Source organism: Streptomyces longispororuber (assembly GCF_014656095.1).
Taxonomy (GTDB): Bacteria; Actinomycetota; Actinomycetes; order Streptomycetales; family Streptomycetaceae; genus Streptomyces; species Streptomyces longispororuber.
This window is the reverse complement of the sequence record NZ_BNBT01000010.1, coordinates 1-107,088: the sequence shown is the minus strand read 5'-3', so window position 1 is coordinate 107,088 and position 107,088 is coordinate 1. Positions and strand designations below refer to the sequence as shown.

The following is a 107,088-nucleotide window of genomic DNA, read 5'->3' as shown; positions in this document are numbered from 1 at the left end:
CTCACTAGCGGCGAACATCGCGGCGGCGCCCGATCTGACCTGGCAACCAGTGCTGGTGGCGGGTGGCCTCCCGTAGCACTGCTACTCGCTGTCGAGCTCCTGACGCACCGCCCGGGTCAGCGGACCGAGGTCCGCGTACTCGGCGACGAGGCGACCGAGGACGGCCCAGGTGGATCTGATGCGAGCGATCCGTTGTTCGATCAAGCGCTGCGCTTGGACGCCCGTAACTGGGAACTGCGACGGCGTCCGATCTCGGCCGAGGCCTTGCAGAAGGAACTGTTCATCGGCGAGAGCCGCTCAAGGAACGTTCATTCGTTGACGATTCCCTCTCGTTCGAGAGCTTCCTTGCGGGAGCCAAGAAGGCTGCCCATCGGGCCATGGACGACCACGGTCGTGGCGAGTACGACGAGTTCGTGCTACACGCCGGGGTGGCGATCGAGCGTCTGGCCAAGGCCGTCCTGATCTCGAAGAACCCGATCTACATCGCGGAGATGAAGGGAAGTGCAGAGATGCTCTTCCATCTTGGCGGTCATCGGACGGCAAGCAAGATCCGGACCATCGGCGCAGCCGAGGCCATTGCGCGGCTCAGCATGCTCGACATCCTCCCTGTCGACCGTCAGCTCGACCTGCTGATCGAACTGCGCAACGGAGTCGCCCACACAACCAGCGACGAGCAGGCGAAGTCCCTGCTCCCCACGCTCGCCGGAACAGTCGAGACCCTGCACGCAGAACTGGGCGGTCCCCTGAAAGCGTTTTGGGGACGCTGAACCACCCCAGCCCGCTTGGCCGTTGACCGAGTGCGTAGCCAGGTATACCGAGACGTGCAGGTGCGTCTGAGTCAGGCCCGTCACGCTTTCGAGGATCGCTTCGCAGGTCTTCCCTCAGGCGAAGGACCTCGTCCTCAAGGCGCCTATACCTTCGGAAGGGGACAGTACCGGGCCTATGACCCTTGCTGAAGGCGAGGCGATTGTCCTGCACGTGGCAGGAACCGCGTGCCCTGCCTGCTCAGGCAAGGCTTCGGTCTTCTACGACATGAAGGCTTCATCACCTGACGCAGTCCTTCTGCTCCCTAGCTCCTTCAGGTGCTTCCTATGCAGCCTGGAGCTCAACACGCAAGAAGAGATCTTCGCATCCGGGGCCCGCGTGAGCGCCCTTATGGTCCCGAACCAGGCGGGCAACATCACGCTCGGTGAGTCGTACGACGGTTGACCGAGCTTCCCCGAAGCGCCGGTTCTCTGCCGGACCTTTCGTACGTCACCATGCTTCGTTAGACCTTTCCGCCGGTGCTGAACAGGAGCTCGGCGCGAGCGGTCGGCTATCTACTCGGGCGCCCATGCCTCTGTCGAGCGACACGGCTGGCGTGGTCGGATTTGAGGAACCACTTCCGGGCCGAAGCCAGCCACCAGGTGCCGCAGAAGGCGAGGACGACGCCGACCGCGATGGGGGCGTAGTTGAAGGTCTTGGCGGTGATCGGTGAGCTCTGCGGAAGCATGAACAGCACCGTGATCACCAGGACCCAGGCGACGGCGACGGTGCCGACGATGGTGGACCAGGAGCCGAGGTGCCAGGGGCCGCGTTCGAACCGGTTGCCCTGCCGCAGCCGGAGGTAGGTCGGGATCACGTAGGCGATGTACAGGCCGATGGTGGCGATGGAGGTCACGGCGGCGTACGCGGTGTTGTTCCAGAGGTAGGGCAGGCCGAGGGCGAAGGCGCCGCCGGTGGCGAGCCAGACGGCGTGGGTGGGGGTGCGGGTGCCCGGGTGGAGCTTGTGCCACGTCGTGGAGAAGGGCAGCGCGCCGTCCCGGGAGAAGGCGTAGATCATGCGGGAGTTCGCGGTCACCGAGGCCATGCCGCAGAACAACTGGGCGACGATGATGACGAGCAGTAGCCACTTGCCGGTCGCCACGCCGAGGGCGTCCATCAGGATCTGCGCCGGGGGTACGCCGGTGCTTGATTCGAGGGCGCCGGTGTAGGAGCGGATGGCGTAGGTGAATCCGAAGAGAAGAACGAACCCGGCCACCAGGGAGACGAGGATCGAGCGGACGATGCCCTTGGGCCCCGCGACCGCGGCGTCGATGGTCTCCTCGGTCATGTGGGCGGAGGCGTCGTAGCCGGTGAAGGTGTACTGCGCCATCAGCAGCCCGATCAGCACCACATAGGCGGTCGAGCTGAAGCCGGTGTTGTTGGTGACTTCGCCCAGAACGAAGTGGACGGATTGGTGGTGGTCGGGGACGAAGATGAGAGCACTGCTGATGGCGAGAACGCCGGTGATGTGCCACCAGATGGAGATCTCGTTGAGGAAGGCAACGATGCGTACGCCGAAGGTGTTCAGGATGCCGTGCAGGATGAGGATGGCTCCGAACAGGGTGATCGTGTGCCCCGAGGTGGCGGCGTAGCCGAATTGCAGATCAAGCAAGGCGTTGAGGAAGGTGGCGGCGCCGAAGTCGATGCCCGCGGTGACCGCGATCTGCCCCAGGGTGTTGAACCAGCCGGTGAACCACGCCCACGCCGCTGCGGACCGTTCGGGCGCCATGCGGTGCGCCCAGAAGTAGAGGCCGGCGCTGGTCGGGTAGGAGGAGCAGACCTCGGCCATGGAGAGGCCGACGAACAAGGTCATCAGGCCGACGAACAGCCAGCCCCACATGATGACGGCGGGGCCGCCGGTATTCATGCCGTAGCCGTAGAGGGTCATGCAGCCGGACAGGATGGAGATGATCGTGAAGCTGACGCCGAAGTTGGCGCGGCCGGACATGGAGCGCGACAGGGTCTGTCGGTAGCCGAGCTGCCGGAGGCGCTCTTCGTCCGAGACGCGGGATACATCTAAGGGCACCGGGTTTCCGTCCTTCCGTGTATGACGGGTGTGGCGGTATGGGCGCGCCTTTCAAGGGCGTCGTCGCCGGGGCGGGCTGTAGGCCCAGGCACGGTGGCGCAGGAACAGTTCGCGGGCACGGCCGCAGTAGGCCCACGGGATGCGCGTGGCGTACGGGCCGATCGCGTCGAAGATCTCCGCGGCCTCGTGGTGGCGGTTGGCGAACGACAGCGCGTGCGCAAGGTAGTTGGCGTCGTCGGCGAAGCACGCGTGCGGCCGCGGTGCCCGATAGCGCCACCAGCGCTCCAGCGCCAGGTCGATGTGCGGGCAGTCGACCCATGGATGAATCATCAGCCCGTACGAGTCCTCCTCCTGCTCCTGCCGGCAGCGGTGGACCTCGGCGATCACCACCAGGGGCAGCACCGCGATGGGCAAGCCCTTGGGGGCGATGGCGACTTGCTCCTCGGCCCACCACATCGCCTCGCCCGGGGCGCCGTGGTAGCGGGGGAAGAGGTAGGTGACGACCTCGTGGTGGGCCTCTCGGTTCCAGGGGTCGGTTGTTTCATCTCCTCCCACACGTGGCTGAGCGTGCTGTGGTCGGGCGCGTGGGTGCGCAGCAACGCGAGCATGACCACGAGTGGGGCCACGTCCTGGGGCCACAGGTCGAGCGCGGCACGGCACGTCGCCCAGGCCTCTTCCATCTGCGTCTGGCCGCTGTCACGGCCCGCGATCATCGCGCGTAAGGCCTGTACGTGCGCGAGCAGCGCCAAGGCGTGCGGAGAGTGCGGCTCGGCCTCCGCCCAGGTGTCGGCGAAACGGAGGCGGGCGCCGGCCTCGGCGAGTACCTGAAGGCGGAAGATCCTTCGGTCCCAGTCCGGCCCGGTGGCGATGAGCATCTCTCGTGGCCCTTCCCACCGGCCCATGGCGGCGTCCTCGAGCACGCGTCGTAGGGCCTTGTCGTCTCTGGCCGGGTGTGAGTCAAACATCGTGGACATGGGATCGCTTCTCGCGAGTGAGTGAGCGGGGCCCCTGCCCCGGAATGCACAGCTTCACCGCAGGGGAGTCGGGTGCGACGTTTGCTGTGGTCCCGGAGCAGGGTGCTTTGGGGGGGTGGGACCGCCCCGCTGGGTGCCACGGGGCGGGGTTGTGCAAAGGCCGGGCGGAAACCCTCCTGGTGGTGCCTCGCCCATGCCCGAACCTGTCCTTCTCCGCCTGGGTGGGCATCACGAGTACAGCTACTCTCCCGATGCCCCAAGACGTGCACCTTGCCTGATGCACATGCGAGCCTCGGCTCATCCATCACTACTCCCTCCCCTCCCCGTAGTCGCAAGAGGTGCTTGCGGACCAACTTCGAAGTCAGCACGGGGGCAAGAGGGCGCGAGTGATCGTGGGCGAGGACGCCTTCACCGGTCAGAGGCCTTGCGGCGCTGCTGAGCCCTCACCAGAAGCTCTGAGTGTGTCCGCGCCCATTCAGCGGCAGGAACCATGACTGTCAGGAGTTCTCGGGCCGGCGGCGTCAACCAGTACGTTGTGGTGAAGGGAAAATGTGCCGCTCGTTCGCGCTCGATGAGTTCCCTTTCGGTGAGACGCTGCAGAGTTCGGCACAACGTGCCTTCCTGGATGTGACGGTGGGATCGCCCGGGCCAGTTGCTGGTAGGTGTCCGCGCGCACCGCGTTCAGCAAGTCTGTGTACTGCAAGGGGCCGTCCTGCAGAGCCACAAAGACATCCCAGTACCATTCCCCGTTCACCATGCGCAGAAAATCATGGATCAGTTGCAGATATTCCTCGTCGCGAGGGGTGACTCTTGGTCGCAGGGAACGGCGAAAGAGTGACAGACGGGCGGTCAGGCGGCGGGGTGATTCTGTGGCTTCTGTATTCCCGTCTGCTGAGTGATCTTTGTTCTCATGCACGGGACCCCCTTATTGGTGCCGCACGTATGCTTCGGTTCCACTGACGATCACGCAATGGCTCATCGGCCGGACGCGAGACTCGGGTGGCCGATGGGCGTTACGCGCTTCAACCTTGATGCTCTCGGCGACGCAGCATCGCTCCTCCTCTTGGTCCATACCTGTCCACCTCTTGCCGGGGAAGGGGGCAACATCCCCACCCGCTGTCCTGCATGGCGCTTCACTTTCCTGAGGGTGCGGTCGGGCGCTCAGCCTGCCGACGGTTGTCTCAGTGCCTAACAAGGTGCTACACCGCCCCCGCGATCTCACTTCAAAGCCAGTGCCGCCACGTCGATGACTTCAAGCCAGCCACGGTGGTACGACTTGCGGCAGAAGGTGCGCCCGTCGAGCCGCCTAGGGTTTCCCTCGCTGGCGTAGCAGGATGCATGAGCGGCCGCGGCTCATGCTCATGGGGGTAGGTGCTTGCCAAACGACGAGCTCCGCTATCTACGCGGGATCGGGATGACGATCGAGCTCATCCGGAACAAGAGTGGACATACGCCGTTCTTGTCGCGCTGTTGGACGGCGCGATGAGTCCGTCGGAGCTGCTGCAGCACATCAACAGAGGAAATGTGCGCAATGCGGACCTGTTGAATGAGTGGGTCCTGCATGAGAAGACCCTCGTCGAAACACTGCGGCGGATGGAAGGCGAAGGGCTAATCAGGCGCTGCCCCGCCCCGCCCCGGTGCAAGAGTGCTGCTCGAGAGCTGACTTCCCTGTCGAGGGAATTGATGGACGCACTGCACGAGCCGGCCAGCTGGGCGACGCGCCACGCACGTCTGCTGCTGTCGAACCTGCAAGTTCGCCGAGGGGTGAAACTCGACGAGCGGCCGTCCCGACCCCCTTCAGCCAGTGCGGCTGGAAAGCGCACTCCGAGCCAGGAGCGCTGGCGCAATCTCGGCGTCGCGCTCACGATGCTCCGTCTGCGCTGGAGCTTCCCGGTGATAGCCGGCCTGCGCAACGGCCCACTGCGCCCTACGGATCTTGCCCTGGTCGTCAATGAGGCCATCGACCGCCGCGTCTCCGGTCAGCGAACCCTGTCGGACAAGGTGCTCTGGGACACCCTGCACCGGCTGTCCGCTGATGGCGTGATCATTCATGAAGCGCGGGGGCGCGAGTTCGCCGGAACCACCCGGTGTTCATTGACGGACTCGGGCCGTGAGCTGCTGACAGCTCTTGTTCCCATGGGGCGGTGGGCGGTGCAGCATGAAGACGAGATCATAGAGGCCCTGCGTTCGCGCCATCAAGGACCTGGTTCTGAGTGGACTGATCACTCATAAACTGATGGGTCATCAGGTAGCGTGGGTTAGCGAACTCAAACGCCGCAGGGGGGGGAGTTGTCGGATGTCCACTGAGCGCGGGTGCAGCGGTGATACGGCCGATTTTCCCTTCCCGCCGCGGGAGTTCGGCGGCCCGCCGGAAGCGTACGCCGACAGGCGCGGTGGCTGCCCGCTCGGGCCGGTCATGCTGCCGAGCGGCGATGAGGTCCTCCTGGCCACGACGTACGAAGACGTCAGAGAAGTGCACGCGGACGCCCGCTTCACGCGCAACCTTCGGTACCCCGGCGCTCCCCGCATGCTCGCCGGCCGCGACATCCCGGACGATCCGCACGCTCTCGTCAACATGGACCCTCCCGAACACACTCGGCTGCGGCGTATCGTGCAGTCCGCGTTCACGCCGCGACGAGCCGAGGAGTGGCGGCCGCAGATCCAGACGCTGGCCGACGACTTGCTCGATGCTCTCGCCTCCACCTCGCCGCCCGTCGACCTGATGGACGCCTTCGCCTTCCCTCTTCCGATCAACATCATCTGCCGGTTGCTGGGCGTCCCGGCGCAGGACAGCCCCCGCTTCCGGATGTGGTCGGACGTCTTCCTGTCCACGAGCACGGCCACTGCGGAAGAGCGCCTGAAGGCCGGAGCGGAGTTCGCTGCGTACACCGACAGGCTCATCGCCGAGCGGCGTGAGAAGCCCGGCTCCGACCTGCTCGATGAACTGATCAACGCTCACGACGCCGAGGACCGGCTCAGCGAGGGCGAGCTGGCTCGTATGGTCCGCGGGCTGATCATCGCTGGTCACGAAACCACCGGGCACGTCATCGGCCGAGGTGTCCTGACCCTGCTGCGGCACCGCGACCAACTGGCCGCGGTACGCCGGGAACCCGATGTACTACTCCGCGGAGCTGTCGAAGAGATCCTCCGCACCGAGGTGCCGGGGCATGGGGGCCTGCTGCGCGTGGCCACCGAGGACCTGACCTTGCCGTCCGGGGGTGCAGTATCCAAGGGGCAGGCGGTGCTGGCGCCCGTGGTGGCTGCCAATTACGATCCGCAGCAGTTCCCGAACCCGGACGAGTTCGACATCCGTCGGAACGCTGAGAACCGGCATCTCGCTTTCGGGCACGGCCCTCATTACTGCCTGGGTGCCAATCTCGCACGCGTAGAGATCCAAGTCGCCATCCACTCACTCATCGAGCGCTTCCCTGGACTCGCACTGGCTGTCCCACCCGACAGCCTGCGGTGGACCACTGGCAGCCGCATCTGCAGCCTCGTCGCTCTCCCCGTCACTTGGTAGGAGCGAGAAACGGCTGAGCATCTGTTCGCGTCCGCCAACGGACAGACTGATCAGGCTCTACGCGGCGTTTGTTGTGCTCTAGGACGATTTCCTTGATCTGAAACTTCGTCCTGACTTCGAAGTCGGTCCGCCTGGGTGTCTTGCGGTGAGGGGGCTGGGCCGGAGTAAAGGTGGATGCGCCGGCGTGCGCATGTGCGCCCGGCATGAGTCTGCATCGTTCGTGGGGTGGTGTGGCCATGGGGTCCCCAGTGAGTTGTCGTCGAGGCGAGTGGCGCAGCGTGTGCGCCGGACTCGGCACCGCGGCCGTGCTCCTCTCCGCAGGGTGCAACGGCTCGTCGGCCACCAAGGAGCCCGCTGGCGCCGACTCGCGTGATTCCCGCGCTTCGAGCGTGAAGGAGCCGCATGCCACGATGACGGCGTTCGCCACAGAAGGTGCGAGGAGGAAGGCGACCACGGCCTACCTGGGCATGTGGCGCGACATGGCGGAGGCAGCGAGGAGTTCCGACTGGCGGGCGCCGCGGCTCGCCCGGTACGCGACGGGCGAAGCGCTCAAGGCGATCACGCGCGGAATGTACGCCGACCACCGGAACGGCTTGGTCACAAAGGGAGAGCCGGAGAACTCGCCCAAGATCACCAAGGTCACCCCGGCTGCCGATCCCACCGCGGCGATGATCTCGGATTGTGGTGACTCCTCCCGCTGGCTGAAGTACCGGAAGAGCAACGGTGAGGTGGCCGACGACAAACCCGGCGGACGCCAGGCGATCACGGCCGAAGTGAAGAAGCAGGCCGACGGCAGGTGGAAGGTCACGCGGTTCGCCGTCTGGGAGGTCGGGTCGTGTTGAGACGTACCTGCACCGTGCTGGTCGTGGCGGGAGCCTTGTCCCTGGCTGGCGCTCTTCCTGCGCTGGCCGATCCGGGCTGGGGGAACGTGGACTGTTCGCAGCACCCGCATCCGGGGTGCGAACTCGACGCAGGCAAAGGCCGAGAAGGCGGAAGGAAGGCTCCCCGGCTGGAGGGACGCGGTGCGGCGCCCCGCCCTCGCGGAGGCGAAGGCGGAGGTGGCGGCAACGGTTCACGGGAGCGTGATCCGAACCTGGCGCGGTGTGCGTACGAGCGCAGCGACTACGAGCCGCCGGGCCCGGTGGTGAACGCGGCATACCAGGAGCCGGCAGTCAGCGGTGCCCAACTCGTGGCAGCGGCCGCGCCGGAGCGAGTAGCCGAGCCCGGCTCGGCGGCGCAGGTGGCGGACCCGAGGCCGGGGGAGGAGGGCGCCTGGTACGTCTACAAGTGCTCGTCGAGCGGGTTCCGGGACGCCTTCTACCGGCCCCCGGTGTGGATCCCCGACGGGTTCCAGGACGACGCCGGTGGCTCTCCTACGCCGTCTCCCGAGCAGGTGGCCCAGCGGGCGCGCGGGCAGCTCCGGCTTCCCCCTCCCGCGATCAGGACCAACCCGCCGGTCGAGCAGCTGGTCGGTCTGCCGACGTGGCTGTGGCTGGCCCGCGGGGCCTGGCGGCAGGTCTCGGCGTCGGCCTCGGTGCCCGGGGCGTCGGTGACGGCGGTGGCACGGCCGAGCAAGGTCGTCTGGCGGCTGGGCGACAGCAGCTCGCTGACGTGCGAGGGACCGGGCACTCCGTACGACACCAGAACCCGCGGCAAGAGGGGTGCGGTGGGGGCTCGTAGCGCCTCGCCGGACTGTGGGCACACCTATCGCTCCTCGTCGGCCGGCCAGCCCGGGAATGCGTACGCGGTCTCCGCGACGGTCCACTGGACGGTGAGCTGGTCCGGCGAAGGGCAGAGCGGGGCATTCCCCGGCTTGACCACCACGGCCGACGCTCGCTTCCGCGTCGCGGAGAGCCAGGCACTGAACACCGAGGACTGACGGCTTCGCGCTGGTGCGGTCGCAGGACGTAACGGCAGGAGGGCCACGGATGAGTACTCGACTACGCGCGCTCGGGGACCCCGGTTCCGCGAGCCGGGGCTCCCTGAGGAGGGGTGCGCCCGACGCTGGGCGGGCTCCGTCGCGGTTGGCGAGTGCCTCGCGGCGACGGCGCTTGCCCTACCTCTTGCTCGGAGTGCTCCTGGTCCTGGGCTGCGCGACCGGAGGTGTGCTGCTCACGTTGAAGTTGGGAGACCGCGTGACCGTACTCGTGCTGAAGCGGCCCGTATCCGTCGGGCAGGAACTGCGCGTCTCTGATCTACGGGAGGCGAGCATCGCCCGGAACAGCGGGATCGACGTGGTGCCGGCGTAGGCCCGCGGCGCGGTCGAGGGACGACCGCTCGCCTACAGCCTTCCCGCCGGAGCCGTACTGACGAAGAGCATCCTGGGCAGCCCGAAGGTGCCTCGAGAGGGGCAGGCCGTCGCCGCGGTCGGGATGAAGCTGGGACAGTTCCCCAGCGGGCTCCAGCCCGGTCATCGCGTCATGGTCGTGGCCGCTGCTCCCGATGACGCAGTCGACGAGTCCGCTGCCGTCGGCACCGAGGCCTGGAAAGCCGTAGTGGCCGAGGTGCGAGCGCACAGGGACGACCAGGTGACGGTGGTGACCCTCCAGTTGGCCGAGGCCGACGCCCGTCGTCTGGCTGCCGCGCCGGAGGGGACGCTGCGCCTGGTCGTGGTGCGGGGAGGGCGGTAGCCATGACCTTGGTGGCATTGTGCAGCCTGAAGGGGTCGCCCGGGGTGACGACCACCGCCCTCGGCCTCGCGGCGGGCTGGCCGGCCGGCGACGCACCGGTGGTCGTCGAGTGCGATCCGGCGGGCGGCGATCTGCTGGCCCGCTTCCGTCTCGACCTCTCACCCGGGCTCGTCAGCCTGGCTGCCGCCGCGCGTCGGGCGACCGACCCCGACCTGCTGTGGCAGCACACCCAGCGGCTTCCCGGCGGACTGCGGGTCGTCGTCGGACCGCCGGGCGCGGAACAGGCCCGCGCCGCATTGGAGCAGCTCACTCATGACGACGGAACGACTGTCCGGAGTTGGACGGACATGGCGGGAGCAGTCGTGCTTGCGGACTGCGGCCGGGTCGAAGCTAACCCCCTGGTAATGCCGGTCCTCCGTACCGCTGACCTCGTGCTCCTGCTCGCACAGGCTCGGAGCGACGCCCTGGCCCACGTAGCGATGAAGAGAGAAGCGCTCGGCCAGTGGTCACGTGCGCTGGCTTTCGTGCTCGTGGGCGAGGGCTACCGAGATGATGAGGTGAGCGGTGAGCTGGGCATCGAGGTAGCGGCTCGGCTTCCGGCAGACCCGCGGGGCGCGGCCCTGCTGCGGGGCGTCACCGGCAGACGCGCTGCCCCGACCCGCACAGAGCTGGGCAAGACACTCGCGTCCCTGGCGACGCGGATGGCGGACCGCGTGGTGGAAGGCTCCGAGCGGACCGGCGTAGAAGTCACGGACACGGAACTCACCGCTCCAGCTCTCCACTTCACGTTGCCCGGTGCCCAAGGATGGCCCGAGTGCCCAGCCTCCTCCGGCAACGGAGGGGTGCGATGAACGAATTCGAGCGGGAGACGCCACCGCCTTCGGGCAGCGCACCGGGCCCCAGCTCGGGTCCGGCAGGGCCGAGCAACGGAAAGGTCCGGGTCACTCTGGGCACCGACGTGACCGACCCTGCGGGGCTCCCTGGTGCGAGCCTTTACGAAGACGCGACGACCGAGCGGCTACGCCAGCGGCTGCGGCACCAACTGTCCAAGCGACTCTCCGAGCGCGTCCGGGCCCACGGATCCTCCGGCCAGTCGCAGTGGCCGGAGACCGAGCGGCGTGCCCTGGCCGAAGCGGTCCTCGCCGACGCCGCGGAGGAGTACGCACGCGAGCAGTTGACCAAGGGCGGTCCCGTCGTCTCACGCGACGTCGAGCAGCAGGTGGTCCAGGCGGTGCTGAACGAGGTCTTCGGCCTCGCGGGCCTCGAACCGCTGCTCCGCAACCAGGACATCGAGAACATCAACATCAACGGTGACCGGGTCTTCGTGCGCTATGCGGACGGCCGCCGCGCACAGCTACCGCCGGTGGTGGCCTCGGACGCGGAGCTGACGCAGCTCATCCGCGACCTCGCCGCCCGCTCGGGGGTGGAGGAGCGCCGCTTCGACCGGGGGAGCCCGGGCGTGAGTTTCCAGTTGCCCGGTGGTGAGCGCGTCTTCGCCGTCATGGCCGTGACTGCCCGACCGTCCGTATCCATCCGGCGACACCGCTACCGGACCGTTTCGCTCGGCAAGCTGCGCCGCCTCGGCGCCATCGACCGGGACCTGGAGGCGTTCCTCGGCGCTCTGGTCAGGGCGCGCAAGAACCTCCTGGTCACCGGCGGCACCGCTATCGGCAAGACCACCCTGCTGCGCGCGTTGGCCGCGGAAATTCCGCCCTGGGAGCGGCTGGTCACCGTAGAAGACGTCCTCGAACTCGGGCTGGACGCCGACGCCGTAGCCCACCCCGATGTGGTCGCGATGCAGGCCCGCGAGGCCAACATCGAGGGCGAGGGTGCCATCACACAAGCCGAGTTGGTGCGCTGGGCCCTGCGGATGTCCCCCGACCGCGTCATCGTCGGCGAGGTCCGCGGGCCCGAGGTGATCCCGATGTGCAACGCCATGAGTCAGGGGAACGACGGCTCCATGGCCACCCTGCACGCCTCCACCAGCCGAGGAGCGTTCACCCGGCTCGCCGCGTACGCCGTCCAAGGCCCCGAGCGCCTGTCCGTGGAGGCCACCAACCTCCTCGTCGCCTCCGCCCTGGACTTCGTCGTTCACCTGGACCGGCCGCGCGGCGAACCGGCCAGCCGCGTGGTCTCCTCCATCCGCGAGGTGATCGACGCCGACGGCCAGCAGATCGTCTCCAACGAGGTCTTCCGTCCCGGATCAGACCTCCGCGCCGAACCCGGCGTGCCCCTCCGCACGGAGACACTGGACGCCCTGGTGGCCGCGGGCCTGGATCCCGAAGCGCTGCAGCGCCTGGGCCAGTGGTGGTCACCATGAGTGCGTACGTGCCGCTGGCAGCACTCCTGGGGCTGGGCATCAGCAGCGGACTGCTCCTCGTCGTGCGCGGGTGGCGTGAGCCGCCGAAGCCGGCCTCCTCACCATCTGTCCTGCGCACGGCACGGCGCCAGTACGGCCGGCGGGAACGCGGCGGGCGCTGGCTCACCGCATCGCTGGCCGCAGGGCTCCTGGTCGGAGCCGTCACCGGTTGGGTGGCGGGCGGGCTGCTCGCCGCCATGACGACCTGGACGATGCCTCGCCTGCTCGATGTCGGGTCGGCCGAGTGGAGACCCTTACTGTCACCGCGAGCGGGACCGCTCACCCTGTCCACGGCGTCGAAGGCCCCGAACGGTAAGCAGGAGCAGCCATGGCCGCACGCCACGTCGTCCCGAGCGGACAGCACCGGCACGTGCACCTCGCGGTCCGGCTGATACGCGGAGTCCTGGCGGGAGTGCTCCTGGTGCTCCTGTCCATGGGCATCCCTTGGGGATTGTGGCGCTACGTCGGCTGGCCCCTGCCGAATCACGCCCCCACTGGGGAGGAGATCTCGAACGTACTTACCTCCCCGATGAGCGCGTCACTCCTGCTCAACGCGCTGGCGTGTCTGTTATGGACCACGTGGGCGCTATTCGCCGTCGACGTCCTGCGCACAGCAGGCGAAGCCGCGCGGGGAACCATGTGGGCACCTCGCGGGCCCGGCGCGGGGCCCGTGCACGGGCTGGCTGCTGCCCTGATCGGTGCCGTCGTCCTGGCGCTCCTGCCGTACCGCGGCTCTCAGCCCGCCGCGGCGTACCGGGACTCAGCGACGGTCGACCTCTCGGCCATGGACGCGCGCACGGCGGCTCCCGACCAACAGGCGGACGTGCGCGCCAAGCCCTTGGTGCCCCGCGGAGGGAAGACCGTCGAAGTCCGTCCCCCGCACCATGGTGTGCACGACAGCCTCTGGCGCATCGCGCAGCGCCACCTGGGTGACGGTGACCGCTGGCTTGAGATCTATGCCCTCAACCATGGCCGCCCGCAGCCGGACGGCCGCACCCTCGCCCATCCCTGCCTCATCCGGCCCGGATGGGTCCTCCGCCTTCCCGATACCGGGACCGGCCCGGACGCGAGCCGGCCACCCGACGACGCACCTGAGCCCCCACCACCCACGCCACCCCCGAGCCCCGACCCTCCTCCGCACCGGCCACCGCCGCATGAGCAGGACGGCGAGGAGCCCGGCATCGGTCTTGACCTACCCAGCGGCGCCTTCGTCGGAGTCGGCCTGGCCGCCGCAGTGGCTGCCGCCGCAGCCGTCGTCCTCCGACGTCGCAGGATCCGCTACCGCCCAGGCTGCGGCGAGCGAGGCGACGTCCACCTGGCGCCAGTCGTACGCGCCCTTCGCGCGGCAAGCGAGGATCTGAGGCCGCAAGAAGAGGCGGACAGCCCCAGCAGCACCACCACCGTGCTGCCCGCCGGTGAAGAAGCGGAGGCCGGACGCGCGGAGGCTTCGAGACAGCACCCTGCCGCCTCGCACGACCGACGAGTCATCGGAGTGAAGGAAGGCCAGGCCGTCGCCTGGGACCTCGCGCGCAGCCGCGGGCTGGGCCTCACCGGACCAGGATTGCTCGACGCCGCCAGGGCACTGCTGATCCACTACTTGGCCGAGATGCATACGGCTGCCCCCGGAGCGGACGTCTTGATCACGCACTCGGACGCCCAGCGCCTGCTGGGGACGTACGCAGTGAGGAACACGCAGCTCCCGCGCCTGCACGTCACCGCGGATACGACGGAGGCGCTCGCGGTGCTCGAGGCCGAAGTCCTGTCGCGTACGCGCATGGGCGAAGAAGACGCCGAGCACAGTAACCTCGATCAGCAGCCGACCGAGCTGGTCTTCCTCGGTACTCCCTCGCCAGAGGAGGAGCACCGCCTGCAAGCGGTGCTGGACAACGGCTCCTCGGTCGGCGTGTGCGGGATCCTCCTGGGCCAGTGGCGCCCGGGAAGGACCCTCCGTGTTGAGGCCGACGGCACCGTCGTTCCCGTCAGCCCCTCGCGCACGGAAGCGTTCGCCGGCACACGCTTGTTCACGCTCCCCGCCGCCGACGCGCGTACCCTTCTCGATCTGCTCGCCGAAGCAGCCACGGCTTCCGCCCAGGCGAAGGAGGACACCCCGGCCCATGCCGCCGAACGGCTGCCCGCGTCCTCTTCCGGGGGCCCCGAAGCCGGCATCAGGGCGCCTTCGGTATCGACCGCGGCCCCGACGCCGCCCGCAACGCAACCGCTCCGAGCCCAAGGCGGGCGACCGGGGCGCTCAAGCTCCCATGAGCATCGGGCCCTCCGGCTGGTGGTGTTCGGACACGTACGCGTCACTTACCAACCGCCCGGCGCGGATAACCCTGTGGAAGTGACCCACGCGTTGGCACCGAAGCAACGGGAAGTCCTCGCCTACCTCGCTCTGCACAGGACGGAGCCCGGCGGGACACGCTGACAGCGACGATCTGGCCTGATGCCCCCAGGCAGCGCCCGTACAACAGCCTGCACGCCACACTCAGCCACCTACGCCGAGCACTGCGTTTGGCCACCCATGAAGAGCTCGCCGACATCGCCTCCTACGCAGACAAGCACTACGTGCTCGACCGCGAGCGGGTCACGGTCGACCTCTGGGACTTCGAGCATGCTGTGCGCGCCGCGCGGCAGCCCGGCCTCAAGGAACGCATCCGTGAGGATCAGCTACGGCGGGCGACCGGGCTCTACGTCGGTGACTTCGCCGCTGAGATCACGGCTGCGTGGCTGGAAGCACCACGTGAAGCGCTGCGCCGGGACTACCTCGATGCCATGAGCACCCTCGTACGGCTGCGGAGCGGTACGGACCCCCGCGAGGCGCTCGACCTCCTGGAACAGGCCCGGGAGCTGGACCGCTACAACGAGGCCATCTACCGCGACATCGCACGGATGCAGGCACGGCTGGGACTGCCCGACGCCGTCTCGCGCACGTTCGACCTTCTCCGGCGATCACTGGCAGAACTGGGAGAGTCTCCGAGCGAGAAGACTGTTGATCTGTATGAAGCATTGCAGTTCCACCGGTTTGAGGATGAGCGCGAGGAGCCGGGGAAATGACCGTCGAACTCTGCACTGCCATTGCAGCGCATCCATCACGCGAGGGGCCTGGTAAGCCGATGTTCGGCATGCTGGTCCCGCCGACAACCGAGGATCTTTCCACCCAGGCCACCGCGAGCACCCCTGGCACCGTCTTCTAAAGGGTGTGCCTGATTCACGTGTCCTTGGCGGCCTGCGTCAACGCGACGGCCACACGTTGAGCCTTTCGTTTGCGTGTCTTTCGCCTGGCCAATCCGTTATCGATGCACTGGGTGTTCATGTGACGAACCGTCGATCGCATCGTCTGCGCGCGGGGCGTTGTGCGCACCGCGTGCCCGCCCCTCCTTACGGGTCCGGGCTCTCGCGCCATTCTCGTCCGACGACGAAGGAGGTAGTGCTTGATCATTCCACGTTGCCCGCGTGCGGCCGACCTATGTGTGCCCGTCGCCCGGTGCTGCCCGCTGCTGCGACTGGCACCGTCGCGCCCGAGCGGCACGCGGAAGGCCACATGCTGTGCAACGTAGCCTTGGCGCCCGGCGCGGACGTCGACGGCTGCTCCGACATCAGGCGAGCGAGGGGCGCGTGGCCACCAAGATGACGCTCAGCACCGCGATCGTCGACTGCATCTCGACCGAGACGGTCACCGGTCTGCTGCCCTGACCCCTGTGCGGGACTCCGCACTCGGAGCGGCTGCCACTATGCCCTGGCGCTTCCAGCCCGTCCGCCTTTCCAACAAACTGAAGGAGAAACCCGTGCGCACGCTCACGCGCCCCGCGGCTTTGCTGGCCGTGACCAGCGCCCTCGCCCTGGGCACGACCGGTTCCGCCGCCGCCGACACCAACAAGAGCCAGCAGACCTCCAGCATCAGCGGCGCAACCGCCCCGCTGCTCGCTCACGCCGTGGCACCCCGTCCAGACAGCGGACAGTCCAGCCAACAGAGCATGGACAAAGCCCATACCACGAACTGGACCGTCATCGACTACGCCGGGAGGGTGAGCGAGTCGAACCGCGCGAATGACATCGCGATGGTCAGGACGCCGCAGTCGGAAGAAGACCTCGAAAGCGACCGGCAGCGCGCGCAGGAGATTGCGGCGAGCTGAGCCATGCGGGAGAACCGCCAGACAGCTCAGGTCCGAGGCGACCGAGAGCTGCGGTGGTACGGACGGTGAGGAACCGTGACGCTCATGGCCCCTCACCGTCTGCGCTTGCTGTTGCGCCTGGCTACCTGGAATGCGCGGCTTGGCGCTTGCTCACCGCAAGGGTGGTTGGTCCACTGGCTCGGCCACAGTGCGTGGACGCACGACGCGGCGGCCGGCCCTCGGAGGCGATGTTGCTGGCCTGCTTCCGGCATGCCTCCATGCGTCTTTTTGAGAGGTGCACCCGGCTCGGCGTCCGAGCTGGGGAAGGAGCGGTACAGCCGCAGCCGTGTTGCGTATCCCGCTCGCCCGGTGGCCCACCGGGCGAGCGGGATACGCGACGTGCGTTCGGCATGTTGAGCGGCCTTCGTGCCCGCACCGTTGTCCAAGAACTGGGGAACTCAGCACCGTCACCCTTGCGGGGGACGGCGTTGACGCAGCTCAGATAGCAGACTCTGTTCCACCCGGCCTGCGGAATCCGCAGAGGAGAGTGAGGCACAATGTGACGCTCGCACCGCGATGGCGGCGAAGAAGAACCGTTGACGCGGATGCTGTGCACGGTGCGGGGCCTCGTCGCACGGGTGTCACATGCGGGGTCTGATGGGTCGGGCCTGCCGCAGGACTGCCATGGTCTTGCGCCCGCCGGTGCCGGCTGCTCGATCGGTCGCGCGGGCCTCGGCTGAGGCGGCGAGTTCGACGTGCGGGACGGATTCGACGTGCAGGACGAAGAGGAGAAGCGCCCATGAGAAGTGTTGTCGTCACCGGAGCCACCAGCGGTATCGGCCGCACCACCGCTCTCGATCTGGCTGCCCACGAGTTTCGGGTGATCGCCACCGCCCGCAGTGCGGAGAAGGCCGATGAGCTTGTCACCGCCGCTCAGGCACGAGGCGTCGAGCTGAGCACCGTCCTGCTCGACGTGACCGATCCGGGTTCCTGCCGCGACGCCGTCACCGAGATCAACGAGCTGACCGGCGGGGGGCCATGGGCACTCGTCAACAACGCCGGCATCGCGGTTCCCGGCGCCTTCGAGGACGTCTCCGAGAGTGATGCTCGCGCCGTCCTCGAAACCAATCTGCTCGGCGTGGCGCGCATGACCCGTCTGGTTCTGCCGGGGATGCGCCGCCGCGGTACGGGCCGCATCGTGCAGATGAGCTCCGCCGGTGGCCTGGTCTCCGTGCCGCTCAACGGGTGGTACTGCGCCAGCAAGCACGCGCTGGAAGCGCTGACCGATGCCCTACGGCGCGAGTTGGCGGCCACCGGAGTCCGCGTCTCACTCGTCGAACCAGGCTTCATCGACACGCCCATGCTGTCCAAGGCCTTGAGCACGCTCCCCGCCGGGTCGCGGTTCGAAGACGCGCATGCCACTGTCCGCCGCGCCATCGTCATGCGCAGCCCTCCCGGCCCCGACGTGGTCGCCCGCGCTGTTCGTCGAGCTTTGCGCGCCCGGGCGCCTCGACGCCGGTACCGAGTCGGTGTCGAGGCGGTGGCGGCACGGGCCGCCTTCTTGCTTCCGTCCGCCGCCTTGGACGTGGTCACACGTCTGGTCGTGGGCGCCGGCAAGAGATGATGAGGAGCTGGGCGGCTCCGGTGGCTGGTGACTGACGCCGGGCGCGCGTATCCATGCCCTGGTGGCCCCGTGCTCCAGCATGCCACCGCCGCCCTGCTTTCCGGCTGTGCCTACGACGTGGGTGCACCGGAGCGGAAACGGTTGCTCACCCGCCACCTCGTACGGGGTGCGCCTGACGGGTCACTAGCTGTGCTTAATCCCCCGGTCTGTGACGCTCGGTAATGGTTGGCAGAGTCGTGCAGGTGTGTGTCGGGACGGGGTTCGGGTTCGGGCGGGACTGGGAGGGTTCGTGTACGAAGTGGTGGTCTCCGGTCGTTCATGGTGACCTTGGGGTGGTCGGCGGACTCTGGCGGTAGGTGCGAGCCGGACTTCCTTCGGCCGGTGGAGCATCGGCTCTCCGGCCCGCCCGGGGAGGGCGTCGTGTCCGAGGTGATCGGCAGTGTGGCGGGCGAGCGGTTCGAGGCTCTGGTGGACCGGTCGGTGGAGCTGGTCCGGGTGATGACGGGGTGCCAGTTTGCGTGCGCAGGTCGATCACCAGGCGGGCGGGGGTGGCGCGGGTGAGGGCGTCGAGGTGAGCGGTGATGTCGGGCGCGGTCGCCATGTCGATCTCGCCGCGCAGGACGATGACGACGTCACTCCCGTGGGCGTGCGCGGAGGCGACACAGGACGCCGCCGTCGGAGGCTGGAAGAGCATGACCCTCATCTGGCTGGGCTAGGTGGAGCCCGAAAGGACCGGAGTGTGCCAACGGGGTTTGGGCCAGCGCCTCACCTTAAGCAGCACAGTCAGGCATGCGGCGAAAGTTCGCGAGAAACCCCCGATGCCCGCCTTTCACCTGCTACAGCGGCCGGAACAGGCGCTTCCCGCCCGCATAGGCCGGGGTGCCAAGGACGCCGCAGCGGCATCCATGTGACGACAGGTCCCGCAGCATCACTGCACGCCGCCACGAGCCCCTGGCTGTTCCGCGGACCGCAGCACCGACCCGCACGTCCCACCCACCACCTCAAGGCCACACCAGCCCCAGCCCCATGCCCACCTCTGCCTTCACTCACCGAGCGTCACGGATCAGCGGTTATGGCACAGCTACGGGGGCGCGTGTGGTGCGGGGTCACAGCCGGATCAGGACCAGCCCTGCGCTGAGCCCGCTGGCCAGTCCGATCAGGGCGACCCTGTCACCGGGCTCGAGGCGGTTGCTTTCGAGGGCGGTGACCAGTTGGAGGGGCAAGGAGGCCGATGCGGTGTTGCCGTGGTCGGCGACGGTGGGCAGACAGCGGTCGGCGGGCAGGCGGAGTTTGTCGATCATCTCGTGGTACTGCGCGACGGTCGTCTGATGGAAGGCGATGAACGCGCTGCGCCGGGCGTCTTCCGCGTCCGCGCCCCAGTACTCGAGGGCGGTGGGCAGGTAGTCGAGGACGATGTCGCGCAGCAGGTCCCCGTTGAGCCGGAGGTAGGTGGGCTCCAGGTCGGTCAGGCGGTGGTGCATGGTGCCGCCTGCCGCGAGCGTGCAGGCGTTCCAGGCGGTGGAGTCCGCGCCGAAAGTGGCTTTGAGGATGCCCGGCCCGTCGTCGGTGGCCGGGGTCGCGGTGAGCAGCAGGGCGGCACCGGCGTCCGAGACCGTGTATCCGGGCATGGCCCGCAGGAAGGCCTCCTGGCTGGGCAGGTCCCAGCGGGCGGCGAGCGTGCACGCCTCGCCGCAGGTGATCAGCACCGTGCCGTACCGGCCCGCCTCGATGAAGGCGGAGGCGATCTCGATGCCGTTGAGCACGCTGTTGCAGGCGTTCTTCACATCGAGCGCCGGGCAGGTGGCGCCGAGTTTCGCGGCGACGAGGTGTGCGGTGGCCGGCTCGATGAGGTCCTGGCTGCAGGCGGTGAAGAGCAGCAGGTCGACGTCGCCGATGGCACATCCGGCGGCATCCAGGGCCTTGGCGGCGGCGGCGACGGCGAGGTCCGAGGCCTGTTCACGCTCCCCCTTCTCGTGCACGCCGCGCACTCCGGTCAGGTCTTCCAGCAGGCCGGCCGGAGGGACGAAGGCACTGCCCGAGCGGGCGATGCGGGCACGGGCCTCTTCCATGGTCCGGTAGCGGGAGGGGAGGTGGACCGCGGTGGTGGCCAACCGGGCGCGCACGACAGGAGACATGCCGGCATCGTAGGCCAACAAACCGACGCAGCAGCTTATTTCATATCAATGATTCGAAAGGTGTACTTCTCGCACAGATAACCGACTAAGCAGTAACTTCCGCGTCTGGTAATCATTGCCGCAAGAAAGACGGAAAAGGATGTGGGATATGGATGTGACCGGACGGGCTGTCGCCGTCGTCGGAGTGGGCTGTCGCCTGCCGGGTGGACTGATGAACCTGACCGACCTGTGGGAGGCCCTGTCACAAGGCCGAGACCTGGTGGGCCGGATGCCCGAGGACCGCTTCGACCGGGCGCTTCGCGTGGACCCGGGACCTCAGCGGCCGTTTCGCAGTTACACGGCGGCCGGCGGGTTCCTGACCGATGTCGCGGAGTTCGACGCGGGGTACTTCGGCATCGCCCCGGTCGAGGCCGCGTCCATGGACCCCCAGCAGCGGTTGGCGCTGGAGCTGGTCGTCGAGGCGCTCGACGACGCCGGCATCCCCGCCGAATCCCTGGCCGGCACCCCGAGCCCGGTCTTCATCGGCGTCTCCGACATGTCCTACGCCCGGCTCCAGTCACGGCTGCGGGAGGGGCAGACGCCCTACGGCATGAGCGGTGGCGCCCTGTCGATCGTCGCCAACCGCCTGTCCTACTTTTTGGACCTGCGCGGCCCCAGCATGGTGATCGACACCGCCTGTTCCTCCTCCCTGGTGGCGCTGGACCGCGCCTGCCGCGCCCTGCTGGAAGGGCCGGGCCGCGTCGCCGTCGCCGGCGGGGTCAACATCCTGTCCGGACCGGAGGGGTTCGTCGGTTTCTCCGCCGCGTCGATGCTGTCGCGGCGCGGCCGGTGCGCGGCGTTCTCCGCCGAGGCCGACGGTTTCGTGCGCGCCGAGGGAGGAGGCGTGGTCGTCCTGAAGCGGCTGGCCGACGCGGTGGCCGACGGGGACCGCGTGCACGCGGTGATCGCCGGTACCGGGGTCAACAGCGACGGGCGCACCATGGGTTTGGCGCTGCCCAGCTCCGCGGCGCAGGAGGCGCTGCTGCGCGAGGTGTACGAGGGCACGTACGTGCGCCCTGACGACCTGGTCTACTTCGAGGCACACGGCACCGGGACGACGGTGGGGGACCCGGCGGAGGCGCAGGCGGTCGGAAGGGCTCTGGGCCGGCGCCGAGCGGCCGGGCGGCTGCCGATCGGTTCGGTGAAGTCGAACCTGGGGCACCTGGAGCCCGCCTCGGGGATGGCCGGGTTGTTCAAGGCGCTGCTCGTGCTGCGGCACGGCACGGCACCGGCGACCCTGCACGCCCAGCCCCTCAACCCCGGGATCGACTTCGCGGAGCTGGGGCTGGCCCCGACCGTGGAGCCCGTCGCGGTGGGCCTGCATCCGCGGGCCGCGGTCGGCGTGAACTCCTTCGGCTTCGGCGGCGTCAACGCCCACGTCGTACTCACTGCGCCCCCGGCCTCCCCTCCCGCCGTACCGGCGTCCCCCGGCCTGCTTCCGGTGACGGTCTCCGCCCGCTCGGCCACGGCGCTCAAAGAGCTGGCGGCACGGGTCTCCACGCGGCTGCGGCAAGCCGCCCCCGAGGAGTTCTACGACCTGGCCCACACCAGCACCCGGCGCCGCAGCACGCACGCGCACCGGGCCACCGTCCTCGCGGGCAGCGGGCGGCAGGCCGCCGAGGAGCTGGAGTCCCTCTTCGACGGCCGGCCCGCCGCGGGAGCCGTCAGGCCGCCGACGGACCGTGGCGCCGTGGCCTTCGCCTTCTGCGGCAACGCCTCCCAGTGGCCCGGTATGGCCGCCGACCTGCTGGCCCACGACCCCGTCTTCCGGGCCGCGGTCGAGGAGGCGGACGCCGCGCTCACCGCACACCTGGGCTGGTCGGTGGCGCGCGAGCTGGCCCGCCCGGCACCGGACCGGTGGCACCGTACCGAGGTTGCCCAGCCCCTGCTGTTCGCCGTCCAGCTCGGCCTGTCCGCCCACCTCGCCGCGCGCGGGGTGCGTCCCGCGGCGGTCTTCGGGCACAGCGTCGGCGAGATCGCTGCCGCCCATGTCGCCGGGGCACTCACGCTGGACCAGGCCGCGCAGGTGATCGCCGCGCGTGGCCGTGCCCAGGCTGCCACCGCCGGAAGCGGCCGGATGGCGGCCGTCGGCCTGCCGGAGGACCAGGCCCGCGAAGCGCTCGCCCCCTATGGGGACGCGCTGGAGATCGCCGGGATCAACAGCGACCGGGACGTCACCGTGGCGGGCGACCCGGAGGCACTGACCGCTCTGGGCACCGCGCTGGCGGCCCGCGACGTCTTCTTCCGCGAACTGGACCTCGATTACGCCTTCCACAGCCGCGCCATGGAGTGCGCCGCCGGGCCCCTTCGCGACGCCCTGGCGGACCTGCGCCCTTCCGTGGCCCGCGTCCCGTTCGTCTCCACGGTCACGGGCACATCCCTTCCCGGGGAGGAGCTGACGGCCCGGTACTGGTGGCGCAACGTGCGCGAGCCGGTCCGCTTCGCCGAGGCCGCCGCGCACGCGCTCGACGACCGGGTGGGCGTCGTCGTGGAGATCGGCCCGCACCCGGTGCTGCGCCCTTACCTGCGCCGCACCGGCGCCGTCCACGTACCGACACTCCACCGGGACGCCCCCGGCCCACAGGCCGTGGCCGTCTCCGTCGCCGCGTTGATCGCGGCCGGCGCCGAAGTGGACTGGCGTGCCCACTTCCCCTCTCCCGCCCGCGTGGCCGATCTGCCCTCCTACCCCTGGCAGCGCCGGCGGCACTGGCACGGCGGGCCCACCGACTGGGAGCGCAGCAGCGGCACAGGCCACTTCGAGCACCCGCTGCTCGGCGAACGGCTGCCCGGCCCGCTCCCATTGTGGGAGGCCACCGTCGAACCCCAGTTGGTGCCCTGGCTCGGCGACCACCTGGTCGACGACGCGGTGGTGGTGCCCGCCGCCGCCTACGCCGAGATGGTGCTGGCCGCGGGGCGGCGCGCGGTGCGGGCACCGGTCGAGGTCAGGCACCTGCGCATCACTCGCCCGCTGTCCCTGTCCTGGCCGGACCCCGGGGACCGGCGCCTGCAGACGGCCGTGCAACCCGACAGCGGCACGGTGACCGTCGGCGCCGGCGAAGGCCGTGGCGCCGAGAGCCGGCCCGTGGCGACCGCCCAGGTGCACACCCTGATCGGCCGCTCCCCGACGGCCGTCGACACCGAGGCGGCGCGGGCGCGCAGCTCGCACCACCTCGACGCCACGAGGTACTACGACGCGTGCCGGCGCCTCGGCCTCGCCTACGGCCCCGCCTTCCGGCTGCTTCACGACCTGTGGACCGGTGACGGCGAGGTGCTCGCCTCCTACGGCTACGACGGGCCCGACCAGACCTGGGAGATCTTTCCGCCCGTCCTGGACGCGGCCTTCCAGGCGGGCGCCCCGCTGCTGCTCGCAGAGCGCGCGGACAACCACGCATACCTGCCCACCGGCCTGCGCGCCCTGCGCGTATGGCGGCCCCCCGGCCCCTCCGGCTTCGTCCACGTACGCGCACGGACCGCCGTCGAGCCCGAGGCGTGCTGGGACATCACGATCACCGATCAGGACGGTACGGTCGCCGTCGAGATCGACCGCCTGTGCCTTCGGCGGATGCCCAGCGGCCGTACACCCCTGAGCGTCCAGCGCACCGTCCTGCGAGCCGCTCCCCGGCCGGAGACCACGGGCGCCGCTCCGCACCTGCCCTCGTCGGCCGCTCTGCTGGCATCCGCCGCCGACCGGATCGCGGAACTCGACAGGACCTGGCGGGACTCCGGCCTGCATCAGGTCACGCACGCCGCGCGGGACTTCATCGCACGCTGCTGGCCCGCGGTCCTCGCGGACTTCCTGCCGGAGCCCACGGCGCCCTTCACCGTCAAGGACCTGCTCGACGCGGGACTGCTGCCCCAGCACCGCCGCCTGCTCAAGGCCGTGCTTCCCGATCTGCAGCGGCACGGCGTGACCCGTCTGCGCCCCGACGGACGCTGGCAGTTGACGGGTGAGCCCCGCCGGGACGGGGAGCCGCTGCGCGCGCTCCTCGCGGAGAATCCCGCCGGCGGCCCCGAAGTGGGACTGGCCGCCCGGCACGTGCAACACCTGCCCGGCCTGCTGCGCGGCACCGTCGACCCGATCCAGTTGCTGACCTCCGACACGGTCCGCTACCAGCAATTCTTCGACCTCGGTCCGCGTAACCGTTTCACCAACCTCCTCACCCGTGCCGTGATGGAGGAGATCGTCCGGTGCTGGCCCGAGGACCGGCCGCTGAGGGTCCTGGAGATCGGCGCGGGCACCGGAGGCCTCACCGCCGCCGTCCTGTCGGCGCTGCCCGCCGAGCGCACCCGCTACACCTTCACCGACGTCTCGGCGACCTTGCTCAGCCCCGCCGAACACCGTTTCGCCGCCTACGACTTCGTCGACTACCGCACGTTCGACCTCAACGCCGAACCCGACGACCAGCAACTGCCTGAGGGTGGATTCGACGTCGTCCTGGCAGCCAACGCCCTGCACACCGCCGCCGACCTGGTCACCGCCCTGCGCCGCGTCAGCCGGTTGCTGGCTCCCGGCGGCCGGCTGCTGGCGGTGGAGTCCCACGACACCGTGCAACTCTGCGGTTTCTTCGGGGCCCTCGACAGCTTCTGGCGCCGCAGCGACCAGACCCTGCGCCCCGACAGCCTGCTGTTGAGCCACGAGCAGTGGCCGCCCCTGCTGGAGAAGTGCGGCTTCACCGATGTGGTGCGCACCGGCACCGGGACCGGGCCCGACCCCACCCAGTTCTCGCTCTACGTGGCCACCGCGCAGGACCGTGTCGTCGCGCCGCCCGTGCCGGCCGATCCCCCGGCCGGCACGACCTGGGCCATCGGCGTCGAGAGCCCGGCCGAGGAACCGCTGGCCCGGGCCCTGGCCGCGCTGCTGGGCAACGCCACCGTCACCTCCCTCGACGACGTGTCCGCCCCGGTCGCCGAGGGCGCCCAGGAAGCCGTCGCCGTCCTGCTGCTCGCTGAACCGGAGGACGAGCCCGCAAGCGTCGTCACCCGCACCACCCGCAGGATCGCGGCCTTCAAGGCCCTGGCGTCGGCCCGCGACCGGCTGCCGGACTCCGTGCGGACCAGGACCTGGCTGGTCACCCGCCCCAGCGGGGTACTGCCCGCGCCCGAGCGTCCCGCCCACCCCGGCGACGCACCCATCTGGGGCGCTGCCCGTACCCTGGCCAACGAGCGGCCCGAACTGGTGGTCCACCGGGTCAGTCTCGACCGCGGCGACGACCCCGCCGACGACGCCCGTCGCCTCGCCCGGGAACTGCTCGCCCCCTCAGCCGAGGACGAGGTCGTCCTCACCCGCGGCGGCGGCCGTTTCGTCCCGCGCGAGACCGAGCGCCCCGCGCACCACGCGCCCGCCACCGCACCGGCAGGCCGCTACACCCTGGCGGTGCGCGACCCCGGACTGTCCTACCGACTGGTCTGGCAGGAGTGCCCCGCCGCCGACCCGGGCAGCGGCCGCATCACCGTCGCGGTCAAGGCCGCGGGCCTCAACTACCGCGACACCCTCCAGGTCAACGGCCTGCTGCCGTCCGAGGCCGTCGAGGGCACCGCCACCGCCCAGGACCTGGGCATGGAGTGCGCCGGCGTGGTCACCGCGGTCGGGCCGGACGTCACCGCCTGGACGCCCGGCGACCGCGTGTTCGGCCTGGCGCCCTCGGCGCTGGCCTCGCACGTCGTCGTGGACGCACAAGCCGTCGGCCGCATCCCCGACGGCATGAGCTTCGCAGAGGCGGCCACCCTGCCCGTCGTCTTCGCCACCGTCCATCACAGCCTGGCCCGCCTGGCCCGCCTGGCGCCGGGAGAGACCGTCCTCGTACACGGAGGCGCCGGCGGCATCGGCCTCGCCGTGCTGCAGTACGCCCGTCTCATCGGGGCGAAGGTCATCGCCACGGCGGGCAGCGACACCAAACGCGACCTGCTCACCGCCCTGGGAGCCGACCACGTCCTGGATTCACGCACCCTGGAATTCGCCGCCCGGGTACGGGAGCTGACCGGTGGGCGCGGTGTCGACGTGGTCGTCAACTCGCTCAACGGCCAAGCGATCGCCCGCAGCCTGGAACTCCTGCGTCCCGGCGGTCGCTTCATCGAGCTGGGCAAACGCGACATGCTCGAGGACAAGCCCCTGCCGGCACGTCCGTTCCTGCACAACCTCACCTACTTCGGCGTCGACCTCAACGGCCTGCTGTCCGAACCGGCGGCGGCCGCCGAACTCTTCGCCGACGTCACGGACGGCATCCGCACCGGTGCCTACCGGCCACTGCCGCACGTCGTCTATCCGGCCGCCCGCGTGCACGAGGCGTTCCGCCTGCTGCAGCACTCCCGCCACACCGGCAAGGTCATCGTCTCCTTCGCCCCGGTCGACGAGCCCGTCCCCGTCCAGCCCGCGCCGGTCGCCCCCAGGGCGCTTGACCCCGCCGGCACCTATCTCGTCACCGGCGGCCTGGGCGGGTTCGGCGCCGCCACCGCCGACTGGCTGGTCGGTCACGGCGCCCGTCACCTCGCTCTGGTCAGCCGCCAGGGCGCGCACGCGCCCGAAGCGGACACCGTGCTCGAACGCCTCACCCGCCGGGGCGTCACCGCCACCCCTTACGCCGCCGACGTCACCGACGAGACCGCCATGCGTCACGTGCTGTCCGCGGTGGCCGCCACCGGTCACCCGCTGCGCGGCGTGGTCCACTGCGCCATGCAGCTCGACGACGCCCCCCTGACCGACCTCACCGACGAACGCTTCGCCGCCGTCCTGGCGCCCAAGGCGGCCGGCGCCGCCGTCCTGCACCGCTTGACCGCCGGCCACGACCTCGACGTGTTCCTGCTCTGGTCGTCGATGGCCGCCTGCCTGGGGAACATGCACCAAGCGCCGTACGTCGCGGGCAACAACTACCTCGAAGCCCTCGCCCGAGCCCGTCGGCGCACCGGACTGCCCGGCACCACCCTCTCCTGGGGCGCGGTCTCCCGAACGGGATACGTCGACCGCAACAACCTGCACACGGCCCTGCACTCCCTCGGCATCGAACCCGTGGACGCCGAAGCACTCCTCGCCGCGGCGGACGACGTCCTGGCCGACGGCGCCGACGTGGCCGGCGTCAGCAAGATGGGCTGGGCCCGCGCCCGGCGCGTACTGCCCGCCCTCGCTGCGCCCCGCTTCCTGCAGGTCATCCCGGCCCACGCGGCCGCGACGGACGACTCCCGCGAGGAGCTCCTGCGCTCCCTGGCCTCGATGACACCCGAGGACGCGGTACAGGCCATCACCACGGCCCTGGCCGGCCTGCTCGCCACCGTCATGCACACCGACCCCGCCGAACTGCCCGCCGACCGGCCACTCAGCGAGTTCGGCCTCGACTCCCTCATGGGCGCCGAACTCCTGGTACGCACTCGCGAGTACTTCGACATCCGCCTCTCCCCGTCCGAACTCCAGGCGGAGGAGGGCAGTCTGACCCGCATCGCCCGCCTCATCCACCAACGCCTGCACACCCAGCACGCCGGGCCCGGCACAGGCGTACCGGCAGCGCCCGCTGCCGCATCGGCGTAGTACACACGCACGCCGCTCCGTTCCGTGGGCGCCGTGGCCACGGAGGCCGGGAGAACCGGCCGACCGAAGGCGCACGGCGCCCGCGGGCTGTCCGGTGCTCCCCGCGCCCTCGCCCCCGCCTCGCCGGGTGTCCGCCCGCAGCGCGCCTAGATCAGGGCGAACGGCGCCGCACGAGGTCAACACGGCGACAGCGTGATGATCCTTCAGGCGTCGTGACCTTGTACCGGTAGGACCGTTGGACAGTACGTCAGGCGTTCATACGACGAGACGACACAGCGGAAGTCGGCGCCGTACGCATGGACGTCTGCCCTTCACCTCCCGGCCCGGCCCGCACCCGGGGACCGTTCAGCAAACGAAACGAGGAACCCCTCATGGGGCGATACATCATGCCCGTGCGCACCGAACACGCCCGGAGGCCGGCGGGCCTGACCGCCGCTCTGACCGCCGCTCTGACCGGCGCCGCGCTGATGGCAGGTTCAGGTGTCGCAGCCGCCGACACCAACACCGCCACCGAGAAGTCCACCATGCTCTGCAACGTGGTGCTCCTGTCACCCGGCGCGGACGTCGGCGACTGCTCGAACGTGCAGGTCACCGGCCAGAACATGGTGAAGAACGGCACGGTCAACACCGCGCTCGTCGACTACGCCAAGGTCGAGACGGTCACCGGTCTGCTGCCCTGACCGCCCCCTTCGCGGCCGCGGGCCGCACTCCTCCCGGTCGGCCGCCGCGCAAGGGCGTCGCACATCCCCTGTCTCCCGCTCGCCCCACCCGAGAGAGCTCCCCCATGCGTACACACACGCGTATCACCGCCACCACGCTCCTGACCGCGGCCCTGGCCCTGGCCGCCGCCGGCACCGCCGCCGCGGACACCAACAAGAACCAGCAGACCTCCAGCATCAGCGGCCCCACCCTGCCGCTGCTGTCCCCGAACGGCGGCCATCACCACGGCCACCCGGACAACGGCCAGAACAGCCAACAGCTCACCGACAAGGCCCACACCACCAACTGGGCCGTCCTCGACTACGTCGGCGCCGCCGGCAGCCATCAGGAGATGGGGCAGAAGGGCGGGCCGAACGACCGCGAGGTGGAAATCAACGAAGACAACTTCGGCCGCTGAACCCGCTCCCACCGACCGTCCGGCACACATCGACACACGAAAGCAGGCACACCTGATGAACAAGACGATCACGCGCTCCGTCACGCTCGCCCTGGTCACCGGCGCCCTCGCGCTGGCCGCCGCCGGCACCGCTACCGCGGACACCAACAAGAACCAGCAGACCTCCAGCATCAGTGGCCCCACCGCCCCGATCCTGTCCCCCGGTACCGGCCCCGGTGACAACGTGCAGAACAGCGGCCAAGCCATGATCAAGCGCCACACCACCAACTGGTCAGTTGTCGACTACATCGAACTGCCCTCCCTGCCCAACGTCGCCGCCGGCGCTCTCTGACCCGCAACGGGGCCGGTGCCGGGCGCTCTTCCTCGCCCGGCACCGGCCCCGCGCGACCCTGATGGCTCTGCACCGAGGTCAGCTCAGCGCGGAGCCAGCACGCGTGCCGGGCCCGTACCGCACGGCGGCGGCCGGGCAAGCGCGCCGCGATCCGCACCGGCAGCGGTTCGATGGCGGCCGTGCGGCCGACGGTTGTGGCGGTATCTGCTGCGACGGTGGCCACGGCGTGACGGCGACGAGTTCGACGTTTAGTTGTCAGGCGGCTTCATCTTCTTGGTCGGGTTGATCGAGCCATTCGTAAGGTTGGGTCGCCCAGGGGTGCTGGGTGTGGCTAGCAGGCGGCTGCCGTCTCGTGGCCTATATCGCTTCGCCGCCCGGCACCCCACTACGACCCGGCCGCCGACGAAGAAGTGTGAACAAGTCGCTGTGTAGAGCGATGCCAGCGCGGCCGTCCGTGGCGTCAGTAGAACGAACACGTACGTCAGGAGCATGATGAGCGATCACTGCTGGCGCCGTGCATGCCCAGGTCGGGCGCCGCGCGGGCTGGCGAGTCAAGCGGCGCGTCATCAGTGTGATGGACGCCCAGGTCGTGAACGACTCGCTGACCTGGAGCAGCCTCTCGTGGTCGCGGCAGTGCCGCCGGGCCCGCATGACCCGTGCCCGGGTGCGCTCGACGACCCAGCGGCGGGGCAGCACGACGACCCGGCGGGCATCTGACGGACGCCTCACGGTCTTGATGGTCACACTGAATCATGGGCGCGCTGCCCGGACGTCCTGGCCGTGGGGCACCCTGTCGGCCTTTGCGGTGCGGCCCGGGTGCTGCCTCCGCTGGCTGGCAGGAGGCGCGGGGTGCATGCCTCGGCTTGGACACCGGCACGCCGGTCACGGCAAACAGTCCTGGCCGCCAGCCCGCTTGAAGGTTCCACGCGAGGAGGCCCCAGGTCGCGAACCTGGGGCCTCGGGGTGGTGTGGCTTGGTCAGCGGTTGAGGACTTCCTCGATCTTGGTGGCGACGTGCTTGGCCTGGAGGTCGCGGCCCTTTTCGTTGGGGTGGGCGTACCAGGGGATCTTCGTGCCGAAGAGGTCGAGCTGGGAGGTTTCCAGCAGGCCGCCGATGCCGCGGTTGGCGCCGTCACAGGCGGTGTTGGTCCCGGTGCGGTCGTAGAGGTTCACGTAGTCGGCGCCGTTGTCCTCGGCGGTCTTCTTCATGGCGTCGTTCAGCCGCTTTTGGATCTGGTCCAGGAGCGGGAGGGCGTCCTGGGGGATGTCGGCGAGGGGCAGTTCCGTCTGGCCGGGGGCCAGGGTCTGGCACTTGGTGGTGTCCTTGGGTACGAGCCTGGGGTAGCCGACCAGGACGCGCTCGGCGTCCGGGGCGAAGTAGCTCATGCGCATGAGCGCCTGGTCCAGGTCCGCTTCGGTCTGCTCGATCTTGTAGTCGAGCCATGCCTTTCCGTCTTCCGATTCGAAGAAGTCCCGGCACTCGCCGGCCGGCTTGTCGGGGTCCACCGGCTCGCCGGGCAGCAGAGAGGGCTCGCGGAGCTTGTCGGAGCACTGCTTGAGGATGCTGGAGAAGCCCAGCGTGTTGCCACCCAGGCCGCCCACCACCAGCCGGGTGTCGTCCTTGAGCGCGTCCTGCTGCGCCGGCACCTTCCCGGCGCCGAAAAGCAGCTCCTGCTCCTTCCAAAAGTGTTCGACGAGCGCGCCCGAGCAGGAGACGTCCGCCTGGACCTCGAGGCTGATGTTCTTCTCGGCCAGGTGCTCGGTGGCAACGACGGGGTAGTTCTTCCCTGCCTGGAAGCACCAGCCCCTCTCGCTGTCGGTGTTCTTCACGGGGCCGATGCCGAAGTTGGCGGTGTAGGAGTCGCCGAAGAAGACGGTCGGCACCGGATCGGCGGGCGCCGCGGCGGCACCCCCCGCCGGAACGGCGAACGCCAGGAAACTGCCCAGCGCAACGGCCGCGGCGGTCAGCCGCCGCGCCCTTGAAACGGTCGTCGTCTTCCACATGGCCGAAGGCATGCCTGTGCCCTTTCGTCCAGCCCCGCAAGGCGAGGAGCCGAGGAGAACTACGCTGTGCATTCATCCATATGCGCAGCGCAATAACCCGAGGGTGGGAGACCGAAACCGTGGTGTTCTCGGACAATCACGTTGCTCGTGTCTATCTCGCCCGGTCAGCGACCGTACAGGCCGGAAGGGCCGCGATGAGCGCGACCCGAAAGAGGCGGAGCCCTCACACCCGCCGGCGTGGGCTCAGCCGGGAGGCCAAGCGCCGAAGAAGCCGAGGACGCCTTGAGGCATCGGCACGGTCGTACGGACGGGCGACTACCGAAGATGAGCCCCTTGGCAGGTGCGCCCGCTGCCGCATACTCGACTGAAACCTGCCAGGAGATCGCTGCCGACTGCGTGGGGGGAACCTTCCGTAGGCCACCTCCTACCCGTTCCAAGCGCGGCACGGGCACCTCGACAGCGAGCGCGGCGGGGCCTGTAGGGCCCTCAGGAGGAAAGCCGGGCGGGCGCCTCCGCGCGGTCAGCGGCGCCCCGGCGCCGTCGCGCGGCGTCGGCGACATCGCCCGCCCCCACCCTTTTCTTCTCTTCGGTGCGGTGGGTGTCAGGTGTTTCGGCGGTTGCCCTGGTCGTCGCAGGGCAGGTCGGCGGCGGTGTGGTGGGTGAGGAAGTCGCGGGTGGCCTGGCGGCCGGCCTCGGTGAGGGCGGTGGGCTCGACGCTGATGACGCCGTCGAAGGGGCGGTCGACGTCGCGGATGATGCACAAGGTGGCGGTCAGCAGTGCGGTGATGACGGTGAGGGTGATGAGCTGGCCGCGGTTGTTGCGGCAGGGGATGCAGGTGCCCAGGGCCATCACGGTGATGACCAGGGTCGCCAGCAGGAACCAGAAGATCGTGCCGGGGATGCTCGCGGTGGCCTGGGTCAGGCGTTCCTCGCGCTCCTCGGAACGCTTGTTGTCGGCGGCGACCAGCATGCCGAAGACCGGCTCGCCGGACACCTCGCGAAAGACGCGGCGCGAGTCGGTGGACCAGACGCTGGCGGCCGGCGAGCCGTTGCCGTCGGCCATCGCGTGCCATTCCTGGGTGCGGACCGCGCGGGCGTAGCAGACGGCGTCGGCCTGGACCTCGGCCCGCTGCTCGGCGGGCGCGTACTCGGCGGCTTAGCTGGTCGAGGGCCCTGGCCTCGCCGCGGGAGGCGACCTCGGCCTTGCCGTAGGAGCCGTTGGCGGTGACCAGGACGAAGGCGAGCAGTAGCACGGTGAGCGTCAGCAGCGGCCCGACCAGGTCCTTGACGGCCATGCCGGAGTCGTCGTCCTCGCTCAACAGGCAGGGCCGCAGGAACCGGTTGGCGGCCAGACCCGCCAGCAGAGCCAGGACGGCGACGACGATGATCAGGACCACGGACGGCCACGTCCGGACCAGACGGACGGGCCCCGGCACAAGGGGCGCTCCGTCGCCATGTCCCGCGCCGGGCACCGACCGGCACCGGCAAAACGTTCCTCCGCCTTCGAAGGAGCGACCTGTCCTGGGCCGACAGGCCCTGCCCGGCCGACCATCCGGCTCACCGCCCACACGGGTGATCGACTCCTGCGTTGGACCTGGTGAGCACACGTCTGTCAGTACGAGGACATCGTCCCGCTGCCGTGACCTCTGAGATACCGTCACGCATCCGCGCCGTCGTCCTGCTCGCCCCCACTGCCACAGCGAGCAGGCCTTCACCGGCACCGCCACCCACACCAGCGTCTGTCATCGGTGTTCGCAACCGTGCTTCTGCGAGCTTCCCTTCCGTGCTTGCTCGCGTGTCAGACCAGCGACGTACCCTGTGGGACATGAACGTGGAGCAGGCACACGAGCTGGCTCGCTCCCTGCTCGCCGACTCCTTGCCCCGGCGCTGGGCGCACTGCCAGGGAGTGACCGCCGCGGCGAGCCGTTTGGTACCGGTCCTCGGTCGGGACGGCGAGGCGTTGCTGCAGGCGGCCGTGCTCCACGACATCGGCTACTCGCCCGCGATCAACGCGACAGGGTTCCACCCCCTCGACGGCGCCCGCTTCCTGCGCGAGCAGGGGCAGGCTGACGACCTCGTGGTGCGGCTCGTGGCGAACCACTCCTTCGCCTTGCTGGAGGCGGAGGAGCGCGGCCTGCGGGGCGAGTTGGAGTCCGCGTTCCTGCTGCCCGAGCAGACCGAGCTGGTCGACGCGCTCGTGTACTGCGACATGACGACGACGCCCGACGGGGCCCGGACGACGTGCGGCGAGCGGATCTCCGAGATCGTCAGCCGGTACGGGGCGGACAGCGTCGTCGGCCGGTTCATCCGCCGGGCGGAACCGGAGATCCGAGCGGCTGTGGGGCGTGTCGAAGAACGAATGGACCGTCGCCGCTGAGGTGACTCAGTCGACGCGAGGGTACTCGCCCCTGAGGAAGTCGCCGATCTGGATGCGCATGGAGACGTGGATGTCCAGGGAGTCCAGGTCCTCGGGCAGCACCCAGCGGACCCCGTCCGCCTCCTCGTTGACCGTGGGCTCTCCGCCGACGGGCCTGCCGATGTAGGTCACCTCGTACGCCTGCCGGATCTCACCGTCGCTGTACGCGACGACGTGACCGGGTGGGGAGTAGACCCCCAGCAGACCGGTGACCTCGGCGATGATGCCGGTTTCCTCCTCGCACTCCCTGACCGCGCACTGAGCCGGCGACTCCCCGATGTCCTGTACGCCGCCGGGCAGAGCCCACTGGCCCGTGTCACGACGCCGCTGGAGCAGAAGGGCTCCGTCGTCCCGTACGACGAGGAGGTTCGACGCCGGGATCAAGGTGTTCGGCTTCGGGGCCTTGGGGTCGTTCCAGTACTCGGTACGCGCCACCTTCATGCTCCTGACGTCGGGGTCCAGGGGTTCGCAGTCTCCCAGACGGCCTCAAAGCTGCTGGCGTAGTTGTTGAACCAGCCCTCGCTGCCGCAGCGCCGGAGATGGAGCACGGGGTTGGCGCTCGCGGGTTGGCCCCATACGTGGGGGTTGACCAGGAGGTTGTCGTCGTAGCGGAAGAGGCTGCTGTACAGCGTCGTGTCGTGCAGGCGCACCTCGCAGCCGGGGTGGGCGACCAGGGGTCGGTAGTAGGTCATCGAGGCTCGGATCTTGGCGCCGAGCGTGTCCCCGATGCCCTCCTCCTGGCCTCGTCGGGCGACTGCAGCGCCATCCGGATCTCCGAAGCACAGCCGTACGCACGTCCCTGCGTCGGCCCGTTCCGTGAGCATCGCGGCGATGCGCGGGTTGGTCTGGGCGTAGAACGTCCCGCTGAACACGAGCACGTCGATGTGCTCCGACGCGCCGGTGAGGAGGGACAACCACACCTCCCGTGGGACCGAAGCGCGATCGGCGTAGGTCTGGATCAGCTCTGAGCTCATGGCGTCCACCGCACCTCGGTGCCGAAGACTCGGCCATAAGTACGTTTCTTCGACGCCGAGCACCTGCGTCACCATCCACCGGTGCCGTTGGTGCGGAATGCGTTCCTGCGTGACCCAGCGCTGGACGCTCTTCGCTATCACACCGCACTCGGTGGCCAAGTCCTCGTAGGAAAAGCCGCGTTGCCTCATCGTCGTGCGTAGTCGTGTGTTCACGTATCCATGATGGGGGACATCCAGGGGACGTTTCAGAGGTTCCGGAAGAGCTGGAGATGACCGCCTGGAGCGCTTGCCTCCGCCAGGGACCGGCGATCTACGCTGGTGCGATGCGCCGCCTGGTCCTGTGGGACGTCGACCACACGCTCGTGGAGAACGCGGGTATTTCGAAGGAGACGTACGCCGCAGCGTACGAGACGTTGACGGGTGAGCCTCCACTGACGCCGGCCAGGACGGAAGGCCGCACGGATCGGCTCATCATGCGGGGGATGTTCGACGACCACCGCCGGGCGATGCCGCCATGGCCAGAGGTGGAGTCCGCCCTGAGCCAGGCGGGCGCTGCTCGGTTTCAGGCGCTCCAGGAGCGTGGCTGCGCGCTGCCGGGAGCCGTGGAGGCCCTGAAAGCCGTTGGCCGGATGGACGGCGTCGTCCAGTCCGTCCTCACGGGGAACATCCGGGGGAACGCCCAGGTGAAGCTGGCCGCTTTCGGCCTGGTCGGATGGCTGGACCTGGACGTGGGTGCGTACGGCGCCGACGGCGGCGACCGCGCCGAGCTCGTGCCGGTTGCCCGGGCTCGCGCTGCGCGCGCCTACGCGGACGTCGACGAGCGGGCCCCCACGCTCCTGATCGGTGACACGCCGCGGGACGTGGCCGCTGCTTTCGACAGCGGCGTGGGCGTCGTCGCAGTCGCCTCCGGTGTGCACGACGCCGCCTCCCTCGCTGCCGCCGGAGCCCCACTCGTTCTTCCCGACCTTCGCGATACGGACGCGGTCGTCAGTTCCATCCAACGGTCCCTGTTCTAGGGACATTTCAAGGAGCATTTCCGTGCCCGGGAATGACCGCGAAATTCCCCTCAGGGTGGTTACCGCGTCCCCTGCACACGGCCGATGATCTACCCGTCCAGCGAGCGACGGATCGGTGATCGCCATGAGGCGAAGGAAAACCCGGCACGGTCTCTGTCCACTCAGATGTCCGACCAGCAGCCTTTGGGCGCTGCGCTGTCGGCTTCGAACCGCGGATTTCGAGAAGGCGACCTCGGCCCTCGTACGAGGTCGTCGCGAGCTGACCGACGGCATACCCTGCGGCCCGATCAAGGGCCGTGCCGGGATGTGCTCCCGTAGGTCACTGGCGTGTTCTTCCAGGACTCCCGCGGCCCCGAGCGCGTCGGTCGGTGGACGAGCCCTCCCTCACCGGCCCCGGCCGTCAGCGAGGGGGTTGTGGTCGTGACTCGAGTAACGCCGACCCGCGCGGCCCCGGTGGTCCGCGAATGCTCGAGCGACCTCGGGATGTTCTACCGCGAGGTGGCGCTGGCCAGGACGTACACGCGACAGCGGTTGACGGCATGGCAGTGGGGTGGGGACCTCGACGACGCGGTGCTGATCGTGTCGGAACTCGTGACCAACGCCATCCACCACGCCCGGGTGATCGGACAGTCACTGTGCCTGGACCTGGCGGTCCTGGAGGACGGCAGCCTCTTGATCGAGGTCTCCGACCCCCTGCCCGCGTTTCCCGGGTTCGAGGAACTGGTCGTGCCGGGACCTGGGGAGGAGCGGGGCCGGGGCCTGCGACTGGTGCGGGCCCTGGGCGGCGATGTGTCGTGGTTCCGCCGGTGCGGTGGCGGCAAGACCGTACGCGCCCACGTCCGCGGCCTCCCGAAGGAGGGATGGCGGTGAGCGGCGGGCTGCTGGGTGCGGCGGGCTACCGGAGCCTGCCCAGTTGGTGCACCCCGGCATACGCCCGGGCGCGGGCGGCGGAGCTCGTTGCCGCGCACCAGGCCGCACGGACGGAGGTTGTTCGCAACCCGCACAGGAACGCCGAGTGGGCGCAGGCCGTCGTCCGTGCCCCGCGGCTCCTGGGCGCCGTTCAGGACTTGATCGGCCGGGACGTGGCGGTGGAGAACACCCTTCTCGTCCTGAAGTGGCCGTACCAGAACTGCGAAGTGCCCTGGCACCAGGACGGCATCAACGACCGTGTCCTCCTCGATCCCAAGGGCTCGGTGGCCGCGTGGTTGGCGCTGACTGACGCTGGGCGGGCGAACGGATGCCTGCACGTGATTCCCGGCTCACAGCGCGGCGGCTACTTGCCCTACGGTCCCGAGCCCGGCACGCGTGTACAACGAGGCCGCCCCATCGGTGCTCGCGTCGCCAAGGACACGTGGGGTGTGCCGATGGCGGTGGCGGCCGGCAGCGGGCTGCTGATGGACGTGCGGCTGCTGCACCGCTCACTCGCCAACGTGAGTGAGAAGGCGCGCCTCGGTCTGAACATCCGGTACGTCGCGCCCGGTGCGGTCACGATGCGCGACGGCTCAAGCCCCAGCCTGGACCCGGTCAGCGGGACGGGCTGGCAGTCCATGAAGGGAAGGAGAACAGGATCGTGAACACGCTCATGGAGTTCATCGACAAGGACGCGCCGACACGTGTCCGCGTACTCAGCGGCGAGGACACCGACCCCGCGCGGCGTGGGGACAAGAAACCGGTCATCCGCAGCGAGTGCACGTACTACTGCCCCGACGAGGCCACCGTGCGCCGGTGCATCACGGCGCTGGAGGAGTCGGACCGGCGACTGCGCGCGCGTCCCGAGGAACTCATGCTCTGGGACTGGCAGGCGACGTACTTCGAAGCCGAGAAGGGGAGCACCGCCGGCGGTGGCATCGTGTACCTCGGAGTGGCCTGGTACGACGAGGAGTTCTTCAAGGACCGCAAGGACGCCTGGTTCGGCGTCATGCACCGGCGGATCTACGACGAGCTGGGCATCCCGCTGAAGGACGTCACCGTCACCCACTGGCAGTTGATCGCCTAGCGGTCCGAGGCACCAGGGCCCGCCTCTCGGCCCTCGGCCGACGAGGGCGTGGTCACTCCCGCGTCAGCTCGTGATCGTCGCCGGCGGTGATCGGGGCCCCGGCTCGGGACCAGTGCAAGGCGGCGGCCGCTCCCACGGCGGCCGCCGCCGCGGTCACCGCGCCCGCGGTGACGAATCCCGCCCGCGGGTGCCCGGCGGCGACGGCGGGCACGACGAGCATCGACAGCGTCCCGGCCGTGCGGATGACGGTGAGGTCGACGGCCATCAGCCGCAGCCGGGCCGCCGAGGGGAAGAGCGACAGGTGCGTCGACAAGGAGATCTGAAGGAAGGGCGCGATGGCGCCCGACAACACCGACATCACCACCACGTACGGCAGCGAGACCGCGGCGCCGGTGGCGGCGAGCAGCACCCCCGACACTGCCCAGACCGCGCAGTACAGCACGGGCGCCGGACCGGGGAGTCGTACGTGTCCCGCGACTCCGTTCGCAGCCACCGCACCCGCTCCGGCAGCCGCCAGGGTGGCTCCATAGGCGCCCGGGCCAGCATCCAGGAGGGTCGTGAGCAGGGCCGGCATGGCCAGCGCCACGGCTCCGGCGCCGATCCCGATGCCGTGCACCGTCAGCGCGACCGCCGTCGCCGGATGGGCGCGCAGCAGCTCCCGCGCCCGCGGGCGGCGAACCGGCTTCTCCGTCGGCGCCCGTAGTGGGGCGGTGAGCGTCGTGGTGCGAGCCAGGGCCGCCAACACCAGAGCGGAGATCCCGAACGTGGCGGCGTCGATCCAGAACAGGTGCCGCATCGGCATGACGGCGAGCAGCAGGCCTGCCGCACCGGGCCCGGCGATGCGCGCGATGCGCCCCGACAGGTCCATCAGGCCGCTGACGGCCTGGACGTCGCGTTCCTCGACCAGCTCGGGCACGAGCGCCCCGAGGTTCGGGTCGAAGACGGCGCCACCCGCACCGAGCAGCAGCGCGCAGACCAGCAGTCCCGGAACGCCGAAGCCACTCCAGGCCAGCGGCAGCGCGGCCACGAGGGCCAGCCGGGCGACGTCGACCACGGCCAAAGCTCGCAGGGAGGCGCACTGGACGGTCAGGCGCTGGCCGACCGTACCCAGGACGATGTACGGGAGTGACTCGGCCACCGCCACCAGGCCCATCGCCGCCGCGCCCGACTCCTGCCAGGCGACCCACATCACGGCCATGGCGTACAGGCGGTCACCGAAGACGGACAGGGCCTGCGCCGACCACAGGGTGAGCACGCGCCGGCAACGCAGCAGCCGTAGATATCCCAAGATCCAACCCGCTTCACCACAGCACGAAGTCCCGGCGCAGGCACCCCGCCGGGACGGTGACGACCCTAGGGCATCGAGGAAGGCGAGCGTGCCGAGATGAGCGAGACACCCTGTCCAGCGGAGGCCCGTGCGGCTGCGAAGGCCTTATGCGGCGGCGGGTTGGTGGAGCTCCTGCCGGTCAGCGACCGCCGCGGGTCGGCGGTCTGGAAGGCCACCGCACCGCGCCGGGCGGTGGCCATCAAGGCGGGGACGGGGGAAGGCGCTGCGATCACCGCGCGCGAGACGGACGTCATGGCGGCCATCTGGGGCCCTGCGCGTCGTCTGGCCCACGGCCGCGGCCCGGACTCGGCGTGGTTCATCACCCCGTGGTACGAAGGCCCCTCGACCTGGACGGCCCTGCGGGCCGTGCGCGACGGCACCGCCGACCCCCTGACGGCTCGGACACCCATGGCGGAGCTGTGTGACGCGGTGGCCCGTCTCCACGCGACCGGCTGGGTCCACGCCGACCTCCAGCCCGACCACGCCCTCCACACCGAGCACGGCGTACAACTGCTGGACTGCTCCTGGTCGTGGAAGCCGGGCTCCTTCGAGCCCGCCACCAGTGTGACCAGCAAGACGCCCCCGGCCGCAGCTCTCCTTCGCCAGCGGCGGCGCGGACGACGGGCGACGACACGGCAGATCATCGCGCTCACGCCTCGACGATCCCTTTGAGGATCTCCACGACGAGGGGCGCGAGCGCGGCCAGCCCGTAACCCCACCCCGCGCTCTTGAACGCGGTCTTGGCCCGCTGCACTTCGCCCGGGTCGCCGCCGGCCATCAGGTAGAGAACGCCCCCGATGGTCAGGAAGACGGTGGCCAGCCCGGCGAGGACGCCCATGATCCAGTTACGGATGTTGTCGAGCACCTCGTTCACGGACTTCGCCAGGGCCAGGACGGCAGCATGGTCCGCCGCGTACACCGAGCAAGCCCCGAGCCCGGACACGGCGGCTGTCAGCGCGATGACCAGCGCCCACCGGAGGGCCCGGCGGCCACCCCTTCCCGCGCCCCGGCAGGACCGGGGAGGGTGGCCACGCCACTTCCGTGCTGTGCGGTGAGGATTCTCGTGCATCTCAGGCATCTCCGATGGCGCGAAGGAAGCGCGGAGCCTATGAGGGAGTCCCCGCACCCGAAGAGACCGGCTCGGTCGACGCCTTTGGACAACCAGCCGTGAGCAGTACGGAGAGTGACGAGCGAAGTCCTCGACGATCGTGCCGAGAGAGCCGGTCCTGAACTACGCGTGGCCGACCTGCGTGCGACGGCATCTCGTGCCTCGGCGGTCCGGTCTTCGTCCCGTATAAGCGCGACCAGACGCTGTTCCGCCCGGCGCCGGGCCTTGTAGACGGAGGCGAGCGTCAGGTGATGCTTACCGGCCCAGTCGCTGACGGACTGCCCTTCCAGCCGCGTACGACCGATCAGGTCCGCCTCGGTCCGGGTCAGGACTCCCGCGCGGACCGCACGCGCCAGCACAAGGTCCGGATGTCCCCCAGGTGGTTCGGGGGGATCGGTGGCGAACCCGTGGGGTTCCACCGGGACGGGCGCATCGAGTGCCTCCGTCAGCGCGGCCAAACCTCGACGGTAGGCAGCCCACTTGAGCCGAACGACGATGCGAGGCCGAGCAAGGTCGACCGCGCTCGAGCGCTCAGAAACCCGGCCAGCACCTCGGCGTGCACATCGTTCGGATCTCCCGCGTATCGCGCCGTCAGCCGCTTGGCAACGCCGGCCAAGGCGGGCAGGGCCATCCCGACGCAAGCCAACGTCCACGCAGAGCCAACGGTGCGCGAGCGCTCCACCAGCAAGGCCCAGACGGTGTCCTTGACCTGCTGCGAGCAGTGGCCGTGCAGCAGGCGGTCGAGCAGCTCGTCCAACGGAACACGTCGGTCGGGCAGGCCCTCGATCCCTCGGCAGTCGAAAGACAGCGGCTCGGGCCCGGTCACCAGCAGCTCGAAACCGCTTCGCGCGATGTCCAAGGGCAACGGTGACCCACCGGCGGCCGCATCGGTATGGCAGTCACGTCTTCTGACGACTGGCAAGGCCACGCCTCCTTCGGGGCTCGGGCTTATCACGGCACCCCCCAGAAAGCCCGATCACCGCCAAGCACCGGACAACTGCCGCTTAAAGATCTACGTCAACGGGCTGCCGTGGCACTGCACGGGTAGTCATCGTGGTGGGTCGCGTAGGGCCTGACGCTCGCGCCTGCGCTGCAAGCGGCTCTTAGGAGTTCCGCAACAGCGCCTGACCAGTACTTCAGCAGAGATGAGTGCCACAGCACCGGCCGCCGATGTGGTGACACGGTGTGGTCACGCGGCACACGCTCATAGTTCCGTGTCGAAAATCCGTGTGGCTTTCGGCCTCTTGAAGCGACAGAGCACCTCGCACCAGAGGGCAAGAGGAGCCGAAGATGCCACATCCCCACTACGGTGCGAAGACAGTCAGGACGATGCCCCCTGGCTGGTCTCCGTCGTCCTCGACGCCATCGCGTTCTACTGCCAGCCCCAGGAACGCGTGCTCGTGACGTTGGCTGAAGCGGACGGTGCCTGCCCCGCGGCGCGGGTCGTCGCGGCGGTGGCGGAGTCCTTTTCGGGACCGGCGCGGACGATCACCGTACGCGTGCTGCGCCCTGTATGCCGCCCCGTGCAACCCATGACGGATACAAGCGCGTCGGCGGAGTCCCACTCCGGACCGGAGGGCGCGCAGTACGTCTCGAGGACAGTCCATTACCGGACCCCCCCAGGGCCAGACGGCGTTCCACGCCGCCCTCGTTCCCTTCTGCACCATGATCGTCTGTATTGACGCTCGCTCTGTCGACTGGGCCGAGGACGTTCTGTGGTCCGCGCTTCTCGGCCCCGCGGGACTACTCGCCTTCATCACCCACGGTGACAGCCCTGACAAGTGCTCGGCGTTGATCCGCGGACGTCTGACATCGATCTTTCACCGCGCGGGCCTGATCCAGCTCGACAAGCTCACCATGCCCGAGATGCCGACGCAGGCGTACGCCGCGGTGTCGCTGGTCATCCGTCCGCTCCCTGCGGTGAAGGGCATGGAGCAGGAGCCGCGCTGATGCCCAGAAGACTCTCCCGTCCCGAGCGCTGGCCAACAGCTCAGGAGGCGGCCGACCGCCTCCGCGCCGCACGCCAGACGCTCTACGACTGGGCCGCCACCTGGGAAGTGCAGCGACGGGGCCCAGAACCCTTGCGCATTGGCACCCGAGCTCTCCGCTATCGGGAATCGGACGTCGACCGGTGCGTCAAATCCCGACGACGTGAGGGCTGAATTCACGAGCTCAGCTATGAGGAGATACCGCCATGGCGAAGGAAGAACCGTACGACCGCTGGCACAAGGCCCGGCCGGAGCCGGGCGAGCCGAATTGCCCTGAACATCCGGGGCTTGTGCCCACCCCGATGCACGGCACCGAGATGCGGTGGCAGGCGTGTTGGCGGGACAAGGACGGCCGACAGCGGGCGAAGAATTTCGCAAAGAACAGGAAACAGGCCGCTCTTGCGTACCAGCGCAGTCAGCGTGCCGCAGTGGCCGAGGGCCGTGACCCTCTACCTCACCGTTCCAGTCGGAAGGGCGCCGGTAAGGCTGAGGACGCACCTCCCACCATCGAGGAGTATGTGGAGACGTTTCTGTCCCGACACGAGGGCCGCGAGACCACCTTGGAGATCTATGGGTACCGTCTGCGCCATTACGTGGTCCCGGCTCTGGGGTCTTGTCTGCTGAATGAAGTGAAGCGGGGCGATTACCGGGACTTCTTCAGCATGTTGAAGGCAAAGGGCATGGCGGATGGCACTCGGGCGGGAGTGAAGAAGACGCTGTCAGCGATGTTGTCGACGGCAGTGGAAGACGGCTACCTGGACGGCAACCCGATCGCCGGCATCCGACTGCCGGTAAGCGGCAGGCGAAAGGTACGCCTTACCTGGAGGCACGTAGTCGCCCTGTCGGACGAGCTCCACCCGTGGTACGAGTTGCTGGTGTGGTACGGGGCTCCCCAAGTGTTGCGCGCCGGGGAAGCCGTAGGCGTCCGCCGTACGGACATGGAGTCCGTCCCGGGGAAGCAGCGCGTGGAAGCGTAGCGTCAGAAGGGGAAGGCCGTCCCGTTGAAGACGCAAGCCAGCTATGCGTGGCTCGACGTCGGTTCGTTCCTGCAAGCCAAGTATGTCGAGCACATCGCCCGTTGGAGGACGCCGCTGCCCATCGCGGCGCTCAGGAATCGAGAGCTTCGTGGCCTTGCGCCCATTACGCGTGAGTACGACGAACTGGTCATGGTGACGCGCAAGTGGAAGCCTATCCAGGCGGCTGTTCTGAACAAGGCTTTCAGGCTGGCGAAGAAGAGGGTGCAAGCGCGGGGTATCGACATCCCGGACGAAACCACATTCCACGATCTGCGTCACTTCGCCGACGCGGTCTGGGTGGCCTCCGGCTTGGAGCCGAGCAAAGTGCAGGCCCGCATGCGGCACGCCCGCCTTGCCGAGACGCTGAACACGTACGGATACCTGGTGTGGGAGGTGGACTGGGAGAACGCTCCCGCCTCATTCGAGGAGCTGTACGGCATCCCGGCTCCACCTGGTCTGCGGAGGCGGCGCTTGTGCCCCGGGCGGAGCGCGAACGCCGGCGGGCAGCCTCGCCAGGCTTCGGCTGCCCCGGTGGGGAGTAGGTGCTGCGTCCTACGGTGCCTCGCCACTCAAGAGCCCGTGGTCCGGAGGTACAGGATCCGAAAGTACGCCGACGTCTGCAGGCAGAAGCGGACTGGGCGAACGTTACGCAAGTCGTACGGGGAGTGACAGAGAAGGGAGCGACGATGGTCGGCGCATCAGGACTCCGCGTCACCGTGCTCGACGCGTGTGTGACGGATGTGCACCAAATGTGCACCACGAGGAGAACTACCATGCACACGCGCAGGTCAGAGACGGTTCTAGTCGTCGCCTCAACTGTTCGGGTCGTACAGTGGCCTTCGTCTGAGGCCGGTCACCATCCGACGTCGCAGCAGCGGTGGCGAAGGTCCTTCATGTGGCCTGGCGCTTTGGCTGTGATGCCACAGCACTTGATCACAGGTCGGCCCTCGTGCAAGCCCATCTTCACGATTACCCGCATGCAGACCCGTCCAGCGCCTGGTAGGGGCCCGGCCGTGAAGAACACTGACGCGACCGAACAACGGGAGCGTCCGTGTGTCATAGTCGGCCAGCACCTCACCGACCTCGGCCGTCAGCAGCAGACGTTCGACATGGGAAGCGCCCCACCTGGTCAGCCGGGATGCGGCCGACCACATACAGGTAGCGCAACAGCGAGCCGACCGCGGTCAGCAGAGCTTTCGCCGACCAACGCTGTCAGACTCGCATTACGAAGAACTGCACCTCACTGGCCCCGGTTGCATGCGGCGACAAGCGCGGCCATGTACGGTTTGCTGATACGGGTGTCGTTCAGTCGGGTCTGATTGTGCACGGTGAGCTGACGTCGCGCCAGGTCCGTGAGGAGTCCGCTGATTTCCCTCGGATTCTGAGATATCCCCTGGATAGTTCTGAGATATCCCCTGGATAGCTGTGATCGCGTGCAGAGCCAACTGCTCTGGCGAGATGCTCTCATGCACGAGCCCAGTAAGGATGCTTTGTGTGAAATCTCGAATGATATCCGCCATCTTCATGCGAGGATAAATGTAACGGACGGTGCCCTCCAGGTTAGCGATAGACTTACCTATCATGGAGACGTTGGGTGATGTCTGGATACCTCGCCGAGTGGAGAAAGTCAGGACGCTGGTGAGAGCCACGCCGAAGTTCAGCTTTTCCAAGGAGGCGTCCGTCACGTGAGGCACGAACCGAGATATGTCTGAGATGAATCCTCCGACGTCACTCCAGGGCAACGGGGTGCCGAGCTGCATCCACGACCGCGCAAGAGCTGGTCCGTCGTTGTAGGCTATCGAAACCATGGCTCCCAGCACTGCTGTGCTCGTGCTGCGGTCCAGTCGGCCGACCATGCCCCAATCTATGATATGGGCCTTGCCGTTGGGGCTGATCAGAAAGTTCCCCGGATGCGGATCGGCATGAAACGCACGGTCCGTGAAGTAGCTTTTAAACACATAGGCCATCAGCTCTTTGGCTACTTTTTTTCGCTGCTTGGTGCTTAACTCATCGCCTTTCAGGCGGTTGGCGGACTGGCCATCGGCCAATGTTTGAATCAAGACACGCGGAGTGGCCAGGATTGGCTTCGGTATCTTGATGGTCTTGTAGTCGCGAGCCGCCTTCCTGGCGTCCTTCATGTTGTCGGCTTCTCGCGTGAAGTCCAACTCGTCGGCCATGGCACGGAATACGACGTCGAACATGGCCGAAATATCGATAACTTCGTTGAAGCGAGGCGCCCCGCGCCCGATCACTTTGGCGACGCGGCGTAGGACCTGCATATCTCCGAGAACGGCCTCGATGGACCCCGGCCGTTGGATCTTAACTACGCATGGAGTCCCGTCCCTGCGAGTGGTACGGTACACCTGCGCCAGGGAGGCAGCCCCCAGCGGCTCGTCTGTCTCGAAAGAGTTGAAGGACGCATGCCAGTCAGCGCCGAGCTCCTCCTCCAGCACTTCCGCAAATGAAGCGAAGGGATGGACTGTGGCCTGGTCCGTCAGCAGCGCAAGCTCCTCACGGACATAGTCGGGTACGAAGTCCGGCCGGGTCGTGAGGATTTGACCGATCTTGATATAGAGCGGCCCCAGTTGCTCCAGCGCCTGGCGAATCGCTACAGCCCGTTGCCGGTCGGCACTTACCTCCGCATGCTCCCCCCTGCGCTGTGTCCACCGACTCTTGACCGCCCGGGACGTCTCCTGGGCACCGAGGCGGCCAAGAATATGCAGGGCACGCCGCCCGCGCCGTTGTGTCACCTAGGCCCCCTTCTGGCCGGGCCGGCAGCGCAGCTCGCGCAGGCGTATGCGCCTCGCGCTCCGGTCACGCCTCATTACCGCAGGACTGTGCCATTTCCCGGTCGTGCTGGATGTACTGGTCGAGCGTGACTGCCAGCGCTTCGATGGCCTGGTTGCTCCGCTTGGCCTGCTCCCACGCGCCCCCCTTCTTCCCCTCTTCCTCCTCTTTCGGCCTGTGACCGATCGGCGGACCACGTGGGTCATGTCACGGCTCGCGTCGTCAGTTCGATCGAGCAAGTCGTCGATCAGGTTTTTCCTTTGCCTTTTCCTGGCCATGTCCGCTATCTCTCGTCGATAGATGGTGATGGCCGTTCCCATAGGAACGCCACTGGGACATCGTTTCCAGAACACTCCACAGCGGCGCAAAAGGTAAGAGGCTCAGGAGATCTGTGCGTGCACGCGTTGAACGATCATGGATACGTTTGGCCGTGTCTGTAGCAACACCGCACGCGGCTGGTATCAGAGCCGGAATTTTCCAGAAACGCCTCGGCGGCACATACCCGAGCCGGCATCCGAATCCCGAAAAGCGGGAGATGGGGCGAACGGGGACCCGTTCAGAAGTCTCCGGAGTCGCGCGCGAGCACCATGACTTGATGAGCGAGGTTTCGGTGAGTGGGTGCGCTCTCTCCTGCCGCTCTATGATGCCGTCTAGCCGCAGCCGGTGGGTGTCCCGCGTGGCGCCCAGTAGCCCGGAGGAGGCCCGCCGCGACGGGCGAGCGCGGTGGGCCGGGCACGGTCGACTGGGCTCGGACCGCTCTTGGGCCCCTGCGGGCGGCCCGCACGTACGAGGAGTCGATCACCGCCCGCTCCCAGTCCAGATGGTTCTTCGACCTCAGGGGCAGGTATTCCCTCTGGATGCCAGTGTGCAGGACGAAGAGAATGCCGCACAGGGCCTGCCGGTCCGGCACCCGAGTCTGCCCTGGACCGACTTCGGCCCCGGTTTCGACAGCAACGCCTCCACCAACGACCACAGTTCATGTCAGATGGATGGGTGAGTCTTGCGGTACAGGTGCTCGGCTCGCCACCAGCCGAGGGCTGCGAAGGCAAGTACGGTACGGAGCGCCCTCTTCGCTCTGCTGTCGATGCGGTCCTGGTAGGGGAAGAAGTTCTGTTTCTGCACTTGGGAGAATTGGACGGTCAGCTCGTGGTTGGCCAGGTCGCGCAGAAGGCCGCGTAGTTCTCCGGGCGCTGACTGTGCGGCGATGAGGAGTTCCATGGCGGTGCGTGCGGCCTGGTCCTCGGACAATGCCTGGCGGGCGTATTCGAAGAGGATGGTCCGCATTTGGTCCTGGAAGACTTCGGTCACGGAGAGTTCGGGTGCGAGGTAGCGGACGGATCCGTCCGTGTTGGCGAATGATTTGCCCAGTATGGAGACCATGGGGCTGGTCTGGATGCCGCGTCGGGTGGAGTGACTGAGGACTTGTGTCAGGGTGGTGCCGAAGTTGAGTTCTTCCAGGGAGGCCGTGGCGATTTTCGGTACCAGGGCGGTCATGTCCTGGGTGAAGGCTGAGACGTCGGCCCAGGGGGTGAGTTTCCCCATTTCGATCCAGGCTTTCGACAGGGCGGTGCCGTCGTTGCGGGAGAGGCTGAGCAGGATCAGCATCAGTGACATGCTCAGTCGGCGGTCGATGTGTCCGACCATGCCCCAGTCGATGAGCGAGGCGGGTTCGCCGGGTGCGACGAAGATGTTGCCGGGGTGCGGGTCGGCGTGGAAGGTCATGTCGACGAAATAGCCCCGGTACATGTAGGCGAGGATGTCGCGGCCGATGGCGGAGCGTTCGTCGGGTTTGAAGGCGGTCGGGTCCGCGTCGCGGATGTTCGTGCCGGCGGCCATGCTCTGGACGAGCACGGTGGGTGTGGCGTCCAGGACGTCGGGTACGTCGACCAGCTCGAAGGAGCGCGCGGCCGTGCGGGCGCGGTCCATGTTGCGCGCTTCGAGGACGAAGTCGAGTTCGGGGCGCATGGCGTCCAGGACGACGCCGAGCATGGCCTGGGTGTCGATGGTGGCGTTGAAGCGGGGGGCGTGGGCGGCGAAGCGGCGGGCAGCGCGTTGCAGCATCTTCATGTCTTCTTCGACCACATAACGGATGCGGGGGCGCTGCACCTTCACCGCGACGGGCTGCCCGTTGTCCAGGCGGGCGGCGTAGACCTGGGCCAGAGAGGCGGCGCCGAGAGGGGAGCGGGTGTCGAAGCTGCGGAACATGCGGCGCCAGCCGCGGCCGAGTGCCGCCTCCAGGACGGGTTCCATGTGGGTGAAGGGCATGACGGAGGCACGGTCGTGGAGGTGTTCCAGTTCCCTGGCGATGGCGCTGGGAACGATGTCCTCCCGGGTGGAGAGGATCTGGCCGATCTTGATGTAGAAGGGGCCGAGCTGTTCGAACGCTTCGCGTACCGCGACGGCACGCCGGTGCATCTTGGCCTCGCTGCTGTCGTCGGTGCGGCGGTGTCGCCACGCGAGGGGAGTCTCGCTCACTTCGCGCATGAGGAGGGCTTTGGCGACGTGTGCCAGCAGGCGGGCGCGGGCCGCGCTCACGGATTAGCCCTGCGTGGCCGGGGCTGCCTTCTTCCGCGTGCTTCGCCGCGAGCCGCCGGGCGGCTGTGGGAGCGGGGGACGGCGGCTTCGGACAGCCGGCACGGGGCGGGTGCCGGTCGGGCGGCGGCCAGCCACGCCAGGGTGTCGGGCAGCGTGGAGGTGAGGATGTCCAGCAGGACGTCGATGGTGCACTCGGCTCCGGTGGTTTCGTGCCGGGCGATGAAGTGCCGTCCTGCCCGGATGTCCTCGCGCAAGACGGCGAGGTCCACCGTCCGTCCGGTCGCTGGTTCGTACAGGTCGCCGGCGTCGGTGCGGTGCACGATGCGCTCGCCGGGCTGTGGGGCGGTGGGAATGATCAGCTCCTTCGCCGGTGCGATGGCCGGTACGGCAGCGGCAGACGCCGGGCGGCAGCGCGTGTCGCGCTGCGGGAGGGTCCGATGTCGCCCTGCGCAGCGGGTCGTGCCGCGGTCATTGATCCTGGGTGCTGTGGCGGACGGCGCCGCGGTGTGGTGAGGTGCGAGCTGCCGCGACGCCGGGCCACCGGACATGCATTCTTGTGCGGGTACACGCGGCTGTGCCGGTGGCCCGGAGCCGTGTCACGGGTCAGGGTGCACTCTTGGTACTGCTCGTCGCGCTCGTCGGCCGGGAGCTCTTGCTGCGTGTGGTGTCCTCCCGTACGACCTCCCGCTCTTCGTCGAAGCGTGCGTCGTCGTCGTAGTGCCGCCGCTCGGTGCGGTACTCGTACTCCTCACGGTGTCCTTCGCCGCGCGTTCCGGAGCGTTCGCGGTACTCCACGGCCCGGGTCAAACCGCGGCGGATGTCGCGTTCGGTGTCCTGCATGCGGTCCAGGGCGCCGTCGATGAAGTCCTTGGAGCTGTCGACGATGTCGCCGAGGAAACGAGACAGGCCGGTACGGCTGTGCGAGCTTCTGCTGGACATACGTCCTCCCATGGGTGAAGGGGCGATAACGGTGTGCGCTGTGCGGTTCAGGTGAGCGCGGCCCCGGATGCCGTGCGGCAGTGGTCCGTGAGGCGGGCAAGGCCCTCGTCGGTGCTCACCGCCGGCCGGTAGCCCAGGTCGCGTCTGGCCGCGGAGATGTCGAAGTAGTGCTCGCTGGCCAGCTCGGCGGCCAGGAAACGTGTCAGGGGCGGGGCGTCGGTACGCCGCAGCGCGCGCCACAGGAGCTCGGCCGCCGCCCCCAGGACGACGGCGGGCCGGCGCGGGAGATGGCGCACCGGTACCGGGGCGCCGGCGGCCGTCAGCAGGTTGCGGGCCATCTGTTCCAGCGCGATGGGCTGTCCCTGGGTGATGAAGTAGGCCGCACCACCGGTCGGAGCGGTAGGAGAGAGGTTCTCCAGCGCTGCCAGGTGGGCCGCGGCCGCGTTGTCGATGTAGACAGTGTCGATGAGGTTGGTGCCGTCGCCGACCAGCACCAGCCGACCGGAGCGGGCCGCCGTGAGCAGGAGGGGCAGGAAGTGTGGGTCCTCCGGCCCCCAGATGAGGTGCACGCGCAGGGCGGTGGTGGCAAGGGCCGGGGAGTTGGCGGCCAGCACGGCGCGCTCGGCGATCGCCTTGGACCAGGGGTAGGGCGCCAGGTATCGGCGGGGGTAGGGGATGGATTCGTCGGCGCCGCGCACATGGGCATTGCCGAAGACCACACTGGCACTCGAGGTGTGCACGAAGCGTTCCACGCCCTGCTCCTGGCAGACGGCCAGCAGGTTCTGCGTGCCCTGGGCGTTGATGTCGTAGAACTCCCTGCGCGTGCCCCAGATGCCGGCTCGGGCGGCGGTGTGGATGACGGCCCGGCAGCCGTGCACCGCGGCACGCAGCCGGTCGGTGTCGCGCAGGTCGCCGAGCACCTGGTGGACAGCGGGATCGAGCCGGTTGCTCGGATGGCGAGCCAGGGAGCGTACGTCGTGTCCGGCGGCCAGGAGGTGCCGGCACACGGCGCGGCCGAGGAAGCCGCTGCCTCCGCTGACCAGGACTTTCATGCCTTCTCCTTGGCTGTGGTGACGGCCGCCGGAGCGGCGGCGACCGGCGGGGACAGCTTGCGGGCTGCCCAGCGGGCCAGCTTTCCGCGTTCGATCTTGGCGTTGTGCCGGATGTCGACGGGGAAACGGGGGTGGATGAGCAGGTGGTCGACCAGCTCGCCACCGGGCACGTCGCGCAGTCGTCGGCGTACCAGACGATCGAGGTCGGCCACGTCGGAGAGGGCACTGGGCCGTTCGAGCTCGACGCACAGCACTGCCTGCTGCTGCCCCGGGAGGCCGATGCCGACCAGCGCGGTGCGCGAGACGTGGGGCAGCCTGTTGCAGGGTGCTTCGATCTGCTCGGTGTGGAGCATGCCGCCGGTGGTGTGGACGGTGTGGGCCTTGCGGCCGCAGTAGTGCAGATGGCCCGCGTCGTCCAACCAGCCCAGATCACCCGTGCGGTGCAAGACGCGGTGGCCGTCCCGGATCTTCGCCTCCGCGTTGGCACGGGGCCGTCCGAAGTAGGCACGGCTGACGTGGGAGCCGCTGACGGTGATCTCGCCGATGGCGCCCGGCGCGAGTGCCGGGGCGCTGCTCAGGTCGGCGCTGGCGGGAAGGCCGGCGTCGATGACGCGGATGGTGAGGCCGGGCACGGGCACGCCGATCGGTGTGCCCGGTGCCGGGGGTTGTTCGGTGTGGGCGGTGCGCAGGGCATCGCGGTCGGCGATGCTGATGGGGAGGCACTCGGTGGCGCCGTAGACACTGCGGACCTGGCAGGCCGCGGGCAGGCACTGGTCGAGCAGATCCAGCAGCGCGGGGGAAAGCGGTGCTCCGAACGTCGCGACGTCGGTGACGCTGTCCAGCCGTATGCCGTGCGTGACGCAGTGGCGCGCCACGTTCCGCACCAGCGCGGGCGAGCCGAACAGGCTGCGGGCGCCGAAGTGCTGGAGCGCGTGGACGATCGGCCGGGGATCGGTGTCGGCGGGGCGGCGGGGGTCGAAGGAGGGCAGCACGGTGTGCGCGCCGAGCGCCGGCAGGTACAGGGTGAAGGGCAGGAACGCCGAGACGGCCGGGGCGCCCGCGTGGATGCCCAGCGCGCTGCCCGCGTGACGGGCCTGCTGAGCAAGCTGCTGGTAGGTGTACTGAACGCCCTTGGGGGTGCCCGTGGATCCCGAGGTGAAGGCGATCAGCGCCAGCGCGTCGCTGTTCCCGCGCAGGGGAACCGGCCTTCGGCGGGCGGCGCGGCGCAGGTCCGCCAGCCGGGGCCAGGGCCCTAAGGGGCGGGAGGCGGTACTGAGGCACAGTGTCGCGGTGTGCCGTGCCCAGCCGAGTACGGTGCGGGCGACGTGCGCCAGAGGCTGGCCGATGAACGCCTGGGGTGCGACCTCCTCGAGGCAGCGTCGCACCGCCTCGCGTGGCAGACCCGGGTCGATGAGGACGGGGACCGCGTCGATCTGCAGCAGGGCGTACAGGTCGGTCAGGAATTCCCGCCCTTCGCGGACCATCAGCACCACGCGGGTACCGGGCAGGAGGCCGGCCGTGGTGAGCGCGGAGGCCGTCAGGTGCACCCGCGCCCGCAGTTCGCCGTAGGTGGTGGCCCCGTAGCGGTTGTGCCGGAGGGGGCGGTGCAGGACCGGCGCCGTGGGGCAGCGCTCGGCCTGCTCGGCGAAGGCTTCCAGCAGACCCGTGGCTGCGGCGGGGGAGAGGGCGCTCACCATTGCAGGGCCATGACGCCGACGCTGACACCGCTGGCGGCACCGATCAGCGCGACACGGTCGCCGCGGCGCAACCGCCCGTGCTGCTGGGCCAGCGAGAGCTGCAGGGGCAGGGAGCTGGAGCCGACGTTGCCGTACTCGGCGACGGTGGGCAGTATCTTGTCCCGCGGGACGCTGAACTGGCGGCACAGGTAGTGCAGCAGGTTGACCGAGGGCTGATGGACACAGACGAAGTCCACCCGGTCCGGGTCGAGGTCGAGGTCGGGAAAGAGGGTCGCCGTCTCCTTGATCGGCCCGCGCTCAAGTGACGCCACCAGCCCGGCCGAATCGACGCGGGCTTCAGCGAGGCGGCCGTCGTGGCCGCCCTGGGCGAACGGGTTGGGAACCGAGGCCGCTCGCCAGCCGCTGGAGTCCGCCGCGAAACGGCTGCCCAGGATGCCGGGGCGGGAGGCTGCCTCCACCAGGAAGGCGGCGCCCAGGTCGCCGCCGGTGAACGTGGCCAGCGCCAGCGTAAGGTCGGCCCGGTCATGGATGCGGCGGCGGGTGAAGCGGGACAGCACCTCTCCGCTGACGATCAGGACACGCCGGTAACTGCCGCGGCGGATCAGGGCGTCCGCGATGTCCAGGGCGCTGATCACGGCGTTGCAGGCGTTCTTGACATCGAAGGCGGAGCACCGTGCCCCCAGTGCGTCGGCCACGATGTGGGCGGTGGCCGGCTCCTCCACATCCGCGGTGACGGACGCGTAGATCAGCAGATCGATGTCGCCGACCGGGCAGCCGGCCCGCTCCAGAGCCGTGCGCGCGGCGGCCGCAGCCAGGGCCGAGGGATAGACATCAGGTGGAGCGATCACGCGGCTCTGCAGCCCGTACAGGCGCTGGAGCGGCTGGTCCGGCACGGGCAGCCCCTCGGCCGCGATGCGCAGCAGAGCATCCAGCTCGGCCACGGTCTGCCGCCCCTGCGGAACCTCCACCGCCACCTCGCGTATACGGGTGTACACGTTGTGGTCCATCACCATTCCCTCACTACGGCTTGTGATCGGCACGGGGCGGCGGACTGGTGGGAGATGTCGGCTGCTTGCCTGTCCTGGCCGCTTGCACTGCGGAGAGGCCGGAAGGCGGGCCGGGCGCAGTCGAGCCGAGAAACGCTTCGAGGGCCGGGAGGAGTTCGTGGTGGGCGTCTTCCATGACGTAATGGCCGGCTTGCGGGTAGCGGTGCACGCGGGCCAGCGGAAGCCGTCGCCGCCACTCCGCCAGGATCACGTCGTTGAAGACGGGATCTCTCTCCCCCCAGCCGATGAAGGCCGGCATGGCGGCCAGAACCGCGTCATCCTCCGCCGTGCCGTCGACGAGCGGCCACGCCGGGTCGCCCTGCTTCATCGGGATGTCCTGGACGAAACGGATGACAGCGAGTCGTTGGGCCGCGCCGCGGTAGGGAGCGGTGTACGCGCGGCGCACCTCGTCCGGCAGCGGTTGCGTCACCCCCCACCGGGCGGCGCCGTGGACGAAGGCATTGCTGGCGTGCGCCACCCGTGCCGCCCACGGGTGGTCACGGATGAGGCGCAGCGCGAGGGGGAGCCGGTATCCGCCGGGCCAGGGAAACGCCGCGGTATTGAGGAGCACCAGGCGCCGTACCAGGCCGGGATCGCGGCGCGCCAGGGCCATGCCGATGACTCCGCCCCAGTCGTGGGCCACCAGCGTCCACCCGCGTCCCGGCATCCCCCGATCCCGCACCAGATGGGCCAACAGGTCCTGGAGATCCGTCAGGTGTCGCACCGCCGAGTAGGGGTGGTGACGCTCGTCGGGCCGGGCGGACAGACCCATCCCGACGTGGTCCGGTGCGACGCAGCGGTACCGGGTGCGCAGTGCGTGGATGAGGCGGCGCCAGCAGTAGCTCCAGGTGGGGTTTCCGTGTAGGAACAGGAGCGGCTCGCCCGACCCCTCGTCCAGATAGTGCTGAGAAGTGCCGTCCTCATGCCTGAACCAATGAGAACGGAATGAGTATCCGGCAGCGCTCATGTCTTCCCGCTTCACCGGCTCACCTTCCTTGGGTGCATGTGCAGCGCAAAGGGAAAATTGGGTGAGATATGTGCAGGTGTCGCCGTGCTACCCGAGAATGCGAGCATGCAAGTTTTCGGGATGCCCGGTGATGGTCCCGGGCAGCTGGCCCTAAAGGGAGATCGGTGCGTGCTCGCACATCTGACGGAGGTCCGTAAACCGACTGCTGAATCAGCTTTTCCGTTTTAGCCAGCTTGGTGTTGCAGTGTCAAGCTGGCACCGTAATCGTTGGCCAAAACTCTGTGTCGCTTTCTTGATCTGCCGCCGAGGTGATCGCGAGTAATCAGGGGAAGGGGCTGGTGGTGGCGTCTTTTGTCGGTGTGCGACAGCGTTCTCCAGTGCTGCTGATCGAGTCTCCTTCGTCCGGAAAAGTTGTCAGGAGCACAGGTGCGGGCGCATGTGACTGCGGCACAATACGACTGCCGTTAATCTTGTTCACTGGAGGGGTTCGAGAAGTGCTATCCCATTCGATTCGGACTGCCTGTCCGAATATCTGGCCTTCCGGCACCGTTTGGTTTGGAAGCCAGGGGCTGTGGTATCTGTAGCCGGAGACTCGCATTCCCGTGTTCGACGTCGGAGCGCGAGCGGCCTCAATTGAGCGCAGCAAGACCTGACGTTATGTTCAGTCTGATGTTTTGCGCCTTTTCGGCAGACAGAGGGGTACAACGGCCCCTTTTCGCGGCCCGTAAGGCGCACGCGAAGATCCTCCACATCGATGAGGAGAGCACCATGGCCTCCGAACAGTCCCTTTTCCAGGATCTGGTCGTGCTGTTGGACAAGACCATCGAAGACCTGATCCCCGAGGAAGTGCAGCCGGACAGTGACCTCAAGGACGACCTGGGCATCGACTCCCTGGCCAGGCTGGAGGTCGTTGCCGCCATCGAGGAACGCTGGGGCATCAAGATCCCCGACGAGGACGCCGACGAGCTCCACACCGTCCGACAGACGGTCCGCTACATCGATCAGGCCGCCAGCACCTCCACCTGACCCCACCCCCCACACCTCCGCGGAGGGCCTCGTGAACCGATCCTCCCGCCACGTCGCCATCACCGGGCTGGGCGCCACCACCCCCTTGGGCGGCGACGTCCACACCACCTGGCAAGCCCTGTCCGCCGGCAAGACCGGCGTGTGCCACCTCGACCTCAGCAGCCAGTGCGGGCACACCCTGCCGGTACGCATCGCCGCCCCGGCCGCCGTGGACCCCGCGACCCAGCTTTCGGCCGCACAGGTCAACCACACTGACCGCTCCGCCCAGTTCGCCCTCGTCGCCGCCCGCGAGGCGTGGAGCGATGCCGGCCACCCGGTGGGCGGGGGCGACGCCGTGCCCCCCGCCCACGTCGCCGCGGTCGTCGGCGTGGGTATCGGCGGCATCATCAGCCAATTCCAGCAGCTCGACCTCCTGCTGCGGCAGGGCCCCTCAAGCGTCAACCCGCGCTGCATACCCATGATCCTGCCCAATCACGCCGCAGCCCAGGTCGGTCTGCTCATCGGCGCCCAGGCCGCCGTTCACGCGCCGGTGAGCGCCTGCGCCTCCGGAGCCGAGGCCATAGCCCTCGGCCTCAGCCTCATCCGCTCCGGTCAGGCCCGCGTCGTCCTGGCCGGCGGCACCGACGCCGCCCTGCACCCCCTGATAGTCGCCGGTTTCAGCCGCATGCGGGCGCTGTCCCGGCGCAACGACGAGCCCCAGCGAGCCTCACGCCCCTTCGACGCCGAACGCGACGGCTTCGTCCTGGGAGAAGGCGCTGCCATGCTGACCCTGGAGGAAGCCGACCACGCGCGGCAACGCGGAGCCCGCATCTACGGCTACCTGGCCGGAGCCGGCATCAGCAACGACAGCCATCACGTGGCCCAGCCCAGCCCCGACGGCGCCGGAACCGTCCGGGCCGTGACCGACGCCCTCACCGACGCCGACCTCGACGCCTCCCACATCCGGCACATCAACGCCCACGCCACCTCCACCCCGGTCGGCGACCTCACCGAGGCCCAGGCTCTGCGCACCGCGCTGACCTCCGCGACGGACCACGCCGCCGTCTCGGCCACCAAAGCGGCCTTCGGACACACCGTCGGAGCCGCCGGCGCCATCGAAGCCCTCACCACCGTCCTGGCCCTCTTCCACCGCACCGCGCCTCCCACCTGCGCCCTGGAACGAGTCGGCCCGGGCATCGACCTGGACATCGTCGGTGCCGCGCCCCGCGCCCTTCCCCCCGGCGACATCGCCGCCCTCAGCACCAGCCTCGGCTTCGGCGGCCACAACGTCGCCCTCGTCCTGCGCAGCCCGTCGTGACACCCCCCACCGGACCCTCGCCCCGCCTCCAGCCGGGCCGTGCCCGTATCACCCACCCGCACGTCCCTGACGCCGAGCCCCGTGCAGCCGAGGCCCGCACAAGCGCGATGCTCTGCCCAGGCCAGGGCGCCTACGGGCCCGGCGCGCTCAGGGGTGTTGCCCATGTGCCGCAGGTGATCCACACCCTGGTCGCCATCGACGCCGTCAGGCCGGCCACGAAGCACACCGTCACCCGAACACTCACCGACCCCGACGCCCCTGGACCCGACGCGCTGCTGGCCGACGACCCCTTGGCCTTCGACCTGGCCACCTACGCCGGAGCAGTCGCATGCGGCACCTTCCTGCGCCACTCCTCGCAAGGCCGCCCCCGGTGGGTCATGGGCCACAGCGTCGGTGACATCGCGGCCCTCGCCGTCGCCGAGGCCATCACCCCGGCAACCGGAGCCCGCATCCTGCACACCCGGCACACGCTGCTGCGAAACCTGCCGCCACCGGCCGCCCCGGACAGCGCGGGCATGCTCGCCCTGGCCCTGCCCGTCGCCGAGGTGACCGCGCTCCTCGCAGTGACCGGACTGCACCACACCCGCCCCGCGGGCGACAACGCGCCCGGGCAGACGGTCGTCTCCGGGCCGTCGCACGAACTGAAGATCCTGCACGCGCTGGCCCGCACGGCGAAGATCCGCTGTACCCGACTGGCCAGCCGCACCGGATACCACCACCCGCACCTCAGTGCGATCGCTGAGGAATTCCACACCTACCTGCGCACGGTGGACCTGCGCACCCCCACGGTCCCGTTGTACTCCTCGGCCCTGGCCGGGCCCGTCCACACCCCCGCCCGGCTGCGGGAACTGGCCGGCCACCACCTGACGCGCCCCGTGCAGTTCCAGGCCTCCCTGCACGACCTGCACCGCCAAGGCGTCAACGTCTTCATCGACACCGGACCCGGCGCGCTCCTATCCCCCCTGGTCCGTGCCACACTCCCGACCGCCACGGTCATCGCACCGCTGCGCGGCCATGCCGCCCCCCACCTGGTCGAGCGCCGCCTCAACGCCTGCGCGCCGCTCACGCCGCCCGTGCGGCAGCACAGAAGCGAGTGAGTCTCATGGCGAGACTGGACGACGTCACCGTACTGCGCGAACTGGCCCCCCATGCCGCGCGCGAGTACGAGCGACACCTGCGCGACGCCATCCCTTGGTACCCCCACCAGTACATCCCCTGGGACCAGGGACGGAACTTCGAGGGCCCCCTTCACGGACGGCCCTGGCGACCCGAGGACAGCCACCTGCCCCAAGCCGTGACGACGTCCCTGGTGTGCAACCTCCTCACCGAGGACAACCTCCCCAGCTACCACCGTGTCCTGGCCGTCCGACTGGGCCGTGACGACGTCTGGGAACAGTGGGTGCACCAGTGGACCACCGAGGAAGCCCGCCACAGCACGGCCCTGCGCGACTACCTCCACGCCACCCGCGCCGTGGACCCCGTCGCCCTGGAAGACGCCCGGCGCCACCTCATGTCCACCGGCTACATCCTTGGCTACGGAAGCTCCCCCCTCACGGCCCTGGCCTACACCACCATCCAGGAACTGGCCACCCGTATCTCCCACCGCAACACCGGCCGCCTCAGCGGCGACCCCATCTGCGAACAGCTCATGCGCCGCATCGCACACGACGAGAACATGCACATGCTCTTCTACCGCAACATGCTCTCCGCGGCCTTCGACCTCGCGCCCGACCAGGCCATGTGCGCCCTCACCACCGTCGTCACCTCCTTCCGCATGCCGGGACACGCGATGCACGGCTTCGCCCGCCAGGCCGAGGAGGTCGCAGAGGCCGGCATCTACGACCTGCGCATCCACCACGACGACATCCTGCAACCGCTCCTGCGCACCCTGCGCGTACGGCAGCGCACGGATCTGCGCTGTGAAGGACAAAAGGCTCGCGACATGCTGCTGCGACACATCGACCGCATACAACTGCGCGCCCGCAGGCAGACCGCGCAACACGCGGAATCCGGCCGAGCCGCGGCACGTCACCATGCGGACGTGCCGCTGTCGCGCGGCCGACACAGCACTTGACGAGGAAGGAGGGCTGCCGTGCTGAGCGCGCCTCGGGGACTGCTGTTCTGGCTCGTCCTGATCATCCTGCTGTTCGTCATCGCCGTCGCCCCCGTCGAGTCCGCCCACTTCTTCCTCGATCTGGTCCACGCCATCGAGAAGTTCTTCACCGGGCTCCGGAAGTTCCTGGAAACGCTCAGCATGTCCTAGCCACCGACGCTGCCGGTACAGAGAAAGGCCGGACCCATGCGCACCCTCCTCGTCCTGATACTGGGCTGTGTCATCGCCGCAGCCGCGAGCTGCGCCGCAGTGCCCTCGCTGCGTTCCCACGTCACCGTGGATGTGCCCCCGGTGGCACCGGCCCTTACTGCCACCGTCAAACCTTCTCCGCCGCCGACACCTGCCCCCGCAGTGACGAAGACCGTCCTGACCACACCCGCCCCGACACCACGCACAGGCACTGCCCGACCAACCGAGCCGAGTAGTGCCCGCACCTCCGCAGCATCCGCGACGCCCACCTTCTCCGCACCGTCCGAGCGGCCCCCGCCGCCCCCTTGTCCGCCGCCAACCTCCGCAACGCCCACGCCCAGTACACCTGCGGCCGGCACGACCACTCCCGGCCCGCCAAGCACGGACGGAGCGTCAGCCTCCGCCGACCGTGCACCGTGCTCCACCACGGCCGAACCGCCTCCCTGCCCACCGTCCGCCACGTTACCCGCAAGCGAAACCACATCAACGCATCCCACCGCAAGCATCGACCGCAGCGCGGCACAGCAGCACGGGACACCGTGCCCCAGCAGCCATGCGACCGGGCACGATGCAGCCCCTGCACCGTCTGTCCTAGGTTCAGGTTCCGCGGGGCCGCGTCGTCGGTGAGGCGGCGGGCCAGAGGCGGCCACGCCCACGGCGTCCACGCGCCGGGGGACACGGTGCGGCTGTCACCTGGCGCGACCTCTGCGCGGTCGGTTCTGGGGGCACAGCCAGCGCGGCCCTTTCGCCGGTGGCTTAGGGCACCGAAAACGTGGCCACCAGGCCCGCATCGCGGCCAGTGGGCCCCGCTGGCCCTTGGCCATCGCCGTCATGGCCACGCCGCGCTGCCGCGCGTCCGAAATGATCTCGGAGATGAGGGCCATTCCGACGCCGGTCGGGCGCGCCGCACGGTGTCCGTCATCCGGCGCGCGTAGGTGTGCGGCGGCACCATCGTCGAGACGGCGAGGAGTTCGGGAGCGCGCAGCACCCGGCCCCTTCAGCCGCCACTCCGGCAGCCCCTCCGGGCTCCACGGGCCGGCGATGGCGAAGCTGTCTCACCGTGAGTGCGCCGCGTTGACGCCCACCCGCAGGAGCGCGCGCCCGCCCCGTGTCAGCGCCGCCCCCCGACGGGTGACGCGGGCCCAGGCGGAGGCGGAGGCACAGATGGCAAGCCGCTCGCAGTCGTCCGCCACGAACCGGCAGCCGCCGGTAACCGCCTGCCGTCGGTGCCTGCCTGTCGCCGGTGCCTGCCTGTCGCCGGTGCCTGCCTGTCGCCGGTGACTGCCTGCCTCCGGTGACTGCCTGCCACCGGCGACCCCCTGCCTGCAGACCGGCCCCCGGCGACCACACGATCGCGTGGTTTCCTCCGCGGATCGGGGTGCAGCGAGCCCGGAAGCCGTTGCCTCCGCTCGGGCCCGCCCTAGCGTGGGTGCGTGACCGATGACCGAGCCGACGCGCGTACCGCCGTACCGGCCGTCCCGGCCTGGAGGGGTGCTCAGCTCGGCCGCCTCTCCGAGTTCCTGCGGTGTGTGCTCCTGCCCTCCCTCCTGGTGATCGTCACTCCGCCTCTGGTGTTGCTCCTGGTGACGCTGGTCATGGCGTTCGACGGGGCCCTCGCTCCTGTGCTGACCCCGTCCGACTGGCCCCGGTTGGCGGCAGCGCTGCCGAGGCCGTCCGCTTCCGCCGCGCTGATGCTCTGCGGGTTCGTCGTCGCCGAAGCCCTGCTGCTGCGGCTCCTGCCGGGGCGCACGGTGCGGGGGCCGGTCACCCCGGCGGGCGTGCGGCCCTCGTACCGTGCGAACGGGCCCCTGGCCCTGCTCGTGACGCACCTCGTCCACCTCCTCGCCTCGGCCGGACTGGGGTGGTTCTCGCCCGGGGTGCTGTACGACCGGTTCGGGGAGCTGCTGACCACGTCGTGCGTGCTGTGCCTGCTGCTGTGCGCCGGGCTGTACGTGAAGGGGCTGCGCCGCCCGTCGGGCCCCGACCACGGCAGCACCGGACGCCCGGTCCTGGACTTCTTCTGGGGCACTGAGCTGCACCCCGTCATCGGTGGTGTCGACCTGAAGCAGTTGTTCAACTGCCGTGTGGGCATGATGGGGTGGAGCCTGCTGCTGGTGTCGTTCGCGGCGGCCCAGCACGAGCGCAGCGGCGCGGTGTCCTCCTCGATGATCGTCGCGGTGGGCCTCCAGCTCGCCTACATCGTGAAGTTCTTCGTCTGGGAGGCCGGCTACTTCGGGACGCTCGACGTCATGCACGACCGGTTCGGCTACTACCTGTGCTGGGGTGTCACGGTGTGGCTGCCCGGCGTCTACACCCTGAGCACGCTGTATCTGGTCGTCCGTCCCCGCTCTCTTCCGGTGTGGGAGACCGTGCTGCTCCTGGCCGTGGGGCTGGCCGCGCTGGCCGTCAACTACGCGGCGGACGCCCAGCGCCAGCGGGTACGCGACACGCACGGCGACACCCTCGTCTGGGGCCGTCCTGCGCGGGTGCTGCACGCCTCGTACACGACGGCCGACGGCAGCACGCACTCCTCTGTGCTGCTGTACTCCGGCTGGTGGGGGCAGGCGCGGCACTTCCACTACCTGCCCGAGTTCGTGCTCGCCGCGTGCTGGGTGGCGCCCGTCGGAGCCGGGCGGGTGCTGCCGTACTTCTATCTGCTCTTCCTGGCCGTCCTGTTGCTCGACCGCTGCGGACGCGACGAGCGGCGCTGTCGGGACAAGTACGGCGAGGCCTACCTGGAGTACTGCCGGCGGGTGCCCTGGAAGATCGTCCCCCGCCTGTACTGACGGGCGGCGCCGCCCGTCGTCCGTGCCCCCTCTGTGCCGACATGTTCGGAGGTGCTGGAAAGTGGCGGGTGTGATCCTGCTGTGCTTCGTCGGTGTACTGTTCGCCGGCTCCCGCTGGCTCCCCGGCCGGGTGGTGCGCGGAGCGGCAGCCGGTTCAGGGCCGGTCCCCGTGTACCGGCTCAACGGGTTGGCGCTCTTCGTCCTCACGGTCGGTGTCTGCGTGCTGCTGTGGTGGCGGGCTCCCCAGGCCCTCGCCTATCCGGTACGGCATCTGCGGGACCTGTTCGTCGCGGCGAACGTCTTCGCGTTCGCCCTGGCCGGGATCCTCTGGGTGCGGGGCAGGCACCATCAGCCGGTGCGCCCGCGGCCCGGGCCGTGGGCGGCGGTGAAGGACTACTTCTTCGGTGTCGAACTGAATCCCCGGTGGGGTGGGGTCGACCTGAAGCTGTTCAGTTACCGGCCCTCCCTCATCGGGCTGCTGCTGATCAACTTCTCCGCGGCCTGCGTGCAGTACGTGGAGCACGGCTCGCTCACCCCGCGCATGGCGCTCTACCAGGTCTTCTTCTTCGTCTACCTCGCCAACTACTTCCAGTTCGAGGGCGGCATGCTGCACACCTGGGACCTCACCAGTGAGCGCTTCGGCTGGATGCTGGTGTGGGGCGACTACGTGCTGGTGCCGTTCTTCTACGGACTCCCGGGCCTGGTGCTGGTGGACGTCCACCAGCCGCTGCCGCTCTGGCTCGGGGCCCTGTGCTGTCTCCTGTTCGTCCTGGGCTTCTGGCTCTTCCGGGGCGCCAACGACCAGAAGCACCGCTTCAAGCAGGACGCGAGGGCGACCATCTGGGGCCGTCCGGCCGAAACCGTCGGGGGCAGGCTCCTGGTCTCCGGCTTCTGGGGCATCGGCCGCAAGCTCAACTACACCGGCGAGCTGCTCGTCTACGTTAGCTGGACGCTGCTGTGCGGCGCGCACTCGCCACTGCCGTACACGGTCCCGGCGTTCCTCCTCGTCCTGTTCGTCCATCGCGCACACCGCGACGACCGGCGCTGCCGCGCCAAGTACGGAGCGGTGTGGAGCCAGTACTGCGAGCGGGCCCGGTTCCGGATGTTCCCGTACGTGTACTGATCCGCCTCCACCCGGCAGCCGGGCGGCGGGCCCGGTCCGCCGCGGGGTCAGCACCCCATGACGGCGACCTTGCGCACGAGTCGCCGGGGCGGGACGCCCACGTGCGAACCCGCCAGCCACAGCAGCCAGTTCGTGAGGCCCGTGACGGTGGCGACGGAGTCGAGCAGGTCACTGCGCTCGTCGCGCACGGCGTACGCCAGGGCGCCTGCGGCGATGTGGGCGACCGAGCCGCACAGCGCACCGCGCCGGGTCTCCTCCAGGGCCAGCAGCCGCATCGAGCGCGCCCGTTCGTGCGCGTCGCCGCGCCACAGGGCGAACAGGGAGTGGCGCAGCGCGAGGCTGGCCCGGTCGTGTCCCGTGAGCACGCGGTGGACGGCCGCGGCCACGCGCTCGGGAACGCGGGACGCCTGCGTGCGCGCCTTGCGGTAGCCCTCCAGGTCGGTGGCCGCGGCCAGGCCCTCCGCGTCCAGGACGGCGTTCGTCATCCCCTGGGCGGCCAGTGGGTGTCCGCATCCGGCTGCGTCACCGACCAGCGCCACCCGCCCGCGGCCGAAGCAGGCGCGGCGGCGGAACTGGCCCGCGGACCACTGGACGTCGCCGGCGCGGACGCCGCGGCGGAACGCCTCGGCCAGCTCGGCGGGCAGGTGCCCGGTGAAGCGGCCCTCCAGGTACGCGCGCACCTGCCCGGCCCCGGGGCGGCTGAGGGGGACGTCGAGGCAGACGCGGACCAGAGCGGGAGCGATGCGGTAGACGAGCGCCGGCCCGGGGCCGCCGAGGAAAATGTGCCCGTACCCCTCCGTGGGCAGGGGGACGTCGCGCAGGACCAGTCCGGCGGTGTGCGAGAGCGTCACGGGCGGGGCCGCGTTGCGGTACAAAGCCCTGCGTACCGCGGAGTTGCGGCCGTCCGCCCCCACGACGAGGGGCACATGGAGCAGTTCACCGGCGACCCGGCAGGCGCCGCGGGCTGTCGCGTCCGTCAGGCGCGGGCCGAGCACCACCGTCACGGAACCGGTGCGGCGCGCCTGCGCCAGCAGGGCACCGGCGAAGACGTGGTGCGGCGCGGTCACCGCGCCGCCCTGGCTGTAGGGCAGCTCGATCGGGGTGTGCCCCGCTCCGGGATGGACCAGGAAGCCGCGCTTCTCGACGAAGGCGCCGGACGGCAGGCTGACGCCCAACCGGGCCAGGGCCGCGACACCGGCCGGGTGCAGCCACTCGCCCGCGAAGCGGCCGCCGCGCTCGGGGCGGGGCTCCACCAGTGTCACGTGCGTACCACGCCGGGCCAGCGCGAGCGCGGCCGCGCATCCGGCCGGTCCCGCGCCCGCCACCACGGCTTCCGCGACTTCCACCTTCGACCTCCGTCACACGTTCGAGTGCATGAATCAGGAGACGACGCCCAATTACCAAGAGTTCCTACATAATGACGTGAAGTTACCCCAATGGGCTAGGGCGGCTCCATGCCCGCCGATGGGGTACGGGGGGAGGGGCATGATCCTGGTGACAGGCGCCGGCGGCCATCTGGGCGCCAATCTCGTACGCCGGCTGCTGGCGGACGGCCACGACGTACGCGCCCTGGTGCCCGCCTGGGAGTCCGCCTCGCAGGCACTGGCGGGCCTGCCCGTCGAGCGCGCCGCGGGGGACGTACGGGACGCGGCGGCCGTGGAGCGCGCGGTCAAGGGGTGCGAGAGCGTCTTCCACTGCGCGGCCCGCGTGTCGACCTCCGCCCGGGGACACCGTGACACGTACGCCGTCAACGTGCTCGGGACGCGCAATGTCCTGGACAGCGCGCGGCGTTGCGGGGTGGGACGGGTCGTCGTCACCGGCTCGTTCAGCGCGACGGGCGGCCGGCCGGGGCGGGCGAGCACGGAGCGGGACCTGCACTACCCCTTCGAGAGCCACACGCCCTACACCCGGAGCAAGGTGCTGGTGGAGCACGAGTGCTGCAAGGCGGCGGCCCAGGGGCTGGAGGTGGTCGTCGCGGTGTCCACGGCGATCATCGGTCCGCACGACTACGTGCCGTCGCGCATGGGACGGCTGCTGCTCGACCACGCCCACGGCAGGCTGACCGCCTACCTGCCCGGCGGCTTCGAGTTCGTCTCCGTGCACGACCTCGTGGACGGGCATCTGCTGGCCTGGCGGCACGGCCGCCCCGGTGCCAAGTACTTGTTGTCGACGGAGTTCTGCACGGTGGACCGGATGCTGGAGCTGTACGCGGAGGTCACCGGCCGTCCCAAGCCTCCGCTTCGGGTTCCGGCGCGGGCCATGTCCGTGCTGGCCCGGCTCGCCGAGGCGCCCAGGGCACTCCTCGCTCCGGACCGGGAGGCCCGCTTCACCCCGGCGGCCGTCCGCTTCCTGCGCTCGCAGCGCCGGGCCGACTGCTCGCTGAGCCGGGACGTCCTGGGCTACCGGCCCACGTCCCTCGCGAGCGCCGTCGAGCAGGCGTACCGCTGCTTCGTCGACCGCGGCCTGGTGGAGCGGAGCGCGCGCGTGCGAGGGGCCAGGGCGGCGCCCCGGAGAGCGCCCGCCGTACGGACCGGCAGCGGAAGGAGGAGCGCGTGATGGCTCTCGACGATGCGGCGGCGCGACCCCAGGTCACCGCGGTCCCGCACCTGTCCGGCGGCGGGCTGCCGTGGTTCGGGCCCTGCTGGTCGTTCCGGCGGGACCCGGTCGCCCTGCTGCGCGCCGGGCGGGAACGGCTGGGCAACGTCTTCGGCTTCCCGCTGCTGGGCCGTCGGGTGGTGTTCGCCTGCGGGCCCGAGGCGCACGCGGCTGTCTTCGGCGCCGAGGAGACAGTGCTCAGCCCGAAGGAGGCCTACCGCTTCATCACCCCGGTCTTCGGTCCCGGCGTGGCCTACGACGCGGCACCGCAGGAGATGAGTGCCCAGATCAGCCACCTCCTGCCGGCCCTGAGCCCGCGCCGGCTGGACGGGTACGCCCGGATCGCCGAGGAGGAGGTCCGCACCCGTCTCGCGCACTGGGCACCGCAGGGCGAGGTCGACCTGCTGAGCGAGTTGAACCGGATGACGGTCGCCATCGCCACGCGCTGTCTGATCGGCGACGAGTTCCAGCACGGCATGGGGCCGCACCTGCCCGGGCTCTACCGGGACCTGGAGAGCGGTATCCGCCTGGCCGGCATCCTCAGCCCCGCGCTGCCGCTGCCTTCCTTCCGGCGCCGGGACCGTGCCCGCGCCGCCATCGCCCGGGCGATCGGCGACGTCATCGCGGCACGCCGCGCGGCGTCGGCGGGCGCCCCCGACGGGTTGGAGAGGGAGCCGGCCGCGCACGGGGAGGACGTCGACGGGAGCGACATGCTGGCCACGCTGCTGGCCGCCCGGGCCCCGGACGGTTCCCCGCTCGACGACGACCTGGTGACCGGCATCCTCATCGGCATGATCTTCGCCGGTCAGCACACCAGCGCCGTGCTCGCCACCTGGACCGGCGTCCTGCTGCTCCAGCATCCCCAGTACGTCGACGCGCTGCTCGCCGAGCAGCACACGGTGACCGACGGCACCCCCCGGCTCGGTGCCGAACCGCTGCACCGCATGGAGTTGCTGGAGCGCTGCGTCCGGGAAGCGGAGCGGCTCCATCCGCCGCTGCTGGTGCTGATGCGCACGGCACTGCGGGAACTGGACCTCATCGGGCACACCGTCCCCGCGGGCACCCTGGTCATGGTCTCGCCCGCCGTGGCCCACCGTATGCCGGAGGTCTTCCGCGACCCGGACCGCTTCGACCCCGCCCGCTACGAGGCGCCGCGCGAGGAACACCGTCAACCCCACGCTCTGATCGGCTTCGGCGGTGGCCGACACCGCTGCGTCGGCTCCGCCTTCGCCTACCTCCAGGTCAAGGCCGTCTGGAGCGTGCTGCTGCGCGAGGTGGCCTTCGACGCGGGACACGCGGACTTCCGACCCGACTACTCCACCTTCATCCCGGGCCCCGTCTCGCCGCGCGTCCGCTACCGCAAACGATCCGTCCCCGTACCGGAGCAGCCGTGAGCACCGTTCCACACCGCCGCGCGGCGCGCCTCCCGGGTCCGGACGCGCCCCCGTCCTTCGCCCGGGCCCGCAGCAAGCGGGCCAAGGTCCGCGCCGCCGGCCTCGACCCCGACTACTGGTATCCGGTGGAGTACGACGCCGCGCTGCGCCCCGGCACCACCTTGGCCACGCGCTTCTGGGGCCACCACATCGTGGTCTACCGGGGGACGGACGGCACCTTGCACGCCCTGGAGGACCGCTGCGCCCACCGGCAGCTCAAACTCTCCGGCGGCGAGGTCGACGGCTGCCGCCTGACGTGCACGTACCACGGATGGACCTACGACGGGCAGGGCCACGTCGTCCACTACGCGCACGACCTGTTCGGCAGGGCCCAGCCCGAAGTGCGCATCCCCAGTTATCCGGTCGTCAGCCGGCACGGCCTGATCTGGATCTTCCCGGGCGACCCCGAGCTGGCCGGACAGCGCCGCATTCCGCACATCCCCGAGGTGACGGGCGCCCGGCCCTGGGCACGCCTGGACGCCTCCTACACCTGGCACGCCCATCACTCGATGATCATCGACAACGTCAGCGACTTCACCCACGCCTATCTGCACCGCAAGTACCGGCCCTTCTGGGACGCCCGGCTCACCCGGCACGAGACGCGTGGGGACAGCGTGGAGCTGGCGTACGACACCTTCGTCGGCGGCGGGCGGTTCACCTCCCGCTTCGTGGACCGCAGCCGCGTGGACACCACCGGCATCGAGCTGGCCTTCCAATACCCCTACCAGCGCTCGGACACCGGCGGTTCGATCAAGCACTGGTGCTTCGTGCTGCCCATGGACCGGCGGACCACCCGTGCGTTCTTCCTGTTCTACTTCGACTCCCTGAAGATCCCCGGCACCCGGCGGCAGGTGCCGCGCGTGCTCATGGGCCCCCTGATGCGGCTGGCCGGCGCACTCGCCGTCAAGCCCCTGCTCAGGCAGGACGGCGTAGCGGTCGAGGCGGAACAGACGGGCTACGAGATCCACCACGCCGCGCCCGTCGTCGAACTCAACCCGGCCGTGGGCCTCTTCCAGGACCTCACCATCCGCAAGTGGGAGGAATTCCTTGACCGTGACCGGCTCCGGCCGCGCCCCTCACCCATCGCCCTCGCCGACGGGCGCGTCCCCGCCGACGCTCACCGCTGACATCCGGGCGGCACACGACCTGGCGGTCCGGCACCTGCTGTCCCTGCAACGCGACGACGGGAGCTGGGAGGGCGAGATGGTGTGGAACACCATGATCCTCTCCCAGTACGTCATCGTGCGGGAACTGGTGAACCGCCCCGTCCCGAAGGAGCGGCACGCGGCGATCGTCCGCCACTACGAGACGACCGTGACCGGCGAGGGCGGCTGGGGCCTGCACCCGGCCTCCGGCCCCTCGGCGTACTGCACCACACTCGCCCACGTGGCGCTGCGGCTGCTCGGCCTGCCCCCCGGGCATCCGCTGTGCGCGGGCTCCGCCGCGTGGCTGGCCGCCCAGCCGGGCGGGGCGCTGTCCGTGCCCACATGGGGCAAGTTCTGGCTGGCCCTGCTGGGGCTGTACGACTGGCGGGCGGTCAACCCGCTGCCGCCGGAGATCTTCTTGCTGCCGCACCGGGTCCCGTTCCACCCCGACCGCCTGTACTGCCACACCCGCACGATCTACCAGGCCATGGCCTACCTCTACGGGGCCCGGTTCACCGTACGCCCGCGCGTCGCGCAGGCTCTGGAAGGCGAGCTGTTCCCCGGCCGCAGGCCGCGCCCCGCCGACCGGGCGCGGCTGGGCACCGACGCCCTCTACCCGCCCGCGCCTGTGCTGCGGGCCGTGTTCACCTGCCTGACGTGGTACGAACGCGCCCCGATGGCCGGGCCGCGGGCGCGGGCCCTGGACCGTTGCCTGCGCCGCGTGCGCCACGAGCAGCAGGTCACCGCGGAAGCGGGCATCTCCCCCGTCAGCTCGCTGCTGAACGTACTGGTGCTGCACGCCGCGGGCGCCGGAGCCGAGGAGGTCGACCGCGCGCTGGCGGGCCTGGAGAGCTGGTGCTGGCAGGACGAGGAGCGCGGGATCCGCTACGCGGGCGCGCGGTCGCACTCCTGGGACACGGCCTTCGCGCTGGAGGCCCTGTTCGCGTCCGGGCCCACGGCTGTCGCGGGGCGGGCGGCAGCCGCTGAGCGGGCCGCTTCCTTCCTGATCGGCGCGCAGCTCAGGGGGGACGTCCCGGACCCATGGGTCACCGCCCGCGCCTCCGCCGACGGGGGGTGGTGCTTCTCCGAAGGCACCCACCGCTGGCCGGTGAGCGACTGCACGGCCGAGGCCGCCGCCTCGCTGCTGCACACCGCCGACGCCACCCGGGGCACCGAGGCGCCGACCTCCCTCCCGGGTCCGGAACGGCTGGTCCGCGCGCACCGCTTCCTGCTGGAGCGGCAGAACCGCGACGGAGGCTTCGGCACCTACGAGCCCCGCCGCGGGCCCCGGCTCCTCGAACGCCTCAACCCCTCGGAGATGTTCACCAACTGCGTGGTCGAGGACTCCTACATCGAGTGCACCGGCTCCGCCCTGGTCGCGCTTGCGGCGCTGCGCGACCACGTGCCGACGCCCGACCGCCGTGCCGGGGACCGCGCCGCGCGCCGCGCGCGCCGCTTCCTGCTGAGCCGCCAGGCACCGGACGGGTCCTGGCCCGCCGCCTGGGGTGTCCACCGGATCTACGGCACCCTGTTCGCCGTGCGGGGCCTGCTGGCCGCCGGGCTCGCGCCCGGCCACCCAGGACTCGAGCGCGCGGCCCGGTGGCTGGAGCGTGTGCAGCGCGAGGACGGCGGCTGGGGCGAGCACCACCGCGGCTGCGTCGAGCGCCGGTACGTGCCCGACGAGACCAGCCGGCCCGTACAGACCGCCTGGGCGCTGCTGGCCCTGCTCGGCCTCCGCCCGGCTGCCGCCCCCGCCGTCGAGCGAGGCCTGGCGTGGCTGTGCCGCCACCAGCGGGCGGACGGAAGCTGGCGGCAGGAGGCGCCCGCGGGGGTCTTCTTCGGCTCGGCCATGCTCGACTACCGCCTCTACGCCGCGTACTTCCCCCTGTGGGCACTGGGCGTACGCCTGGCCGGGACACAGTCCGTCACCGAGGACGACGGGGCGTGCGGCAGTGCGGCCCCGTAGGACCCGCACGCGACGGTCCGTCGCCGGGCGCGGCGAGCGCGTCCCCTCTCCCCACCCCACCCCTCCCGCCTTCCCGTCCGTCCTCCCGCCTGCCCGCCCGAGGCACGCGTCGCCGGTCCAAGGGCCGCGACCGGCCCTGAGACCCGTAAGGAGACTTGCCTTGCCACCGCTGGCCGCACGGCTGCCCGTCCCCGGGGCCTCGCGCGCCCGACCGGGCCGCGGGGATCTGGTGACCCTGGCCTTTCTCGCCTTCTCCTGGGTACTCGCGTTGTCGCTGGAGCTCTACTTCGTCGTCCACCATCAAGACATCCGGCGACAGGACCACGTCTTCGCCGACCTGTTCCGCATCTACGGGGCGGGGGACCGCTCCTACTACGGGCAGGGGCACATCGCCTTCCCCTACGCGCTGGAGTCGCTCAACGTCTTCGTCACCCAGATCCTCAACGCCGCGCTGGCCTACGCCGTGCTGCGGCGGCGCCCCTGGCGGCATCCGCTGCAACTGGCCGTCGGCTCCTACCTCACGTATTCCGTCGTCCTCTACCTGTGGCACGCGCACGCGGCCGGATATCCGGAGATGCCGGTGCGCGACGCCTGGGGCTACTTCATCTTCTACGCGCCCAACCTGCCCTGGCTGCTGGGCAACCTGTGGCTGGCGGCGACGGCCTTCCGCACCCTGAGCCGCCTCGCCGCCGGTGCGGAAGCCGTACCGGCCGGGAAGGAAGACCCGCGATGACCCGCACGCGCGTCGCGATCGTGGGCGCCGGAGTGGCGGGCCTGGGCGCGGCATGGGCCCTCAGCCGCCACCCACAGCGCTACGACATCGAGGTGTACGAGCGGGGCCCGGCCGTCGGCGGCAACGCTCGGACCGCGGACTTCCCCCGGAAGGACGGCGGCACGACACCGGCGGACGTGGCGGTGACCGCGTTCATCCCGTCCGTCTACCAGAACTACGTCGCCCTGCTGCGGACGCTGGGCATCGACACCGTCCCCACCCGCTTCAGCTACGCCGTGCACTACGGCGACGAGGTCTACGCCCACGACACCGACAGCGCGCTGCGCCGCCGGCTCCAGCCGGACATCACCGCCTTCCGCCGGCTGCTGCGCACCGTCGGCCGTTTCAACGTCCTCAGCAAGCAGCCCTCGCTCACCGCGGCGCTGCTCAACCCCTTCACCTACGTCTCCATGCGACAGGCCCTGAACTGGTGGGGCGTCTCCGAGGCGTTCCGCTACCAGGCGCTCAAGCCGCTGTTCGTGAACTTCGTCCTGACGTCCGGCGTCTTCGACATGCCCGCCTCGATGTTCGTCCGCTACCTGGACTTCTTCGACATCGAGCACAGCTCACCCATGGTGACCTGGCAGGGCGGCACCCGCGCGATCTACGCCCGGCTCACCCGGGACTTCGCCCACCGCATCCACCTCGACCACGCGGTGCGGCGAGTGATCCGCGACGGCGGCGGTGTGGTCCTCGTGGACGCCCACGGCGGGCGCGAGCGCTTCGACCACGTCGTCCTGGCCTGCAACGCCAACCACGCGCTCGCCCTCCTCGCCCGTCCCACCCGCCGCGAGCGCCGCCTGCTCGGCGCCGTGCGCTACGACGCCGGACTGCACGGCACGGCCGTGGCACACACCGACGACTCCCTCCTGCCCGACGACGCGCTGCGCGTACGCGAGACCAGGAGCACCTACGTCCGCCACTACGGCAGCGCCCCCGACAACTACGAGATCACCTACGTCATGCACAACCAGCAGCCCTGGGGCGACGGACCGGCCTCCCCCCGTCTGGTCACCTACAACGCCCAGCGTCCTCCGGCACCCCAGCACGTCGTCGGCCGCTACGAGTTCCAGCACGTCGTCCACGACATCCGGCACACCGTCCTGCTGCACGCCCTCCTGCCCACGCTCCAAGGCCGCCACGGCACCTGGTACTGCGGAGCCCACACCACCGTCAACAGCCAGGAGCACGCCTTCCTGTCGGGCCTCGCCGTGGCGCGCCAGCTCGGTGCCGACTACCCCTTCGCGGGCCATCGCGAAGCCACACGCTGGTTCAACTTCTACGGCCGGATGTGCCAGGGACCCCGCTTCCGCACGGCGTGACCACCCTGCCCCCGGCTGCGGCCGGACGACCACGGCCCGGATCCGTCGCGCGTTCCCCCTCCGCCCCACCCGTGCCGCCGCGCGCGGTCCGCCAACGATCTCCGCTCCGCGACGTCGGGGCGTCCTTCGCTGAGGAGCGACTCATGCAACCTGCCACGGATGTCCAGGCGTACGAGGCTCTGGCCCGGGATCCCGGCGAGCGCGGACGGTGTTACACCTCGCTGGTGCGCGACTACTACGGCTTCGCCACGGAGCTCTACCGCGCCGTGTGGGGCGAGTCCCACCACTTCCCGCCCTTCCGCGGTGGGGAGAGCCGCGCGGAGGCCATGGCCGCGGCCGAGCGGGCCATCGCGGACCGCGGCGGCTTCCGCCCGGGCATGGCCGTGCTGGACGTGGGCAGCGGGGTCGGCGGACCCGCCGTCACCATCGCCGGGCACAGCGGGGCCCATGTGACGGGCCTGGAACTGGTGCGGGAGAGACTGGAGTTCGCCAGGGCCCACGCCGCGGCTCAGGGCATGTCCCACCTCACCGACTTCCGCTCGGGCGACGCCATGCACCTGCCGTTCGGCGACGCGTCCTTCGACGCCGTCTACAGCATCCAGGCCATCTGCCACACACCGGACGCCGCCCGGGTGCACGCCGAGGTGGCTCGCGTGCTGCGTCCTGGCGGCGTCTACCTGGGCAGCGACTGGTTCCAGGCCGCCGGCCTCACGCCCGGGCAGCAGGCGCGCCTGGTGGAGCCGGTGTGCCAGGGCCTCGCGCTGCCCGCCCTGCGCACCCCGCAGGACCTGCGGCGGAACCTCGCGGCGGCGGGCCTGGTGGTGGAGGACGTCCACGACCTGGGCGACGAGGGCGACCTGGAGCCCAACTGGCGTGAGATGGAGGAGGTCATGGCGGCCGTCCCGCAGCAGGACAAGACCCCCGTGCTCGACTTCATGGAGCGCGCCGGCACCGCTCTGTGCCTCGCGGCCCGCAGCGGCGCGTTCGTCATGGCGTGCTGGGTGGCACGCAAGCCCTGACCGCCGAAGCGTGGGGCAAGGCCCGCCGCTGCTCGCTCCGGAGCCGGAGCCCGCCGACGTCGACGAGACCAGGAGCTGGTCGTCGAGGACTTGACCCCCGATCAGGTGTGGGACTGGCGGGTTCGGGCGCTGAAGGACCACCGGGTGGTGTGCGACCACATCGCCCGTTACGGCGAGGCGTCGGCGAGGCGGCTGTTCAGCAACCAACTGGTCGACCAGGCGCAGCGCCTCTCCCGCCTCGGCCACCTGGACCTCGGCTGCGCCACGTGGGCAGGCATGAGCGGCGGCGAGACGTCCGGCGTCGACCTGGCCCGGGTCCCGCTGCGGGCCGCGAGGGAGGTGGCCCGCAGGAACGGCGGCGGCCAGAAGGCGAAGAGGAAGCCACGGGCCGTCACTACGGCGCGGCGCGACGGGCGCGAGCCGATGGGCCTCGGAGCGGCGATCGGCGAGGCCGGTCTCCTCGCCGCCTGGTCGGCCGACCCGACCGACCAGGTCGCCGTCGCGGCCGTCGCCGTCGAGGTCCGTACGGCCATCGAGGCCGCCATCGCCACCGAGTGGACCGAGTTCCAGAAGATCACCGACCCGGCGGCCCTGGAGGCAGCCGACCCGGACGCCGCCGCGCGGGCACAGACCCGCACCGCCGAACACCTGCTCGCCGTGCGGCTAGGGCAGATGCACACCCAGGCCCGCCCCGTCCCGGTCCGGCCCGCGCCGCGCTCGCAGCGCCTGCCCGAGCTCGCCGCCCGTCCGCTGAACAGTAAGACCCGGGGAGTGATCGCCTGAACGCCGTCCCGGAGATGCCCGGCGTCGACCTCGCTGAGCGTTGCAATCGACGGAACGGCTAGAAGACGGAACGGCTGGAAGGCGGGTGTGCGGCTGCTTGTCAGCTCGGGTGCATGATCGGATCGGTTCGGAACGGTCGGGTGCGGCCGGGGTGGCTGGTGTCAGGGTTGATGTGGAAAGGGGGGCCTCGTGATCTCGGCACTCAACCAGCTCGTCGATCTTGTGGAGGAGCACCTCGCGGAGGATCCCGACGTCCGAGGCCTGGCCGGGGCGTTCGGCACGACCGAGTACCACTTGCGTCGGATGTTCTCGTCGCTGGCAGGCATGCCGCTGTCGGAGTACGTACGCCGACGGCGCATGACCGTGGCCGCCGCCGATGTCGTCCGGGGCGAGGGTGATCTGCTGAGCATCGCCGTCCGGCACGGGTACGGCTCGAGTGAGGCGTTCGGACGCGCGTTCCGCGCGGTCCACGGCGCCGGCCCCGGTGACGTGCGTCGCGATGGAGGCCCTTTGCGCACACAACCGCAGCTCAGGTTCCGCCTGACCGTCGAGGGGAGCAATCCCATGGACACCCGCCTCATCGACCGATACGCGTTCCGGCTCGTCGGACACGCGGTCCGGGTCCCGCTGATCCATCAGGGCGTCAATCCTCACATCCAGCGGCACATCGCCGCGCTGCCGCATGAGGAGCACCTGAGGCTGAAGGCCCTTGGTGACACCGAACCGGGAGGTCTGCTGCAGGTCTCCGACGACCTCGGCCCCGACCGCGGGGAGGGCAGCGAACTGACCTATCTGCACGGAGTGGCCCTCGCCCACGACACGCCGGCTCCGGACGACCTCGACACCATCGAGGTGCCGGCTGGGATGTGGGCGGTCTTCCGTACCAGCGGACCGCATCCGCAGGAATTGCAGACGACCTGGGCGGCGACTGCGACCGAGTGGTTCCCTTCCAACCCCTGGCGGCTGCGACCGGGTCCCTCGATCGTCGCGATCCTTGAGCGCGCGGACGACTTCAGCACCGCTACCTGCGAACTATGGCTGCCTGTCGAACAGACCTGACGCACCATCGACGCGGTTGAGCGCTTGAGTGGACGGATCCCGCCAGATGAAGCGCTCCGTCACACTGGCTGTGACTGAGCGCTTCAGTCGGCCACTAGAACTGGACGGGGCGGGCGTCGTGGGGCAGGGCGTCGAGGTCCTCCGCGAGGTCGTCGGCGAGTTGTCGCCAGTGGTCCAGGAGGTACAGGTGGCGCCCGGGGTAGAGCCGGAACGCCTTGAGCCCGGCGGTGGTGTGTGCCGCCCAGCCGTCGAGCCGGTCGGGCGGGAAGACGGAGTCGTCGCTTCCGCCCATGACGGTCACCGGGCAGGTGAGGGGGCGCGGGTACGCCGGGGTGTGCGTGCTGTAGGCGACGGCCTCGGCCTTGGAGATGGCAGCCATGGCCACGCCGCACCGCCGGGCGTCCCTGATCATCTCGGCGACCAGGGCCATGTTGACCCCGGTCGGGCGGCACACGGTGGCCGCCATGTGGGGCGCGTAGCGGTGCGGCGGGACCAGCGCCGACACGGCGAGGAGCACGGGGCCGGGCAGGTGCGCCGCCGACAGCGCGCACGCCGTCTCGTAGGCCAGCAGGGCGCCGGCACAGTGCCCGAAGAAGGCGAACGGCCGTCCCGCCGCGTCGCGGGACACGACGTCGGCCACGGTGCGGCCGAGCGCGGTCACGTCACGCGTGAGCGGTTCCCGGCTCCGGGCGCCGTGACCGGGCAGCTCCAGCGCACACAGCTCGACGGTCTCCGGCAGGTGCGCCTCCAGCGGCAGGTACATCTCCGCCGGCGCCCCGACGAAGGGGAAGCAGTACAGCCGCACGTCCGCCGTCGGCCGTCTGCTGCCGACGGCGGTCCATGCCGCGTTCCGTGCTGCCGTGGACGACGACGGCGTACGGCCGCCCGCGAGATGCCATCTGGTCACGGTGCTACGTCTCCTTCGGTCCCGGGTCTGCCCCCGTCGCGGGCTCAGGAGCCGACAGCCGTTTCCGTCCCCTCCGGATCCGCTGCGTGCGGTGCCCGCCCCTCGCCGGGCCCTGCGGTCACGGCCGTGCGCGGCGACGGCACGGGCGGGGCGGCGGACTGGCCGGCCAGGCCGAGGCGGAGGTGTACGAGCTGGGCGATCTCGGCCAGGGTGCCGTTGGCGCTGCGGATGAGTTCCATGGGCGGGATCTCCACCTCGTAGCGGCTCTGGAGCGTGACCAGGAGTTCCGCGGCCATGAGGGAGTCCAGGCCGTAGGTGTCGACGCGCTGGTGCGGGTCGATCTGGCCGGGGTCCATGTGCATGACCTCGGCGAGCATGCCGGCGAGGTGGTCGGTGAGGTACGCCAGTGCCTCCTCGGGGGACATCTGCGCCAGTCTGCGCAGCAGTTCCCTTTTGCCCATGCCGTCACCGGCGCTGCCGGCCGGGACAAGGTCCCGCAGCCGGGGTGTGTTGACCAGTGAGAGCAGGCGGCTGACGCGGGCCCAGTCGGCGCGTACGACGGTCGCTGTCTCGTCACCGCAGTGGAGCAGGTGCCCCGCCCGGGCGAAGGCTTCGGACGGCTTCATCGTCAGGAGCCCGAGAGAGGCCACCGAGGCGTCGAGGTCGTTGCGCGCGACATAGCCGTGGTCGCTGATGGCTCCCCAGGCGACGGCGAGTCCGGGGTGGCCCTCGTGGCGGCGCTTGCGGACGAGGCCTTCCAGGAAGAGGTTGGCGGCGACGTAGGGGGCCTGGGTCACGTTGCCGATGGTGCCGGTGCCGGAGGAGTGGGCGAGGAAGAGGTCGCAGTCGCGGTCCCGCGTCAGGGTGTCGAGGACCACGGCCCCGGCGACCTTCGGTGCCATGACGGCGGCCGTCCGCTCCGCGTCGAGTGCGACGAACTCCTCGTCGTCCAGGTGCATCGCCGCGTGCACGACCCCGCGCAGCGGGTGCCCGCCGGCCTCGGCGCGCGCCCGCACGTCCGTCATGGCGGCGAGGTCGGTGACGTCCGCCGCGTACGCCGTGGCGGTCACGCCCCGGGCGCGCAGGGCCGTGAGCACCGCCTCGGCCTCCGGCGCCCGCTCACCGCGGCGGCTGACGAGGGCGAGGTGCCGGGCGCCGAGGTCGGCGAGCCACCCGGCGGTCGCCGCGCCGAACCCGCTGGTTCCGCCCGTGACCAGGTACGTGCCGTCCGGGTCCAGGCGGGGCGCCCGCCGGTGGCGTACGACCAGCGGCGGCTCGTCCAGGGTGTCGAAGGCGACGACCACCTTGCCGATGTGGCGCGAGTGCTGGAGGTGGGTGAAGGCCTCGGCCACGCGGGCCGCGGGGAAGACGGTGTGCGGCAGCGCGCCCCGCAAACCTGTGCGGAGGATCGCGGACACGTCCCGCAGCAGGGTGCCGGTCTGTGCGGGATCGTTGAGTACCTTCGTCAGGTCGACCCCGAAGAAGGCGATGTTGTTCTTGAAGGGGTTGAGCAGCAGGGGCTTGTTCTCGTAGATGTCGCGCTTGCCCAGTTCCAGGAAGCGGCCGCCCGGGCGGAGGAGTTCGAGGCTGCGGGTGATGGCCTCGCCCGCGAGGGAGTTGAGGACCACGTCGACCCCGCGGCCACCGGTGATCTCCCGCACCTGGTCGGCGAACTCCAGGGAGCGGGAGTTCAGCGTGTGGTCCACCCCGAGGGACCGCAGGTAGTCCCGCTTCAGTTCGCTGCCGGCGGTGGCGATCACGTGCGCGCCGCGTGCGGTGGCGTAGCGCACGGCGGCGAGCCCGACCCCGCCGGCAGCCCCGTGGACGAGGACCGTCTCTCCCGGCTGCAACCGGGCCAGCGTGATCAGGCTGTAGTGCACGGTGGTCAACGCGACCGGCAGGGTGGCCGCCTCCGTGAACGTCATGCCGTCGGGCAGCGGGAGCAGACTGCTCTCCGGAGCCACGCAGTGGGAGGCCAGCGAGGCGAAGGCCATCCCGACGACGGGATCACCGGGCTTGAACCGGGTGACGCCCGGGCCGCAGGCCGCGACGACGCCCGCGCACTCCAGCCCGCAGCCGGACTCGGTGGCCGTTCCCTCGACGGCCTCCCTCGGGAGCAGGCCGACGCTCTGCATGATGTCCCGGTAGTTGAGGGCGGTGGCCTTCACCTCGACCAGTACCTCACCCGGTCCCGGCCGCGACGGGGGAGCCTCCTCCCAGTCGAGCCGGTAGGACAGGCCCGGTTGGCGCACCTCCAGCTTGTACGGTGTGTCCTCGGTCGCGGGCACGGCCGACGGGCGCGGCATCGTCCTGAGGACGAACCTGCCCCGCTCAGTGAGCACGATCTCGTCCTCGTCCGTGGGGGAGGCCAGCTCACGGGCCAGGCGCCGCGCGTCGTCCGCGGTGCCGTTGCGTCGGAGGGAGATACGCCGGCAGTCGAGGTCCGGCAGCTCGTTGACCAGGCACCGGCCGAGACCCCAGACGACGGCGTCGGCGGGGTGGCTGCTCCCGGTGCCCTCCGCCATCCCGCAGGGGCGGGTCACCAGCCACAGCTCCGCACGGACGCCTTCCGGCAGTTCGCCGCAGGCGAGGGCGCAGGTGCGCAGCAGCTCGGCCCGGTGGGTGGCGCGGGCGAGCACGTCACCGGCGGCCTCCTCGTCCGGCTCGCCGAGCAGCAGGACGATCGCCAGGGTGCCGCGGTGTTCTGTGCCGACGGCCGTGCGAAGCAGGTGTCCCCAGTCCTCGGGGGTACGAGGGGCCGTGGCCGGATCCGCGGCCCGGCCGCCGCCCGCGGTGACGGCCTCCTTCAGCGCGCGGGCCAGCGGCCGTGCGTCGGCGGTCTCGGCCACGGTCAGGACCAGGGCGTCCTCGCGGGCTCGGGGAGCCGCCGGTACCTGGGCGGCCTGCTCGGGCGGGGCGGTGGCGGTGCGGGCCAGCAGGACGGAGTAGTGGTCCCGGGCGGGAGCCCGGTCGTCACCGCTCTGGACGACCTCGGGGAACCCGCACGCGCGCAACAGTCCGGGCCACTCGTCGCGGGCCAGGAGCAGTGAGTGCGGGCGCAGCCGCGTGTCGGTGTGTCCGTGGAAGCTGTCCAGCGCGCCGAAGACCGGGGCAAGGACCTCCGCGTCGTGGGACTCCATGGCGAGCAGGCCGCCGCCGGGGGCCAGGAGGGAGGCGACGGCGTGCAGCGCGGCACTCAGGTCCCGCGCCGTGTGCAGCGCGTTGCCCGCCACCACCAGGTCGAAGGAGTGCCGGGCGAAGCCCTGCTCGACCGGGTCCCGGTCGAGGTCGAACGTGCGGTAGTCGACGAAATCGTGGTCCGCGAACCGCTTCTGCGCGCGAGCGAAGAAGAATGCCGAGGCGTCGGTGAAGCAGTACGTGGTGCGGTCCGCGGGCAGCACCGGCAGCAGGGCGGCCGTGGTGCCACCCGTGCCGGCGCCGACCTCGAGCACCCGCAGCGGCCGGTCGGCGGGCCAGGCGCGCACGATCTCCCGCAGCAGCCGCTGCGCGATCCGGTTGTGGAACCGGCAGACCGGCGCGGTGTCGTAGAACTGCTCGAGCATTCTGACGGAGGTGTCGTCGGCCAGCAGTTCCACCGGGTCCCGGCGTCCGCGCAAGACGTCGTCGAGCTTGTCGGCCTGCCGGGCGAGCAGCGCCTGGGCGTGGACGTACGCCGACGCCTCGGCCGAGACGGGCGCCATCACCGCGGGCAGCCGCAGCCCGGCGGGGCGCACGAGATAGCGGCCGTCGGGTTGTGGCTGGAGGAGGCCGCGCCGGCACAGGGCAGGGGCCAGCAGTTCGACGAGCCTGACGTGCCGCTCCGCCAGGCCGCGCGCCACCAGGTCCGGCACGCTCAGCGGGGTGTCGGCCGCGCCGGCCAGGCCGGCCAGCACATCGCCCAGGAGGTCGACGAAGGTGTCGGCGAACCGCGGGCCCGCGTGTTCGTAGCGCAGCGCCCGCCAGCCCTCGCGCAGCCGCCCGATGGACTCGGCGCAGGCCGCTACGACGCGCTCGGGGGAGGGCATCGGCGCGGGGCCGAGCGGCTCGCCGGGCCACGGCGCGGCGCGCGGCACCGTGTGGAGGACAGCCAGCGGCAGCCGTTGCGCCGCGGTGAAGCGGCGCATGCGGCAGCCGTCGAGCTGGACGGACACCGTGCCGTCGGGGTCGGTGACGGTGATGTCCCAGCACACCTCGTCCCGGGAACGGGAGCGCTCCGTCAGCCGGACGGTGCCGGTCGGCGCGGGGGTGCCCCACACCCGGACGGCACCGACGAGGGCGGGAAGGTACGCCTCGCCGTCGTCCAGCCGGTCGGCGAGCAGCGGCACACCGGCCTGCAGCGCGCCGTCGAGCAGCGCCGGGTGCACGGTGAGGGGACCGGCCTGCGGCTCGTAGGCGTAGGCGGCGACGACCTCGCCCTCGCCCACGTGCAGCTCGGTCAGCACCTGGAAGGCGGGCCCGTATCCGAGGCCGGCGGCGGCGCAGCGGCTGTAGTGGTCCTCGGCGGTGAGGCGCCCCTGGCACGGCTCCGGCGGGGAGGCGGGGTCGGTGACGGGGGCCGGGCGGGGGGTGACGAGACGCCGCACTCGGGCGCGGGCGTGGACGCGTGGCTCCTTGGCCTGTTCGTCGCTCGCGGCGACCAGCAGGACCCCGTCGTCGGGGTCGAGCGAGACGTGCAGCCGTACCTGGGAGGCGGTCGCCCAGGGGACGACCAGGGCGGTCGTGATCTCCAGGTGCTCCATCTCGGCGGGTCCGTCGAAGGCCTCGCGCCCCGCGGCCAGGGCCATCTCGACGTATCCGGTGGCGGGCATGACGACGGACCCGGCCACCCGGTGATCGGTGAGCCACGGCACCAGGACGGGCTCCACGGCCCCCGACCACAACGGCGTGGGGGCGGCGATCCGGGCGCCCAGCAGCGGGTGCCGGTACGGGCCGTCCGGCGTGAACCAGTCCCTGCCGCCGCTGAAGTGGCGCTCCCGCTGCCAGGGGTAGGCGGGCAGGCGCGCCACCCGGCCCCGCACGGGGAAATACCGCGTCCAGTCCGTGACCGCCCCGACCGCGATCAGGCGGGCGTGGGCGCGGGCCAGGCCGTCCGGCCCGTCGGCGTCCCGGTGCAGCGTCGGCAGCACGGCCGTGGCGGTGTGCGGGCGGCTGCCGGTGACGCGCCGCAGGTAGGTGCGCAGCACGGGGTGGGGGCCGATCTCCAGGAAGACGTCAGCGCCGTCCTCCATGGCTTCGTCGACGGCGGCGGCGAAAGCGACGGGCTCGCGGACGTTGCGCCACCAATAGTCCGCGTCCAGGTCCGCTCCGGCGATGCGGGCGCCGGTGACGGTGGAGTAGAAGGGGACGGACGCGGCGCCGGGCTCCAGGTGCTTGAGCGCCGCGGTGAGCGGCGCCTGCTGCGCGTCCATGGCACGGCTGTGGAAGGCGTAGTCGAGCCCGAGGTCCCGGAAGAACACGCTACGCCCGGCCAATTCCTCGCCGAGCGCCGCCAGGGTGGTCGCGTCTCCGGCGACGGTGACGTCCTTGTCGCTGTTCACACCGGCGATCTCCAGGCGTCCCCCGTACGGCGCCAGCGCCTCGACGGCGTCCTCGCGGCCCAGGCCGACGGCCGCCATCCGGCCGCTGCCCGCGGTGAGCGCCTGCGCCTGGCTGCGCTCGTGAACGACGTGTGCCGCCTCGGCGAGCGTCAGCGCTCCGGCGGTGTGGGCGGCGGCGACCTCGCCGACGCTGTGTCCCAGCACCATGGCCGGCTCGACGCCACGGGCCCGCAGCACGGCGACGACGCCCACCTGCACGGCGAACAGCAGCGGTTGGGCGACCTCGGTCGCCTCCAGCCGCCACCGGTCCGCGGGCCGGGCGAGCTCCTCGGTCACCGACCAGCCCAGGCGCGGGGCGAGTTCGGCGTCCACGGCCGTGACCGCGGCGCGGAAGTCGTCGTCGCCCGCGAGGAGATCAGCGCCCATGCCCGCCCACTGCGAGGCGTTCCCGGCGAACACGAACGCCACCCGCCCGTGCCGGACGGCCTTCACCCCCAGGTCGGCCGGGACGGCCGGGTCGTCGGCGACGCGGGCCAGCCGCTCGGCGGCCTGCGCGGCGTCGGCGGCGAGCACCGCGGTGCGGTGCTCGTGCTTGCCGCGGCGCAGGCAGGAGGTGTACGCGATGTCGTAGAAGTCGCCGGGGTCCGCCGCGGCCAGGTGGGCGGCCGTGCGGGACGCCGCTTCGCGCAGCGCCTGCGGGGTGCGGGCCGTCACCACGACCGGGAGTTCGGTCGGTGCGTCCACGGGGCGGGCCGGCCCGGGCACCGGCGGCGCGGCCGCGACGACGGCGTGGGCGTTGGCACCGCCGAAGCCGAAGGAGTTGACTCCGGCGACCGCCCGGTCGGTCTGCCGGAGGGGCCGGTTCTCGGTGACGAGGTCCAGACCGAGGCCGGTGAAGTCGATCGCGGGGTTCGGCGGGTCGGCGTGCAGCGAGGCGGGGATCACGCCGTGGCGCAGGACGAGCAGCGCCTTGCACAGGCCGGCCATGCCGGAGGCCGGTTCCAGGTGGCCCAGGTTGGTCTTGACCGAGCCGAGCGGCAGGGGGCCGTTGACGCGGCGGACGCCGAGCGCATGGCCGATGGCCTGCGCCTCGACGGGGTCGCCCACGGCCGTGCCCGTCCCGTGCCCCTCGAAGTAGACGAGGTCGTCGGGGTGGACGCCGAAGTCGGCGTACACCCTGCGCAGCAGGCCCTCCTGCGTCTCGGCGCTGGGCAGCGCCAGGCCCATCGTCCGGCCGTCGCAGTTGCTGGCGGTGCCGAGGATCACGCCGTGCACGCGGTCACCGTCGGCGAGGGCGTCCCGAAGGGGCTTGAGCAGCACCACCCCGCCGCCCTCGGCACGCACGAAGCCGTCGGCGTCCGCGGAGAACGACGCGCACCTGCCCCGGCGCGAGAGCATCGCGGCCTGCGAGAAGCCCACGTAGTGGTACGGGGTGAGGAGGACGTTGGCGCCGCCGCACAGGGCGACGCGGCTGGTGCCGTCCCACAGGGTGCGGCAGGCGCGGTCGAGGGCGACGAGCGAGGACGAGCAGGCGGTGTCGACCGCCATGCTCGGCCCGCGCAGGTCGAAGGCGTGGGAGAGCCGGTTGGCCGCGATGGACGAGGCGGCGCCGGACATCGTGTAGGGCCCGATGTTGTCGGGCCGGAGCATCTGCAGGACACCGTAGGAGGCGTCCGAGATGCCGACGTAGACGGCCGTGTCCGACCCCGCGAGGGCCGCCGGGTCGACGCCCGCGTCGTCCAGCGCCTCGGCGGTCAGTTCGAGGAGCAGCCGGTGCTGGGGGTCCATGTGGGCCGCTTCCTTCGGGGAGATGCCGAAGTAGGCGGCGTCGAACCGCTCGATGTCGGCGAGGAAGCCGCCGGCGGCCGTGTAGCTCTTGCCCGTGCGGGGCATCGTGGCGTCCACGAAGCGGTCGGCGTCGAAGCGGTCGGCGGGCATCTCGGTCACGAGGTCACGCCCTTCCCGCAGGGCGTTCCACAGGCCGTCCATGTCGGCGATCCCGCCGGGGAGTCTGCAGGACACGCCCACGACGGCGACGGCTCGTTCGCCGTAAAGGCTTGGCTCCAGGTTCACGTGACGGACCTTCCTCGCACCAGGTGTTCCGCTCGGCTGACAGCGCGAGCGCCGCGATGGCATCGACGTGTCCTGGGACGGCATGACATCGACGCGTCCTGAACTGACTACACACGGCAACGGATTCCTGCCCGGTCGACACTCTCCGCGACGGCTGATTCACCTGGAACGGCAACGGGGCGCTCGTTGACGCCGGATCACTCGTTAGGTGGGGGACCGGCCGTGCACGGCGCCCCGACGGGACAGCGCGCCCTCCAGCGTGGAACGCTCCGAGGGCTCCCACGGCCGGTACGGTGCCCGGCCCTCGCCCAGGGAACGGCGCGACGCCGCGCCGGTGCCGTTCCACGGGCAGACCGTCGGACATCCGTACCGGCGGCGGGCCCGGGTACGCGTCCGGACACCCCGCACCGGCGGCGCGGCCCGACGGGCCGCCGGTCGCGCCAGACGCCTCCGCGTGCGCTGTCCGTCCGTCCCGTGTCCGTGCCCTGTCTGTTCCCTCCGCGTGAAGGAGACGCCTTGTCCATCCTGTTCACCGGTGCCACCGGCTTCCTCGGCAGCCGCGTCCTGCGCGAACTGCTCGCCAGGGGCGGCGACGCACCGATCACCGTCCTGGGCCGCGGCAGCGGACGCGCCCTGCGAACCCGTACCGAAGCCGCGGTGACCTGGCTGGACACCCCGCCCCTGCCGGCCGCTGCCTTCGAACGCCTGCGCTTCCTCAGCGGGGACATCACCCTGCCGGGGCTCGGCCTGTCGGCAGCGGACCGCGCCCGGGCGACCGACGGCGTGACCGAGATCTGGCACAGCGCGGCCCTGCTGAAGCTGGAGGGCGACCCGGTGCCGCTGTACGCCGCCAACGTGCTCGGCACCCGGCACGTCCTGGAGCTCGCCGACGAGGCGCCCGACGCCCATGTGCTGCACGTCAGCACCGCCTACGTGGCCGGCCGCCGCCTCACCGGCCACGTCCTGGAGAGCGAGCTGAGTGAGGAGTACGGCTTCCAGACGTCGTACGAGGAGAGCAAGTACACCGCCGAACGCCTGGTCCGCGCCTGGGCGGGGCGCACCGGGCGCCGGGTCACCGTCCTGCGGCCGAGCCTGCTCGCCACCGACCGGCCCGTGCCCGGCCACCTGCCCGGGCAGCCCCTGGACGTCCTGTTGCGGATCGTCGACGACGGCATGCGCGCCCGCGCCAGCCACGGTCACGGCCTGACCCGGTACCTGACGGCAGCGGGGCTGCGCGGAGAGGCGCTGCGGATCCGCGTCCCGGCGGACCCCGAGGGGGAGGGCAATGTCGTGCCCGCCGAGTACGCCGCGCGTGCCATGGTGCGCGCGGCGGCCCGGACCGCGGGGTGGGACGGTGTCCGTACGGTGCACGTCACTCACCCGCACAACACCACGGCCCGCGCCGCCGTCCGGGCACTGCACGCCCGCTACCCGGGGATCGCCGTCCACCTCGTACCGGAGGTGGACCGGCCCACGCCCCTGGAGGCCCTGGTCGCGCAACAGGCCGCGGGCGTGCTCGGGTTCAGCGCGTTCCACCGGACCTACGACCGTACGAACCTGCTGGCGGCCGTGGGGGACCTGCCGGACCCCGAGCCCGTCGACGACGCGTACCTGGCCCGCGCGTGCGGGGCCGGGCAGGTCGCCGTCCCGGCCTGACCCCCGCGGGCCCGGCGGCCGCCCCGCCGCCGGGCCCGGCCTCACGGCTCCGCGCGGGTGCGGTGTCCCTCGGCGCGGAAGGTGCGGGTCCGGGTGCGGTAGCGGCGTACGGAGCCCGGCCAGAGCGCGGTGACGTGCCCCCCGCGAGGGTCCTGGTACCAGCTCCGGCAGCCGCCGGACTGCCAGACGGTGTCGCGCATGCGGCGGCGCAGGTCGGCGCTGTAGGCCTGCTGGGTCGCGGGCAGGACCTCGACCTCCGCGAGGCGGTGCTCGCGCAGGTGGGATAGACAGCTCAGCACGTAGTCGAGCTGGGCCTCCAGCAGCAGGGTGACGGAGGAGTGGCCGAGCCCGCTGTGCGGGCCGAGGAGCACGAACATGTTGGGAAAGCCCGGCACCATGACGTTGTGGTGGGCCTCCATCCCCTCGCTCCAGGCGTCCGCTAGGCGCCGCTGCGCGCGGCCGACGACGCGCCGCGCCAGGGCCGGTCTGCCGACCGCGTACCCGGTGGCGAAGACGATGACGTCGGCGGGGCGGACGCGCCCGTCGCGGGTGATGACGGAGTCCTCGGTGACGGCGGCGACGGGGTCGGTGACGAGGCTGACGTGGGTGCGGCGCAGCGCGGGATAGTAGTCGTTCGACAGCAGGACGCGCTTGCAGCCCAGGCGGAAGGACGGGAGCAGGCGCCGCCGCAGCTCCCGCTCCGGCACGCGGCAGCGCAGGTGCAGGCGTGCGAGGGCCGTCACGCCCCTGCTCACGACGCGGTGCAGCGGGCCGGTGAAGCACAGCAGCCAGCTCTCGCGCGTCCAGTAGGCGACGGCCCTGGCCAGGCGGCGCAGGCGCGGCGAGCGCCGGTACAGCGCCGACTCGGCCGCGGGGACACGCCGTTCGAGGCGGGGGAGCACCCAGGGCGGCGTCCGCTGGTACACGTCGAGGGCCGCGGCCCGTTCGGCGAGGTGCGGGACGCACTGCACCGCCGAGGCGCCGGTCCCGATCAGGGCCACGCGCTTGCCGGCCACGTCGCAGGCGCCGTCCCAGCGCGCGGTGTGGAAGGCCGCTCCCCGGAACGTGGCGAGGCCGGGCAGCGCGGGCACGTGCGGCTCGCTGAGCAGGCCGGTGGCCGTGACGAGGAAGCGGCAGCGGTACCGCCGCTCTCCGGTCCGGACGTACCACCGCGCCTCGGCCTCGTGCCAGCGGGCCTCCTGGACCTCGCTGCCCAGGCGCAGGTGTTCGTCGAGGCCGCAGTCGGTCGCGCAGCGGCGCAGGTAGGAGCGGATCTCGTCGGCGGCGGGCAGGGACGAGCGCCATGCCGGGAAGGGGGCGAAGGAGTAGGCGTACAGGTGTCCGGGGACGTCGCAGGCGGCGCCCGGGTAGCGGTTGTCGTGCCAGGTGCCGCCCACGTGCGCGGACCGCTCGAGGACGACGACGTCGAGGATGCCCGCCTGCCGCAGGCGGATGGCGGCGCCGAGCCCGGAGACGCCCGCGCCGACGACCACGACGGTGTGCTCCTCCCAAGGTGGTGTCCGCTCCGACGGCGGTGCCCCGCCGTCCTCCTGTCGGCCGTTCGCGGCGGGGAGGCGTACGTCCATGGGAGAGCTCCGGCGTTCCGGCACCTTGCGGTGGTGGTACGGGCGGTGGGGGCGGCGGCACGGGAGGCCCGGCGTCCCCGGGGCCTGCGCACGGGGTGTGCTGCTGCCGCAGATGATCCTCCGGAACGCGGCGGCCCGGACGCGACACGCTCGGCGAAGGCGGTGGGTCGGTGCGTGCGGGGGAGGGCGGCAGGTCGGCTGCCCGGCCGACGCCCGGGTCGTGCAACGCGACGGCCGCAGGGACGTTCGGCGCCGCCGTCATGCTGCAGGACCTGAGGGCTGACCGGGCCTGGGCTCTCCCGGCCATCAGCGGCAGTGTGCTGCGCCACTGGTCCGCCACGCCCGGCAGCTCGGTGTGGCTACTGCTGCTGGTCTTCTTCGAGCGTGGCCGCGAGCGGCGTCACGGGCCGGCTTGGTTCACGCTGACCATGCCGCTGCCGGCCCGCCTGCCGTCGATGTCTTCGAAGGCGGCTTCGGCGTCGGTGTCGAGCAGCACGTACTGGTGGTGCGAAACAGGAACCAGCATGTCCGTTTGCCCTTTCTCCGCCGGTGGTCACGGGTGCACGGTGGGCGGGGGCCGTGCCAGGCCCGGACGTTGCGGATGTTGCGGGCGATGTCCGGCAGGGCGCTCATCGTCGTCATCACCGGGATGTAGGTGTGGAAGACGCAGCCGCCCTTCATCAGGTGGGTGGACCCGCTCCAGAAGGTGTCATCGCGCGGAAGGGCACCGTGCGGTAGTTGAAGCCGCCGGGTGCGTGTCCGGCCTTGATGAAGGTGTAGGTGTAGGTGTACTTCGAGGAGGTGCTGTCCTTCTTGTACTTGGCGGGCTGGTCGTACTCGTTCGTTGCCGTGCGCACCCTGGATCGTTCCTCGTGGACACGGGTTCTGGACGCGGGTTCTGGACGCGGGCCGGCCGGGGCCCGCCGACGGCGCCGCGGCGGTCACCGCCCGCCAGCTTCGGGGATCCGTACGCCCTCATGACGGCTGCGGTCGTACCGGTCACTATGCTGCCGAGGTGATCGCGCAGTCAGCCCCGCCGCTGACCCTGGAAGCCGCCAGGGACCTTCAGGACATGCTCCGGGCCGAGATCGGGCCGGGTCTCGGCGAGCGGGAACTCGATGCGGTCGAGGCGCGGTTCGGCTTCACGTTTTCGGCGGATCACCGGGTCTTTCTCGCCGCCGGGCTTCCGCACGGATCACGGCACTGGCCGGACTGGCGCAACGGCGACCCCCAGGACCTGGCCGGACGGCTCTCCCAACCGATCGAGGGCGTGCTCTTCGACGTCGAGCACAACAACTTCTGGCACCCTTCCTGGCCGCCGAGGCCCCCAGAAACCTCCCATGCGCTCCAGGTCGCACGGTCGCGGTTGGCGACCGCACCGAAGCTGGTCCCCGTCTACAGCCACCGCTACCTGCCGGGCACCGCAGGCGAAAGCGGCCACCCCGTACTCTCCGTCCACCAGACCGACATCATCATCTACGGCAACCACCTCGCCGACTACCTACGGCACGAGTTCACCGGCCGGGCAAGCAGGCTCACAGCCCGTGCGAGCGTCGGCTTCTGGTCGTACTTCGTCGACGGCGCTGCCGGCACCGACGTCACCGCGCCCACACCACACACCCCCTACGCCGTCACCGCCCAGGAGGCTGTCGAGTACCTCCGGATGCTGGCACTGGAGCGCCTGATCGGCCGACAGCACCACCCACACCAACTGATCGAGGCAGGGCTTACAGCGCTGCTCCTCGACGTCGAGACGGACTCGCTTCCGCTGCTCGCCGGTCTGTCACGCACCGAGCACGACCGCGCCGAGACGCTCTTCGACCACGTACTGACCGAACTCGCTCTCCCCGAGAGCCTGCCGGGCGATGACACCGACATCCCTTGGGAGGCGGCACGCTGGGAACTCGTCCGCTGGTGGCTCCGGCTGATCGTGAACGGAAGCCTGGCCCCCGGCGCCGGTGGTGACGTGATCACGTACGAGGGCTGGAGCGCACTGGGCCGTCCCCAGTCGCTCCAGCCGCTTGTCGACAAGGTCGACGCGTACAACGACTGGGAGGCAACCCAGCACGGGACACGCGAGCAAGCGATCGTCACGGAAGCCGAACGGCTGCTCGCAGGACCCTGGCCTCCGCCGGAGTAATGCCCGTACAGGAGCAATGCCCGTACGGGCGCAGCGGCGGGCGGTGACCCCCCGGAGGTCCGGCGGCCCCGGACGGTGAGTCGGACGCGTGCGGATGAGAGGTCAGCGCCGATGCCGATACGGAGAGCGCTGCACGGGGGGCCGGTACCGCGCTGCGAAGGTGGCGGAAGCCGCCGCCTTCGCAGCGCAGGACCTCCGGCGCGGCCGCGGCGGGGCGAGTCGGCACCCTGTGAGGCTGTCCAACGCCCGCGCGGCGGCGATCACCGCCGCCGCGCGGTACCGGCCGGGCCGCCGTCGCCGGAGTCGGTCAGATGACGCCTTGGGCGAGCATCGCGTCGGCGACGCGTTCGAATCCGGCGATATTGGCGCCCACGACGTAGTCGCCGGGGGCTCCGTAGCGCTCCGCGGTCGCACGGACGGTCTCGTGGATATCGCGCATGATGCCCGCGAGGCGGGCCTCGACCTGGTCGAAGGTCCAGGACTCGCGGGCCGCGTTCTGCCGCATCTCCAGGGCGCTGGTCGCCACGCCGCCCGCGTTGGCGGCCTTGCCCGGGCCGAAGAGGACGTCCGCGTCGCGCAGGACGCGGACGGCGTCGGGGGTGGTGGGCATGTTGGCGCCCTCGGAGACGGCCTTGACGCCGTTGCGGACCAGGGTCCGCGCCGCGTCGGCGTCCAGTTCGTTCTGGGTGGCCGAGGGGAGGGCGACGTCGGTGGGGACGTCCCAGACGCTGCCGCCCGCCACGTACCGGGCCGAGGCCCCCCGACGCTCGGCGTAGTCGCTGACGCGACCGCGCTCGTGCTCCTTGATCTCCTTGAGGAGCGCGAGGTCGATGCCCTTCTCGTCGACGACGTAGCCGCCGGAGTCCGAGGCGGTGAGCACGTGCGCGCCGAGGGCCTGCGCCTTCTCGATCGAGTAGAGGGCGACGTTGCCGGAGCCGGAGACGGTGACCTGGCGGCCGTCCAGGTCCTCACCCCGGGTCCGCAGCATCTCCAGGGCGAAGAGGACGTTGCCGTACCCGGTGGCCTCGGCGCGGACCAGGGAGCCGCCCCAGCCGATGCCCTTGCCGGTGAGGACGCCGGCCTCCCAGCGGTTGGTGATGCGCCGGTACTGGCCGAAGAGGTAGCCGATCTCGCGGCCGCCGACACCGATGTCGCCGGCGGGGACGTCGGTGTGCTCGCCCAGGTGACGGTGCAGCTCGATCATGAAGGACTGGCAGAAGCGCATGACCTCGGCGTCGGAGCGGCCGTGCGGGTCGAAGTCGCTGCCGCCCTTGCCGCCGCCGATGTTGAGGCCGGTGAGGGCGTTCTTGAAGATCTGCTCGAAGCCGAGGAACTTCACGGTGCCGAGGCCGACCGTCGGGTGGAAGCGCAGGCCGCCCTTGTAGGGGCCGAGCGCGCTGTTGAACTCGATGCGGAAGCCCCGGTTGACGTGGACGCGGCCCGCGTCGTCCTGCCACGGCACCCGGAAGATCAACTGCCGCTCGGGCTCCACGAGCCGCTCCAGGACACGTGCGTCGAGGAGTTCGGGGCGCGCGGTGAGCACCGGTTCCAGGGACTCCAGGACCTCGCCGAGTGCCTGGTGGAACTCGGGTTCGCCCGGGTTGCGCCGCAGGACCTCCGCGTGGAGGGGGCGGAGCAGGGCCGGCATGTCCCGGTGAACGGGCTGGGTGGGGAGCGCGGTCATCTGGTTGCTTCCTGTTCGGTGGGGCGGTGCGGGACCCGGGTGGTGCGATGTGCCTACGTACCCCGCGCACCCCCGGAGAGGGACGTGGTACGGACGGTACAAGGGCCGTGCCGGGGCGCCCCCGGCGGGTCGTGCGGCGGAAGGGGCGGCCGGTCCGGCCCCACGAGCGCGGCGGCCGGTCAGCCGACGATGGCGACGGCGGGGAGCAGCGGCAGGACACTGGGGTCCCGGGTAGGCCGGCAGTGCGGGGACAGGGCAGCCGCAGCAGTGTCGTTCGGCTTGTCACGCGGTGCAGGGCACCCGAGGGGTGACGCTCGCCGCCGGCCGACGAAGTTGAGCTGGGCGCAATGCGCCACCGACGACGGATCGCGCAGCCCGGAGGCGGGGGTGCCGCCCGGGACCGGGGCCGCCGAACCCACGCCGCAGGCGGTCGCAGGGCGGGGGTCCGGCCCTGCCGGGGCGGGAGCCGTGGGGTGACGGTGTCGGCAGCCGTGTAGGTCGTACGGGCGCACGGCAAGGAGCGGGTGGGGATGGGACTGCCCCGCGCCGTCCATAGTGGGCAGCCGCATCGTGGGCAGCCGATCGGATATTCGGTTGCTTGTCGGTGAAGTGGTGGGTGCAATGTCCGGCATGGTGACCCCGGTGCGCCCGCCACGGCGAGGCGAGATGAACGTCCACCCCCGTGCCGTGCCGCTTCGCGGGCCCGGCGTGCTGCGGCCGCACTGTCGTGAGGGGAGCGCGAGCGCATGAGTACGACGTCCTCACGACCGGGAGCGGAGCGTACCGACGGGCCGACGGGAGGGTCGGCCGACGGGCCGTCCGTGCTGATCGGTGTGCTCGTCCCGCTGACGCGGCCCGGCTGGACCGAGGCGGGCCGACACCTGCTCGCCGGACTCGAACTGGGCGTGCGGGAAGTCAACGACGCCGGTGGTATCGGCGGCAGGCCGCTCGAACTGGTGGTCCGCGACACCGCAGCCGACCCGGGGAGGGCCGCGGCGGCCGTGGACGAGTTGGCTCGCCTGGGGGTGGCCGCGCTGGCGGGGGAGTACCACAGCGTCGTCGCCCGGGCGGCTGCCGCCAGGGCCGAGGCCGTCGGCCTGCCATACCTCTGCTCGTCGGCGGTACTGGACGCGCTCACCGAACAGCCGACGGAGTGGGTCGCGCGGCTCGCCCCCGCGCAGTCCCACGGCTGGCGGATCTACGCGGACTTCCTCCTGCGGGCGGGGCACCGGCGCATCGCCGTGGCGCCCCAGCCGAGTGTCTACTGGGCGTCCGGGGCCCGCGTCCTGCGGGACCACCTCGCGCCGTACGGCGGCACCGTCACCGAACTCGACATGCGGACGCTCAGCCCCACCGCTCTGTGCGACGAACTCGTCGACAACCGTGCGACGGCCCTGCTCCTGCTGGTCGGCCACCCCGAACCGGCCGTGCCGATCGTCAAGTCCGTGCGCGCCGACGAGCGCCTGGCCGAGGTGCTGATCGGCGCTCCGGCCGGACAGCCGGAGTTCGCCGAGTGGGCGACGGCGCTGGGTGACGACGGCGCCGGGGTTCCGTTCCTGCGTTACCTGCCCGAGCGCCTCGGCCCGCTCGGCACCCGAGTCGCGACGGCCCTGCGCGAGCGGCTGGCCGAGGCGCCCTCCTTCGTCGCCTTCGAGGGCTACGACACGATCGCCGTCCTCGCCGAGGTGTTCCGTTCCCACGGCGTGGACCGGGCGCGCACGGCCGGGTCCTGGCCGGGCGTCGCAGTCGAAGGCACCCGCGGGCACATCCGGTTCACCCGCGTTCCGGACATCAGCGTCTGGCAGTGGGCGTGGGCGCCGGTTCACGTCGTCGACCGGGACCCCGCGCAACCCGATCGGTTTCGGGTTCTGCACACGGGATGAGCTGGTGTTTTGTGGCTTCTTCCCGTACGCGGACTCGTATCGAAGCTCGCGCTGGTACTCGGGCTCGTCCTCGGCTCGTACTCGTGCGTGGACGGGACGTGAGCCATGCGTTGGCGGTGCGGCGGACGTCGGTGTTCCGGCTTCGCGCTACGAAGTGGGGTGTTGGTCCAGCCAGACCGAAAGCTCGCGGGCAGAGCCGAAGACTTCGTCGCGGTTCGTCGAGGTCATCGACTCGCCGGCCGGGACACCCTGGTCGTCCCCCACCTTGAAGCCCTTCTCCATCGTGCTGATCAGCGCGTACGCCTTCGACCAGAACTTGGGCCCGTTCTTCGTGTCGGCGTTCGCCGCCTTCCGCAGGTCACGCGCGGGCTTCATCAGCGCCTTCATCTGCGGCCAGCAGGTACCCGGCTTCTTCTCGACGCAGCCGCCGTCCTCGTCGAACTCCGTCACCGCGTCCTGGAACGCGGTGACCGCCGCCTTCACACCCGGCGCCTTCTCCGCCTTCGCGGTCGGCTTCGAGGTGTCCTCGTCGCCCGAGCCGCCACAGCCGCTCGCCGCCGCCACGGTCGCGGCCAGGACCAGCGCGCCGACCGCCTTTCCCCACATGTCTCTCCCCATGGCGGGAGATCATCGCACGGACGGAACCAGGAACCGAAACCGTCAGGTGGGAGCCGTGGTTTCTGCGATCGTGTGCGTCGTGGACGAACTCGTGGAACGCGTTGACGCCCAGGACCGTGTGCTGGGGGTGGTCAGTCGGTGGAGGGCCGTTCGGGAGGGGTGGCTGCACCGTGTTGCTTCGGTGGTGTGCCGGGATGGAGGGGGCCGCTTTCTCGTCCATCGGCGCGCCGAGCACTTGTCCCGTTTCCCGGGGCACTACGAACTCGGGGTCGGAGGTGCTGCGGGAGTCGGCGAGTCGTACGAGGAGGCCGCTGTCCGCGAGCTCGGTGAGGAGCTGGGCACGGCGGCGACGGTGTGCCTTCGGTTCAGGTTCCTCAACCGGAGCGGGCTCAGCCCGCACTGGCTCGGGGTGTGCGATGCCGTACTTGCGGAGATCCCTGCCCCCGATCCGGATGAGGTGGCCTGGCATGGGTGGCTGACCGAGTCCGAGGTGCAACGTGCCCTGCGGGAGTGGACCTTCACCCCTGACAGCCAGGAGGTCTTCGGTCGGTACCTCGCCTGTGGGGCGTCCGGCCCGGGACGGGCTCCCGACCTCGGCGGGTGAGCCCGGCGGGGCCTCACCGGGGTGCGCGCCTCTCGGCCTCCGCGTACAGGGCGCTCCAAGGCGGTGGCCGCTCTCAGGCCGGCCACGCCCGCTCCCACGATGAGGACTGTGCGCGCACTGCGGTCGCGTCGGCTCATTCCGGGCTCAGCAGGCTGGCCGTGCCGAGGATCGTGTCGAGTTGGAAGCCCACCACCTGTGACAAGGGTCGGGGGCGGGGCCGCAGTATCGTCTCGGTCTTCCGTAGCCACCGGTCGAAGTGCTCGCGCAGCAGCAGCCGTTCGGCCAGCAGGTGCGGAGGGGGCGCGGTTGTGGCGTCGAGCTGAGTGTTCAGGTGGCGCAGCAGCATTCCGGCGGCTCGGAGGGGCAGGAGGAGGTGCAGGTCCTGGTCGCCGGCCTGGGGAGGCTGCCAGCGGGCGAGGCGGGCCACGAGCCGCATGCCCTTCAGCGTGTCCCGCACGGCCGGGAGGAAGGGCGTCGCGCCCGTGACAGCGGCGGTGCGCTCCACCACCCCGGTGAGGAAGCCCGCCGCGGCCAGCAGATGGCGTACCCCTTCGGCGGTCGGCAGCTCGACGGGCTCGGTGCGCCACATCGGTACCTCGGGGTAGAGGCCGAGGCAGCCGTGGTGGGCGGCGTAATGGACGCTGGTGGCCCCGGCGGGCCGCCACTCGGCGATGCCCTCGGCATTTACTGTGCCCGCTGTGTCCTCAGCGCCTGCTGTGCCCGCCGCGCGCTCGGTGCCCGCCGTGTCCTCGGTACGTGCTGTGCCTTTGGTGGCCGCTGTGTTCTCGGGGCCGTCGGAGCCCTCAGTACGGTCCGTGGCGGCTGTCCGCGGTGGGGCAGGTGGCGGCAGGACGAAGACCCCGGGGCCGGGTGAGGGCCAGTCGACGCAGTCGGCGGGCAGACGTGCCACGGGCAGGTCGTGGCGCGCCGCACAGTCGGACAGGAGGGACACCAGGGCCGCCTCGGCGCGCGTGGTCACGTAGAAGCTGCCGCCGCTGTCCGCGTTGTGCAGCGAGACCATGGCGTCGGGGCGCACGGTGTCGACCACCGTCATCAGGGCCCGCGTCTCGGGCAGCGCGACCGGGCCGCCCCGCGCGGCGGGAAAGGCGGCCTCGGGCTGGTCCTCGGCGGCCGGGCGGTAGAAGCCGCGGTGGTACGACTCCAGCGTGGGCGGCCATGTGCGGGCGTACCAGGACTCGTTCAGGAGGGCCCCGTCGGGGTCGCTCGAGGGCAGCACGTACCAGGTGGCGTCCTCGCGTGCCGAGGGATGGGCCAGTACGTGCTCGGCGAGCGCGACGACCGTCGCCTGGCCGACCGGCTCATTGGGGTGCGCTCCGCCGACGATCAGCAGACGGAGCGGGCCATGACCCAGGGTGAGCAGGAGCAGCGGCTCACCGCCGCGCGAGACGCCCGCCGTGGTGATGCGGCATGCGGCGGGGTTCGCGGCGGCCAGGCCACGCAACCGCGCCTTGAGTGCCGGCCAGGTAGGCGGTCGTGACCGTGACACTCCGCCGGAGGATGGTTCTGAGACGTACGCCCGTCGGGCCATGGTGGGTTCTCCAGCTGTGAGGGAGGTGGGTGAAACCGCGTCAGGCATTACGGGGGCGCTCCGCGGGGAGGTCGAGCGCCTTTAGGCCGGCGTCCACGATCTCGTCGGCGGTGGCCGCCTTCCCGCCGCCGCTCAGGCACAGTTCCTCGCAGAGGACGCGCTCGCTGCCGGTGAGCTTGACGGCACACCATCCCGTCGTGGCGGGCGGGTTCCGGCAGGAGATGTTGATGTACGTGGCGGCGGCGACCTTGACGACCACCTGCGGGCCGAAGCCGTCCTCCACCGAGTGCTCGATGACCTGCTGCACGCGATAGCCCCGCCGGTGGAGGGAGTCCGCGATGTGCTGGATCAGACACGCCAGACGGCCACCGGCGCCGTCGGAACGGCCGTCCGGCGTCCGGCATAACTCCTCGGAGGACCGGGGACGGTCATGGTTCATACGGATTTCCTTCTCCTCTGGCTGTACGGCTCTTTCCGTGCGGCTTCGCCTCGTGTGGCTCTGCCTGTGCGGCTTCGCCTCGTGCGGCTCTCCCGCGCGCCTTCGCCCCACGCGGCTTCGCCCGTACCGCGTGACGGAGACCGGCCGTTCCGCACCGCGTGGTCACGCTACGGCCGTGCACGGGGGCGGTGTGACGCGTCTCCGTCTTCCGCGAGGTGATTGTTCTCGACTGGCGCCGCGTGTGGGCACCGTCCGTGAGGGGCGAGCCGTCGAACGCCGAACGGCAGCAAGCGAGTTGGGTGGCCGTCCCGGCCGTGGGTTACCGGTGACGGGCTACCCGGCCGCCGGGCGCCCGGCCGTGCCGTAGGGTTCCGGCCCCCGGGCCGGGGCGCGGCGCGTCCACCGCACGCGGCAGGCCGCGGCGAGGTCGCCGGGGGCGAGCCCCAGCAGGAGCCCGGGGGTGTTCACGGCGGGCGGGTTCCGGTGCAGCCGCGCCAGCATCTGCAGCACGCTCGCCCCGCCCAGGTCGCCCTCGGTGGCCATACAGGTGTACGAGGTCTCCAGCGCCCGCCGCGGCAAGGGAGCCGTACGGCTGAGGGAGCGCAACGGGTCCGGGCCGCCCGGGTGGACGAGGGCGAACTCCGGCAGCGTCCGCCCCGGCCGCAGCCAGGGCAGGGCGGAGAGGCCCGGGTGGTCCGCGACGCGGTGGGCGGACCCCTCGCCACGCGGGGGCGCGGCGTGGCGCGCGTACTGCCAGGTGTCCTCGATCGCCAGGCCCGGCACGGCGAAGGGTTCGCGGGTGACGACGACGGCCGCCGCGCCGTCACCGGCCATGAGCTGGCGGACGAGGGAGGTGGCGGAGACGGCACCGGTGTCGACGGTGTGGAGCGGCTGGTGCACCTCACCCGCGACCACCAGGGCGGGCCTGCCCACGCCGGCCATGTCGGCCGCGACGGCCAGGGCGTGCACGACGCCGCACCCCGCCATACCGGTGAGCGGCACGCGGGCGGTGGTGGCCGGCAGGCCCAGGGTCAGGACGAGGTCACGGTCGAGATGGTGCTGGTCGGTCTCGGTGGGGGAGGGGTCCTGTACGACCACCAGGCCAGCGATGTCCTGGGCGGCCATGTCCGCGCCTTCGAGGGCCCGTCGGCCCGCCTGCTCCATCAGCGCCCGCCGGTCACGGTAGCGCTCCTCGGCCGGATAGGGCTTGGTCGCGCACTCGCTCCGCAGCGGGTGCACGCGTCTGCGGCGCTGCCCGGCGACCGCCTGCGCCGCCGTCCGCAGGTCCGGGTGGTGCGCCGAGCGAGGGTGGAGGGTGCGTAACGCCTCGACGACGTCGTCGGTGGTCATCTCGTGCTCGCCCCGGGCGATGCCGGGCGGGCCTATGAAGGTCTGCACGGGACTCTCCTTGCCGTGGTGCGGTGGGTGTAGGTGTAGGTGCGGGTGGGAACGGGCCGGCCGCGCAGGCGGGCGCGCGGACGCGCCCGAGCCGCCGGGGGCGGCCGCGCGCAGCCCCAGCGTGCCACCAGCGGGGTGGGCCCCGGCGCGGAGGGCGGCCCCTCCCGCCGACGCGGGGTGCACCCGCTGGCCGCCCGGAGGCGCATCCACCCGGCCGCCCGAAGGTGCACCACCCGCCGACATGGCGGCCCACCCACCGGCCCAACGGAGCAGCACCCACCGCCCCCCCAAGGCACCCACCCCCCCGGCAATGTGGGTGTACACGGCACCGGCGACGCGGAAAGGTAGCCGACGCGGAGGGACACCCGCGCGGAGCCCCTCGTGTGCGGCAGCCACGACCACATCCACCCTGACAGCCAGAGCCACACCCACACCCCCGATCAGTCCGCCCCGGCGTCGCCCGGTGACCCGAGCGGTGCCACCGACACCCCTTTGTGGAGGGCCTCTTGCTCCGGAACCGGTACGTTCCGACCACACTCCTGGCCACCGTCCTGATAGCCACCCTCGGCGCGGCCCCCGCCACGGCAGCCCCCGCCACGGCAGCCCCCGCCACGGCAGACCCCGGCCCGCGCACCCCGCCCGCCCCGCCCACCCCACAGGCGACCTCGCCCACCCCACTCACGCCCCGCACCGAGCGGGTCAGCACCGCCGCCGACGGCACCCAGCTCGACGGCCCCTCGTACACCGCAGCGATCAGCGCGGACGGGCGCCGCGTCGCCTTCGTGACGCGCGCGGCCGACCTCGGCTGCGGGGGATACACGTCGTGCCTGAAGGTCAAGGACCTGGCCACCGGCGCCCTCACCGGCATCGACCTCGGCGGCGGTCACCTCTACGGGGCGTCGCTGCTCAGCGCGGACGGCAGCCGGGTTGCGTTCACGGCCAACCAGCGCTTCAACAGCCCCTACCTGCACGACCTGAACACCGGCAGAACCGAACGGCTGTGGCCCGAGGACCCGCCCGGCTTCAACGAGTTGGGCTCCGTCAACTCCCTCAGCCCCGACGGCACGCACGTGGCGTACACCATCGGCAACCGCCGCGGCGACGCCAACTTCCGGCTGCTGTACGTCCGGCACACCGCCACCGGCAGCGACGAACTGATCTCGCCGCCCGAGGAGGGCGAGAAGGGCGGCGCGTCGGTGAGCGGCGACGGCACCCGCGTCGCCTACCAGATCGGCGGCCACAGCGAGGGCTCCGAGGACACGGCGGACGTGTTCCTCAAGGCCTCCGGAGCAGGGCGCGTCCCACTGGACGCCGGGCTCGGCACCGCCGAGCTGGTCCGGATCACCGCCGACGGCCACCGCGTCCTGTTCAACGCGCGCGGCGGCCTGTACGCGTACGACGTGAGCGCCGGTACCACCGAGCGCGTCACCGAGGGCCGCGCCTCGGCGGCCACCGACGACGGCCACCACGCCGTCGTCTCCCGGGCCGACGGCCCGCACCTGGTCGACCTGCGCACCGGCCGTGCCACCGCCGTCGGCCCCGCCGGCGCCCGGGTCACCCCCGGAGGGGTCAGCGCCGACGGAGGCGCGGTGGTGTTCGGTTCCACGGCGCCCGACCTCGTACCCGGCGACACCAACGGCCAGGAAGACGTCTTCCTGCGCCACACCCGGTAGACCGCACCCCCGCTGCGGAGGCACGCCTTCCGGTGGCGTCTACCCCAAATGGCGTACAGTAAACGGGAGTTACGCCGTCATTTTGATTGACCCTGCATGGACATGATGCGTAGCATCGCGCCGCTGTTGTTGTCTGAGAGGAGTTCAAAGATGACACAAACCGACACCGTGGAAGCGCCCACGTACGAGTCGCTGGTCGAGGACGCTCTGCGCGAGCTCTCCGAGGCCGAGTCGGCCGAGGTGCTCGTTCCGGTCGGCAGTGGTGACGAGGGTCCGCTGATGGCGTGGTTCGTCGCCACCTGATGGTTCGAGCCTGACGGCTCGCGCCTCATGGGCGCCGCCTCATGGGCGCCACCTGATGGTTCGCGCCTGACGGGCGCCACCTGAGGGTCCGGGTCTGATGGTTCGCGCCTGACGGGCGCCACCTGAGGGTCCGTGCCTGACGGTTCGCGCCTGACGGTGCCCACTTGAGGCCCGTGCCTGACGGTTCCGCACGACCCTCGGGGGGTTCCGGCCGCATCGGTCATCGCGGCCGGAGCCCCCTCCCGGGGACGCCCCTCGACCCGACCCGAAGCCACAGGGAGCACGTCTTGACCGTTGTGCAGTCCAGCCGCGACGTACGGGACGGAGTCGACGCACTCCTCGACCGGTACGCCGGCCTCTCCGAGCGCGATCACTGCGTCGTCGTCTTCACCCCGGACAGCCGGGAGGCAGCCGCCTGGCTGGTCGCCGGACTGAAGCAACGACGGCTCAGCGCGCGGCTCATCGGCATGCGGCCCCTCGTGGACCACGGGTTCGCCGCCCGTCTGAACGCCGCCGTGCCGGACCCCGGGACGTTCGACGGCCGGCTCGTCATCTTCACGCTCGAACGGGACACGATGTCCCACTTCGCCCAACTCCAGCACGTGCTGCGGCAGTTCGGAGACGACCGGTGCATGGTGGTCCGCGTCATCAGCGCGTCGCGCGAGTTCTTCGAGCTGGCGCTCAACCTCGGCCCGGACGAACTCAGCGCCCGCAACGCGGCGCTGCTGACCCGGCTGACCGGGGCGCGCAGCGTCAGGGTCCGCAGCCGGGGCGGCACCGACCTGCGGATCCGGCTCGACAACGAGCGGTACGACTGGATCAGCAACCGCGGGGTGTGGCGCCCGGGCGGCTTCACCATCCTCCCGGCGGGGGAGATCGCCACGTACCCGGCCGCGATCGACGGCCGCCTGGTGGCGGACGGGGCGCTCAACTGCAACGTCATCACCCGTATCGACACCCGGCTTGCGGCCCGCCCGCTGACGGTCGACATCGCGGACGGCCGCGCCACGGGCTTCACCGGCGGCGACGACGACGTCCGCGAGCTGGTGGAGCTGTGCTTCAAGCAGCCGCACGGCACCCGGGTGGGGGAGCTGGGCTTCGGCACGAACACCGGCATCGACCGGTTCATCCCGGCCAACTCGCACCTCAACGAACGCCGCGTCGGCGTGCACATCGGCTTCGGACAGCACAACCAGGACCGTGCCGTGGTCGGCTACGAGGAGAAGGTGCACCTCGATCTGATCACGGACGGCGCGGAACTCTGGATCGACGACGACCCCGAACCCGTCGACCTGGCGAACCTCCAGCCCAACGGGGAGGAACACCCCACACTCGTGCGGGACGAGGACATCACGGGCGACTGCTGCGGATTCGGCTACGGAGAGCTGACGGACCCCGCGGCTGCGACTCCCGCGGCTGCGAGCGCGAACGACTGAACATGCCCAACCTGAGAACCGCGGTGGCGGGCCGACTGGCCGGCAGCGCCATGGAACTGCGCGACTTCCGCTACCTCTGGGCCGGGCAGGCGGTCAGCGCCGTCGGCGACCAGCTCTTCAACGTCGCCGTGTCCCTGCGGGTGATCGAGAGCGGCGGCGACGCCGGTGACGTCGGCCTCGTGATCGGCGCCCGGATGCTCGCCACGGTCCTGTTCGCACTCGTCGGCGGCGCCTGGGCGGACCGCGTGCCCCGGCGCTGGGCGATGATCCTCGCCGACGCGTTCCGGCTGGCCGCCATCACCGTGGTGGTGCTCGGCGCGTTCGACTCCACCACGCTCGCGCTCGCCGTGCTGACCTTCCTGGTGGGCAGCGGCGAGGCGTTCTTCCGTCCCGCGTACGGCGGCCTGGTGCCCTCCCTCGTCCCCGAGGACCGGCTGCTCAGCGCCAACGTCTGGCGGGGCAGCATGGAGAGCGCGGCCGCCGTGGTGGGCCCGGCGCTCGGCGGCGTCCTGGTGGCCACCGCGGACACCCGCACGGCCTTCGCGGTCAACGCGGCGACCTTCGCGGTGAGCCTGCTGTGCGTCCTCGCCGTCACCGAACCACCCATGGACCGGGCGGGGAAACGCTCCTCCATCGCCCAGGAGATCCGGGAGGGGCTGGCCGCGGTGCGCCGCGTGCGCTGGGTGGCGGCCCTCCTCACCATGACCGCGGTGCAGACTATGCTGGTGGTCGCGGCCCACATGGTCCTCCTGCCGGTCATCACCCAGGAGGAGTTCTCCGGACCCTCGACCTACGGCCTGGTCATCGCCATGTTCAGCCTCAGCGGCTTCGTCGGCACGATCGTCGTCGGGCGCATCCGGCTGAAGCGGCCCGGGACGAGCGCGATGGTGTTCAACGCGCTCTTCACCGTCGTGCCGCTCGTGCTGCTCACCCCGTTCTCCCTGTGGTGGGTGGTCGCCGGATACATGCTCGCGGGGTTCGCGATGATGCCCTTCAACACGCTCCTGCACACCGCGCTGCAACGCCAGTTCCCCCCGTCGATCCTCGGCCGGGTCAGCTCCGTCGACTGGCTGTGCAGCCTCGCCCTGCTCCCCCTCGGCCTGGCCGTCATCGGTCCGCTCGCGGACACGGTGGGCCGTACGACCGTCCTCGTCGTCGCCGCGGTCGTCCAGCTCGGCGCCGCACTGCTGGTCCTGGCAGTGCCCGGGGTGCGCGATTTCCATCAGGAAGAACAGCCGGTTCCCGAAGACGCGGAGGTATGAGATGGCAGTGGAGAAGCTCCTCGACGACCCCTCGAAGCTGAAGTCCATCCGGGACACCGAGCCGTACGTCAGCCGGGACATGGGCGAGCTGGACCAGGTGTTCTCGACCGACCTCGCACAGCGGCTCCTCTTCGAGCGGGGGCTGCGGACGCCCTACATCAGACTGTGGCGGCACGGTCAGGACATCGGGGTCCGCAAGGCCGCCAAACCCGGGGACGACGGGAGCGACGAGCGCCGGGTGCTGTCCGGACTCGCCGACCCGGCGTACGTCGTGTCCCAGATGCGGCAGGGCGCGACGCTCGTCTTCCAGGCGATGTCCACCTACTGCCCCGAGGTGGAGGCCTTCTGCGCCGAGCTGTCCGAGGACATCGGGGTCCCCGTCGCGGCCAACGCCTTCCTGACCCCGCCGCACTCCAAGGGCGCCGAGGCGCACTACGACCTGGCCAGCATCTTCCTGCGCCAGCTCGCAGGATCCAAGACCTGGCGGCTGCACGAACCGCCGAAGCAGTGGCCGGTCAAGCGCTCCAAGCCGGGCGTCACCCCGCCCACCCCGCAGTGCCTCGAAGTCACCCTCCACGCCGGCGACTGCCTGTACCTGCCGCGCGGCTTCTACCACGAGGGCACCACGGCGGAGGAGGGCTCCGTCCACATCGCCTTCTCCGACGGGGTGGAGGACAACTGGACCCAGATCCTCCACGACGCCCTGGAACTCGTCGCCGAGCGGAGCGTCGCCCTGCGCGGCCGGCTGCCCAGCACGGCCGAGGCGCTGAGCGGCGCGTCGAAGGAGATGTGGAAGGAGGTCAGGGAGGACCTCTTCCGCACCCTGGAGGACCTGGGCGACGAGGTGATCTCCGCCCTGGTGGTACGCCGCCTCCAGGCTCGCGAGCAGCAGCTCAAGAAGGCCGAGACGGCCTCCCTCGGCCAGATCCTGGCGGTGGAGTCCCCCGCGGGTGACGCCTGATGGGTGCCGGACGGGACGAGGTGGTGCGGGTCGGCATCACCCCGGCCGGCACCATGAGCCTGGTCCGCAGCCACCACCGGGACGTCCTCGGCCGCCTGGCACCGGTCCTCCCGCCCGGGCCCGGACCGGCCTGTTCGCACCCCGGCCTGGTCTGGGCCGCCACCCGGACGCCCACCGGCGGCGGTACGGCTCCCGCGGGCGTCGCGGAGCTGGCCCGCTCGCTGACGGGCGCGGGCTCGATGCCTCCGCTCGAACACCTCACGCCCGGCGGCACGTCGCCCGTACCGGAGTGGTGCCGGTGGGGCGCGGACCAGCTCCTCGCCGACATCCGCCGCACCAGCGGCGCGGGCGACGCCGACTTCGGCGCACCGGACCCGACACAGGGGATCGCGCACCTGGAAGCCGCCCGCGACACCCTGCGGACGGTGTGGCCGGAAGCCGCCCTGGAGTCGGACCTGCTGGTCCGCGTCATCGTGTACGTCCAGGGCGGCGCCTTCCGCTCGGCCACGCTCCGCCAGACCTTCGGCGCGGTGTACCTCGGCACGTCCAGCGTCGCGAGCATCCCGGCCGCCTTCGAGGCGCTCCTGCACGAGACCGGGCACCACGCCCTGTACCTGCGGAACTTCTTCGCCCCGTTCGTCACCAACGGCGACGTCCTGATCAGCCACCCGCTCCGCCCCGACCCGCGGCCGGTCAGCGGGGCCGTCCACGCCGCGCACGTCCTGGCGCGCATGGCGTACGGGCTGACCCGCTGGGCCGCGGCGGAACCGGCGGCCCCGCCCGAGGTCACCGCACGGCGCGACGACGCGCTGCACCGCCTGCGGGGCACCATCGAGGCCCTGGAACCGGCCGCCGAGTGGACGGACGAGGGCCGCCGGTACTTCGACGACCTCCTGCGCTGGGAGAAGGAACTGACCGCCGCCCAGCGGAGCTGACGTACCGTCAGGCAGCCGGACGCCCGGAGGTACTAGGAACGCGTCGCCGTCGCGCAGTCGTCGCCCCGGGACGCCGTACCGCCGCTCCGGTCGACCGGCTCGCTGCGGTCGTACGGGTCCACCCGGCGGGCGGCGTCGGCGCGCTGCTCACCGGCCGTGCCGAAGGGCGGCTCGAAGAAGCCGGTGGGGCCGGAGCAGCCGCCGTTGGTCATGTCGAGCGCGTACGAGACGAGGGACGCCGTGCCCGGCTCGGTGACGACCTTCGCCGGGTCGTCCCAGCTCATCACCACCTCGCGGCGCACGACCGTGCGGACCACCTCGGCGTCCCGGCCGCCGTCGCCGGCCGCCGGGGTGAGCGGGTACACGAAGGTCACGTCCGCCGTCACCTCGACCGCTCCCCGCTTCCCCTCCCGGTACGTGAGCCGCCCCCGGGTCCTGACGACGTCCCCGGCCGGCCGGGCCCGCTCCGGCCGGAAGCGGCTGAACAGCAGCAGCGGATCGTTCTCGGCGGTGGGCGCCTTCGACGACAGGGCGGCGCGCAGGTACCGCTGGACGTCCTTCTGGTGCGGGTTCAGCAGAGCGATCGCCCGCGCGGGACGCTCACCGCGCAGCACACGCGTGTCGAGCCCCGAGGCCACCATGAACTGCTTGCTGCGCCGCAGCGCCCGCTCGACCTGGGCGGCGTCCATCCACCCGGTCGCTTTCGCCTTCGGCACCGTGATCCCGGCCGCCCCGTCGGCCCAGCGGGCGGCGGGCGAGCCGCGGAACGGCTCGGCCAGGGTGGGGCGCAGCGCCGGCTCCGCCGCGGGGGCCTCCCGGGGCCGCTCCGTCTCGGCGGCCACCGTCCCCCCGGCCCGCCCGCCGTCGCCGTCACCGCCGCCGAACCAGCCGACGACCTCCTGCGGGAACAGCGCCACGGCCAGGAGCGCCACCGCCGCGACCGACCCGGCCGCATACCAGCCCGTCCTGCGCCGGCGCGGGGCCGGGGTGTACGTGCGCCAGCCCTCCGGCTGCCCCGGGCTCTCGCGCAGCCGCCGCTGCACGGCGCGGGCGCGCGCGGACGGCTCCACGGGGGCGTCCGCCGCGCCCGTCACCGACTCGCGGAGGAACCGCTCCCACTCCTCGTCGGACACGGACGCCTCGTCCTGCCCCCCACCCTTGGCCACACCGCACTCCTGTTTCCGCTCGATGCCCGATGGCTCGCACCGGCCGGTCAACCGAACAACCGTGCCGGTCCATCGAAAGCACCCGCATGATCGCACGGAGCGACGGCGGGCTGCCCACCGGCTTCGGCCCGGTGCCCTGCGTCCCCAGCCGCGCTACCCCCTGCGGGCGCGCGCCGTCGAGCGGAGCACCTCGTCCACCAGCTCCTCCATGTGCTCTCGCACGGCCTTGCCGGGCTGCGTGGTGACGGCGACGTGGACGGCGCGGCCGTCCTCGGTGACACCACCGCGGGTCTCGTACCCGGTCATACTGCCGCCGTGCCCCCAGAAGACCTGGCCGCCGTGGGAGAGCGGGGTGCCGACCAGGCCGAGGCCGTAGCGCGCGCCGTCGGCGAAGGGGCGGCCGGCGCGGACCGTGGTGCGCATCTGGTCGAGCTGCGGCCCCGGCAGGAGACGGCCGCGCAGCAGCGCGGAGTAGAAGCGGTTGAGGTCGGAGTTGGTGGACACGAGCTGCCCCGCCGCCCAGGCCCAGGAGGGGTCCCACTCGGTGGCGTCGACGACGGGCGCGCCCGCGGACGCCTGGTGGTAGCCCCTGGGGTGGCGCTCGCGCGGGCGCAGCTCGCCGGGGGCGGGGAAGTAGGTGTGGCGCAGCCCGGCGCGCCGGACGACGCGCCGGTCGATCTCCACGGCGAGGGGGCGTCCGGTGACCCTCTGCACGAGGAGCCCGGCGACGAGGTAGTTGGTGTTGCTGTACGCCCAGCCCTCGCCGGGCGCGAAGTCGGCCTGGTGCCGCAGGGCGAGGTCGAGGAGGTCGCGGGGCTCGTAGTAGCGGATGTCGTCGCCCAAGTGGCCGACGTAGTCCGGCAGTCCACTGGTGTGCTGGAGGAGCTGGCGGACCGTGACGCGGCCGCCGTCGACGCCGTCGCCGTGGACGGGACCCGGCAGATACGTGTCGACGCGGCCGTCGAGCCGCACGCTGCCCTCGGCGACGAGCTGGAGCACGACCACGGCCGTGAACGCCTTGGTGTTGCTGCCGACGCGGACCTGGCCGTCGCGGGGCACCCTGGCGCCGGTGGCGATGTCGCCGAGCCCCGCGGTGTACGAACGGGTGTGCCCCTTGCCGTCCGTGACGCTCGCCAGGGCGGCGGGCACCCCGTCGGAGCGCACGAGCGCGTCCAGGCCCTGCTGCACGACCTGCGCCGCGCCGTGCCGGGCGGGGGAGGGGGACGGTGCGGGAGGTGCCGCGGCGGGCGCCGCCGCGGCGGGCGGAACCGCGGCCCCCGCCGCGAGCACGCCCATGGCCACGGCGAGCGTTCCCGTCACCACCTCGCGCCGGCCCTTGTCCCGCTGTCCGGACGGACGGCACCGCTGCTCTGTCTGTTCGCGCACGCGCCAACTCCTCTGTTCCGAGCGGCCGTTCGGCAAGCCCCGGGGGCCGCTGGATCCCTGTGGCGCGGGCGGAGTCCCGTGCCGGTCCCAGCATGGGCACGGAGACCGCCCCCGGCGATCCGGCTACCCGCACGGTGCCTGCTGGGGCTGTCCCCCCGACGTCCGTACCGCCGAACCCCCGAGCGCCCGCCGCGGGGAGCCCCGTGGCACGCATGGCCTTCCATCGGCCCGCCCGGCGGCCCGCGAGCGCGCCACGACGCCCGGCAGAACCCGCGCCCGTGCGGGATCTCGCGAGCGGATCCCGTGTAAGCAGGAGGACGGCAGGGGGACGGACGGACAAGACGGACGCGCGACCGCGGCCCGCACCGAGGGGGACGGCATGGACCGGCTCACGGATCTGCTGATGACCGAGCGGCGCGGCGCGGACCCCCGCACCGCCGGGACCGGTGCCGCGCCCGGACCCGCGCGGCGGCGGCCCGCCCAGGGCGCCGCCCACGCCACCGGCAGGGAGGAGGCGTGGTGCGAGGTGGCCGCCGCGCTCGCCGCCGGTGAGAGCAAGCGGGCACGCGCGCTCCTGGAGGGCCCGCTCGCCTCCGACGACCTGCCGTACGACCACCGCACCCTGGCCCGCTCGCTCCGCGCCGCCGCCGTGCACGTCGAGCACAACTGGACCCCGGTCGCGGGCACGGCGTTCCTCCCGGCCGGGACGTCCGCCGCGCTGGCCTCCGCGACGGCGGGCCTGGAAGCGGCCGTCGCGGCCGTCGGTGACGAACGGCTGCGCCGCTGCGCCGAGCTGGCCGGCTCGGTCCTCCCCGCCGTGCTCGGCGCCCGGGTGATGCTGGGTCACCTCGCGCGGACGCTCACCGCACAACAGGAGGCCCGGACGCACGGGGCGGACGAGCCGTGGGTGCACGCCGACCTGGGCCCCGACGCCGCGCTCGTCCTGCGGTCCTTCGACGCCACCGGCGGGAACGCGGCCCCACCCGCCTACCGCGCGTTCCTCGCGGCGGACCTGCGCGACGCCGCCGCCGAGCAGGGCCGCGCCCGGGCGCTGCTCGCGACGGCCCGGCAGCGCGCCGCCGACGACACCGCCGCGGGCGGCCCGGCGTACGACGGCCACGCCGAACTCCTCACCGGACAGTGGCTCCTGGGAGCACCGGACGCGGCACATCGCGCCCTGGCGGCCCCCGGCGGACCGGCCGCCGACCCG

At 71.0% G+C, this 107,088-nt stretch carries 87 protein-coding genes and 2 pseudogenes; 55 read left to right on the top strand and 34 right to left on the bottom strand.

Annotation, left to right across the window (positions count from 1 at the left end; all coding sequences use genetic code 11):
- Positions 1-81: 81 nt before the first annotated feature.
- Positions 82-204, bottom strand: a complete 123-nt coding sequence (locus IE330_RS39615) for a hypothetical protein (RefSeq protein ID WP_268257268.1) — start codon at positions 202-204, stop codon at positions 82-84.
- A 173-nt stretch (positions 205-377) separates the two neighbouring features.
- Here IE330_RS39615 and IE330_RS05820 point away from each other — a divergent pair, with 173 nt between their 5' ends.
- Positions 378-767, top strand: coding sequence for a hypothetical protein (locus IE330_RS05820; protein ID WP_190134770.1), 390 nt, complete (start codon positions 378-380; stop codon positions 765-767).
- 548 nt (positions 768-1,315) lie between these two features.
- Here the strand turns inward: IE330_RS05820 and IE330_RS05815 are convergent.
- From IE330_RS05815 to IE330_RS40000, 3 genes are all read right to left on the bottom strand, one after another.
- Positions 1,316-2,830 (bottom strand): amino acid permease, encoded by a 1,515-nt coding sequence (locus IE330_RS05815; protein WP_229925415.1) that lies wholly within the window; start codon positions 2,828-2,830, stop codon positions 1,316-1,318.
- Positions 2,831-2,881: 51 nt separating this feature from the next.
- Complete coding sequence (locus IE330_RS38760; protein ID WP_229925414.1) at positions 2,882-3,385, bottom strand: hypothetical protein; 504 nt, start codon at positions 3,383-3,385, stop codon at positions 2,882-2,884.
- An 827-nt stretch (positions 3,386-4,212) separates the two neighbouring features.
- Entirely contained in the window at positions 4,213-4,431 is a 219-nt protein-coding gene (locus tag IE330_RS40000) for a winged helix-turn-helix transcriptional regulator (protein ID WP_373314576.1), read from the bottom strand.
- A gap of 843 nt (positions 4,432-5,274) precedes the next feature.
- Here IE330_RS40000 and IE330_RS05800 point away from each other — a divergent pair.
- The 14 genes from IE330_RS05800 to IE330_RS39610 all read left to right on the top strand — a co-directional run bounded on the left by IE330_RS05800 (position 5,275) and on the right by IE330_RS39610 (position 18,765).
- Positions 5,275-6,036, top strand: a complete 762-nt coding sequence (locus IE330_RS05800) for a winged helix-turn-helix transcriptional regulator (protein ID WP_190134768.1) — start codon at positions 5,275-5,277, stop codon at positions 6,034-6,036.
- Positions 6,037-6,100: 64 nt separating this feature from the next.
- A complete protein-coding gene (locus IE330_RS05795) occupies positions 6,101-7,324 on the top strand; it encodes a cytochrome P450 (protein WP_190134767.1) in 1,224 nt (407 codons plus the stop codon).
- A 410-nt stretch (positions 7,325-7,734) separates the two neighbouring features.
- Positions 7,735-8,166 (top strand): hypothetical protein, encoded by a 432-nt coding sequence (locus IE330_RS05790; protein WP_229925413.1) that lies wholly within the window; start codon positions 7,735-7,737, stop codon positions 8,164-8,166.
- Positions 8,167-8,513: 347 nt separating this feature from the next.
- Complete coding sequence (locus IE330_RS05785; RefSeq protein WP_229925412.1) at positions 8,514-9,203, top strand: hypothetical protein; 690 nt, start codon at positions 8,514-8,516, stop codon at positions 9,201-9,203.
- A 457-nt stretch (positions 9,204-9,660) separates the two neighbouring features.
- Positions 9,661-9,954, top strand: a complete 294-nt coding sequence (locus IE330_RS38755) for a hypothetical protein (protein ID WP_229925411.1) — start codon at positions 9,661-9,663, stop codon at positions 9,952-9,954.
- A 2-nt stretch (positions 9,955-9,956) separates the two neighbouring features.
- A complete protein-coding gene (locus IE330_RS05775; protein ID WP_190134765.1) occupies positions 9,957-10,805 on the top strand; it encodes a P-loop NTPase family protein in 849 nt (282 codons plus the stop codon).
- Positions 10,806-10,912: 107 nt separating this feature from the next.
- On the top strand, positions 10,913-12,274 hold the full coding sequence (locus IE330_RS05770) for a TadA family conjugal transfer-associated ATPase (protein WP_229925410.1): 1,362 nt from the start codon (positions 10,913-10,915) through the stop codon (positions 12,272-12,274).
- 367 nt (positions 12,275-12,641) lie between these two features.
- Positions 12,642-14,738, top strand: a complete 2,097-nt coding sequence (locus tag IE330_RS05765) for a LysM peptidoglycan-binding domain-containing protein (protein WP_190134763.1) — start codon at positions 12,642-12,644, stop codon at positions 14,736-14,738.
- A gap of 86 nt (positions 14,739-14,824) precedes the next feature.
- Positions 14,825-15,367: an AfsR/SARP family transcriptional regulator gene (locus tag IE330_RS05760; protein WP_190134762.1), complete on the top strand. Its 543-nt coding sequence runs from the start codon at positions 14,825-14,827 to the stop codon at positions 15,365-15,367.
- Positions 15,364-15,507 (top strand): hypothetical protein, encoded by a 144-nt coding sequence (locus IE330_RS05755; protein ID WP_190134761.1) that lies wholly within the window; start codon positions 15,364-15,366, stop codon positions 15,505-15,507. The genes IE330_RS05760 and IE330_RS05755 overlap by 4 nt, the downstream gene beginning before the upstream one ends.
- 352 nt (positions 15,508-15,859) lie before the next feature.
- Positions 15,860-16,006, top strand: a complete 147-nt coding sequence (locus IE330_RS05750) for a hypothetical protein (RefSeq protein WP_190134760.1) — start codon at positions 15,860-15,862, stop codon at positions 16,004-16,006.
- A gap of 92 nt (positions 16,007-16,098) precedes the next feature.
- Positions 16,099-16,446 (top strand): hypothetical protein, encoded by a 348-nt coding sequence (locus IE330_RS05745; RefSeq protein WP_190134759.1) that lies wholly within the window; start codon positions 16,099-16,101, stop codon positions 16,444-16,446.
- Between the two features lie 778 nt (positions 16,447-17,224).
- A complete protein-coding gene (locus IE330_RS05740; RefSeq protein WP_190134758.1) occupies positions 17,225-18,049 on the top strand; it encodes an SDR family oxidoreductase in 825 nt (274 codons plus the stop codon).
- A gap of 581 nt (positions 18,050-18,630) precedes the next feature.
- On the top strand, positions 18,631-18,765 hold the full coding sequence (locus IE330_RS39610) for a hypothetical protein (RefSeq protein ID WP_268257267.1): 135 nt from the start codon (positions 18,631-18,633) through the stop codon (positions 18,763-18,765).
- A 390-nt stretch (positions 18,766-19,155) separates the two neighbouring features.
- Here IE330_RS39610 and IE330_RS05735 read toward each other — a convergent pair whose 3' ends face one another.
- Positions 19,156-20,184, bottom strand: coding sequence for a 3-oxoacyl-ACP synthase III family protein (locus tag IE330_RS05735; RefSeq protein WP_190134757.1), 1,029 nt, complete (start codon positions 20,182-20,184; stop codon positions 19,156-19,158).
- A gap of 139 nt (positions 20,185-20,323) precedes the next feature.
- Here IE330_RS05735 and IE330_RS05730 point away from each other — a divergent pair, with 139 nt between their 5' ends.
- The 4 genes from IE330_RS05730 to IE330_RS05715 all read left to right on the top strand — a co-directional run bounded on the left by IE330_RS05730 (position 20,324) and on the right by IE330_RS05715 (position 29,187).
- Positions 20,324-27,739, top strand: a complete 7,416-nt coding sequence (locus IE330_RS05730) for an SDR family NAD(P)-dependent oxidoreductase (RefSeq protein ID WP_308438983.1) — start codon at positions 20,324-20,326, stop codon at positions 27,737-27,739.
- Between the two features lie 371 nt (positions 27,740-28,110).
- Positions 28,111-28,419 carry a hypothetical protein gene (locus tag IE330_RS05725; RefSeq protein WP_190134755.1) on the top strand — a complete coding sequence of 103 codons (309 nt, stop codon included), beginning with the start codon at positions 28,111-28,113 and terminating at the stop codon, positions 28,417-28,419.
- Positions 28,420-28,523: 104 nt separating this feature from the next.
- The gene (locus IE330_RS05720) at positions 28,524-28,856 is read left to right on the top strand and encodes a hypothetical protein (RefSeq protein ID WP_190134754.1); all 333 of its coding nucleotides are present in this window, start codon (positions 28,524-28,526) and stop codon (positions 28,854-28,856) included.
- Positions 28,857-28,911: 55 nt separating this feature from the next.
- Entirely contained in the window at positions 28,912-29,187 is a 276-nt protein-coding gene (locus tag IE330_RS05715) for a hypothetical protein (protein ID WP_190134753.1), read from the top strand.
- Between the two features lie 546 nt (positions 29,188-29,733).
- Here IE330_RS05715 and IE330_RS38750 read toward each other — a convergent pair.
- The 3 genes and pseudogenes from IE330_RS38750 to IE330_RS38745 form a co-directional block, all read right to left on the bottom strand.
- Positions 29,734-29,934, bottom strand: a pseudogene (locus IE330_RS38750) (IS5-like element IS4811 family transposase); the annotation flags it as partial.
- A 230-nt stretch (positions 29,935-30,164) separates the two neighbouring features.
- Positions 30,165-31,202 carry an SGNH/GDSL hydrolase family protein gene (locus IE330_RS05705; protein ID WP_229925408.1) on the bottom strand — a complete coding sequence of 346 codons (1,038 nt, stop codon included), beginning with the start codon at positions 31,200-31,202 and terminating at the stop codon, positions 30,165-30,167.
- A gap of 589 nt (positions 31,203-31,791) precedes the next feature.
- A pseudogene (locus tag IE330_RS38745) lies at positions 31,792-32,283 on the bottom strand (bestrophin-like domain); the annotation flags it as partial.
- Positions 32,284-33,015: 732 nt separating this feature from the next.
- Between IE330_RS38745 and IE330_RS05695 the strand changes: the two are divergent.
- Positions 33,016-33,567 carry an HD domain-containing protein gene (locus IE330_RS05695; RefSeq protein ID WP_190134751.1) on the top strand — a complete coding sequence of 184 codons (552 nt, stop codon included), beginning with the start codon at positions 33,016-33,018 and terminating at the stop codon, positions 33,565-33,567.
- Positions 33,568-33,573: 6 nt separating this feature from the next.
- On the opposite strand, the gene IE330_RS05690 is transcribed toward IE330_RS05695, so the two are convergent.
- Both IE330_RS05690 and IE330_RS05685 read right to left on the bottom strand, forming a co-directional pair.
- Entirely contained in the window at positions 33,574-34,041 is a 468-nt protein-coding gene (locus IE330_RS05690; RefSeq protein WP_190134750.1) for an NUDIX domain-containing protein, read from the bottom strand.
- Positions 34,042-34,043: 2 nt separating this feature from the next.
- Positions 34,044-34,580: a DUF5919 domain-containing protein gene (locus tag IE330_RS05685; RefSeq protein WP_308438982.1), complete on the bottom strand. Its 537-nt coding sequence runs from the start codon at positions 34,578-34,580 to the stop codon at positions 34,044-34,046.
- 323 nt (positions 34,581-34,903) lie between these two features.
- On the opposite strand from IE330_RS05685, the gene IE330_RS05680 reads away from it, so the two are divergent.
- The 4 genes from IE330_RS05680 (at position 34,904) to IE330_RS05665 (ending at position 37,592) form a co-directional block, all read left to right on the top strand.
- Positions 34,904-35,596 (top strand): haloacid dehalogenase-like hydrolase, encoded by a 693-nt coding sequence (locus IE330_RS05680; RefSeq protein WP_190134748.1) that lies wholly within the window; start codon positions 34,904-34,906, stop codon positions 35,594-35,596.
- A 420-nt stretch (positions 35,597-36,016) separates the two neighbouring features.
- Positions 36,017-36,466 (top strand): ATP-binding protein, encoded by a 450-nt coding sequence (locus IE330_RS05675; protein ID WP_190134747.1) that lies wholly within the window; start codon positions 36,017-36,019, stop codon positions 36,464-36,466.
- Positions 36,457-37,170 carry a phytanoyl-CoA dioxygenase family protein gene (locus IE330_RS05670; RefSeq protein ID WP_190134746.1) on the top strand — a complete coding sequence of 238 codons (714 nt, stop codon included), beginning with the start codon at positions 36,457-36,459 and terminating at the stop codon, positions 37,168-37,170. The genes IE330_RS05675 and IE330_RS05670 overlap by 10 nt, the downstream gene beginning before the upstream one ends.
- Positions 37,167-37,592: a hypothetical protein gene (locus IE330_RS05665; RefSeq protein WP_190134745.1), complete on the top strand. Its 426-nt coding sequence runs from the start codon at positions 37,167-37,169 to the stop codon at positions 37,590-37,592. The genes IE330_RS05670 and IE330_RS05665 overlap by 4 nt, the downstream gene beginning before the upstream one ends.
- Positions 37,593-37,644: 52 nt before the next feature.
- Here IE330_RS05665 and IE330_RS05660 read toward each other — a convergent pair whose 3' ends face one another.
- On the bottom strand, positions 37,645-38,847 hold the full coding sequence (locus IE330_RS05660) for an MFS transporter (RefSeq protein ID WP_190134744.1): 1,203 nt from the start codon (positions 38,845-38,847) through the stop codon (positions 37,645-37,647).
- Between the two features lie 129 nt (positions 38,848-38,976).
- Here IE330_RS05660 and IE330_RS05655 point away from each other — a divergent pair, with 129 nt between their 5' ends.
- A complete protein-coding gene (locus IE330_RS05655; protein WP_190134743.1) occupies positions 38,977-39,591 on the top strand; it encodes a serine/threonine-protein kinase in 615 nt (204 codons plus the stop codon).
- Here IE330_RS05655 and IE330_RS05650 read toward each other — a convergent pair.
- Both IE330_RS05650 and IE330_RS05645 read right to left on the bottom strand, forming a co-directional pair.
- Positions 39,569-39,862 (bottom strand): pilin, encoded by a 294-nt coding sequence (locus tag IE330_RS05650; RefSeq protein ID WP_229925405.1) that lies wholly within the window; start codon positions 39,860-39,862, stop codon positions 39,569-39,571. The genes IE330_RS05655 and IE330_RS05650 overlap by 23 nt on opposite strands.
- A gap of 610 nt (positions 39,863-40,472) precedes the next feature.
- Positions 40,473-40,886, bottom strand: a complete 414-nt coding sequence (locus IE330_RS05645; RefSeq protein WP_229925404.1) for a hypothetical protein — start codon at positions 40,884-40,886, stop codon at positions 40,473-40,475.
- A gap of 806 nt (positions 40,887-41,692) precedes the next feature.
- Here IE330_RS05645 and IE330_RS05640 point away from each other — a divergent pair.
- The 3 genes from IE330_RS05640 (at position 41,693) to IE330_RS05630 (ending at position 43,700) form a co-directional block, all read left to right on the top strand.
- The gene (locus IE330_RS05640; RefSeq protein WP_190134741.1) at positions 41,693-41,977 is read left to right on the top strand and encodes a hypothetical protein; all 285 of its coding nucleotides are present in this window, start codon (positions 41,693-41,695) and stop codon (positions 41,975-41,977) included.
- Positions 41,978-42,221: 244 nt separating this feature from the next.
- Complete coding sequence (locus IE330_RS05635; RefSeq protein ID WP_190134740.1) at positions 42,222-42,992, top strand: site-specific integrase; 771 nt, start codon at positions 42,222-42,224, stop codon at positions 42,990-42,992.
- A gap of 24 nt (positions 42,993-43,016) precedes the next feature.
- Entirely contained in the window at positions 43,017-43,700 is a 684-nt protein-coding gene (locus IE330_RS05630) for a tyrosine-type recombinase/integrase (RefSeq protein ID WP_190134739.1), read from the top strand.
- 554 nt (positions 43,701-44,254) lie between these two features.
- On the opposite strand, the gene IE330_RS05625 is transcribed toward IE330_RS05630, so the two are convergent.
- The 8 genes from IE330_RS05625 to IE330_RS05590 form a co-directional block, all read right to left on the bottom strand.
- Positions 44,255-45,781 carry an ABC1 kinase family protein gene (locus tag IE330_RS05625; RefSeq protein WP_190134738.1) on the bottom strand — a complete coding sequence of 509 codons (1,527 nt, stop codon included), beginning with the start codon at positions 45,779-45,781 and terminating at the stop codon, positions 44,255-44,257.
- A gap of 1,018 nt (positions 45,782-46,799) precedes the next feature.
- Positions 46,800-48,353 (bottom strand): ABC1 kinase family protein, encoded by a 1,554-nt coding sequence (locus IE330_RS05620; protein ID WP_190134737.1) that lies wholly within the window; start codon positions 48,351-48,353, stop codon positions 46,800-46,802.
- Entirely contained in the window at positions 48,350-48,673 is a 324-nt protein-coding gene (locus IE330_RS05615) for a hypothetical protein (RefSeq protein ID WP_190134736.1), read from the bottom strand. Before IE330_RS05615 ends, IE330_RS05620 begins: the two co-directional genes overlap by 4 nt.
- 283 nt (positions 48,674-48,956) lie before the next feature.
- Positions 48,957-49,292: a hypothetical protein gene (locus IE330_RS05610; protein WP_190134735.1), complete on the bottom strand. Its 336-nt coding sequence runs from the start codon at positions 49,290-49,292 to the stop codon at positions 48,957-48,959.
- A 47-nt stretch (positions 49,293-49,339) separates the two neighbouring features.
- Complete coding sequence (locus IE330_RS05605) at positions 49,340-50,344, bottom strand: NAD-dependent epimerase/dehydratase family protein (protein WP_190134734.1); 1,005 nt, start codon at positions 50,342-50,344, stop codon at positions 49,340-49,342.
- Positions 50,341-52,041, bottom strand: coding sequence for a fatty acid CoA ligase family protein (locus tag IE330_RS05600; protein ID WP_190134733.1), 1,701 nt, complete (start codon positions 52,039-52,041; stop codon positions 50,341-50,343). The genes IE330_RS05605 and IE330_RS05600 overlap by 4 nt, the downstream gene beginning before the upstream one ends.
- On the bottom strand, positions 52,035-53,048 hold the full coding sequence (locus IE330_RS05595; RefSeq protein ID WP_190134732.1) for a 3-oxoacyl-ACP synthase III family protein: 1,014 nt from the start codon (positions 53,046-53,048) through the stop codon (positions 52,035-52,037). Before IE330_RS05595 ends, IE330_RS05600 begins: the two co-directional genes overlap by 7 nt.
- 13 nt (positions 53,049-53,061) lie before the next feature.
- Positions 53,062-54,069 (bottom strand): alpha/beta fold hydrolase, encoded by a 1,008-nt coding sequence (locus IE330_RS05590; protein WP_190134731.1) that lies wholly within the window; start codon positions 54,067-54,069, stop codon positions 53,062-53,064.
- A 753-nt stretch (positions 54,070-54,822) separates the two neighbouring features.
- Between IE330_RS05590 and IE330_RS05585 the strand changes: the two genes are divergently transcribed.
- From IE330_RS05585 to IE330_RS05555, 7 genes are all read left to right on the top strand, one after another.
- Complete coding sequence (locus tag IE330_RS05585) at positions 54,823-55,080, top strand: phosphopantetheine-binding protein (protein WP_229925403.1); 258 nt, start codon at positions 54,823-54,825, stop codon at positions 55,078-55,080.
- A gap of 31 nt (positions 55,081-55,111) precedes the next feature.
- Positions 55,112-56,377: a beta-ketoacyl-[acyl-carrier-protein] synthase family protein gene (locus IE330_RS05580; protein ID WP_190134730.1), complete on the top strand. Its 1,266-nt coding sequence runs from the start codon at positions 55,112-55,114 to the stop codon at positions 56,375-56,377.
- Positions 56,378-56,541: 164 nt separating this feature from the next.
- The gene (locus IE330_RS05575; protein WP_190134729.1) at positions 56,542-57,474 is read left to right on the top strand and encodes an ACP S-malonyltransferase; all 933 of its coding nucleotides are present in this window, start codon (positions 56,542-56,544) and stop codon (positions 57,472-57,474) included.
- A 5-nt stretch (positions 57,475-57,479) separates the two neighbouring features.
- Entirely contained in the window at positions 57,480-58,451 is a 972-nt protein-coding gene (locus tag IE330_RS05570) for an acyl-ACP desaturase (RefSeq protein ID WP_190134728.1), read from the top strand.
- A gap of 18 nt (positions 58,452-58,469) precedes the next feature.
- Positions 58,470-58,640 carry a hypothetical protein gene (locus IE330_RS05565; protein ID WP_190134727.1) on the top strand — a complete coding sequence of 57 codons (171 nt, stop codon included), beginning with the start codon at positions 58,470-58,472 and terminating at the stop codon, positions 58,638-58,640.
- A gap of 1,472 nt (positions 58,641-60,112) precedes the next feature.
- Positions 60,113-61,465 (top strand): phosphatidylethanolamine N-methyltransferase family domain-containing protein, encoded by a 1,353-nt coding sequence (locus tag IE330_RS05560; protein WP_190134726.1) that lies wholly within the window; start codon positions 60,113-60,115, stop codon positions 61,463-61,465.
- A 61-nt stretch (positions 61,466-61,526) separates the two neighbouring features.
- The gene (locus tag IE330_RS05555; RefSeq protein WP_190134725.1) at positions 61,527-62,588 is read left to right on the top strand and encodes a DUF1295 domain-containing protein; all 1,062 of its coding nucleotides are present in this window, start codon (positions 61,527-61,529) and stop codon (positions 62,586-62,588) included.
- Positions 62,589-62,635: 47 nt separating this feature from the next.
- Here the strand turns inward: IE330_RS05555 and IE330_RS05550 are convergent, their stop codons facing one another.
- A complete protein-coding gene (locus tag IE330_RS05550) occupies positions 62,636-63,934 on the bottom strand; it encodes an FAD-dependent monooxygenase (RefSeq protein WP_190134724.1) in 1,299 nt (432 codons plus the stop codon).
- Positions 63,935-64,073: 139 nt separating this feature from the next.
- Here IE330_RS05550 and IE330_RS05545 point away from each other — a divergent pair, with 139 nt between their 5' ends.
- The 9 genes from IE330_RS05545 to IE330_RS05505 all read left to right on the top strand — a co-directional run bounded on the left by IE330_RS05545 (position 64,074) and on the right by IE330_RS05505 (position 74,682).
- On the top strand, positions 64,074-65,144 hold the full coding sequence (locus tag IE330_RS05545; RefSeq protein WP_190134723.1) for an NAD-dependent epimerase/dehydratase family protein: 1,071 nt from the start codon (positions 64,074-64,076) through the stop codon (positions 65,142-65,144).
- A complete protein-coding gene (locus IE330_RS05540) occupies positions 65,144-66,577 on the top strand; it encodes a cytochrome P450 (protein ID WP_190134722.1) in 1,434 nt (477 codons plus the stop codon). The genes IE330_RS05545 and IE330_RS05540 overlap by 1 nt, the downstream gene beginning before the upstream one ends.
- Complete coding sequence (locus IE330_RS05535; RefSeq protein ID WP_190134721.1) at positions 66,574-67,743, top strand: Rieske 2Fe-2S domain-containing protein; 1,170 nt, start codon at positions 66,574-66,576, stop codon at positions 67,741-67,743. Before IE330_RS05540 ends, IE330_RS05535 begins: the two co-directional genes overlap by 4 nt.
- On the top strand, positions 67,670-69,727 hold the full coding sequence (locus IE330_RS05530; RefSeq protein WP_190134720.1) for a squalene/oxidosqualene cyclase: 2,058 nt from the start codon (positions 67,670-67,672) through the stop codon (positions 69,725-69,727). Before IE330_RS05535 ends, IE330_RS05530 begins: the two co-directional genes overlap by 74 nt.
- A gap of 229 nt (positions 69,728-69,956) precedes the next feature.
- Positions 69,957-70,460 (top strand): EXPERA domain-containing protein, encoded by a 504-nt coding sequence (locus IE330_RS05525; protein ID WP_190134719.1) that lies wholly within the window; start codon positions 69,957-69,959, stop codon positions 70,458-70,460.
- A complete protein-coding gene (locus IE330_RS05520; RefSeq protein ID WP_190134718.1) occupies positions 70,457-71,821 on the top strand; it encodes an FAD-dependent oxidoreductase in 1,365 nt (454 codons plus the stop codon). The genes IE330_RS05525 and IE330_RS05520 overlap by 4 nt, the downstream gene beginning before the upstream one ends.
- Positions 71,822-71,964: 143 nt before the next feature.
- Positions 71,965-72,840, top strand: coding sequence for a class I SAM-dependent methyltransferase (locus IE330_RS05515; RefSeq protein WP_190134717.1), 876 nt, complete (start codon positions 71,965-71,967; stop codon positions 72,838-72,840).
- Between the two features lie 90 nt (positions 72,841-72,930).
- A complete protein-coding gene (locus IE330_RS05510; protein WP_190134716.1) occupies positions 72,931-73,623 on the top strand; it encodes a hypothetical protein in 693 nt (230 codons plus the stop codon).
- 189 nt (positions 73,624-73,812) lie between these two features.
- On the top strand, positions 73,813-74,682 hold the full coding sequence (locus IE330_RS05505; RefSeq protein ID WP_190134715.1) for an AraC family transcriptional regulator: 870 nt from the start codon (positions 73,813-73,815) through the stop codon (positions 74,680-74,682).
- 94 nt (positions 74,683-74,776) lie between these two features.
- On the opposite strand, the gene IE330_RS05500 is transcribed toward IE330_RS05505, so the two are convergent.
- Both IE330_RS05500 and IE330_RS05495 read right to left on the bottom strand, forming a co-directional pair.
- Positions 74,777-75,589 (bottom strand): thioesterase II family protein, encoded by an 813-nt coding sequence (locus IE330_RS05500; RefSeq protein ID WP_190134714.1) that lies wholly within the window; start codon positions 75,587-75,589, stop codon positions 74,777-74,779.
- Between the two features lie 44 nt (positions 75,590-75,633).
- The gene (locus IE330_RS05495) at positions 75,634-83,199 is read right to left on the bottom strand and encodes a type I polyketide synthase (RefSeq protein WP_229925402.1); all 7,566 of its coding nucleotides are present in this window, start codon (positions 83,197-83,199) and stop codon (positions 75,634-75,636) included.
- 516 nt (positions 83,200-83,715) lie between these two features.
- Here IE330_RS05495 and IE330_RS05490 point away from each other — a divergent pair.
- Positions 83,716-84,855, top strand: a complete 1,140-nt coding sequence (locus IE330_RS05490) for an SDR family oxidoreductase (protein ID WP_229925401.1) — start codon at positions 83,716-83,718, stop codon at positions 84,853-84,855.
- Between the two features lie 41 nt (positions 84,856-84,896).
- Here IE330_RS05490 and IE330_RS05485 read toward each other — a convergent pair whose 3' ends face one another.
- The 3 genes from IE330_RS05485 to IE330_RS05480 all read right to left on the bottom strand — a co-directional run bounded on the left by IE330_RS05485 (position 84,897) and on the right by IE330_RS05480 (position 87,298).
- Positions 84,897-86,441, bottom strand: a complete 1,545-nt coding sequence (locus IE330_RS05485; RefSeq protein WP_190134712.1) for a flavin-containing monooxygenase — start codon at positions 86,439-86,441, stop codon at positions 84,897-84,899.
- Positions 86,442-86,841: 400 nt separating this feature from the next.
- Positions 86,842-86,967, bottom strand: a complete 126-nt coding sequence (locus IE330_RS39605; protein WP_268257266.1) for a hypothetical protein — start codon at positions 86,965-86,967, stop codon at positions 86,842-86,844.
- Between the two features lie 154 nt (positions 86,968-87,121).
- The gene (locus tag IE330_RS05480; protein ID WP_190134711.1) at positions 87,122-87,298 is read right to left on the bottom strand and encodes a hypothetical protein; all 177 of its coding nucleotides are present in this window, start codon (positions 87,296-87,298) and stop codon (positions 87,122-87,124) included.
- 158 nt (positions 87,299-87,456) lie between these two features.
- On the opposite strand from IE330_RS05480, the gene IE330_RS05475 reads away from it, so the two are divergent.
- Complete coding sequence (locus tag IE330_RS05475; protein ID WP_229925400.1) at positions 87,457-88,581, top strand: SMI1/KNR4 family protein; 1,125 nt, start codon at positions 87,457-87,459, stop codon at positions 88,579-88,581.
- 307 nt (positions 88,582-88,888) lie between these two features.
- On the opposite strand, the gene gdhA is transcribed toward IE330_RS05475, so the two are convergent.
- Positions 88,889-90,229, bottom strand: a complete 1,341-nt coding sequence (gene gdhA, locus IE330_RS05470; RefSeq protein WP_229925417.1) for an NADP-specific glutamate dehydrogenase — start codon at positions 90,227-90,229, stop codon at positions 88,889-88,891.
- 782 nt (positions 90,230-91,011) lie between these two features.
- On the opposite strand from gdhA, the gene IE330_RS05465 reads away from it, so the two are divergent.
- Entirely contained in the window at positions 91,012-92,148 is a 1,137-nt protein-coding gene (locus tag IE330_RS05465) for an ABC transporter substrate-binding protein (protein ID WP_190134709.1), read from the top strand.
- 147 nt (positions 92,149-92,295) lie between these two features.
- Here IE330_RS05465 and IE330_RS05460 read toward each other — a convergent pair whose 3' ends face one another.
- Positions 92,296-92,766, bottom strand: coding sequence for a hypothetical protein (locus IE330_RS05460; RefSeq protein ID WP_190134708.1), 471 nt, complete (start codon positions 92,764-92,766; stop codon positions 92,296-92,298).
- Positions 92,767-92,845: 79 nt separating this feature from the next.
- Between IE330_RS05460 and IE330_RS05455 the strand changes: the two genes are divergently transcribed.
- Positions 92,846-93,370, top strand: coding sequence for an NUDIX domain-containing protein (locus IE330_RS05455; RefSeq protein ID WP_229925399.1), 525 nt, complete (start codon positions 92,846-92,848; stop codon positions 93,368-93,370).
- 133 nt (positions 93,371-93,503) lie between these two features.
- Here IE330_RS05455 and IE330_RS05450 read toward each other — a convergent pair whose 3' ends face one another.
- From IE330_RS05450 to IE330_RS05440, 3 genes are all read right to left on the bottom strand, one after another.
- Complete coding sequence (locus IE330_RS05450) at positions 93,504-94,832, bottom strand: M14 family zinc carboxypeptidase (RefSeq protein ID WP_190134706.1); 1,329 nt, start codon at positions 94,830-94,832, stop codon at positions 93,504-93,506.
- Positions 94,833-94,959: 127 nt separating this feature from the next.
- A complete protein-coding gene (locus IE330_RS05445; protein WP_190134705.1) occupies positions 94,960-95,358 on the bottom strand; it encodes a hypothetical protein in 399 nt (132 codons plus the stop codon).
- A 333-nt stretch (positions 95,359-95,691) separates the two neighbouring features.
- Positions 95,692-96,756: a beta-ketoacyl-[acyl-carrier-protein] synthase family protein gene (locus tag IE330_RS05440; RefSeq protein ID WP_190134704.1), complete on the bottom strand. Its 1,065-nt coding sequence runs from the start codon at positions 96,754-96,756 to the stop codon at positions 95,692-95,694.
- Between the two features lie 506 nt (positions 96,757-97,262).
- Here IE330_RS05440 and IE330_RS05435 point away from each other — a divergent pair.
- The 6 genes from IE330_RS05435 to IE330_RS05410 all read left to right on the top strand — a co-directional run bounded on the left by IE330_RS05435 (position 97,263) and on the right by IE330_RS05410 (position 103,326).
- Positions 97,263-98,429: a TolB family protein gene (locus tag IE330_RS05435; protein ID WP_190134703.1), complete on the top strand. Its 1,167-nt coding sequence runs from the start codon at positions 97,263-97,265 to the stop codon at positions 98,427-98,429.
- 150 nt (positions 98,430-98,579) lie between these two features.
- Positions 98,580-98,732 carry a hypothetical protein gene (locus IE330_RS05430; RefSeq protein ID WP_190134702.1) on the top strand — a complete coding sequence of 51 codons (153 nt, stop codon included), beginning with the start codon at positions 98,580-98,582 and terminating at the stop codon, positions 98,730-98,732.
- A gap of 296 nt (positions 98,733-99,028) precedes the next feature.
- Positions 99,029-100,168: a 2,5-dihydroxypyridine 5,6-dioxygenase NicX family protein gene (locus IE330_RS05425; protein ID WP_506005375.1), complete on the top strand. Its 1,140-nt coding sequence runs from the start codon at positions 99,029-99,031 to the stop codon at positions 100,166-100,168.
- Positions 100,169-100,170: 2 nt separating this feature from the next.
- Entirely contained in the window at positions 100,171-101,430 is a 1,260-nt protein-coding gene (locus tag IE330_RS05420) for an MFS transporter (protein ID WP_190134700.1), read from the top strand.
- 1 nt (position 101,431) lies between these two features.
- Positions 101,432-102,391, top strand: a complete 960-nt coding sequence (locus IE330_RS39600; protein ID WP_190134699.1) for a JmjC domain-containing protein — start codon at positions 101,432-101,434, stop codon at positions 102,389-102,391.
- Positions 102,391-103,326: an aKG-HExxH-type peptide beta-hydroxylase gene (locus IE330_RS05410; protein ID WP_190134698.1), complete on the top strand. Its 936-nt coding sequence runs from the start codon at positions 102,391-102,393 to the stop codon at positions 103,324-103,326. The genes IE330_RS39600 and IE330_RS05410 overlap by 1 nt, the downstream gene beginning before the upstream one ends.
- 32 nt (positions 103,327-103,358) lie before the next feature.
- Here the strand turns inward: IE330_RS05410 and IE330_RS05405 are convergent, their stop codons facing one another.
- Together IE330_RS05405 and IE330_RS05400 are read right to left on the bottom strand one after the other, a co-directional pair.
- Positions 103,359-104,492 (bottom strand): hypothetical protein, encoded by a 1,134-nt coding sequence (locus IE330_RS05405; protein WP_229925398.1) that lies wholly within the window; start codon positions 104,490-104,492, stop codon positions 103,359-103,361.
- 153 nt (positions 104,493-104,645) lie between these two features.
- Entirely contained in the window at positions 104,646-105,878 is a 1,233-nt protein-coding gene (locus IE330_RS05400) for a serine hydrolase domain-containing protein (protein ID WP_373314573.1), read from the bottom strand.
- 379 nt (positions 105,879-106,257) lie between these two features.
- Between IE330_RS05400 and IE330_RS05395 the strand changes: the two genes are divergently transcribed.
- Positions 106,258-107,088, top strand: an 831-nt coding sequence (locus IE330_RS05395; RefSeq protein ID WP_229925397.1) for a hypothetical protein, incomplete at its 3' end; no start/stop codon positions are given.

What these genes read in the sequence shown, in the direction of transcription:
- IE330_RS05820 (WP_190134770.1), top strand. Translation starts at nt 378, where the DNA reads ATGGACGACCACGGTCGTGGCGAGTACGACGAGTTCGTGCTACACGCC.
- IE330_RS05795 (WP_190134767.1), top strand. Translation starts at nt 6,101, where the DNA reads ATGTCCACTGAGCGCGGGTGCAGCGGTGATACGGCCGATTTTCCCTTC.
- IE330_RS05790 (WP_229925413.1), top strand. Translation starts at nt 7,735, where the DNA reads ATGACGGCGTTCGCCACAGAAGGTGCGAGGAGGAAGGCGACCACGGCC.
- IE330_RS05775 (WP_190134765.1), top strand. Translation starts at nt 9,957, where the DNA reads ATGACCTTGGTGGCATTGTGCAGCCTGAAGGGGTCGCCCGGGGTGACG.
- IE330_RS05765 (WP_190134763.1), top strand. Translation starts at nt 12,642, where the DNA reads ATGGCCGCACGCCACGTCGTCCCGAGCGGACAGCACCGGCACGTGCAC.
- IE330_RS05755 (WP_190134761.1), top strand. Translation starts at nt 15,364, where the DNA reads ATGACCGTCGAACTCTGCACTGCCATTGCAGCGCATCCATCACGCGAG.
- IE330_RS05740 (WP_190134758.1), top strand. Translation starts at nt 17,225, where the DNA reads ATGAGAAGTGTTGTCGTCACCGGAGCCACCAGCGGTATCGGCCGCACC.
- IE330_RS39610 (WP_268257267.1), top strand. Translation starts at nt 18,631, where the DNA reads ATGTCGGGCGCGGTCGCCATGTCGATCTCGCCGCGCAGGACGATGACG.
- IE330_RS05735 (WP_190134757.1), bottom strand. Translation starts at nt 20,184, where the DNA reads ATGTCTCCTGTCGTGCGCGCCCGGTTGGCCACCACCGCGGTCCACCTC.
- IE330_RS05730 (WP_308438983.1), top strand. Translation starts at nt 20,324, where the DNA reads ATGTGGGATATGGATGTGACCGGACGGGCTGTCGCCGTCGTCGGAGTG.
- IE330_RS05725 (WP_190134755.1), top strand. Translation starts at nt 28,111, where the DNA reads ATGGGGCGATACATCATGCCCGTGCGCACCGAACACGCCCGGAGGCCG.
- IE330_RS05720 (WP_190134754.1), top strand. Translation starts at nt 28,524, where the DNA reads ATGCGTACACACACGCGTATCACCGCCACCACGCTCCTGACCGCGGCC.
- IE330_RS05715 (WP_190134753.1), top strand. Translation starts at nt 28,912, where the DNA reads ATGAACAAGACGATCACGCGCTCCGTCACGCTCGCCCTGGTCACCGGC.
- IE330_RS05705 (WP_229925408.1), bottom strand. Translation starts at nt 31,202, where the DNA reads ATGCCTTCGGCCATGTGGAAGACGACGACCGTTTCAAGGGCGCGGCGG.
- IE330_RS05695 (WP_190134751.1), top strand. Translation starts at nt 33,016, where the DNA reads ATGAACGTGGAGCAGGCACACGAGCTGGCTCGCTCCCTGCTCGCCGAC.
- IE330_RS05685 (WP_308438982.1), bottom strand. Translation starts at nt 34,580, where the DNA reads ATGAGCTCAGAGCTGATCCAGACCTACGCCGATCGCGCTTCGGTCCCA.
- IE330_RS05680 (WP_190134748.1), top strand. Translation starts at nt 34,904, where the DNA reads ATGCGCCGCCTGGTCCTGTGGGACGTCGACCACACGCTCGTGGAGAAC.
- IE330_RS05670 (WP_190134746.1), top strand. Translation starts at nt 36,457, where the DNA reads ATGGCGGTGAGCGGCGGGCTGCTGGGTGCGGCGGGCTACCGGAGCCTG.
- IE330_RS05655 (WP_190134743.1), top strand. Translation starts at nt 38,977, where the DNA reads ATGAGCGAGACACCCTGTCCAGCGGAGGCCCGTGCGGCTGCGAAGGCC.
- IE330_RS05640 (WP_190134741.1), top strand. Translation starts at nt 41,693, where the DNA reads ATGATCGTCTGTATTGACGCTCGCTCTGTCGACTGGGCCGAGGACGTT.
- IE330_RS05635 (WP_190134740.1), top strand. Translation starts at nt 42,222, where the DNA reads ATGGCGAAGGAAGAACCGTACGACCGCTGGCACAAGGCCCGGCCGGAG.
- IE330_RS05610 (WP_190134735.1), bottom strand. Translation starts at nt 49,292, where the DNA reads ATGTCCAGCAGAAGCTCGCACAGCCGTACCGGCCTGTCTCGTTTCCTC.
- IE330_RS05605 (WP_190134734.1), bottom strand. Translation starts at nt 50,344, where the DNA reads ATGAAAGTCCTGGTCAGCGGAGGCAGCGGCTTCCTCGGCCGCGCCGTG.
- IE330_RS05600 (WP_190134733.1), bottom strand. Translation starts at nt 52,041, where the DNA reads ATGGTGAGCGCCCTCTCCCCCGCCGCAGCCACGGGTCTGCTGGAAGCC.
- IE330_RS05595 (WP_190134732.1), bottom strand. Translation starts at nt 53,048, where the DNA reads ATGGACCACAACGTGTACACCCGTATACGCGAGGTGGCGGTGGAGGTT.
- IE330_RS05585 (WP_229925403.1), top strand. Translation starts at nt 54,823, where the DNA reads ATGGCCTCCGAACAGTCCCTTTTCCAGGATCTGGTCGTGCTGTTGGAC.
- IE330_RS05570 (WP_190134728.1), top strand. Translation starts at nt 57,480, where the DNA reads ATGGCGAGACTGGACGACGTCACCGTACTGCGCGAACTGGCCCCCCAT.
- IE330_RS05545 (WP_190134723.1), top strand. Translation starts at nt 64,074, where the DNA reads ATGATCCTGGTGACAGGCGCCGGCGGCCATCTGGGCGCCAATCTCGTA.
- IE330_RS05540 (WP_190134722.1), top strand. Translation starts at nt 65,144, where the DNA reads ATGGCTCTCGACGATGCGGCGGCGCGACCCCAGGTCACCGCGGTCCCG.
- IE330_RS05520 (WP_190134718.1), top strand. Translation starts at nt 70,457, where the DNA reads ATGACCCGCACGCGCGTCGCGATCGTGGGCGCCGGAGTGGCGGGCCTG.
- IE330_RS05515 (WP_190134717.1), top strand. Translation starts at nt 71,965, where the DNA reads ATGCAACCTGCCACGGATGTCCAGGCGTACGAGGCTCTGGCCCGGGAT.
- IE330_RS05485 (WP_190134712.1), bottom strand. Translation starts at nt 86,441, where the DNA reads ATGGACGTACGCCTCCCCGCCGCGAACGGCCGACAGGAGGACGGCGGG.
- IE330_RS39605 (WP_268257266.1), bottom strand. Translation starts at nt 86,967, where the DNA reads ATGCTGGTTCCTGTTTCGCACCACCAGTACGTGCTGCTCGACACCGAC.
- gdhA (WP_229925417.1), bottom strand. Translation starts at nt 90,229, where the DNA reads ATGCCGGCCCTGCTCCGCCCCCTCCACGCGGAGGTCCTGCGGCGCAAC.
- IE330_RS05465 (WP_190134709.1), top strand. Translation starts at nt 91,012, where the DNA reads ATGAGTACGACGTCCTCACGACCGGGAGCGGAGCGTACCGACGGGCCG.
- IE330_RS05460 (WP_190134708.1), bottom strand. Translation starts at nt 92,766, where the DNA reads ATGGGGAGAGACATGTGGGGAAAGGCGGTCGGCGCGCTGGTCCTGGCC.
- IE330_RS05445 (WP_190134705.1), bottom strand. Translation starts at nt 95,358, where the DNA reads ATGAACCATGACCGTCCCCGGTCCTCCGAGGAGTTATGCCGGACGCCG.
- IE330_RS05430 (WP_190134702.1), top strand. Translation starts at nt 98,580, where the DNA reads ATGACACAAACCGACACCGTGGAAGCGCCCACGTACGAGTCGCTGGTC.
- IE330_RS05420 (WP_190134700.1), top strand. Translation starts at nt 100,171, where the DNA reads ATGCCCAACCTGAGAACCGCGGTGGCGGGCCGACTGGCCGGCAGCGCC.
- IE330_RS39600 (WP_190134699.1), top strand. Translation starts at nt 101,432, where the DNA reads ATGGCAGTGGAGAAGCTCCTCGACGACCCCTCGAAGCTGAAGTCCATC.
- IE330_RS05410 (WP_190134698.1), top strand. Translation starts at nt 102,391, where the DNA reads ATGGGTGCCGGACGGGACGAGGTGGTGCGGGTCGGCATCACCCCGGCC.